General features: G+C 54.6%; 111 protein-coding genes, 1 other RNA gene and 1 pseudogene (1 of these 113 running past the window's edge). 26 read left to right on the top strand and 87 right to left on the bottom strand.

Annotated elements, in window-relative coordinates:
- Positions 1-948 precede the first annotated feature (948 nt).
- Positions 949-1,659 carry a class I SAM-dependent methyltransferase gene (locus JUF11_RS06495; protein ID WP_204118872.1) on the bottom strand — a complete coding sequence of 237 codons (711 nt, stop codon included), beginning with the start codon at positions 1,657-1,659 and terminating at the stop codon, positions 949-951.
- 294 nt (positions 1,660-1,953) lie between these two features.
- Here JUF11_RS06495 and JUF11_RS06500 point away from each other — a divergent pair, with 294 nt between their 5' ends.
- Together JUF11_RS06500 and JUF11_RS06505 are read left to right on the top strand one after the other, a co-directional pair.
- Positions 1,954-2,136: a type II toxin-antitoxin system HicA family toxin gene (locus JUF11_RS06500; RefSeq protein WP_236000477.1), complete on the top strand. Its 183-nt coding sequence runs from the start codon at positions 1,954-1,956 to the stop codon at positions 2,134-2,136.
- Positions 2,137-2,190: 54 nt separating this feature from the next.
- Entirely contained in the window at positions 2,191-2,601 is a 411-nt protein-coding gene (locus JUF11_RS06505; RefSeq protein ID WP_204118873.1) for a type II toxin-antitoxin system HicB family antitoxin, read from the top strand.
- Positions 2,602-2,716: 115 nt separating this feature from the next.
- Here the strand turns inward: JUF11_RS06505 and JUF11_RS06510 are convergent, their stop codons facing one another.
- From JUF11_RS06510 to JUF11_RS06540, 7 genes are all read right to left on the bottom strand, one after another.
- Positions 2,717-3,232, bottom strand: a complete 516-nt coding sequence (locus JUF11_RS06510; RefSeq protein ID WP_204118874.1) for a YcxB family protein — start codon at positions 3,230-3,232, stop codon at positions 2,717-2,719.
- A 42-nt stretch (positions 3,233-3,274) separates the two neighbouring features.
- Entirely contained in the window at positions 3,275-3,640 is a 366-nt protein-coding gene (locus tag JUF11_RS06515) for a hypothetical protein (protein ID WP_204118875.1), read from the bottom strand.
- A complete protein-coding gene (locus tag JUF11_RS06520; RefSeq protein ID WP_204118876.1) occupies positions 3,637-4,173 on the bottom strand; it encodes a histidine phosphatase family protein in 537 nt (178 codons plus the stop codon). The genes JUF11_RS06515 and JUF11_RS06520 overlap by 4 nt, the downstream gene beginning before the upstream one ends.
- A gap of 107 nt (positions 4,174-4,280) precedes the next feature.
- A complete protein-coding gene (locus JUF11_RS06525; protein WP_204118877.1) occupies positions 4,281-4,766 on the bottom strand; it encodes a glutathione peroxidase in 486 nt (161 codons plus the stop codon).
- 69 nt (positions 4,767-4,835) lie between these two features.
- Entirely contained in the window at positions 4,836-5,276 is a 441-nt protein-coding gene (locus tag JUF11_RS06530; RefSeq protein WP_204118878.1) for an NUDIX hydrolase, read from the bottom strand.
- Positions 5,273-5,752, bottom strand: coding sequence for a GNAT family N-acetyltransferase (locus JUF11_RS06535; RefSeq protein WP_204118879.1), 480 nt, complete (start codon positions 5,750-5,752; stop codon positions 5,273-5,275). Before JUF11_RS06535 ends, JUF11_RS06530 begins: the two co-directional genes overlap by 4 nt.
- A gap of 39 nt (positions 5,753-5,791) precedes the next feature.
- A complete protein-coding gene (locus tag JUF11_RS06540; RefSeq protein WP_204118880.1) occupies positions 5,792-6,259 on the bottom strand; it encodes a GNAT family N-acetyltransferase in 468 nt (155 codons plus the stop codon).
- A 164-nt stretch (positions 6,260-6,423) separates the two neighbouring features.
- Between JUF11_RS06540 and JUF11_RS06545 the strand changes: the two genes are divergently transcribed.
- Positions 6,424-6,888, top strand: a complete 465-nt coding sequence (locus JUF11_RS06545; protein ID WP_204118881.1) for a PH domain-containing protein — start codon at positions 6,424-6,426, stop codon at positions 6,886-6,888.
- Positions 6,878-8,353 carry a PH domain-containing protein gene (locus JUF11_RS06550; RefSeq protein ID WP_204118882.1) on the top strand — a complete coding sequence of 492 codons (1,476 nt, stop codon included), beginning with the start codon at positions 6,878-6,880 and terminating at the stop codon, positions 8,351-8,353. The genes JUF11_RS06545 and JUF11_RS06550 overlap by 11 nt, the downstream gene beginning before the upstream one ends.
- A 53-nt stretch (positions 8,354-8,406) precedes the next feature.
- Here the strand turns inward: JUF11_RS06550 and JUF11_RS06555 are convergent, their stop codons facing one another.
- The 6 genes from JUF11_RS06555 to fakB form a co-directional block, all read right to left on the bottom strand.
- The gene (locus JUF11_RS06555; protein ID WP_236000479.1) at positions 8,407-9,504 is read right to left on the bottom strand and encodes a S66 family peptidase; all 1,098 of its coding nucleotides are present in this window, start codon (positions 9,502-9,504) and stop codon (positions 8,407-8,409) included.
- Between the two features lie 112 nt (positions 9,505-9,616).
- Positions 9,617-9,799: a hypothetical protein gene (locus tag JUF11_RS06560; RefSeq protein WP_204118883.1), complete on the bottom strand. Its 183-nt coding sequence runs from the start codon at positions 9,797-9,799 to the stop codon at positions 9,617-9,619.
- A 16-nt stretch (positions 9,800-9,815) separates the two neighbouring features.
- Positions 9,816-10,673 carry a hypothetical protein gene (locus JUF11_RS06565; protein ID WP_204118884.1) on the bottom strand — a complete coding sequence of 286 codons (858 nt, stop codon included), beginning with the start codon at positions 10,671-10,673 and terminating at the stop codon, positions 9,816-9,818.
- Between the two features lie 7 nt (positions 10,674-10,680).
- Positions 10,681-11,499: an HAD family hydrolase gene (locus JUF11_RS06570; RefSeq protein WP_204118885.1), complete on the bottom strand. Its 819-nt coding sequence runs from the start codon at positions 11,497-11,499 to the stop codon at positions 10,681-10,683.
- On the bottom strand, positions 11,499-12,065 hold the full coding sequence (locus JUF11_RS06575; protein WP_204118886.1) for an NUDIX hydrolase: 567 nt from the start codon (positions 12,063-12,065) through the stop codon (positions 11,499-11,501). Before JUF11_RS06575 ends, JUF11_RS06570 begins: the two co-directional genes overlap by 1 nt.
- Positions 12,066-12,141: 76 nt before the next feature.
- On the bottom strand, positions 12,142-13,014 hold the full coding sequence (gene fakB, locus JUF11_RS06580) for a DegV family protein (RefSeq protein ID WP_204118887.1): 873 nt from the start codon (positions 13,012-13,014) through the stop codon (positions 12,142-12,144).
- Positions 13,015-13,280: 266 nt separating this feature from the next.
- On the opposite strand from fakB, the gene JUF11_RS06585 reads away from it, so the two are divergent.
- A complete protein-coding gene (locus JUF11_RS06585) occupies positions 13,281-14,975 on the top strand; it encodes an Rqc2 family fibronectin-binding protein (protein WP_204118888.1) in 1,695 nt (564 codons plus the stop codon).
- A 62-nt stretch (positions 14,976-15,037) separates the two neighbouring features.
- On the opposite strand, the gene JUF11_RS06590 is transcribed toward JUF11_RS06585, so the two are convergent.
- The 15 genes from JUF11_RS06590 to JUF11_RS06660 all read right to left on the bottom strand — a co-directional run bounded on the left by JUF11_RS06590 (position 15,038) and on the right by JUF11_RS06660 (position 30,814).
- Positions 15,038-16,045: an aldose epimerase family protein gene (locus JUF11_RS06590; protein ID WP_204118889.1), complete on the bottom strand. Its 1,008-nt coding sequence runs from the start codon at positions 16,043-16,045 to the stop codon at positions 15,038-15,040.
- A gap of 185 nt (positions 16,046-16,230) precedes the next feature.
- Complete coding sequence (locus JUF11_RS06595; protein WP_204118890.1) at positions 16,231-16,872, bottom strand: DUF1648 domain-containing protein; 642 nt, start codon at positions 16,870-16,872, stop codon at positions 16,231-16,233.
- Positions 16,859-17,143, bottom strand: coding sequence for an autorepressor SdpR family transcription factor (locus JUF11_RS06600; RefSeq protein WP_204118891.1), 285 nt, complete (start codon positions 17,141-17,143; stop codon positions 16,859-16,861). The genes JUF11_RS06595 and JUF11_RS06600 overlap by 14 nt, the downstream gene beginning before the upstream one ends.
- Before the next feature lie 144 nt (positions 17,144-17,287).
- On the bottom strand, positions 17,288-17,920 hold the full coding sequence (gene pyrE, locus JUF11_RS06605) for an orotate phosphoribosyltransferase (RefSeq protein WP_204118892.1): 633 nt from the start codon (positions 17,918-17,920) through the stop codon (positions 17,288-17,290).
- Positions 17,917-18,633, bottom strand: coding sequence for an orotidine-5'-phosphate decarboxylase (gene pyrF, locus JUF11_RS06610; protein ID WP_204118893.1), 717 nt, complete (start codon positions 18,631-18,633; stop codon positions 17,917-17,919). Before pyrF ends, pyrE begins: the two co-directional genes overlap by 4 nt.
- Positions 18,634-18,894: 261 nt before the next feature.
- Positions 18,895-22,074, bottom strand: coding sequence for a carbamoyl-phosphate synthase large subunit (gene carB / locus JUF11_RS06615; RefSeq protein ID WP_204118894.1), 3,180 nt, complete (start codon positions 22,072-22,074; stop codon positions 18,895-18,897).
- Positions 22,067-23,155 carry a carbamoyl phosphate synthase small subunit gene (locus tag JUF11_RS06620; protein WP_125579000.1) on the bottom strand — a complete coding sequence of 363 codons (1,089 nt, stop codon included), beginning with the start codon at positions 23,153-23,155 and terminating at the stop codon, positions 22,067-22,069. Before JUF11_RS06620 ends, carB begins: the two co-directional genes overlap by 8 nt.
- Positions 23,152-24,423, bottom strand: coding sequence for a dihydroorotase (gene pyrC, locus JUF11_RS06625; RefSeq protein WP_204118975.1), 1,272 nt, complete (start codon positions 24,421-24,423; stop codon positions 23,152-23,154). Before pyrC ends, JUF11_RS06620 begins: the two co-directional genes overlap by 4 nt.
- A 20-nt stretch (positions 24,424-24,443) precedes the next feature.
- Entirely contained in the window at positions 24,444-25,367 is a 924-nt protein-coding gene (locus JUF11_RS06630; protein WP_204118895.1) for an aspartate carbamoyltransferase catalytic subunit, read from the bottom strand.
- Positions 25,336-26,643, bottom strand: coding sequence for a uracil-xanthine permease family protein (locus JUF11_RS06635; RefSeq protein WP_204118896.1), 1,308 nt, complete (start codon positions 26,641-26,643; stop codon positions 25,336-25,338). The genes JUF11_RS06630 and JUF11_RS06635 overlap by 32 nt, the downstream gene beginning before the upstream one ends.
- A 1-nt stretch (position 26,644) precedes the next feature.
- Complete coding sequence (pyrR, locus tag JUF11_RS06640) at positions 26,645-27,187, bottom strand: bifunctional pyr operon transcriptional regulator/uracil phosphoribosyltransferase PyrR (protein ID WP_204118897.1); 543 nt, start codon at positions 27,185-27,187, stop codon at positions 26,645-26,647.
- A gap of 163 nt (positions 27,188-27,350) precedes the next feature.
- Positions 27,351-28,253 (bottom strand): RluA family pseudouridine synthase, encoded by a 903-nt coding sequence (locus JUF11_RS06645; protein ID WP_236000483.1) that lies wholly within the window; start codon positions 28,251-28,253, stop codon positions 27,351-27,353.
- An 8-nt stretch (positions 28,254-28,261) separates the two neighbouring features.
- Positions 28,262-28,717, bottom strand: a complete 456-nt coding sequence (gene lspA / locus JUF11_RS06650; RefSeq protein ID WP_204118898.1) for a signal peptidase II — start codon at positions 28,715-28,717, stop codon at positions 28,262-28,264.
- Between the two features lie 10 nt (positions 28,718-28,727).
- Positions 28,728-30,401 (bottom strand): formate--tetrahydrofolate ligase, encoded by a 1,674-nt coding sequence (locus JUF11_RS06655; protein ID WP_204118899.1) that lies wholly within the window; start codon positions 30,399-30,401, stop codon positions 28,728-28,730.
- Positions 30,402-30,406: 5 nt separating this feature from the next.
- Positions 30,407-30,814, bottom strand: a complete 408-nt coding sequence (locus JUF11_RS06660) for an EbsA family protein (RefSeq protein WP_204118900.1) — start codon at positions 30,812-30,814, stop codon at positions 30,407-30,409.
- Positions 30,815-30,839: 25 nt separating this feature from the next.
- On the opposite strand from JUF11_RS06660, the gene JUF11_RS06665 reads away from it, so the two are divergent.
- The gene (locus tag JUF11_RS06665) at positions 30,840-31,241 is read left to right on the top strand and encodes a ribonuclease HI family protein (RefSeq protein WP_204118901.1); all 402 of its coding nucleotides are present in this window, start codon (positions 30,840-30,842) and stop codon (positions 31,239-31,241) included.
- A 29-nt stretch (positions 31,242-31,270) separates the two neighbouring features.
- Here JUF11_RS06665 and JUF11_RS06670 read toward each other — a convergent pair whose 3' ends face one another.
- Positions 31,271-31,873: a nitroreductase family protein gene (locus tag JUF11_RS06670; protein WP_204118902.1), complete on the bottom strand. Its 603-nt coding sequence runs from the start codon at positions 31,871-31,873 to the stop codon at positions 31,271-31,273.
- Positions 31,874-31,971: 98 nt separating this feature from the next.
- Here JUF11_RS06670 and cls point away from each other — a divergent pair, with 98 nt between their 5' ends.
- Complete coding sequence (gene cls / locus JUF11_RS06675; protein WP_204118903.1) at positions 31,972-33,435, top strand: cardiolipin synthase; 1,464 nt, start codon at positions 31,972-31,974, stop codon at positions 33,433-33,435.
- A 403-nt stretch (positions 33,436-33,838) separates the two neighbouring features.
- Here cls and JUF11_RS06680 read toward each other — a convergent pair whose 3' ends face one another.
- Positions 33,839-34,162 carry a hypothetical protein gene (locus JUF11_RS06680; RefSeq protein ID WP_204118904.1) on the bottom strand — a complete coding sequence of 108 codons (324 nt, stop codon included), beginning with the start codon at positions 34,160-34,162 and terminating at the stop codon, positions 33,839-33,841.
- Between the two features lie 237 nt (positions 34,163-34,399).
- Between JUF11_RS06680 and nrdH the strand changes: the two genes are divergently transcribed.
- From nrdH to nrdF, 3 genes are all read left to right on the top strand, one after another.
- Entirely contained in the window at positions 34,400-34,630 is a 231-nt protein-coding gene (nrdH, locus tag JUF11_RS06685; RefSeq protein WP_125579013.1) for a glutaredoxin-like protein NrdH, read from the top strand.
- Positions 34,631-34,676: 46 nt separating this feature from the next.
- The gene (gene nrdE / locus JUF11_RS06690; RefSeq protein WP_204118905.1) at positions 34,677-36,848 is read left to right on the top strand and encodes a class 1b ribonucleoside-diphosphate reductase subunit alpha; all 2,172 of its coding nucleotides are present in this window, start codon (positions 34,677-34,679) and stop codon (positions 36,846-36,848) included.
- 86 nt (positions 36,849-36,934) lie between these two features.
- Positions 36,935-37,897, top strand: a complete 963-nt coding sequence (gene nrdF, locus JUF11_RS06695; RefSeq protein WP_203632056.1) for a class 1b ribonucleoside-diphosphate reductase subunit beta — start codon at positions 36,935-36,937, stop codon at positions 37,895-37,897.
- An 87-nt stretch (positions 37,898-37,984) separates the two neighbouring features.
- Here the strand turns inward: nrdF and JUF11_RS06700 are convergent, their stop codons facing one another.
- Positions 37,985-39,886, bottom strand: coding sequence for a M13 family metallopeptidase (locus JUF11_RS06700; RefSeq protein ID WP_204118977.1), 1,902 nt, complete (start codon positions 39,884-39,886; stop codon positions 37,985-37,987).
- 173 nt (positions 39,887-40,059) lie between these two features.
- Between JUF11_RS06700 and lplA the strand changes: the two genes are divergently transcribed.
- The gene (gene lplA / locus JUF11_RS06705; protein ID WP_204118906.1) at positions 40,060-41,073 is read left to right on the top strand and encodes a lipoate--protein ligase; all 1,014 of its coding nucleotides are present in this window, start codon (positions 40,060-40,062) and stop codon (positions 41,071-41,073) included.
- A gap of 43 nt (positions 41,074-41,116) precedes the next feature.
- Here the strand turns inward: lplA and JUF11_RS06710 are convergent, their stop codons facing one another.
- The 3 genes from JUF11_RS06710 to JUF11_RS06720 form a co-directional block, all read right to left on the bottom strand.
- A complete protein-coding gene (locus JUF11_RS06710; protein ID WP_125579017.1) occupies positions 41,117-41,344 on the bottom strand; it encodes a hypothetical protein in 228 nt (75 codons plus the stop codon).
- Positions 41,345-41,408: 64 nt separating this feature from the next.
- Complete coding sequence (locus JUF11_RS06715; protein WP_204118907.1) at positions 41,409-42,335, bottom strand: NAD(P)-dependent oxidoreductase; 927 nt, start codon at positions 42,333-42,335, stop codon at positions 41,409-41,411.
- Positions 42,336-42,344: 9 nt separating this feature from the next.
- A complete protein-coding gene (locus JUF11_RS06720; RefSeq protein WP_204118908.1) occupies positions 42,345-43,127 on the bottom strand; it encodes a tyrosine-protein phosphatase in 783 nt (260 codons plus the stop codon).
- A gap of 490 nt (positions 43,128-43,617) precedes the next feature.
- On the opposite strand from JUF11_RS06720, the gene JUF11_RS06725 reads away from it, so the two are divergent.
- From JUF11_RS06725 to trpA, 5 genes are read left to right on the top strand one after another with little or no spacing between them, the layout of a single operon-like run.
- Positions 43,618-44,076 carry a PTS sugar transporter subunit IIA gene (locus tag JUF11_RS06725; RefSeq protein ID WP_204118909.1) on the top strand — a complete coding sequence of 153 codons (459 nt, stop codon included), beginning with the start codon at positions 43,618-43,620 and terminating at the stop codon, positions 44,074-44,076.
- A gap of 9 nt (positions 44,077-44,085) precedes the next feature.
- Positions 44,086-44,361 (top strand): PTS sugar transporter subunit IIB, encoded by a 276-nt coding sequence (locus JUF11_RS06730; RefSeq protein ID WP_204118910.1) that lies wholly within the window; start codon positions 44,086-44,088, stop codon positions 44,359-44,361.
- A 3-nt stretch (positions 44,362-44,364) separates the two neighbouring features.
- Positions 44,365-45,648, top strand: a complete 1,284-nt coding sequence (ulaA, locus tag JUF11_RS06735; RefSeq protein ID WP_204118911.1) for a PTS ascorbate transporter subunit IIC — start codon at positions 44,365-44,367, stop codon at positions 45,646-45,648.
- Positions 45,649-45,664: 16 nt separating this feature from the next.
- Positions 45,665-46,882: a tryptophan synthase subunit beta gene (gene trpB / locus JUF11_RS06740; protein ID WP_204118912.1), complete on the top strand. Its 1,218-nt coding sequence runs from the start codon at positions 45,665-45,667 to the stop codon at positions 46,880-46,882.
- A gap of 19 nt (positions 46,883-46,901) precedes the next feature.
- Complete coding sequence (gene trpA / locus JUF11_RS06745; protein ID WP_204118913.1) at positions 46,902-47,672, top strand: tryptophan synthase subunit alpha; 771 nt, start codon at positions 46,902-46,904, stop codon at positions 47,670-47,672.
- A gap of 101 nt (positions 47,673-47,773) precedes the next feature.
- Here trpA and JUF11_RS06750 read toward each other — a convergent pair whose 3' ends face one another.
- The 6 genes from JUF11_RS06750 to JUF11_RS06775 form a co-directional block, all read right to left on the bottom strand.
- The gene (locus JUF11_RS06750; RefSeq protein WP_204118914.1) at positions 47,774-48,550 is read right to left on the bottom strand and encodes a hypothetical protein; all 777 of its coding nucleotides are present in this window, start codon (positions 48,548-48,550) and stop codon (positions 47,774-47,776) included.
- A 3-nt stretch (positions 48,551-48,553) separates the two neighbouring features.
- A complete protein-coding gene (locus JUF11_RS06755) occupies positions 48,554-48,880 on the bottom strand; it encodes a PadR family transcriptional regulator (protein WP_204118915.1) in 327 nt (108 codons plus the stop codon).
- Positions 48,881-49,045: 165 nt separating this feature from the next.
- Positions 49,046-50,179 (bottom strand): THUMP domain-containing class I SAM-dependent RNA methyltransferase, encoded by a 1,134-nt coding sequence (locus tag JUF11_RS06760; RefSeq protein ID WP_204118916.1) that lies wholly within the window; start codon positions 50,177-50,179, stop codon positions 49,046-49,048.
- A 123-nt stretch (positions 50,180-50,302) separates the two neighbouring features.
- Positions 50,303-50,660, bottom strand: an RNA gene (gene rnpB / locus JUF11_RS06765) — RNase P RNA component class B.
- 12 nt (positions 50,661-50,672) lie between these two features.
- A complete protein-coding gene (gene gpsB, locus JUF11_RS06770; RefSeq protein WP_125579028.1) occupies positions 50,673-51,068 on the bottom strand; it encodes a cell division regulator GpsB in 396 nt (131 codons plus the stop codon).
- Between the two features lie 52 nt (positions 51,069-51,120).
- Positions 51,121-51,693: an SLOG family protein gene (locus JUF11_RS06775; protein ID WP_204118978.1), complete on the bottom strand. Its 573-nt coding sequence runs from the start codon at positions 51,691-51,693 to the stop codon at positions 51,121-51,123.
- A gap of 73 nt (positions 51,694-51,766) precedes the next feature.
- Between JUF11_RS06775 and recU the strand changes: the two genes are divergently transcribed.
- On the top strand, positions 51,767-52,381 hold the full coding sequence (gene recU, locus JUF11_RS06780; RefSeq protein WP_125579029.1) for a Holliday junction resolvase RecU: 615 nt from the start codon (positions 51,767-51,769) through the stop codon (positions 52,379-52,381).
- Positions 52,374-54,716 carry a transglycosylase domain-containing protein gene (locus JUF11_RS06785; protein WP_204118917.1) on the top strand — a complete coding sequence of 781 codons (2,343 nt, stop codon included), beginning with the start codon at positions 52,374-52,376 and terminating at the stop codon, positions 54,714-54,716. The genes recU and JUF11_RS06785 overlap by 8 nt, the downstream gene beginning before the upstream one ends.
- Positions 54,717-54,789: 73 nt before the next feature.
- Here the strand turns inward: JUF11_RS06785 and JUF11_RS06790 are convergent, their stop codons facing one another.
- Genes JUF11_RS06790 through JUF11_RS06830 form a run of 9 tightly spaced genes read right to left on the bottom strand, consistent with a single transcriptional unit; the run spans position 54,790 to position 69,494 of the window.
- Complete coding sequence (locus tag JUF11_RS06790; RefSeq protein WP_204118918.1) at positions 54,790-55,248, bottom strand: deoxycytidylate deaminase; 459 nt, start codon at positions 55,246-55,248, stop codon at positions 54,790-54,792.
- Entirely contained in the window at positions 55,245-55,898 is a 654-nt protein-coding gene (locus JUF11_RS06795) for an endonuclease III domain-containing protein (RefSeq protein ID WP_204118979.1), read from the bottom strand. The genes JUF11_RS06790 and JUF11_RS06795 overlap by 4 nt, the downstream gene beginning before the upstream one ends.
- 2 nt (positions 55,899-55,900) lie before the next feature.
- Positions 55,901-56,512 carry a DnaD domain-containing protein gene (locus JUF11_RS06800; protein WP_204118919.1) on the bottom strand — a complete coding sequence of 204 codons (612 nt, stop codon included), beginning with the start codon at positions 56,510-56,512 and terminating at the stop codon, positions 55,901-55,903.
- 52 nt (positions 56,513-56,564) lie between these two features.
- Positions 56,565-57,863, bottom strand: coding sequence for an asparagine--tRNA ligase (gene asnS / locus JUF11_RS06805; protein WP_204118920.1), 1,299 nt, complete (start codon positions 57,861-57,863; stop codon positions 56,565-56,567).
- A gap of 13 nt (positions 57,864-57,876) precedes the next feature.
- A complete protein-coding gene (locus JUF11_RS06810) occupies positions 57,877-59,055 on the bottom strand; it encodes a pyridoxal phosphate-dependent aminotransferase (RefSeq protein WP_204118921.1) in 1,179 nt (392 codons plus the stop codon).
- Positions 59,056-59,076: 21 nt separating this feature from the next.
- Positions 59,077-59,565 (bottom strand): cell wall elongation regulator TseB-like domain-containing protein, encoded by a 489-nt coding sequence (locus tag JUF11_RS06815; RefSeq protein ID WP_204118922.1) that lies wholly within the window; start codon positions 59,563-59,565, stop codon positions 59,077-59,079.
- The gene (locus JUF11_RS06820) at positions 59,555-62,320 is read right to left on the bottom strand and encodes a helicase C-terminal domain-containing protein (protein WP_204118923.1); all 2,766 of its coding nucleotides are present in this window, start codon (positions 62,318-62,320) and stop codon (positions 59,555-59,557) included. Before JUF11_RS06820 ends, JUF11_RS06815 begins: the two co-directional genes overlap by 11 nt.
- A gap of 30 nt (positions 62,321-62,350) precedes the next feature.
- The gene (addA, locus tag JUF11_RS06825; RefSeq protein WP_204118924.1) at positions 62,351-65,980 is read right to left on the bottom strand and encodes a helicase-exonuclease AddAB subunit AddA; all 3,630 of its coding nucleotides are present in this window, start codon (positions 65,978-65,980) and stop codon (positions 62,351-62,353) included.
- Positions 65,973-69,494, bottom strand: a complete 3,522-nt coding sequence (locus JUF11_RS06830; protein WP_204118925.1) for a PD-(D/E)XK nuclease family protein — start codon at positions 69,492-69,494, stop codon at positions 65,973-65,975. Before JUF11_RS06830 ends, addA begins: the two co-directional genes overlap by 8 nt.
- 184 nt (positions 69,495-69,678) lie before the next feature.
- Between JUF11_RS06830 and mvk the strand changes: the two genes are divergently transcribed.
- From mvk to fni, 3 genes are read left to right on the top strand one after another with little or no spacing between them, the layout of a single operon-like run.
- A complete protein-coding gene (gene mvk, locus JUF11_RS06835) occupies positions 69,679-70,623 on the top strand; it encodes a mevalonate kinase (RefSeq protein WP_204118926.1) in 945 nt (314 codons plus the stop codon).
- A complete protein-coding gene (mvaD, locus tag JUF11_RS06840) occupies positions 70,620-71,570 on the top strand; it encodes a diphosphomevalonate decarboxylase (protein ID WP_204118927.1) in 951 nt (316 codons plus the stop codon). Before mvk ends, mvaD begins: the two co-directional genes overlap by 4 nt.
- 12 nt (positions 71,571-71,582) lie before the next feature.
- Positions 71,583-72,614: a type 2 isopentenyl-diphosphate Delta-isomerase gene (gene fni, locus JUF11_RS06845; protein WP_204118928.1), complete on the top strand. Its 1,032-nt coding sequence runs from the start codon at positions 71,583-71,585 to the stop codon at positions 72,612-72,614.
- A gap of 58 nt (positions 72,615-72,672) precedes the next feature.
- Here fni and JUF11_RS06850 read toward each other — a convergent pair whose 3' ends face one another.
- Genes JUF11_RS06850 through JUF11_RS06875 form a run of 6 tightly spaced genes read right to left on the bottom strand, consistent with a single transcriptional unit; the run spans position 72,673 to position 77,304 of the window.
- Positions 72,673-74,001 carry an RsmF rRNA methyltransferase first C-terminal domain-containing protein gene (locus tag JUF11_RS06850; RefSeq protein ID WP_204118929.1) on the bottom strand — a complete coding sequence of 443 codons (1,329 nt, stop codon included), beginning with the start codon at positions 73,999-74,001 and terminating at the stop codon, positions 72,673-72,675.
- Positions 73,998-74,960 carry a hypothetical protein gene (locus JUF11_RS06855; protein ID WP_204118930.1) on the bottom strand — a complete coding sequence of 321 codons (963 nt, stop codon included), beginning with the start codon at positions 74,958-74,960 and terminating at the stop codon, positions 73,998-74,000. Before JUF11_RS06855 ends, JUF11_RS06850 begins: the two co-directional genes overlap by 4 nt.
- Positions 74,961-74,984: 24 nt before the next feature.
- Positions 74,985-75,722, bottom strand: a complete 738-nt coding sequence (locus JUF11_RS06860) for a class I SAM-dependent methyltransferase (RefSeq protein ID WP_204118931.1) — start codon at positions 75,720-75,722, stop codon at positions 74,985-74,987.
- 53 nt (positions 75,723-75,775) lie between these two features.
- Positions 75,776-76,123, bottom strand: a complete 348-nt coding sequence (locus tag JUF11_RS06865; RefSeq protein WP_204118932.1) for a metal-sulfur cluster assembly factor — start codon at positions 76,121-76,123, stop codon at positions 75,776-75,778.
- Between the two features lie 11 nt (positions 76,124-76,134).
- Positions 76,135-76,320, bottom strand: a complete 186-nt coding sequence (gene thmT, locus JUF11_RS06870; RefSeq protein WP_125579051.1) for a 2-hydroxymuconate tautomerase — start codon at positions 76,318-76,320, stop codon at positions 76,135-76,137.
- A gap of 48 nt (positions 76,321-76,368) precedes the next feature.
- Positions 76,369-77,304, bottom strand: coding sequence for a YitT family protein (locus JUF11_RS06875; protein ID WP_204118933.1), 936 nt, complete (start codon positions 77,302-77,304; stop codon positions 76,369-76,371).
- Between the two features lie 212 nt (positions 77,305-77,516).
- Between JUF11_RS06875 and JUF11_RS06880 the strand changes: the two genes are divergently transcribed.
- Positions 77,517-78,926: a C69 family dipeptidase gene (locus tag JUF11_RS06880; protein ID WP_204118934.1), complete on the top strand. Its 1,410-nt coding sequence runs from the start codon at positions 77,517-77,519 to the stop codon at positions 78,924-78,926.
- Positions 78,927-78,965: 39 nt separating this feature from the next.
- Here the strand turns inward: JUF11_RS06880 and JUF11_RS06885 are convergent, their stop codons facing one another.
- The 8 genes and pseudogenes from JUF11_RS06885 to JUF11_RS06920 form a co-directional block, all read right to left on the bottom strand.
- On the bottom strand, positions 78,966-79,760 hold the full coding sequence (locus JUF11_RS06885; RefSeq protein ID WP_204118980.1) for a Nif3-like dinuclear metal center hexameric protein: 795 nt from the start codon (positions 79,758-79,760) through the stop codon (positions 78,966-78,968).
- A complete protein-coding gene (locus JUF11_RS06890) occupies positions 79,753-80,457 on the bottom strand; it encodes a tRNA (adenine(22)-N(1))-methyltransferase (RefSeq protein ID WP_204118935.1) in 705 nt (234 codons plus the stop codon). The genes JUF11_RS06885 and JUF11_RS06890 overlap by 8 nt, the downstream gene beginning before the upstream one ends.
- Before the next feature lie 105 nt (positions 80,458-80,562).
- Entirely contained in the window at positions 80,563-81,756 is a 1,194-nt protein-coding gene (gene rpoD / locus JUF11_RS06895; protein ID WP_125579057.1) for an RNA polymerase sigma factor RpoD, read from the bottom strand.
- Between the two features lie 11 nt (positions 81,757-81,767).
- Positions 81,768-83,585, bottom strand: coding sequence for a DNA primase (gene dnaG, locus JUF11_RS06900; protein WP_444542910.1), 1,818 nt, complete (start codon positions 83,583-83,585; stop codon positions 81,768-81,770).
- A gap of 126 nt (positions 83,586-83,711) precedes the next feature.
- Positions 83,712-85,778: a glycine--tRNA ligase subunit beta gene (gene glyS, locus JUF11_RS06905; RefSeq protein WP_204118936.1), complete on the bottom strand. Its 2,067-nt coding sequence runs from the start codon at positions 85,776-85,778 to the stop codon at positions 83,712-83,714.
- Entirely contained in the window at positions 85,778-86,677 is a 900-nt protein-coding gene (glyQ, locus tag JUF11_RS06910) for a glycine--tRNA ligase subunit alpha (protein WP_204118937.1), read from the bottom strand. The genes glyS and glyQ overlap by 1 nt, the downstream gene beginning before the upstream one ends.
- A 344-nt stretch (positions 86,678-87,021) precedes the next feature.
- On the bottom strand, positions 87,022-87,597 hold the full coding sequence (locus JUF11_RS06915) for an LOG family protein (protein WP_204118938.1): 576 nt from the start codon (positions 87,595-87,597) through the stop codon (positions 87,022-87,024).
- A 76-nt stretch (positions 87,598-87,673) separates the two neighbouring features.
- Positions 87,674-90,895: pseudogene (locus tag JUF11_RS06920) on the bottom strand (MMPL family transporter); the annotation flags it as partial.
- A 165-nt stretch (positions 90,896-91,060) separates the two neighbouring features.
- Between JUF11_RS06920 and JUF11_RS06925 the strand changes: the two are divergent.
- Entirely contained in the window at positions 91,061-91,645 is a 585-nt protein-coding gene (locus JUF11_RS06925) for a TetR/AcrR family transcriptional regulator (protein WP_204118939.1), read from the top strand.
- A 63-nt stretch (positions 91,646-91,708) separates the two neighbouring features.
- Here JUF11_RS06925 and JUF11_RS06930 read toward each other — a convergent pair whose 3' ends face one another.
- The 10 genes from JUF11_RS06930 to rpsU form a co-directional block, all read right to left on the bottom strand.
- On the bottom strand, positions 91,709-92,521 hold the full coding sequence (locus JUF11_RS06930) for an HAD family hydrolase (protein WP_204118940.1): 813 nt from the start codon (positions 92,519-92,521) through the stop codon (positions 91,709-91,711).
- The gene (recO, locus tag JUF11_RS06935; RefSeq protein WP_204118941.1) at positions 92,508-93,320 is read right to left on the bottom strand and encodes a DNA repair protein RecO; all 813 of its coding nucleotides are present in this window, start codon (positions 93,318-93,320) and stop codon (positions 92,508-92,510) included. The genes JUF11_RS06930 and recO overlap by 14 nt, the downstream gene beginning before the upstream one ends.
- 1 nt (position 93,321) lies before the next feature.
- Complete coding sequence (gene era, locus JUF11_RS06940) at positions 93,322-94,224, bottom strand: GTPase Era (protein WP_204118942.1); 903 nt, start codon at positions 94,222-94,224, stop codon at positions 93,322-93,324.
- Positions 94,221-94,607 carry a cytidine deaminase gene (locus JUF11_RS06945; RefSeq protein ID WP_204118943.1) on the bottom strand — a complete coding sequence of 129 codons (387 nt, stop codon included), beginning with the start codon at positions 94,605-94,607 and terminating at the stop codon, positions 94,221-94,223. The genes era and JUF11_RS06945 overlap by 4 nt, the downstream gene beginning before the upstream one ends.
- Entirely contained in the window at positions 94,595-95,005 is a 411-nt protein-coding gene (locus JUF11_RS06950) for a diacylglycerol kinase family protein (RefSeq protein ID WP_204118944.1), read from the bottom strand. The genes JUF11_RS06945 and JUF11_RS06950 overlap by 13 nt, the downstream gene beginning before the upstream one ends.
- Positions 94,989-95,450: an rRNA maturation RNase YbeY gene (gene ybeY / locus JUF11_RS06955; RefSeq protein ID WP_204118945.1), complete on the bottom strand. Its 462-nt coding sequence runs from the start codon at positions 95,448-95,450 to the stop codon at positions 94,989-94,991. Before ybeY ends, JUF11_RS06950 begins: the two co-directional genes overlap by 17 nt.
- A 17-nt stretch (positions 95,451-95,467) precedes the next feature.
- Positions 95,468-97,609 carry an HD family phosphohydrolase gene (locus tag JUF11_RS06960; RefSeq protein WP_204118946.1) on the bottom strand — a complete coding sequence of 714 codons (2,142 nt, stop codon included), beginning with the start codon at positions 97,607-97,609 and terminating at the stop codon, positions 95,468-95,470.
- A 14-nt stretch (positions 97,610-97,623) separates the two neighbouring features.
- The gene (locus JUF11_RS06965) at positions 97,624-98,595 is read right to left on the bottom strand and encodes a PhoH family protein (protein WP_204118947.1); all 972 of its coding nucleotides are present in this window, start codon (positions 98,593-98,595) and stop codon (positions 97,624-97,626) included.
- Between the two features lie 111 nt (positions 98,596-98,706).
- A complete protein-coding gene (locus JUF11_RS06970) occupies positions 98,707-99,150 on the bottom strand; it encodes a GatB/YqeY domain-containing protein (RefSeq protein WP_204118948.1) in 444 nt (147 codons plus the stop codon).
- A 61-nt stretch (positions 99,151-99,211) separates the two neighbouring features.
- A complete protein-coding gene (rpsU, locus tag JUF11_RS06975; protein ID WP_054661478.1) occupies positions 99,212-99,388 on the bottom strand; it encodes a 30S ribosomal protein S21 in 177 nt (58 codons plus the stop codon).
- A 236-nt stretch (positions 99,389-99,624) separates the two neighbouring features.
- On the opposite strand from rpsU, the gene JUF11_RS06980 reads away from it, so the two are divergent.
- Positions 99,625-100,452: a pyruvate, water dikinase regulatory protein gene (locus JUF11_RS06980; RefSeq protein ID WP_204118949.1), complete on the top strand. Its 828-nt coding sequence runs from the start codon at positions 99,625-99,627 to the stop codon at positions 100,450-100,452.
- Between the two features lie 73 nt (positions 100,453-100,525).
- On the opposite strand, the gene JUF11_RS06985 is transcribed toward JUF11_RS06980, so the two are convergent.
- The gene (locus tag JUF11_RS06985) at positions 100,526-101,170 is read right to left on the bottom strand and encodes a bifunctional 4-hydroxy-2-oxoglutarate aldolase/2-dehydro-3-deoxy-phosphogluconate aldolase (protein ID WP_204118950.1); all 645 of its coding nucleotides are present in this window, start codon (positions 101,168-101,170) and stop codon (positions 100,526-100,528) included.
- Between the two features lie 147 nt (positions 101,171-101,317).
- On the opposite strand from JUF11_RS06985, the gene JUF11_RS06990 reads away from it, so the two are divergent.
- Positions 101,318-102,337: a sugar kinase gene (locus tag JUF11_RS06990; RefSeq protein ID WP_204118951.1), complete on the top strand. Its 1,020-nt coding sequence runs from the start codon at positions 101,318-101,320 to the stop codon at positions 102,335-102,337.
- Between the two features lie 51 nt (positions 102,338-102,388).
- Here JUF11_RS06990 and JUF11_RS06995 read toward each other — a convergent pair whose 3' ends face one another.
- From JUF11_RS06995 to hisS, 7 genes are all read right to left on the bottom strand, one after another.
- On the bottom strand, positions 102,389-103,375 hold the full coding sequence (locus JUF11_RS06995; RefSeq protein ID WP_204118952.1) for a LacI family DNA-binding transcriptional regulator: 987 nt from the start codon (positions 103,373-103,375) through the stop codon (positions 102,389-102,391).
- A gap of 2 nt (positions 103,376-103,377) precedes the next feature.
- The gene (locus JUF11_RS07000; protein WP_204118953.1) at positions 103,378-104,289 is read right to left on the bottom strand and encodes a deoxyribonuclease IV; all 912 of its coding nucleotides are present in this window, start codon (positions 104,287-104,289) and stop codon (positions 103,378-103,380) included.
- A 42-nt stretch (positions 104,290-104,331) separates the two neighbouring features.
- Positions 104,332-105,252: a YitT family protein gene (locus tag JUF11_RS07005; RefSeq protein WP_125579086.1), complete on the bottom strand. Its 921-nt coding sequence runs from the start codon at positions 105,250-105,252 to the stop codon at positions 104,332-104,334.
- Between the two features lie 346 nt (positions 105,253-105,598).
- Entirely contained in the window at positions 105,599-106,120 is a 522-nt protein-coding gene (gene msrA / locus JUF11_RS07010) for a peptide-methionine (S)-S-oxide reductase MsrA (protein WP_204118954.1), read from the bottom strand.
- 2 nt (positions 106,121-106,122) lie between these two features.
- Positions 106,123-106,557, bottom strand: a complete 435-nt coding sequence (gene msrB, locus JUF11_RS07015; protein ID WP_204118955.1) for a peptide-methionine (R)-S-oxide reductase MsrB — start codon at positions 106,555-106,557, stop codon at positions 106,123-106,125.
- 123 nt (positions 106,558-106,680) lie between these two features.
- Positions 106,681-108,486: an aspartate--tRNA ligase gene (gene aspS / locus JUF11_RS07020; protein ID WP_204118956.1), complete on the bottom strand. Its 1,806-nt coding sequence runs from the start codon at positions 108,484-108,486 to the stop codon at positions 106,681-106,683.
- Complete coding sequence (hisS, locus tag JUF11_RS07025) at positions 108,479-109,765, bottom strand: histidine--tRNA ligase (protein WP_204118957.1); 1,287 nt, start codon at positions 109,763-109,765, stop codon at positions 108,479-108,481. Before hisS ends, aspS begins: the two co-directional genes overlap by 8 nt.
- Before the next feature lie 339 nt (positions 109,766-110,104).
- Here hisS and JUF11_RS07030 point away from each other — a divergent pair, with 339 nt between their 5' ends.
- The gene (locus JUF11_RS07030) at positions 110,105-111,430 is read left to right on the top strand and encodes an N-acetylmuramoyl-L-alanine amidase family protein (RefSeq protein ID WP_204118958.1); all 1,326 of its coding nucleotides are present in this window, start codon (positions 110,105-110,107) and stop codon (positions 111,428-111,430) included.
- Between the two features lie 62 nt (positions 111,431-111,492).
- On the opposite strand, the gene JUF11_RS07035 is transcribed toward JUF11_RS07030, so the two are convergent.
- From JUF11_RS07035 to JUF11_RS07055, 5 genes are all read right to left on the bottom strand, one after another.
- Complete coding sequence (locus JUF11_RS07035; RefSeq protein WP_204118959.1) at positions 111,493-112,119, bottom strand: HAD hydrolase-like protein; 627 nt, start codon at positions 112,117-112,119, stop codon at positions 111,493-111,495.
- Entirely contained in the window at positions 112,113-112,565 is a 453-nt protein-coding gene (gene dtd, locus JUF11_RS07040; RefSeq protein WP_204118960.1) for a D-aminoacyl-tRNA deacylase, read from the bottom strand. The genes JUF11_RS07035 and dtd overlap by 7 nt, the downstream gene beginning before the upstream one ends.
- A gap of 14 nt (positions 112,566-112,579) precedes the next feature.
- Entirely contained in the window at positions 112,580-114,805 is a 2,226-nt protein-coding gene (locus tag JUF11_RS07045; protein ID WP_204118961.1) for a RelA/SpoT family protein, read from the bottom strand.
- A gap of 112 nt (positions 114,806-114,917) precedes the next feature.
- Positions 114,918-115,241: a hypothetical protein gene (locus JUF11_RS07050; RefSeq protein ID WP_204118962.1), complete on the bottom strand. Its 324-nt coding sequence runs from the start codon at positions 115,239-115,241 to the stop codon at positions 114,918-114,920.
- A protein-coding gene (locus JUF11_RS07055) for an RsmE family RNA methyltransferase (protein ID WP_204118963.1) crosses the window boundary here: on the bottom strand, positions 115,238-115,343 show its 3' end. 635 nt of this gene lie beyond the right edge of the window; the window shows 106 of its 741 coding nt (coding positions 636-741); the start codon falls outside the window, past its right edge — the gene reads right to left on this strand; the stop codon is at positions 115,238-115,240. The genes JUF11_RS07050 and JUF11_RS07055 overlap by 4 nt, the downstream gene beginning before the upstream one ends.

Raw genomic sequence — 115,343 nt, forward strand, 5'->3', positions numbered from 1 at the left:
CGACAAACAACATTCTACGCTGTCTCCTAGTGGGCCAGTCTTTTTATTTGATGTTCCACTTCAATTGTAAATTCAAGTATAAAAAAAGGAGATGAAATAAAAGTTCGCCATGCCTAAATTTTTATATTGTAATTTTATGCTAGCAATGAAAACTATGTATGCTAGCTCTTTTATCTAAATAGAATTTGCTATCGATGATTGGCAACGGTACTTACTGATCTGAATCAAAAGCCTGACATCCGCAGCACAGCATGCAGTTAGACGCGGCTTTGCTTGCTTTTAGGACTCATCAAAGTTCGAGCCGGATCACGTGGTTTTGGTTGCGTCAGCAGTCAATTTGACTAATTTGGTCGGTCGGCTGCCAACAGTTGCCAAAATCGTCATGATGAGGTTTTTATCGTGAGCCAGCCATGCTTAGCATCTTATCACGTGCGCTGAGAAGCGATTCTGAGTCGTTTTGGCTGAAGTTGGCTAGATAGTTGATCGACCGTGCAATATATTCGGCGTGACGTCTGGCGGCGCTGACATGACTTCAAGCATCCAGATTGAACAATTTGCTGGTCGCACCAGCGGTCAAAGGATCAATGCCGTCAGTGATCCACGAGGTCTCGTTGATCTAAATCTGCGTTAAGACTACACAAGATTCGTAAAGTCGAATCGTTTGTCGTGTTGAAAACTTCTGAGCAGTAGCAGACTTTGGAAAGCGAGTATCTGATCAGTCGTAGGAACTGGTAATTAACGTAGCCGCTGGATTAAGCTCTTAGCTCTACTTCGCATAATATATATTATGTAAACTAGAATAGATACCAAAGTCTGACGGATTTTCGGCGGTTCTCCCCCAGTAAAAATGACCATCCGGCATCATGTGCTGCATGGTCAGCTGTGTCGATTAATTTCGCTGTTGGATTTCAATTTTAGCGAGCAAGAATTTCCGCAAGTTCATTTGGTTCAGTCAGCTGTGATGACATGTTGGAAAAATGCGACAGCTTGCGCTTGCGGATCTGAGGCCAGCTTTTGCTCCAGTGCGAACATCGCATCATGCCAGGCTGCGGTGCCCTTAATGTCATTATTGGCAGATAACCCAAACACCGTGCGTAAGCCATAAGTCTGGCTGATGTGTTGCTGCGGCGCTAACCAGCTTGTCAGCTTGTTCAAACTGTAAAGACTCATTGCTCCAAACGATTGTGACCGCATTGTTGCGCCTTCGTATTCGGCTAAGGCTTTGACTGGATCATCATTGAGTACCGCCGAGGCAAAAACGTGGCCCAGTGCATTGTGCTTCACGATTGAGAAGCAGCCGCCGGCCGTCAGATGCTGTTGTAGGTCGGCAATTAACGCCGCTGGGTTTGGCACGTATTCCAAAACATTGTGCACCAAGATCACATCGAACCGCTGAGTTGCCAGCTGCGAACGCTCATTGCGCCCTAGCTGAGTGAACCCCCTCTCAGCATGCTGCAGCATCTCTTGATCCGGTTCGTAAGCAACCACCTCGTTGTTTTTGGATAAGTGATGCGCCGTTTTGCCGAAGCCACTGCCATAATCGAGAATTCGGACATTCTTGGGTAACGCTGGTTCTAGCTGGTCCCAGAGCAGCTCATAAAATAGTTCACCCCAAGGTGTGGTGTAAACATAATCGTGATACTGAGAGATGGCGCTCATAATGCCACTTCCTTCGTTGTTTTTTTTATCGATTAGATACTGAGCTTGATTGTACAGCTCTCCTATCACAATTATCACAATCATTATACGGTAAGTAAACAGAGGCTAATACTGGTGGTTGTCCCCTTTTCAATTATCCAAACGGTTAATTTGACTCTTTTTTCTCGTCGTGATACTACTATTGTCAATTAACGCTCTTGTTCTTAGCCAATAGCAGTAACTTGCTAAAAAGCTTTACAAAGGCATCTTTGTACGTATAATATATGTATTACCGGAGGATGATGAACAATCCCAATGAAGCCCGCAAAGCTTGAAAGGCTTGTATTGCAACAAGGTTTTGTCCTCGTAAAAGGTGGTAAAGGTAGTCACCGCCGTTATCAACACCCAGACGGTCGTATGACTGAAATCAACTTTCACGCCAAGGAGGTGCGCAAAGGTACCCAAGAGGCGATTATGAAACAGATTGGTTTGAAATAGTCTTATTGTTCATGGCTATATCCTTTAATAAGAGGTCCAGTAAGGAGGTTTACGATGAGGTACTCTAATTTAATCTACCCAGTGATTTTCACTGAATATAACGATGATGGACATTATTTTACCGTCACCAGCCCTAACATCAAAGGCATGGTCACTCAAGGTGATACCCGGGCAGAAGCCGCATTAGAGGCGGTTGATGCGATTGCAACTATGCTTGATGGCGCCCCAAGTTATCCCAAGCCTCAGGACCCTTCTAAATGGCCACTTAAAGACAATGAAAGCATCGTTTACGTTACCGTTGATATGGCCCAATGGTATCGAGAAAAAGCAAAGTGGCAACACTCAAAAACCGTTCGGCGTACGATTACTGTTCCCGAATATCTCAACGATCTAGCCAAGCAAAGACATTTAAATGTCTCTCGCATCGCTACTGAGGCACTCGAACACGAATTACAGCAAGCATAATCGCGACCTTCTGCCCCCTGGTCAAGCACGTTTTCGCATGTTTAAAAAAATAGCTCTACATCACTAAAAAAATCATTTAGATGCTGGCCCTCACGGCTATGTCTAGGTGATCTTTTTAGTTCCGCATCAGAACTGCCACCGGCGCATTCGCCTGAATGATTTGCCGTAATTCTGTTACCTGGGCTTCGGTCAGACTGCTTTTAGGAATCAACTGTCCCATCTTTTTGGCCACCATCAGAATGAAAACCTCAGGCGTTTCAGCAACGTACTGGTAAGCGTTCCAGTCAGCGTGACCAGTATTGGTGGCCATAGTTGTGGTGATGCCGGTATCGTCGATGACCATGGTGCGGGGCGCGTAAAGCGGCGCGTTTTTCTTGGCTTTGAAAGCCTGCGCCGTGCGAAAACGGACTAGGCCGAAGAAAAATGCCGCGAAAAAGATGCTCAGGGCCATAAATGCGCCGCCTTGCGGCCAATCCCCCAGCAGACCAATGAGCAGCCCCAAGCCGAACAGGACGACCAAGAGTATTTTCAGTACCCGCAGCGACCAGCGGCTGAAGCGGTCGTATTGTTGAAACCAACGCTGATAAGCGCGGAAATCTGCTTGGGTGATGGTGATATTAGAAAGCGTCATGTCTGATCTCCTTAGTTTCGGTAGTTTCGGTGATGAGCCGATCTAGACGGATTGCCCCGGAATCTGCAATGCCGCCAGCTTGGCTACGGCCAACTTGACTTGCTTGGCCGGTGGGTAAAATTGACGGTGTGGGCCGCGGCTGGCCTCTAAATCCAGGCGACCGTAATGAGGAAACATGGCTGCCACTGCTGCCACATCAAGGTGTTGTTTCGCAGCCAGTCGCCATAGCTCATCCAAATCTCGGTTGCGCGCAGCGCGATCACGTCGGTTAAGAGCGTCCAACGCCAAAATCTCGATGGCCCAAAACAAGAGAATTAATCCCCGGCGCTGACCGAACAACGCCAAAGCACCAGCCGCTAGCGCTAACGCGATTGTTCCCACAATCAGTTGTATTTGCCATCGTTTCATTGTTTTACCCCCAGCAAAACTAAGCTACCATTCGTATAGTTAAACCGCGTGACAGCGGCGAAAGGCAGGTCGTTGAAATAAGCATAACCTTGGCCCGGCATCGTCAATTCTACCAGACCGCTCATCGCCGTCCCATGACTGGCAATCGCAATCAGCCCTGAATCTGGTAATGAGGCTAGAAACGCCAAATACCGTTGCTGGACCTCGTGAATGGACTCACCACCGGTGGCCGCGAAGTCTAGGTCAGTCCATTGTTGGCGCAGATAAAGGTTGAAATCAGCACACCATCCAGGCATCTTGCGCTCTATTAGTCTGGCATCTTCGACAACTGGTAAGTTCAGCTGGCTTGCCAGCGGCTGGATTGTTGCCACGGCCCGCTTCAGAGGACTCGAATAAATGGCTTGATACTGGTACTGCTTAAGCTGCTTAACCAATTGTCTCGCTTGCGCCCGGCCCTTTGGTGTCAGCGGGCGCGTTTGATCATCGTGAACGGTGATGTCCGATTCTGCGTGACGTATGAAATCGACTTCCATGGCGGGTCTCCTCTAGGTTTAGATTAACCTGTAGTTTAGACTAAGGCAACAATTTGCACAATTCAAACTCAACCCCCAAAAAAGAGGCCGATCAGCCTCTTCTCCGTTTAATATTCAGCTTGGGCGAGCAATTTCTCGATGTCAGGCACCATCTTCTCTGGTGTCGTCTTCGGTGCATAACGCGCCACCACCTTGCCATCGCCATTAACGAGAAACTTGGTGAAGTTCCATTTGATGGCATTACCTAACGCCCCTGGCGCCTCAGCTTTCAGGTACTCGAATAAAGGATCGGCGTCTTCGCCATTGACCTTGATCATTTGGTGCATCGGGAATGTGACGCCCCAAGTCGTGCGACAAGCCTGCGCCGCAGCGGCGCCATCTTCGAGTTCTTGGTGAAATTGGTCGGACGGAAAACCCAGAACCATTAAGCCCTGGCCCTGATATTTCTTATACAAGGCTTCAAGCTGTTCAAATTGCGGCGCAAAGCCACATTTGGTCGCGGTATTGACGATGATCAGCGGCTGGCCTTGGTATTGGCTCAAGGAATAGCTGGTGCCATCTTCACGCGTGACGGTGTAATCATAAACTGACATGTTGACCATCCTTTCCTGCGTGCTCCTCCATCTCCAGTATGGCACATTTAGCAATAAGTTGTAAGCAACTTAATTGAAAAAGAGCTCTTTCACCTGACCACTGCGGTAAGCGTCATAGACTGCTCGCACCACCCCATTGAGCGCTAGTGAGGCAAAATCAGCGATTGGGACCCAGCGCGTTTGTCCCTCGTCCTTCGTGCCAGCGCGATGCTGCGTGTTTTTTGGTGCCGGTAAGGTGCCAGCAAAGACGAAAATCAACTCTTTGCGCCCGTCACCTCGTTTAAAGTTGACCACACTGGCCAAGCGCCAGGTCGTGACGGTCAGCCCGCACTCTTCTGCCAGTTCGCGCGTGGCCGCTGCAGTCAACGCCTCATCGGGTTCGACATGGCCGCCTGGAAAAGTCATTGACGGTGCGAACTCGGAGTCGTTTTTCTGCATTATGAGCAGTTGGCCTTGACTCTCAACCAGGCAAAAACACGTTAATTCTGTTGGATAAAAACGGTCGGTCATGCCTTTTCCTCCTCGGGCCAAGGGCCACGCATCGTGATAAATGGATAAGTGCTGCCGTTAGTGATTTGCTGATGCGTTGAAATTGGTTGAAAGCCGGCCTTCGCGTAGACCTTTTGGGCGCGAACGTTAAAGGCCGCAACGTCTAGGATTAACCAGCGTTTGGCATAATGCGACTGCAGATAGGTTAAAATGGTGCGCAGAAAAGCGGCCCCGTCTCCCCGGCCTGTTAACACCGGAGCCATGCCCAAACCAAGTTCCAAAGTGTCCGGTTCATCTGAAGGTTCAACCACAAAAAAGCCAATTAATTGTCCTCGGGCGATGACTTCAAAGTATCGGTCTCCGCGGGCCTTTTCATCGATGATTTCAGCGTAGTCTTCCGGATCAGCTGTCATGTCATAGAACGCGTATTCGCCAGGATAATGCCAGTGGTCAGCAATTTCCTGGGCATGGGCTTGGGTTAAATGGTTAATTGTCATGCGTCGTCCTTTCGCCAAATCGAGTTATAAAGCTTGTTTTCAACGTAGCGCTTTAATCAAAATCTGGCAGGGATTCCAGCTATCCCATAGCGTTGGAAAGATTTCTAATTCGCTAAAACCCTTGCTGAGGTAAAAAGCTCCTGTAGCATCATACTGTGGATAATGGCCACGGGCGACGGTCTTGACCTGCAAAAATCGGTATTTCTGCCGTGCCTTTGACTCTAACTGTTCAAGCAAGGCCGTCCCAATGCCCTGTCGATGGAACGACTTGAGTACACCCATACAACTGATCTCTGCCGTCTGTTCACTTGTAGCATTTAAGTCGATAAAACCAGCCAAGGCGCCGTCAATATAGGCGGCCCATAACTGCATTTTCGCGGCTTCAGCGACATAGTCGGCAGTTGAATCTGGTAGGCCGAACCATTCTGGCAAGCCCGCCAAAATAGTGGCGACGATCAATTGTTTCTGGTGGGCCTCTGTTTCTTCCCTGATTTCGAGTTTAGCCATGAGCACACCATCCTTTTCTGCTTGTGCAGCATTAATTATCAACTAGCGAGAGGGATTAAACAAGCCGTTTCAACTTGGACAAAAATTGAGACGGTTCCGCTCGCCCGCGACAGCAATTCTCATGCTACAATAAGCTCAAATATGGGTTCAATGGAGGGGTTTTCTTGGCGGAACAATTACCGGCGACAATCAAGCGGGTTTGGGTGATTGGGGCACTGTTGAATGCGCTGGGCTGGCTCGCGCTGGCTGCGGCGCTATGGGTGGCGAATAGTTGGTGGGCTTGGCCGTTGTGGCTGGTGGTGATTGCCCTAGCGCTGGCGGTGCTGCATCCCCTCGTTCACCTGGTGCTGATTCCCTATCGCTATGCCTTTTGGCGCTATCAGATTACACCTGATGCCGTTTATCTGAAAAAAGGCGCCATTTTCCGCAAAGAAGAGGCGTTGCCGATTACGCGCATCCAAAATGTTACGCTGGAAGCCGGTCCGGTGCTGGCACATTACCATTTGCAAGCTGTCAGCATCGAAACGGCTTCGACCAAACACGAAATCGATGGTGTGACGCCAGCGGTTGCGGCTCAGTTGCGCGATCAGATTATGCAACTGGCGATGGAGGCCCGCGATGAAGCCTAAGCATTTGGCCCCCATGGCGCTCCTAATGATGACGGGGCATGCGTTACGCAATTGGTTCCGCTGGCTGGTGTTAGTCCTGATTGTGGCCACAACCCGCAACTGGTGGAACCGCTGGGTAGTTTTGACCATCCTTGGTTTGCTGGGCTACGAGCTGATTCGCGCGGGCTTGCGTTACTGGCGGTTCACTTACCTGCTAGCCGCCACCGGCATCACCGTCACGAGCGGGATTTTTCAACGCAAAGTGCGGCACATCCCCTATTCTCGGGTGCAAACCCTCCAGCGCCAGCAGTGGTTTTTCCTGCGGCCCTTCCAATTGGAAAGTCTGACCATCGAAACCGCTGGCCAGGAAACCGATAAAGGCGAGGCCAGTTTGCTTGCCGTCCCGCTAAGTGTGGGTGATCAAATCGAGCAGTTGCGGCAGCCTGACCCAGCCACGTTGCCTGCCGCTTCACCAACCGATGTGTCTAGCGCACCTGCTAACGGCGGCGCCAACAATCAGGCCGATACGGATTATCAAATTGATTCGCATGACCTCAACCTTTACGCGCTGAGTTCTTTCGGGGTGATGCCCATCATCCTGGGCCTGCTGTATTTGACAGAAAAAATCCCGGATAACGTGCAACATGAAGCCATGTCTTACCTGGCGCATTTGGCGGTGCTGGTCGTCCTTTCATTGGTGGCCTTTGGCATCGGAATCAGTCTATTGCTCAGTTATCTCGGTATTATATCGCGGTATTATCAATTTGAATTGACCCGTCATGGTCAGACCTTGACCACCAAACGCGGGTATTTCAAGCGCATCACCACCAGTGTCAAAAGTGCGCATGTGCAAGCCATTCGCATCAAGCAAACCGTCTTACGGCAATGGCTCCATCTCGCCACGGTGCAGGCGCTGGTCGCCAGCAACGCAGCCGAGCAGGAAGATGATGCTGATCTGGTCCTGCTGCCGGTATTGCCTGAGGCGGACGCCTTGAAGGTCATGAAGCCGTTCGTCGCCTGGTTGCCGAATTCAGTGCCAGCGCTTGACCCCGTGCCGGCCGCCAACCGTTGGCTATATATCCGCAATGGTATCTTGCTGTATCTCTTGGTGGACGCCGTTTTGCTGGTGGCAGCCTGGCAGTTTGCGCCGCAGTACTTAAAGGCAGTTAGTCTGGTCGCCGCCATCCTGCCGGTGGTCGGCTTTTTCCAAGGTCGCTATGCTAGTCGCGCTGCGGGGCTGCTGATTCTGTCGCCGCAGCTGGTGGTGTTGCAAACCGGCCGGCTGTTTGCCCGCCAGCTTTTCTTTGTTCCCCGCCCGGCGATTCAATCTGTGACCTTAAGTCAAAGCATCTGGATGCGGCCACAGCACCGCATGCATCTCGCCGTCAATGTCCGCCAAGGGGATGGCAACGAGGAAATCGAAGTCCGTTATCTGCAGGAAGCCACCGCCCTGGCCCTGCGTAAGTGGTATCTGCACGAAGCCTAACCGAAAGGCAAACCGCGATGACTCAGTTGAGCCACCGCGGTTTTTGATTCGATTTAGGCGAAATATGGTTCATCAATCGTCAGCGTTTTGGCGTCAAAGTCCACCGTGGCCTGCGCCCCGTATGGCAAGCTGGTGCGCGGATAGGCATGACCAAAATTGAGGTTAAATAAAATTGGCGTTTGCGTGTCTACGGTCGCCGCCAGCAGCGAGGCTTTGTATTCCTGGTAGTAACGCTCGTTTTGCGGCTTACCAGCAATAATGGCGGCTACTTCATTCAGCAAACCATGCTGCTTGAGGTGATCGAGCATGGCCTGGTAGCTAGCTGGATCAGGTCGCTCCTCACTGGTTTCGATAAACAAAATCTTACCCCGCCACTGCTCGGCTGGCAGCAGTAGTTGATACTGCTCAGCGGTGGCTTTTTCGCCGGGCAAATGATCCGTCAGCAAGTCGTCCAGGCTTTCTAAACACCCGCCCAGCAAACTGCCAGTGACCTTGCCACTGCCGCGCAGGACCTCATAGCCGTGCGTTTCCTGGTGAGTGACTCGCGGCGTATCGAGCGCGGCCAGGGAGAAGTCGGTGCGTTCCTCATACCACACCGGGCTGCTAGCGATAACTGTCGTGGGCGTGGGTTCAAAATAGTGCGCAAAGGTCGCCTTCGTGTATGGCAGCATGCTGTAATCGAGCTCCGCCAGGTCATTAAGGAAGTTGGGCCCGTAGAAGCTCTGCAGGCCAAGCTGATACAGCATTAGATGATTGATGGAGGTGTCTGAAAAGCCGGTGAATAATTTCGGCTGAGCGGCCACGGCCGCCACAAACTCTGGGTCCTCAAATAAGTACGGCGCCAACCGGAACGTATCCTCCCCGCCGATTGCACAAATAATGCCTTTGATGGTCGGATCCATGAACGCGGCCTTGAGATCAGCGGCGCGCAGTTCGGGGTGCGCTGCTAACTTTTCAATGCCCAGCAGACTGTTGGGCATAAAGCGCGGCACGAGCCCAAAATCGCGCAGGCGCTGAACGCCGCGGGTGCGTTGATGCGAAGCAAAAGCCTCTCCGAGCGTTCCAGCCGACAAACTGACAATGGCGACCTGATCGCCCCGGCCGAGCGCAGCAGGCTTCATTTTACCGGCGGCATTGAATTGAACAGACATGGCAGTCACTCCTTTTGAATGGGGTTAAGTATACCCGTTTCCCCTAACCGGCTCAAACCCAAGCAAAAACCGCCAGCCGCCAAAAGTGGCTGACGGGACAACCGGCCTAAGTTTAGGCGGCCGGACGTTTGAATTTCAGAATCCAGCCGGCAATGATTGGTACCAGCCACACCGCCGCAATCGCAACTAGTGACCAGCCGATGAACAGTTTGGTGGTGATCATCAAAATTAAGATGACCGCAGTCCAACTGAGGCTTTCTAGAATTCCACTGACAATGCCCATACCTTTGTTCATCGTCGCCGCCTACAGGTTAAAACAACAGTGCAAACGCGCCTAATTCTTTGGCATCAGGTTGATCCGGGAAGGTCATGTACACTTGCAGCCCGCCCTCATCCGTATCGGAAAAGGCGCCGGCCAGCGTGTCGTACCGGCTGGCAAGAGCTGGTAAGGTGTAAGCCAGCAGCCCATCAAGCAAGCCGTGATCAGCCCCCCAAGCGCCGCCAAATTCGAGGTGACCATGCCGCAAGTAAGTCAGGCAGTAGGCGCCAATCGTCTCCCCTTGCGCTAAGGCCAGCGGTGCGGTCGGCTCAAGATTCGTCAAAATCCGCGGGGCCCAGTCTTTTTCCGCGAATGGCTTGACCTGATCCACCGCGTGGCGGCCTTGATAAGCAAGATAAGTGGTTTGAATGAGTGCCTCAGTTAGCACCTCAGAGTTGAGAATATCACTTTGGGTGAGCAACTTGGTGCCTGGTGCCAGCGTCACTGGCGCGGTTTGGGCGTCTTGGAGCCGCAGCTGCGGCTGAAAGGTCGTGCGAATGCGCCGCAATCCGCGCGACACCATCGCCGAGCGCAGCGGCGACATGGTATCCGGCGTCACCGCCATCAGCCCTCGCTGGCCGTTTTGCTTGGCCCTGGCCACCACGTTCGTAATCAGCACATCGGCGAGTTCACTTTGACTCACCCTGTCAGCGGCTGGGGTGGTTAAAGTGGCAAACCGCAACAAAAACGGATGCATCGGATTGCGCCAGGTGGTCAGCGCAGCCACCACCTGCCCGCCGCATTCAACCTGCTCTGCACCAGCCAGGTGCGCTTTGAACGACGCAATGTCGTCCTGCGGGCTCAACCACGGGCCACTGGCATTGACAAAAGGTTTGACTTCAAAGGTCATACTGGGCCTACTTTCTGGCGTCCTGATGCGCCGCAATCACTTGGTCAAGCACTTGCACCACGCCATAGTCATCATTGCTGGCAGTGCGGTAGCGGGCGTATTGCGCCATCCCTTCAGCGTGATTGGCCACCAAGTAGCCGTATTTAACCGTTGCCAGCATTTCCGCATCATTGAAGGTGTCGCCGAATGCCATCATGTCATCAGTGGCAATGTGAAGATGCTGGCTCACGGCGCGCATGCCGGTCCCTTTATCGACGCCTTTGGGCATGATGTCAATCCACACCGGGCCGGAGACGGCGGCGGAAAAATCGGCCCCGAACCGCGGCGCAATCACCGCATCGTACACCTTTTGGCTATCGCCATTGGGCAGGTAAATCGTCACCTTGTTGGCCTCGCCTGCCCAGCTGGCCAAATCATCGCGGAAGCTCAGCTGGTGGTAGAACTCGCGAAAGACGCTATCGTATTGTTGGTCGGCGGTGGCCGCAATGGCGCCGTCCAACCCGCAAATCAGCGGTGAGCCGTCCGTTTCTTCGCTAATGGTTTTCACCATGGCTTGGTAAGCGGCTTGTGGCAACAGCGTTTTGCTGATGATTTGGCCGTGATGCGAAATGGCAGCGCCGTTATCGGCGATCAAGGTCAACCGTTCGTGGCGCGGAAACAGGTCGCGCAAGGTGTACAGCGGCCTACCGCTGGCAATGCCGAACTGAATCCCCAGCGCTTCGAGCTGATCGAGCCGCTCGTCGAGGTGCGGTGGCAGCGTGCCAGCTTCCGTTAGCAGCGTGTGATCCATATCGGTGGCAATAAACTTAACGTCTTTTAAACTCATTAATTCGTTTTCCCTTCAATAAAAGCCAAATAATAACTAACTGCCGCGACACTTTGCGCCGAGCCAATGGCCCCTGACTGTACCGCTTTAATCACGTCGGCCAGTGGCACGAGCTGGCTGGTGACGAATTCATCCTGGTCAAAATGCTGGGCCGTGCGCTTGCTTTCGTCAATCTGCGCCAGCATCAGGTGCACGGTTTCATCGGTCATGCCTTCGCTCGAGCGAATGGCACACATCTCGCTGATTTGGCCAGCTTCATAGCCAGTTTCCTCGGCTAATTCGCGGCGAGCAGCGACGACGGGGTTCTCCCCTGGGTCCATCAACCCTGCTGGCAGCGCAAACGCCTCGGCATTAATCCCAACGCGATATTCGCGGTTGATCAACACCTTTTGATCCGGCGTCAGCGCCAGCATCGCCACGGCAGGCGCATGCTTGATCAAGTCGCGCTCGACGCGCAGGCCGTCTGGAGTGTCGATGGTTTGCTGAATCACTTCAAAAATATGACCGCTATAAGCGGTGTGGGCGGCTAAAATGCGGCCGGGCTTGGTGGATGCTTTGATGAACATGTCATTGCCTCGATTCTGAACGTGATGGTCTGGTTCAATCATACCAAAAAACCAGCCGCATGCGGCTGGTTTATGGTTACTTCTCGGTTTTGGCGTAATCTTGCATCCAGGCAATGGCGATGGCTTTCTCGCCTAAATGGGTGCCGATGACGGGGCCAAAATATGAGGTCTCAAATGGGACATTAGGGAATTTAGCCTCAAGGTCAGCGCGCCAAGCGGCAGCGGCTTCCGGGTCGTTAGCGTGAATGACCCACGCCTTCACCGGATAATCGACCTGGGCCAGCGCTTCGCCGAACAAGGTTTCCACCCGGCTATAGGCTTTCTTCAGGGAGCGAATTTTTTCAAAGGCAACAATCTTGTCGCTTTCTTCATCGAAGGTCAACAACGGCTTGATTTTCAGCATGCCACCAATGAAGCCAGCGGCATTGCTTAACCGGCCGCCGCGCACCAGGTTTTGCAGGTCGTTGACGATGAAGTACTCGCCGAGCGTGGCGCGCAGCTGATCGAGCGTCTTGATAATGCTGTCAGCATCGGCGCCAGCCGCCGCCATTTTCGCGGCAGTTAACACCAACTCGCCCATCAAAATAACGGTGATTTGAGAGTCATAGACAATGACATGGGCCGGCTTGAAGTCCGCCACGGCGCCGCGCAGCGTTTCCACGAAGCCAGAAATAGTGGCCGCCAAGTGGATACTAATGATGGTATCGTAACCTTCATTAGCCAGATTTTCGTACAGTTTGAGGACTTCGCCCAGCGGCGGCTGCGAGGTGCTGGGGAAAGTCTTGGCGGTGCGGAGTTTGGCATAGTATTCAGCCGAAGTGATGTCTTTGCCTTCGTCGTAAACATTGCCATCGAGGATGACAGGAATCGGAATGATTTTGATGTGGTTATCTGCGATTTGGTCAGCAGATAGATAGGCGGTGCTATCGGTCACGATGGCGATCTTCATTACTTCACCTGCTTTGTTAAAATTAGCTCTCATTAGCATACCATGAAAACCCCGCTTTTTGAACCCGCCGGCTTGAAATATGCTTAAGGGGGTTACGAAAATGAACCGCGCCGCAGCGCTTTCAAACTGGTCTGCTACCCCTGAGCCAAGTTGTGGCAAACGTGCCGTTAACCCGGCGCCAACCGGCTGCTGGTTTTGCACGGTTGGCGTAAAACAGCTACAATAATAAGCAGTGTTTTGGCTCAATAGAGCAGAAAGAGGTCATTATGTCTTTTGATGGAATTTTTACCCATACCATGACGGCTGAGTTGCAGTTTCTGGTCGGCGGCCGGGTGAATAAAATTACGCAACCTTATGCCAATGAGGTGATTTTGGGCATTCGTGCTAACCGCAAGAATTGGCCTCTTTTGCTGTCGGCCAATCCGCAGTACGCGCGGGTGCAAATCACTCGTATCCCGTTTGAAAATCCGAAGGTGCCGACCAATTTCACGATGACCCTGCGCAAGTATCTGGCCAGCGCGACCTTGCAGTCGTTCACCCAGGTGGCCAATGACCGGGTGCTGCACCTGGATTTTTCCACCCGCGATGAACTTGGGGATGATTTGAGCTTGCGGCTGGTGGTGGAAATCATGGCCCGGCATTCCAACATCACCCTGGTCAACCTGCGCACCAACAAAATCATTGACCTGATTCGCCATGTCGGCCCTGATCAGGACCGCTTCCGCTTGCTGATGCCTGGCGCCACCTATCTCGCCCCACCGCAGCAGGATAAAGTCGATCCCTTCACGGACACCAGCCGCGGCTATCGTGAACTGATGAAAACCAGTGACGTGCCGCTGCCACAGCTGCTGCAGCGCCACTACCAAGGCTTGGCGCAAGACACCGCCAAGGAATTGGCGGCGCGCCTGAGCCAAGAGGATGCTGATGCAGCCTGGGACGCCTTCTTCACTGCCCTGAAGACGCCGACGCCGACCATCACCACCAATGCCAAGGTCGCCTTTTCACCGGTGCCTTACCAAACCAATCCTGGCGACACTCAGCAGTTTGCCACGCTCAGTGAGATGCTCGACGCGTTCTATGCCCAAAAAGCCGAGCACGACCGGGTCAAGTCCCAAGGCGAAAATCTGATTCGCCCGCTGCGCACGCTCATCGAACGCGATGCCAAGAAGCAGCGCAAACTCGCCCAAACCTTGCAAGATACCGAGAAGGCCGATGATTATCGTATTCGGGGCGAAATCTTGACCACGTACCTGGCGCAAGTGGAGCGCGGTCAAGGCAGCGTCACCTTGCCGAACTTCTATGACGACATGAAGCCCCTGAAGATCAGTTTATCCAATCAGCTTTCCCCTTCTAAAAACGCCCAGAAGTATTTCTCGCGCTACCAAAAACTACGCAATGCGGTCGCGTATGTAAACGAGCAAATGGCCCAAAATCAGGCGGAACTCGACTACCTCAACGGCGTGATGGCCCAAATCGAAATCGCCAGCCCTAAAGATTTGGCTGATATTCGCGAGGAGCTGCAGGAAGGCGGCTACCTCAAGGTGCAAAAGCGCGGCAAAAAGGCGCAGAAGCACAAGCTGGCCCAGCCGGAACAGTTCTGGGCCTCTGACGGTACCCGCATCTGGGTCGGCAAGAATAACCTGCAAAACGATCAGCTGACCTTGCACAAAGCCGCGAAAACTGACATCTGGCTCCATGCCAAAGACGTGCCCGGCTCGCATGTCATTATCGACGCCGCCAAACCGAGCGATAAAACACTGATGGAAGCGGCAATGCTGGCGGCGTACTTCTCTAAGAGCCGCGCCAGCGCGAATGTGCAAGTGGACTGGATCGAAGTGAAAAAAATCCGCAAACCTAATGGCGCTAAGCCCGGTTTTGTGGTGTATGAAGGACAGCGTACAGTGGCCGTGACGCCAGATGAAGCCGTGGTCGCTAAGCTGCGCCAAGCGCCCACCCTTTAACTTGTAAACTAACCAAAAATGACTCACCGCCTGAAAATTCACAGCGGTGAGTCATTTTTGCGTTACAACGGCGTACTGAACGCCCAGGTGGTGGTCAGATGATAAGGTTCCCCAGGCATCAAGGTCAGTGCCGACCAGTCCTGACCGGAAGGCGGTGCGACCTGGGCCTCGAGGGTCACGCCGTTATGCTGGTGCAGATTGTGGGCAACGCCCGTACCGTCAAAGTGATTGGCGGTATAGACAGCGACGGCTGGGGCCGTGGTGGTCATGGTCACTTGCCGTCCGCTCGCTCCGGTCAAAGTCGCAGCGACGTCATTGTTGAGCAAGAACGGATGATCCAAGCCCGCGCCATTTTGCACTTGCGGCATCACGGCGCCCAGTTTCTGCGGCTCCCGGAAATCAAACACTGTGCCGGCCACTGGCTGCCAGCCGCTCATCGGCAAGTGATTGGCCGCCAGTGGCCCGTAGTAATCACTGGCCAGCTCCAAGGTCGTCTCATCCACCGTTGAGTCCGCCCCATCCAAGGCAAAATAGACATGGTTGGTGGCATTGAACAGCGTCATTGCATCGGTGGTCGCCGTGAGGTCATAATGCAACTGGTTGTCGTCGTCGAGTGTGTACACCACGGTCACTTTGACGTTGCCCGGATACAAGTTGTGCCCGGCAAAGTCCACCTCGGTGAAAGTCACTTGATCTTGGCTGGCCTCCTGGCGATAACTGAGATTCCACACCTGTTGATCGAGCCCGTCATCCCCGCCGTGAATCGCATTGTCACCTTCGTTGGCTGGCAGCGACACCAACTCGCTGCCGCGATGCCACAAATGGCCTGGTACTCGGCCGATGACCCGACCAACGGTGCCGCCGAGGAAGTTGCGCTCCTGGTGATAAGCGGCTGGCGAATCGAGACTCAAAATCACATTCGTGTGGTGCTCACCTTCTGGCAGCAGCACTTGCTCCAACGTGGCGCCGTAATTCAGCAGCTTCACCACCATGCCATTGTGGTTGGTTAAGGTCAGTTCATACAGTGGCTCCCCTTTGAAGTCGCCATATTTTTCCAAAGTGACAGACATATCATGGCCTCCTTGTGTGGTCTATTCCTCGTTAGCTTAGCGCATTCAAGGGTTTGATACAACAAGAAAGTAACCGATTACATAGCGTAACCGTGGGCAATCCGCCACAGATTGCGCCAGTCGTTCCACGCAAAAAACGCCGGCTGCAGAAGCTGCAAACCAGCGCTTATGGCTTCGCTTTGGCGTTAGCGCGTCCATTTAATCGACACCAGACTCAGCACCAGCATGGCGACAACAATGATCATGACGATCACCATCGAGACCACTGGCGCAAAGAACAAACTGAGTAGCACCGCAATGCCGCCAATCACCATGGTGTAACCGAGGACCCGCAAAGCGCGTTTCGCCCCGGCATAGTTATTGATTTGCCATGGCGCATGATAGCCATAACCAAACCAGCGACCACTTTCTACCGGCGCGGTGGGCAGGTAATTACCCATCCCGATGAAAATCGCTGCCACCAGTAGCAGCGCCCAGAAGCGGGCATCTACCTGCTGGCCCAGATTGCTACGCACCGTCATCACATACGCAACCACGGTCACCAGCGGCAGCAGCCAAGCGGTCAGCCGTTCGAGTTTTGGCGCCGCTTGACCATGTCGAGCACTGTACCAAGTTGCGCCTAGCACCACCCACTGCATGACCAGCATCAGCAGTGGCAAGCCAAACACCATCATGGGTTTGGGCATCCAGCCGTTCACCTGATTGTTCAGCCCCCAGTGCGTTGCCATCGTGGCGGGCAGTGCGTCATATTGGGCCAGGCCGTAGCCGATTGGGGCCACAATCACCAAGCTGGTCAGCACCAGCAACCACGTTCTATTTTTGCTCATCATGTTCCCCTCCCATCTTCAAGCTGTAAATCCAGCTCAGCACTTCTTCAAAGACACTGGCGTTTAAGTCATAGTAGATAAAATTCTTGTCCTTGCGTTCAGTAATCAAGCCGGCTTCCTTTAGCAGTTTCAGATGGTACGAAACGGTCGCGGGTTTGAGCTCAAACTGGCTGGCAATTTCTCCCGCCGCATAAGACTGCTTGCGGAGCAACTCCAAAATCTGCCGGCGCACCGGATCAGAAATCGCCTTGAGCGTGTCACTAATTGCCATGCCCTGCGCCTCCTTTTCTATTTCGAGATCTCTCTAATTAGATGGTACGCGCTTCGCGGCGTGAAAACAATTCTATTTAGAAAATAATCAAAATAGAGCAAAAAAAACAACCCGCCAGGCCTCGGCCTAGCGGGTTAATGTGTTTTAAGCCTGCCAGTGGGTCGGATCGGCCCGAAAGGCTTGCAGAAGGGCCAATTCCTGGTCGTTGATCTGGTCTAAGTGTTTGGCGGTCTCAATCAACGCCGAGTAGTTGGTCAACGGCGCAAACGGAATTTTCGCGGCGGCGAAGTTGGTGGTGCTGGCTTCGAGTTGATAGCTGAAAATCGCCGCTACCCCAATAACATCGGCGCCTTCGCGCTTGGCAGCTGCAGCGGCTTTCAAAACCGAGCCGCCAGTACTCAGCAAGTCATCAATCAGAACCATTTTGGCCCCAGCTGGCAGCCGACCTTCGATTTGCCGCCCCTGCCCGTGATCCTTGGGTTTGCTCCGAACATAGACCATTGGCAGATTCAGACGGTCAGCCACCAGCGCCGCATGCGGAATGCCAGCGGTGGCCACCCCACCAATCACTGCCACTTCAGGAAATTGGGTCTTGATCAAGGCAGCGAGGCCATCAGCAATGCGCGTGCGGACTGCTGGGTAACTGATGGTCAGGCGGTTGTCCGTGTAAATCGGACTGTGGATGCCGCTCGCCCAAGTAAAAGGCTCATTCGGGCGCAAGGTCACCGCTCCGATGGTTAACAGGTCTTGGGCAATGATGGTTTCGATTTCAGTCATTGATGATCGCTCCATTCTGCTTTGATTTGCTGGTACGCCGCGATTGGATCACTTGCCTGGGTAATCGGTCGGCCCACGACAATCCCAGAGCTACCCAATTCATGGGCCTGCTTTGGCGTCACCACCCGCTTCTGGTCGCCAAGCGCAGTGTGCGCTGGGCGAATGCCAGGGGTGATGATGAGAAAATCAGAGGCCGTCACCGCTCTGATTAACGGGACCTCCTGAGCGCTGGCGACCACCCCATCAACCCCGGCTGCCTGCGCCACCGCTGCCAAGTGCTGCACAGCTTGCGGTAGCGGCGTGGTGATTGATAGTTCCGTGCGCAGCATGGCGGGCGTACTCGACGTTAAATGGGTGATAGCAAGTAGCTTAGGGGCCTGAACGTTGGCGTCAGCCGCGCCGGCTAGCAACCCGGCTTTGGCAGCTTCGAGCATCGCACTGCCGCCGACCGCGTGCACCGTCGTCAGCTGAATACCTAACCGCCCGAGCTGGTAAGCCGCTTTCTCGACCGTGTGCGGAATGTCGTGTAATTTCAGGTCCAAAAAGATGTTCACTGGCCGCTGCATTCGCAGCTTTTTGATGACTGCCGGCCCTTCACGGTAGAACAGCTCCATCCCCACCTTCACAAACAACGGCGTGGTCGGGTCAAACTGGGCTAGGAAAGCTTGAGTGGTCTCAAGATCTTCGAAATCTAAAGCAATGATGGGATCCATGGTTCCTCCTTGAAAGCAACGTGTTGAAAATGAATGGTTGCGCTGGCAATACGTCTACCCCTCCGGCTAAAAGCGGCCTCGCTTCGCAGCCTACAGTTGCGCTACGTGGGACAACGGCTGAGTGTCCTGATCAGCCTGTAGCACAAAGCGCGTACAGGCTGACATGCGGCAGCAGCTACGCCTGGTGCCTCGCCAGCAAAAGACGCTGGCAATGCGCCAGGCTAGGCTACTCGTCGGCCTAAGCCCGCCAACCTTCGCAGCCTATAATGCTTGCGTGGTGAAGGCTCTGGATTCGAGCACTCTGACAATCGCGCTGGCGGTGTCGAGGCTGGTCATGAGTGGGACGCCGTGCATGATGGCGGCTTGGCGGATGCGGTAGCCGTCGCTGGTGGTGGCTTTGTCTTGGCTGGTGGTATTGATGACCACTTGCAGCTTATGATCGGCGATGGCGTCTAGGATGGCGTCTTCCCCGCTTTCGCCCAGTTTGGTAATGACCGAGGCGCGGACGCCAGCCTCCTTCAGCGCTTGCGCCGTGCCGGCGGTGGCGACGATTTGGTAACCGACTTCGCGGAAGCGTTTGGCCAAGGCGACGGCTTCCGGCTTGTCGGCGTCGGCAACAGTGAAGAGCGCCGTGCCAAAGGCTGGCAGATGGGTGTGGCTGGCCTCAAAGGCTTTGTACAAGGCCTTTTCGACGGTGGTGTCAGAACCCATGACTTCGCCGGTGGATTTCATTTCCGGTCCCAGCATGCTATCGACATCATTGAGTTTGCTGAAGCTGAACACTGGCGCTTTGACATGCACGCCTGGTCGATTCGGCAAGACGCCGGTGGTGAAGCCGAGGTCCTTGAGGCGTAGGCCCAAAATGGCTTGAGTGGCGACTTGCGCCATCGCCACGCCGGTGACCTTACTCAAAAATGGAACAGTGCGGCTGGCCCGTGGGTTGACTTCGATGACATAAACCGTGCCTTCATGCACGATGAACTGGATATTCATGATGCCAATGCAGTGCAAGGCATGGGCGAGTTTGATCGTCGCTTCTTCGATTTGACGGCAAATGTCTTCGCTGAAGTCTTGCGGCGGATAAACGGCCATCGAGTCGCCGCTATGCACACCCGCACGCTCAATATGTTCCATGATGCCGGGGATGACCACGGTTTCGCCATCGGTGATGGCATCGACTTCACATTCGGTCCCCACCAGGTATTGGTCAATCAGCACCGGATGGTCGTTAGAAACCGACACCGCGCGGTCGATGTAATCGGCCAATTCTGCGGAAGAGTGCACGATTTCCATGGCCCGGCCGCCTAGCACGTAGCTGGGCCGAACGAGCACGGGATACCCGATTTTCTCGCCAATGGCAATGGCTTCGTCCTTAGCGGTGGCGGTGTCACCGACGGGTTGCGGGATGCCGAGCTTGGTGATGATTTCATCAAAACGGTCCCGGTCTTCGGCGGCATCAAGATCTTCCAGGCTGGTGCCGAGGATTTTGACCCCGTGCGCCGCTAGCGGGGCCGCCAAGTTAATGGCGGTTTGGCCGCCGAACTGCACGATAACGCCTTTGGGTTGCTCCAGGTCGATGACATTCAGGACGTCCTCAATCGTGAGCGGTTCAAAGTACAGCTTGTCGGAAATCGAAAAGTCCGTGGAGACCGTTTCCGGGTTGGAGTTCATGATAATGGCTTCGTAACCCGCTTTTTGAATGGCTTTCACGCTGTGCACGGTGGCGTAGTCGAATTCCACCCCTTGCCCAATGCGAATGGGGCCGGAGCCTAAGACCAGCACGCTTTCGCGCTCATCGCGGTGGCTTTCATTCTCCTGCTCGTAGGTACTGTAGAAATACGGCGTGCTGGAGGCAAATTCACCGGCGCAGGTATCGACCATTTTGTAGACAGGGATCAGCCCCAGGGCGCGGCGGTGGTCGCGAATGGTGTCCATCGTGGTGTGCCAGAGGCTGGCGATTTCTTCGTCGGCAAACCCGTTGCGCTTGGCGACGGCGAGCAGGTCATCGTCATTGGGTTGTGCTTTAAGCTGATCTTCTAGTTCAACAATGTGCTTGAGCTTATCCAGGAAGAACAAGTTGATGCTGGAGAGTTCATGCAGTTCTTGAATGGTGAAATGCCGGCGAATGGCTTCGGCGAGGTAGAACAGGCGCATATCATTTGGGGTGACAATTTTGGCGGTTAAGGCTTCGTCGCTCATCTTCGCCGCTTCCGGCAGGCACAGGTGCACCGCCCCTACTTCAAGGCCGCGCACGGCTTTGAGCAAGGATTCTTCAATCGTGCGCCCAATGGCCATCACTTCACCGGTGGCTTTCATCTGCGTGCCCAGCGTGCGGTCGCCGTTTTCGAATTTATCAAACGGGAACCGGGGAATTTTGGCGACGACGTAATCCAGCATCGGTTCGAATTCAGCAAAGGTCGCGTCGGTGATTGGGTTTTTGATTTCATCCAAGGTCAACCCTACCGCGATTTTCGCTGCCATTTTGGCAATTGGGTAACCGGTGGCTTTGGAAGCCAAGGCTGAAGAGCGCGACACCCGCGGGTTCACTTCAATCACGTAGTAGTTAAATGAATTAGGGTCCAAGGCCAGCTGCACGTTGCAGCCGCCTTCGATTTTCAAGGCGCGAATGATTTTCAGCGAGGCATCCCGCAGCATCTGTACTTCCTTGTCGGTTAAGGTTTGCACTGGGGCAAACACCACTGAGTCACCGGTGTGCACGCCAACCGGGTCGAAGTTTTCCATGTTGCAGACGACGATGGCATTATCGGCGGCGTCGCGCATCACTTCAAACTCGATTTCCTTGTAGCCGGCAATCGAGCGTTCCACCAAGACTTGGGTGACCGGGCTGAGCGCCAGACCGTTTTCGGTGATGTCGCGCAATTCGGTTTCATTTTTGGCAATGCCGCCACCGGTGCCGCCCATGGTGAAGGCGGGCCTAATGATGACCGGATAGCCGATAGTTTCAGTGAAAGCTTTAGCTTCTTCAAAGGTATGGGCAATCGCGGATTCAGGAATTGGCTGGTCCAGTTTTTGCATCAGATTTTTGAATAACTCGCGGTCTTCCGCCTGGTCGATCGCCGACAGCTTGGTGCCAAGCAGCTCGATGTTGAGTTCATCTAAGATGCCTGAATTGGCCAGCTCCATGGCCAGGTTCAAGCCGATTTGACCGCCAATCGTTGGCAAAATCGCATCAGGCAGTTCCTTGCGCAGGATTTGGCTGACAAATTCTGACGTCAGCGGTTCGATGTAGACTTTATCGGCGATTTCTTTGTCAGTCATGATGGTGGCTGGATTGGAGTTCACCAGCACCACTTCATAGCCTTCTTCCCGCAGTGCCAGGCAGGCCTGGGTACCGGAATAGTCGAATTCGGCGGCTTGACCGATGATGATTGGGCCGCTACCGATGACTAGGATTTTGTGAATATCGTCGCGTTTAGGCATGAGCTACTCCTTTACTGGCCGAAAAGGCATCCATCATTTCCATAAACTCATCAAACAAATGGTCGGCGTCATGAGGCCCAGGCGCCGCATCTGGATGGAACTGCACCGAAAAGGCTGGATACAGCCGGTGGCGCAGGCCTTCGACCGTGTGATCGTTGATTTCTTCATGGGTCACAAGCAGTTGATCCGGGTCGATGCTGGCAGGATCGACGGCATAGCCATGGTTCTGGCTGGTGAAGTCGATGCGGCCGGTAGCAATTTCCCGCACCGGATGGTTGAAGCCGCGGTGGCCGTACTTCATTTTGAAGGTGTCGGCGCCATTGGCTAAAGCGAACAGCTGATGGCCGAGGCAAATGCCAAACATTGGGATGTGCCCTTCCACCCCTCTGATCATGTCAAGGGCGAAAGGCACGTCTTTCGGATCGCCAGGGCCGTTCGTCAGCATGACCCCATCAGGATTCAGGGTTAAGATCTCGGCCGCCGTAGTGGTTGGCGGCATAATGGTGATGTTGCACTGGCGCTTGGCGAGCTCGCGCAGAATGCTATGCTTGAGGCCAAAGTCCACCACCACAATGTTCTTGCCGGTGCCTGGGGCTGGATAAGCCTGGGTGGTCGCCACCTGCTGCACCTGGTTTTTCGGCAGCACCAAGGCGCGCAATTGGTCGAAGGCGTGATCATCGGCCGCGTCGACGATGCTGGCTTTCATCGTCCCGGCTTCCCGCAGCCGCTTGGTTAAGGCCCGAGTGTCAATGCCAGAGATGCCGGGGATGTGCTTGCGCTTCAGGAATTCATCCAACGTCATTTGGGCGCGCCAGTTGCCGACCACGCGGGCGGTTTCGCGTACCACCACGCCTTTGGTTGTGGGGTTGATGCTTTCGTAATCATCCCGGTTGATGCCGGCGTTACCAATCAACGGATACGTAAAGGCAATGATTTGGCCGTTGTAACTTTGGTCGGTGATGGTTTCCTGATAGCCGCTCATGCCGGTGTTAAAGACGATTTCGCCAGTGGTGACGGTTTCGGCGCCAAAGCCTTCCCCTTCAAACACACTGCCGTCTTCCAAAATCAGATAGCGTTTCAAAGCTTCTCCTCCTCATAGGCAATCTCGCCGCCAGCAATCGTCGTCATCACCTTGCCAAATACCTGGCGCCCGATGAACGGACTGTTCTTGCCTTTGGAGTACCAAGTGTTGGCGTCAATGGTGAACGGCGTGTCCAGATCCACCAACGTCAGATCCGCTGGCTGACCGATGCCAATGGTGCCGGCATCAAGCCCAAACGCGTTGGCAGGGTTGGTGCTCATCCAGTTCAGCAGCTGATTCAGCGTGAACTTGCCGCTGCGCACGAAGCTGGTGTAGAGCAGGCTGAAGGCTGTTTCGCTGCCCACAATCCCAAAGGCGGCGGACTTGAAATCGCCAGCCTTGTCCTCCGCCGTGTGCGGCGCGTGGTCGGTGGCAATCATATCCAACGTGCCATCCGCCAGGCCTTCGATCAACGCCAGCCGATCCATTTCGGCCCGCAGCGGCGGGTTCATTTTGTAATTCGGATCGTTGGCCGGAATGTGTTCGTAATCCAGCAACAAATGATGTGGCGTGACCTCGGCCGTCACATGCACCCCGCGCGCTTTGGCATCGCGGATCAACTCAACGCTTTGCTTGGTGGAGACATGGCAGGCGTGATAATGCACGCCGGTGGCCTCCGCCAAAGTCAAGTCGCGGGCCAACTGGGCAGATTCGCTGACGTGATTAATGCCAGGCAGGTTAAAGGCCTGGGCCTTGGAGCCGGTGCTAATCACCCCACCGGCCATCAAGCCGTTGTCTTCAATGTGGGCCACAATCGGGGCGTTGACCGCGGCGGCGCCTTGCATGGCGTGATACATGGTGGCGGCATCTTGAATGCCCACCCCATCATTGGAGAAACCCAGCGCCCCGGCGGCCTTCATGGCGGCATAATCGGTCAGCTCATTGGAATGCAGCCCGCTAGTAATCGCGGCAAACTGCTCAACATGGATCTTGGCATCGCTGTGATTTTTAGCGACCAAGCGCTTTAAATCCGCCACGTTATCTGGCACGGGGTTGAGATTTGGCATTGCCACCACCGTGGTAAAGCCGCCATGCGCTGCGGCGGCAGCGCCGGTTTTAATGGTTTCTTTTTGCTCAAAGCCAGGTTCGCGAAAGTGGACGTGCACATCGACTAAGCCGGGGATGACTGCCTTGCCTGCCGCATCAATAATGGTGGCCTCAGCAGGGGCGAATAGATGGCGGCCGAGCGCCGTGACCTTGCCCTCTTCAATCAGGATGTCGCCGGTGAAGGCTTGCGGTCCTTTGACCGCGGCGTTTTTAATCAGAATATTCATGGTTGCCTCCTCAGCTAATGGGGTTGGCACACGGCCTCAAGCATGGCCATGCGCATAAACACGCCGTTGTGCATCTGTTTGAAGATCCGCGAGCGACTGGCTTCGACCAAATCACTTTGGATTTCCACCCCGCGGTTGACCGGGGCGGGATGCATGATGATGGCAGTGGGTTTCATGCTATCGTAAATGGCTTGGGTAACCCCAAAGCGTTCATGGTAAGTTTCAGCGGAGAATTCGCTGCGCTCGTTGGCGCTGAGGCGTTCGAGTTGCACCCGCAGGAGCATCAGCACATCGACTTCCTTAGCCAGTTCCGCCAGCGGGACATATGGCCCGTATTCGGAAAAATCAGCGTTGTACCAAGCCCGCGGCCCAGAGAAGCTCACCTGCGCCCCCAGCTGTGTCAGCATGGCCATATCGCTGCGGGCGACGCGCGAGTGCGCTAAATCACCAACAATGCCGACTTTCAGGCCTTTGAAATGACCGAATTCTTCTTTAATCGTCATTAGATCCAGCATCATTTGGGAAGGATGCTGACCGGCCCCGTCGCCGGCATTCACGATGTGCAGCGGGATGTGGTCTGCGATGAGTGGTTCGTAGTAGTTGTCCTCCGGATGCCGAATCACAGCCACTTGCACTCCGATAGCGGCCAGCGTGCGCAATGTGTCGCCTAAGGTTTCGCCTTTGGTGGTGGAGCTTTGACTGGGGTTGAACGGTAGCACCGTCATGCCTAGTTTACGTTCGGCCATTTCAAAGCTGGTGTGCGTGCGGGTGCTATTTTCAAAGAATAAGTTGGCCGCGTAGTATGGCAAGTCAAGTTGCGGCTTGGCGCCAGCCTTAAAGGCTTCGGCGCGGGCAATTAAACTTTCAGCAAAGTCTGGATCGACTTGCGTTTCTGAGACAAAATGCTCAATGCTTTTCAATTGCCGGTTCCTCCTCATTTGCTGCACGTTGTGGCAGCACAAAGTTCAGGAAAATGCCAATCACGGTGGCTAAGGCGATGCCGCTGAACATGAAGCTGCCCAGTTGCAAGGTGGTGCCGCCAATCCCAATGACCAAAATGGTCGAACCAATCATCAAGTTACGCTTCAGGCCGAAATCAATTTTGTTATCAATCAGCACCTTGAGCCCGTTAGAAGCAATGACCCCGAATAACAGGAAGGAAATCCCGCCGATGACCGGACTGGGAATGGTGCGAATGAGCGCGGACAGCTTACCGATAAAGGCGAAGAGCACCGCGAACCCGGCAGCCCCGCCGATCACCCATACGCTGTGGACCTTGGTCATCGCCATGACGCCGATGTTTTCCCCGTAGGAAGTCACCGGCGGGCCGCCGACGAAGCCGGCAATAATGGAAGCCGTCCCGTCCCCAGCCAAGGTGTGATTCAGCCCAGGATCTTTGAAGAAGTTGCGGTGCGTCATTTCATCGAGCACCATAATGTGGCCCATGTGCTCAGTCATGGTGACGAAGGCAATTGGTGCCATGCTTAAAATGGCGTCTAAGTATAAGTGCGGCTGGTAGGTCAAAAATGGGATTTGGAAGGCTGGCAGTGAGAACCATTTGGCCTGCATCACCGGCGTAAAGTCGACAATCCCCATCAACAGCGCCAAGATGTAGCCAGTAATCAGGCCCAGCAAAATGGGCAACAAGCTGATGAATTTCTTTAAGTACATGTTGTAAATGATGGTTGCCGCCAACGTGGCAATCGCAACGATAAAGTAGCGGATATCATACACACTCTTGGTGGCAGAAATGGAGCGCATCGTGGCGTCAGTCGCCGCGGTGCCGGCTAAGCTCAGCCCAATGACCATGACAATCGGCCCCACCACAATGGGCGGCAAGGCTTTGTCGATCCAAGCCGACCCGGCAAAGTTTACAATCAAAGCCACCACCAGGTAAACGCAGCCCACCGCGATGGTGCCTTGGGCAATGGCCGGGTAACCGGCGCCTTTCATCAAAGCCTGCATCACCACGATGAAGGAGAAACTTGAACCCATGTAAGCGGGAATTTTACCGCGGGTGATGAGGATGTATAAAAGCGTCCCGACCCCGCTGGAGAACAAGGCAATGCTGGGATCCAGGCCAACCAGAATGGGGACTAGGACGGTGGAGCCGAACATCGCGAACAAGTGCTGAATGGATAAACCCAGCCATTGGCCGAACTTGGGTTTATCGTGGATATCTAAAATCGCGTCATCATCATGATATGCTTTCATGCTAATCCTCCAGTTGACCGATTGAGATGCCATCTTGGCCGTCAATTTCACTAACGGCCACGTTGATTTCCTCATGCCGCGAAGTCGGAATGTTCTTGCCGACAAAATCTGGCCGGATGGGCAGTTCGCGGTGGCCGCGATCGACCAAGACCGCCAGGCTAATCTGCTGCGGCCGGCCTTGATCCATCAAAGCATCCAGTGCGGCGCGAATGGTGCGACCAGTGAAAATCACATCGTCGACCAAAATCACATGTTTGTCGGTGATGGAAACTGGCAAGCTGCTCCCGGTCACATCCGGCTGCTGACGGTGATCGGCTTTGTGCACATCATCGCGGTACAGGCGAATATCAAGCTCCCCCACTGGCACCTCGACGTTTTCCAGCTGTTTGAGGCGGCTGGCGATACGCTCGGCGAGATAAATGCCGCGCGTTTTGATGCCCACCAGCACCAATTCGTCTAACGCCTTGTTTTGCTCGATGATTTCATAAGTAATCCGGGTCAAAGCGCGCTGCATGGTTACTGCGTCTACCACTTGTTTTGCCATTGTTCTTCCTTTCCTTGGTCATCTGACCAAAAAAGCCGCCTCCTATATCCAGTTTGGGTATAGAAGGCGGCCTATGCGAACCTATCGTCTGCCGCAGCAGACACGTGACCTTCCAAGCCTCTCTGGACTTAGTTAAAGGTGCTCTTATTAAGTTACCGTTAGTCTAGCGAACCCGCCGCGTCTTGTCAATGCCTGCCCGCAAATCCGCCAAAGTTTCTTGAAACAGCGCCGGCGGTTCGGCGGTGAAGGTCAGGTGCTCGCCTGACGTTGGGTGCTCAAAGCCCAGCAGCCGTGCATGCAGGAACTGACCGGCGTTGGGTAAGGTCACCCGCGGGCCATATAGCGGATCGCCGGCCAAAGGATGATGCAACGCCGCCATGTGGACCCGAATTTGATGGGTGCGGCCGGTTTCCAGGACACATTTGACCAAGGCGTAATGGTCGAATTGTTCCAGTACCGTGTAATGTGTCACTGCATGGCGCCCGCCTTCGACAATGGCTTGGCGCTTGCGATCTTTCGGATCCCGCGCGAGCGGGGCATCCACCGTGCCACTGGCCGCCTTGAAGCGGCCATGCACAATCGCCCAGTATTCACGCTGGGTGGTTTTGGCTTTAAGCTGGGCGGATAAGCTCAGCATGGCAGTTTGCGTTTTGGCGACCATTAAGAGCCCGCTGGTATCCTTGTCGATGCGATGCACAATCCCTGGCCGCAGCACATCATTGATGCCGGCAAACGTGGTATGCGCCAGCAAGCCGTTGACCAACGTGCCATCAGGATGCCCCGGCGCTGGATGCACCACCATGCCCTGGGGTTTGTTGACGACAATCACCTGGTCATCTTCGTACACAATATCCAGTGGCATCGGTTCCGGTTTGGCTTCCAGTGGCGTAGGCGCTGGCGGATCAAGGCGGATCTGGTCACCGAATTGAACTTTTTCCTTGCCTTTGGCAGCCTGGCCATTAAGCTGAACCAGACCCGCCGCGAGCCATTTTTGCACTTGCGAGCGGGTAAAATCCGGATATTGGTCGGCAATCACCTTATCCAGCCGGCCGCTTTGGGTGCTGATTGTGAAGGCTAACGTGACGGGCGCTCCTTTCCGTCCATGAACAGCAAGTAAATCACCACGATGATGACGCCGATGGTTAAGCAGGCATCTGCCACGTTGAAAATCGCAAAATTCATAAAGGTGGTTTCAAACATGTCAGTGACCGCGCCAAACCGCAACCGATCAATAAAGTTGCCCAGCGTCCCGGCCAAAATCAGCACCAACCCGGCCTTGTAGAAGCGGCTGTGCTTGGCATCGCGCCAGAGCCAAGCCACGACCACTAACGAAATTACCGTGATCAAATAGAAGAACCATTGCTGCCCGCGCAGCATGGAAAAGGCGGCGCCATCATTTTGCAAATGGGTTAACGCCAGCCCCGGCAAAAACGCCACGGTTTCCCCAACCGCGATGTGCGCCACGACCCAGGCCTTCACCACCTGATCCAGCGCCACCAGTAGCGCCACCACAATCATTGAAACAATCACATTGAACCTCCTAGAACAAACCAGAAATCACACCGTCATCTGAGACATCCATGTTCAACGCCGCTGGTTGCTTTGGCAGCCCAGGCATGGTCAGCACCGACCCGGTCATTACCACCAGGAACCCGGCGCCGAGCCGCGGCACCACATCGCGCACATGAATGGTGAAATCGCTGGGGGCACCTAAGGCTTTGGCATCATCCGAAAACGAATACTGCGTCTTGGCCATGCAGATTGGTAGCTGGTCCCAGCCATTTTTGGCAATCGTCTTCAAAGCCAGCTCCGCCTTATGGTCATACACGACATCGCGGCCACCATAAATCTGTTGCACAATCGTCTCGATTTTGGCTTTCGGTGCCGCGGCGTTGTCATACAGCGGTGTAAAATCAGCTGGCTGCTGGAGCGCAGTTGACACGGCATCCGCTAACGCCAAACCGCCATGGCCGCCTTCACCCCACACGTTGGCCCGCACCGCCGTGGCCCCAGCAGCTTCGCACAAGCTGATGAGATCATTGAGTTCGGCCTCAGTGTCTGTGGCGAATTCGTTGATGGCGACCACCACTGGCACGCCATAGCGCTTCATGTTATGAATGTGGCGCTTCAGGTTGCCAAAGCCGGCTTGTAAGGCTGGCCGGTTCTCTTCGGTCAACGTGGCCAGTTTTTGGCCGCCGTTGTACTTGAGCGCCCGTACAGTCGCAACAATCACCACCACGTCAGGCGTTTTGCCTAACGCAGGAGCGGTGATATCCATGAACTTCTCGCCGCCGAGATCGGCGCCAAAGCCGGCTTCGGTAATGGCAATGTCCCCTAGCGCCAGCGCCGTACGCGTCGCCAGAATCGAGTTGCACCCATGGGCAATGTTGGCAAAGGGGCCGCCGTGAATCAAAGTTGGGGTGTGGGCTAAGGTTTGCACCAGGTTCGGCTTGATGGCATCGCGCAGCAGCATGGCAATCGCGCCGGTCACGCCAAGATCCGCCACGGTGACTGGCGTGCGGTCGTAGGTGTAACCAATCACAATGCGGGCAATCCGGGCCTTGAGGTCAGCCAAGTCTTCCGCCAAGCACAAAATCGCCATCAATTCGCTGGCAACGGTGATATCAAACTCGGTTTCCCGCGGGACACCTGAGGTCACGCCGCCAAGGCCAATGGTCACATGGCGCAAGGCGCGATCGTTAATATCCAGCACCCGCCGCCATAAAATTCGGCGGGGATCGATATTCAAAGCATTGCCTTGCTGCAAATGATTATCAATCAAGGCGGCTAAGGTATCGACGGCAGTGGTTAAGGCGTGCATGTCACCAGTGAAATGCAGATTAATGTCTTCCATTGGCACGACTTGGGCATAACCGCCGCCAGTGGCGCCGCCTTTCATGCCCATCACCGGACCGAGCGAAGGTTCCCGTAGCGCAATGACGGCATTTTGGCCGCGCAGGCGCAACGCGTCACCTAAGCCAATTGTCACCGTCGACTTGCCTTCGCCAGCTGGTGTGGGATTGATGGAAGTCACCAACACCAACTTGCCTTGTGGCTGTTGGCGCAGGCGTTTCAAGGCGGCCAGGGTGAGCTTGGCTTTGCTTTTGCCGTAAAGTTCCAAATCATCGGCACTTAAGCCGACCATGGCACCGATTTCCGTGATGGGTTTCATTTCGGTAGCTTCATTTGCTTGGGCAATTTCAATATCAGACACGACGGTTATCCCCTTTCGTTTGGCAAAATGACCGATTCCAACGCTGCCGTCAAAGCCGCTTGACGGCCAAAATGCACCAAGGTCAGCCAACCGTAATCAGTGGTTTGCAGGCGAATCTGATGGCGACCCACTTGCATGGCGGTGATATGCAGCGGCGGCACGGCCAGCGTGTTGCCTGGCAGCAGGCGCCGGATGGTCACCAGCTGATCGGTGATGATGAGTTGCGAGCGCCACACCTGCAGTCCCGCGACCAGCAGCGTGACCAGCAAAATCACGACTGCCACCCAGCTGATGGGTCCATAGCCGACTAATTCCATTTGCACAATGACCGATATTGAGATTCCGAGCACGATCACCGCCCAAAACATGCTAAAATCGAGCCACGCGGGTTGAATCAAAAACCGCTTCTTCACAGTCACACTTCCTTGGAGAACAATGATGGTTAAACTATACACAGATGCAGCCATAAAAGGCAATCATGGGCTTGGCGGGATTGGGATTTTGATTGTGGCCGCCAAAGAGCAGATTCAGCTTCATCAACCGCTGCCCCCAATGTCCAACCACGAAGCCGAGTTTCTGGCCGCGATTGCTGGCTTTCAGGCCCTTGTGGACCGAGACCTCACTGGCCCAGTCAGCTTCTACAGCGATTCCCAAATCGTGATTGATGCCCTGAATAAACGCTACGCCAAGCACTATGGTGATTATGTCACAAAATTGCTCGCCTTGTGCGATCAGTTCTCACTGGTGGTTTGGCAATGGATTCCCGATAGGCAAAATCAAGGCGCGCATATGCTGGCGCAACAAGGCCTCCACCTCGCCGAGGCAAAAGAAAAGGCCTGATTGCTCAGGCCTTGTGATTATCAATGGGATTACTTCAACACTTTGAACTGATCGGCTTTGGCCATCTTGTCGATTGGCTGCGCTGGGGCTTCAATCGAGCCGAATGGCATCTGAGCGCGCAGCGTCCAGGTGGCAGGCAAGTTGAATTCATCGCGTACCAGCTCGTCGATAATCGGGTTGTAGTGCTGCAAGCTAGCGCCGATACCGTTGTTGGCCAAGGCCACCCATGCGTTCAGCTGACTGGAACCTTGTGCTTGTTCTGCCCAGGTGGCAAAATTATCAGCATACAGCGGGAAATCTTGTTCCAGCTTGCGGACAATTGGTTCGTCGGTCAGATACAAGATGGTGCCGTAAGCCGCTTTGAAACTGGCAATCTTCTGCTTGGTGGCTTCATAGGCTGCTTCAGTTGGGACTTCTGACTTCAGTCGCTTCACCACAATGTCCCACAAGGCATCGTGCTTAGCGCCGAATAAGAAGACCGCCCGCGTCGTTTGCGAGTTGAAAGCGGATGGCGTGGCCTGAATCACATTTTCGACCAGGTCCACGATTTCATCATCGCTTTGCTTGACGTTTTTGCCCAAGGCATAAATTGAGCGGCGCTGCTTCAACAGGTTAAGTAAGTCATTGTTCACAGGAAATACCTCTTTCATCTTTAGGATAATATTAGTGTATCAGCTTATCTTTTGTAAGTAAACCCACAATTGCCCATGTCACGCACCAGGAGGCCGTTATGTCACTTGTCAGTAGCTTGATTGTTGCCATTTTAGTTCTGAACACGCTTGCCGCGATTTTCACCGTCCTGCGGGAAGTCCGGGATATTCCGACCACCTGGGCTTGGCTGATGGTGTTGATTTTTCTACCGGTCATCGGGTTTGGGTTGTACCTGTTCGCCGGCCGCGGGCTATCCGCCAAGAAAGTGCGGGCCATTCAAACCGAGTATCACCGCGGGGTCAAAGCCTTCGTGGCGATGCAAAAGCGTGCGAACACCCATGGTCAGTTGTTGCCAGCGGCAGTGGCTTCGCCGGCTGCCAAAGAGCTCACCACGTTATTCTTGAATACAGCCAATGCCCCTGTGCTTGGCAGCAATGACGTGACGCTCTATTTCGATGGCGAGAAAAAATTTGCCGCCCTGTTTGCTGATATCGATGCGGCCACGGATCATGTATTCATTGAATACTACACCATCTATGCTGACCAACTGGGCACCGAGCTCCGGGACCATTTGATTGCCAAGGCCAAAGCTGGCGTTGAGGTTAAGGTGCTGTATGATGCTTGGGGCAGTATGGGCGCTGGGCCGAAGTTCTGGGCGCCCCTGCTTGAAGCTGGCGGCAAGGCCGAGGCCTACTTCAGCTCGCAGCATTTGTTCCTGGACTTTCGCTTGAACTACCGACTGCACCGGAAAGTGGTAGTGATTGATGATGAAGTCGGCTACATTGGCGGTTTTAACGTCGGCGACCAGTACGTTTCGCGCAAGCCGAAATTTGGCTTTTGGCGCGACACTCACTTGCGGATTGTCGGTAACACGGTTTACGCGTTGAAAATGCAGTTTTTGATGGACTGGAATGCGACGGTGCCAGATGATCAGGCCGAGCCCTATGCGACCGATGCCATCACGCGAGAAAACGTCCGGGTGGCGCATGTCGGTGCCACGCCGATGCAAATTGTGGCCAGCGGGCCCGACTCCAATGCCCAACAAATCAAATATGGTTACGTCAAAATGATTGCCAGCGCCACCAAGTCGGTTTGGCTTCAGACCCCTTACCTGATTCCTGATGATACCGCGATGGATGCGTTGATCACTGCGGCGCTGGCCGGGATTGATGTGCGGGTGATGGTGCCAGATATGCCGGATCACCCCTTCATTTTTCGCGCGACGCAGTATTACGCCAATTATCTCAGCCGCTTTGGCATCAAGGTTTACCACTACCAGCACGGCTTCTTGCATGCCAAGACGCTGATTGTCGATGATGCGATTGCTAGTGTCGGCTCGGCGAACTTCGATATTCGTAGTTTCAAGTTGAACTTCGAAGTCAACGCCTTCGTTTACGATGAGGCCATTGCCCACCAGCTGACGGCGGCCTTCGAGGCGGATCAAAAGGAAAGCCTCTTCTTGTCTGCCGCGGTCATTCGCAGCCAAGGCCGCTGGCTGCGGTTCAAGCAGTATGCTTCGCGACTGCTGTCACCGATCTTGTAACGCAAAACCACCTTGATGCGTGGCATCAGGGTGGTTATTTTAGTCTTGTGACGCCGCGGCTCAGGTTGGGTCGACGCCGGGACGCGGCGGTCCAGCTGCGGGGTCGGCTGGAGCCGAAAAGCGGTCTCCAGCCTCAAATGCGAGCCAGCATCGCGCTGCGCGCTCAACGCTGTCTCGCATTTGCCCCCAGTCAGCCCAGGAGCAGCCTGCTGCGCAATCTCCTCGTGGGCTAACTGTTTCGCGGCTGGACCACCACACCCCTCTGCCGCCCCAACCTGGCCCGCTCCATAACGGTAAGGCCGTGAATTCAAATCACGACAGGATGCCCTTCATTGTTGAGCTAGAGCTTAGGCGTGAGCATGGGTAATGGGTAGTTCGGAAAACTACCTATTCAGCGTTCTGCCTACCGTACCCAGGCGTCAAAGGCTTTGGGGTTATCTTTGAGAATATGAATGGCCGCGGCGATCAGTTCATTGCGCTTGGTGGCGAGCTCGTCACCGGTCAAGTGATAGCGGTCGGTGATGTAGCCAGTGGCAATGGCGAGAAAATCTTTGCGTTCAATGCCCCCGTCCTTGAATAACGTATCCAAACCGGTGAGGTCCGGCGTGGCGGCAGCGAGGACCGCTTGGGCCACGTCCTTAGTGTGGGCGTGCTGGTTAGCGTAATCAATTAGACCATCGACCATGTCAACTTCAGCGGCATGGTCGGCTTTCTTATCAGCGTTCATGCTTAACATCTCCTTTGATCACCTTCTATTATAACGAGTTGCCGTCGTGGTGAAAAATAAAGTGTCCAAGGGCTTCTCTTATTTGGACAGGCGGGGTATAATTGTTGTTATCAGTTCGGGGGAACACCATATCTTGGGGTCTGACTTTTTGCCCACAAGATATGGTGTTTTTATTTGACACCATATACAATATCCAGTATGATAAAGCCATCATCAAAAACAGAAAGCGTGACGAACATGAGCAATATTACGTTATTTACCAAAAACGGCTGTCCACAATGCCGCATGACGAAGAACTACCTGAAGACGCACAACATCTCTTTCGTTGAACACAACATCAACGAAGAACCTGAATACATCGGTTACCTGAAGGATCAAGGGTTCCAAGCCGTTCCGGTGCTGGAAGCAGATGGCCTGAAATCCTTTTACGGGTTCCGCCCAGAAGCATTGAAGCAACTGGCTGGCTAAACGCCAGCTTTTTTTGACCCCTAATCCTTGTGAAAGTGGTGACAATATGGCACTCAGTGAAATCAAACCAGATGAAGTAACCTATTACGCGTTGAACAACGAAATCAACATTCCAGTGGATGGTCAGATTCCGTTGGCGAAGGACAAGGCGGCGCTCCAAGCCTTCCTGAAAGAAAATGTGATTCCGAACACGAAGACTTTTGCTTCGCTGACGGATCGCCTCGCCTACCTGGTGGATCATGACTACTACGAAGCCGCGATGCTGGATAAGTATCAGCCGGCCTTCTTAGAGCAGCTCAACGACTTTTTGCGCAATGCCCATTTTGAGTTCAAGTCGTTCATGGCGGCGTACAAGTTCTACGCGCAATACGCTTTGAAGACTGATGACAACGAATATTATTTGGAAGATTTCAAGGACCGCGTCTTTGCCAATGCGCTCTATTTTGCCGACGGGAATGAAGCGTTGGCGATGGCGTTAGCCGATGAAATGATTCATCAGCGCTACCAGCCGGCGACGCCCTCGTTTTTGAACGCTGGACGCCAGCGCCGCGGTGAACTGGTGTCGTGTTTCTTGCTCCAGGTGTCCGACGATATGAATTCGATTGGCCGGGCCATCAACTCAGCCTTGGAACTGTCTCGCATTGGTGGCGGCGTGGGGCTGACCTTGTCAAACTTGCGTGAAGCCGGGGCCCCGATTAAAGGCATCGATGGTGCCGCCAGTGGCGTTTTACCGGTCATGAAATTGTTGGAAGACAGTTTTTCCTATTCCAACCAGCTCGGCCAACGCCAAGGGGCCGGCGTGGTTTATTTGAATGTGTTCCATCCTGATATTATTAGCTTCCTTGGCGCGAAGAAGGAAAACGCCGACGAAAAATACCGCCTGAAGACCCTGAGCCTCGGTGTCATCGTCCCTGATAAGTATTATGAACTGGTCCGTGAAGACGCTGATATGTACCTTTTCTCCCCGCATTCCGTTGAGCGGGAATACGGCCAGCCGTTCTCCTACATCGACATAACTAAGGAATACGACAACCTGGTCGCTAATCCGAAGATCAAGAAGTACAAGCTGAAGGCCCGCGATCTAGAAAACGAAATCTCGAAGCTCCAGCAAGAATCAGGCTACCCGTATATCGTCAACATCGATACTGCCAACAATGCCTCCCCGATCGCCGGCAAAATCATCATGAGTAACCTTTGCTCTGAAATCATGCAGGTGCAAACCCCAAGTGTGATCAACAACGCCCAGGGCTACGATGTGCTAGGGACAGATGTGTCTTGCAACCTGGGCTCGACCAATATTCCGAATCTGATGAAGAGCCCTGATTTTGGCAAGAGTGTGGAATCGATGGTGCGTGCTTTGACCTTCGTGACTGATACCAGCAACATTGACGTGGTGCCATCAGTGCAGCACGGCAACGAACTGGCCCACTCCATTGGCCTCGGGGCCATGGGCCTGCACACCTATTTTGCCTTGAACCACATGGCTTACGGCGATGAAGAAGCGCTGGACTTCACCAATGTCTACTTCCTGCTGTTGAACTACTACAGTTTGAAAGCTTCCAACAAGATTGCGGCGGAACGCGGCCAGGTCTTCCACAATTTCGCTGCCAGCAAGTACGCGGACGGTAGCTATTTTGACAAGTATCTGACGGAAGACTTTGCGCCGAAGACGGCTAAGGTCAAGGCGTTATTCGCTGACATTCATGTGCCGACCGCCGAAGACTGGGCCGTACTGAAGGCGGCGGTGATGAAGGACGGTTTGTACCACCAAAATCGGCTCGCCGTGGCGCCAAACGGCTCGATTTCTTACATCAATGACACCTCTGCATCGCTGCAGCCAATCGTCAACCGCATCGAAGACCGGCAGGAAAAGAAGATTGGGACGATTTACTACCCGGCACCGGGTTTGTCCAACGACACCCTGCCTTATTACAAGAGTGCTTACGATATCGATATGCGCAAGGAGATTGACGTCTATGCTGCCGCGCAGGCTCATGTCGATCAAAGCATGTCGCTGACGCTGTTCATGCGCTCCACCATTCCAGCTGGCCTCTACCCATGGAAAGAAGGCCGCACTGAAAAGATGACGACCCGCGATTTGAACATCCTGCGGAACTACGCCCATCACAAAGGCATCAAGTCCATTTACTACATCCGGACCTACACCGATGATCAAGAAGAAATTGGCAGCAATGCCTGCGAATCCTGCTCGATCTAAAGCTCGCCTTTGGCAACGAGCAATGGCCAGCCTTCGAGAGCCGTGGCGCCCCACGGTTCTTACATAACCTTTAAAGGAGCGACATCATGGCGGAAGAAAAGCAATACCTGGCAATTAACTGGAACGACATTGAAGATCAAATCGATAAAGCCACTTGGGAAAAACTCACTGAGCAATTTTGGCTCGACACTCGGATTCCGGTGTCCAATGACTTGGATGACTGGCGCAAGCTGACCAAAGACGAGCAGTGGGTCGTCGGCCATGTGTTTGGTGGTCTGACGCTGCTGGATACCTTGCAGAGCCAAGACGGCATGAATAGCTTGATGCAAAACATCCGCACCCAGCAGGAACGCGCGGTGCTCAACAACATTCAGTTCATGGAATCGGTTCATGCCAAGTCCTATTCCACGATTTTCTCTACGTTGAATACGCCAGCTGAAATCGACGAGATTTTTGACTGGACCAATTCCAACCCGCATTTGCAATACAAAGCCAACAAAATCAACGACATCTATCACAACGGCACCCCACTGGAAAAGAAAGTGGCTTCCGTCTTCCTGGAAACCTTCCTTTTCTACTCTGGGTTCTTCACCCCGCTTTATTATTTGGGCAACAACAAGCTCACCAATGTGGCGGAAATCATCAAGCTGATCATTCGCGACGAAAGTGTTCACGGCACCTACATCGGCTACAAATTCCAGCTTGGCTTTAATGCCCTCAGTGATGACGAACAAGCGAAAATGCGCGATTGGATGTATGACTTGCTGTATGACCTCTACGCCAACGAGGAAGGCTACACTAATGACTTGTACGCCAAAACCAGTTGGACGGAGGAAGTGTTGACCTTCCTGCGTTACAACGCCAACAAAGCGTTGATGAACTTGGGCCAAGACCCCTTGTTCCCGGACACCGCCGCTGACGTAAACCCGATTGTGATGAACGGGATTTCGACTTCCACCGCCAACCATGACTTCTTCTCCCAGGTCGGTAACGGCTACCGCTTGGGTCAAGTCGAAGCGATGAACGATGATGATTACAACTTTGACTAAAGCCGTTTGAATCAAAACGCAGGACCAGCTGGTCCTGCGTTTTTCGATTCCAGCAAAAAAGACGAGCCGCAGCTCGTCTTTCAGCGCTTACCAAATGTGAACACGCTTCTCAGGCGCAATGTACATGCCATCACCTGGCTGCACGTCAAAGGCAGTATACCAGTCATCCAAGTTCCGCGGCTGAATGTTGGCCCGCAGCTTGGCTGGCGCATGCACATCAATCGACAGCAGGAATTTCATGTATTCCGGCCGCGCCTTTTGCCGCCAGATCCGCGCCCAGTTGGTGAAGAAGGCCTTCAGATCAACGTCAGGTTGCGCCTTAGCCGTTTGCAGGGCCGCCGCCAAGCCGCCAGCATCAGCAATGTTTTCGGAGACAATCAACTTACCATTCACCTTGCCGGCGCTGGTTTCAATACCATCGAACTCGTCGATCATTTGCTGGGTCAAGGTCTTGAAGTGTGCGTAGTCAGCTTCTTGCCACCAGTTGACCATGTTGCCGAATTCGTCGAATTGCGCCCCATTGTTGTCGAACCCATGGGAGATTTCATGGGCAATGACGGCGCCGATCCCACCATAGTTTTCACTGGCAGATTGATCCAAGGCGTAGAATGGTGCCTGCAAAATAGCCGCTGGGAACGTGATGTCATTGCGGGAAGGATCGTAGCAAGCGTTGACCAAGTGGCCTGGCATCACCCAGGTGGTGCGATCAACCGGCTTTTGCAGCTGCTCAACATTGTAGGCATGGCGCGCTTCGGCGATGCCGGTGACGTTGGTCAACAGGTCGGCCTTTTCATCGACGTTGAAGCGATCATAGACCTCGTTGACCTTGTCGGGGTAGCCCATTTTCAAGACCATCTTGTCGAGTTTGACAATTGCCTTGGTCTTGGTTTCCTCGGACAGCCAGCTTGAGTCGCGCAGTCGGGACTTGTAGGTCTCAATCATGTTCTCGACTAACTTGGTCACATCAGCCTTCGCCGCTTCACCAAAGTACGTGCGGCCATAGTACAAGCCAATCGGTTCGGAGAAGAAGGAGTTCGCCAAGCGATAGGCATGCTTGATCTGCTTCGGTGCTTCCGGATTGCCAGACAAAGCGCGGCCAAAGGTGCCGCCGAGCTGCCGCAGGTCCTCGCTCAGGTAGCCCGTGTTAGACAGCAAGTCATTGACATAGGCCCAGTGCTTGTAGCGGTCAAAGGTTGCCGCACCAAACAGCTGAGTGAATTCCTTTAAGAAGCGCGGATCGCCCACGATGATGGTCTCGGGTTTTTCGCCATAGGCCTCCTCAGCAAAAGCGCTGAAATCAAAGTCACCAAACTGGGCAGCCACTTCGGCAAAGCTTTGTGGGTTGTACATCTTCGGATAATCAGCCCATTCTTCGCGGCTCTTGACATGCTTCGCCAGCTCGGCATCAAAAGCCAAGGCATCGGCGAGATAACTCTTTTGGTCAGGAGCGCTCAAATCGGTTTGCGCCAAGAGCTTTGAGACCATGTCGCTCCAGACTTTGAGCAATTGGGCGGCTTGTTCGTTGCCTGGCGTGTAATAAGTGGTGTCTGGCAAAATCGTGGACGGCCCAGTCAGCATGATTTTGTTGACGCTGGTGTCCTTCATGTCAGGTTCCACCCCGAGGTCAAATGGCATCGGGAAGAGCGAGGCTTCCAAATCCGCGGCTTTGGCGTTGAATGCGGCCAAGTCAGAGGTGGCATTCAGCGGCGCCAAGCGATCCAGTGCGGGCTGGATGCCAGCCGCATCGCGCGCCTTAAAGTCTTTGGCTTGGTCATAAAGCTTCACCGCCGCTGCAAAGTACTGATCTGGAGCGGTTTTCTCGCCTGCCGAAACCGCGGCAAAGTCCGCCATCAGGTGGGCTTCCACCCCATCGGCCAAATCGTTAAAGCCCCCGGTGCTCGTCTTATCTGGATCAATGACGGCGGTTTTCTCCCATTCGCCATTCACGGCATCATAAAGATCGTCTTGGTATCGTGTCTCAGCCATTATCTGAACTCCCTTCGCTGATTCTCTCACCAGCATTTAATGTAAGACTAATTATAGCGCAAGCCCGCAGGCATTTCACCCATTACGCCGAAATAGTCACCGGTCCCAGACGTTATCCCTTTACCAAAAGTATGACAGCGCATACAATGAACATGATACAGAAGGAGGCCTGGAAAATGTACTATGTGATCATGAAGTCCCATGATATTCGCCGCAATCTTGCTACAGAACAATACCTGATGAATAACAAACAGTTTGATGAACCCTTGCTGCTGTTTTACTACGAAGAACCTTGTGTGATCGTGGGCCGAAACCAAAATACCCAGGAGGAACTCAACCAGGACTATGTCGATGCGCATCACATTGTGGTGACGCGGCGCTTGTCTGGCGGCGGGGCTGTCTATCAAGACTTGGGCAATCTTTGTTTCTCCTTTGTGGTCGATGCGGATTCCGAGGAATTCGGCGACTTTAAGTCATTCACGCAACCGATTGTGGATGCCTTGCATCAAATGGGCGCCACCACCGCCGAAGTGTCTGGGCGTAACGACATGCTAGTGGAGGGTAAAAAATTCTCTGGCAGCGCCATGTACACGCGCGACGGTAAGACCTTCTCACATGGCACCTTGATGCTCGACGTGGATCAAAGCGTCCTGCCAGAGGTGTTGAAGGTACCGGCCGATAAACTTGCCAGCAAAGGGATTCAAAGTGTGCGCAGCCGCGTCACGAATTTGCGCCCATACCTCGCCCCTGAGTATCAGCAGCTGACGGTACCAGAATTCCGCGATATTTTACTGCTGCGGCTGTTCGGCGCCGATCAGCTGAGTGAGATTAAAGACCGCGAATACCAGGTCACTACTGAGGACCAAGCCGCCATCGACCAGCTGTATGAGGATACATACAGCAACTGGGACTGGGTGTATGGCAAATCCCCTGCCTTCACCTTGAAAAAGCGGCAGCACTTCACCATGGGCACCATCGATGCTCGGCTGACCGTCACCGGCGGCAAAATTACCGCCATCAAGTTCTACGGTGACTTCTTTGGCGCCAAGGATGTCGCAGACCTCCAAGCCGCGTTGACTGGCGTCCAGTACGACCATGAGCACGTAGCGCAAGCGCTGGCGGCTTTTGACCTCAATGCCTATTTTACGGGCATCGATGCCGAGGCGCTCACTAACTTATTGACCCGCTAAAGGGCAAGCTAAAAGCCGCTGACGGTTGTCGGCGGCTTTTTGGTTATGCCCAAGCAATCTTGGCAATTGCGTATTCTTGAAGGCGTTTGGCCCCCTTGGGTGTTTCCACGATGACAGTGCTGCGCTCCTGATACGGTTTAACCGTTCCTGGGTGAATCGCCGACACCGTCCCTTTTAACGTCCGTTTATCCATAGTGTGAATTTTCACCGGGCGTTTGGTTAACAGTGCATCCTCCAGTAAGCCAATAATCTCAGTGGTGCGTTGCGCCATGAGCAAAACCTCCTTTTGGTTGTAACCGATTACATGCCTAGTATAACCAGGTTTTAATCAAAAATCAGTAGCCAGCGGTTAAGTCCACCTGATTCTTAATAATTTCGCCACTGGCGGCAAAAGCGCTCAGATTAGGCAAGAAAATATCAGCCACCGCGGCCCGCAAATGCGGTACGGTGCCGGAAATATGCGGTGTAATCAGCACCTGCTGCTCCTGCCACAGCGGCGAATCCGCTGGTAGCGGTTCGGTTTCAAACACATCTAGGGCCGCGCCGCGGAGCTGACCGGCATGAAGCGCGGCGAGCATGGCGGCGGTATCCACCGATTCGCCCCGGCCGACGTTAACCAACAGTGGCGCCGCTTCAAGCTGACCGAAAAACGCGGCGTTGAAGAAATGCGTGGTGCTGGCCGTTAGCGGCATGACGTTCACTAGCACCTGCGCGTCCTTGGCCCAAGCGGTTGCTGTTTGATCGGTTCCGACTTCAACGAAGCCACGCACTGGCGCACCATGGCGGCTGATGCCATACACCTGCATGCCCTGAGCGGTCAGCTGTTTGGCAATGGCCTGGCCGATGTGGCCGGTGCCAAAGATCACGGCCTTACCGCCATCCAGGGACCAAAGCTGGCCGCGGCGCTGCTCGTTATCCCAAGTGTGCGCCACCGGGAACAAGCCCCGGGCAAAGGCCAAAATCATCGCTAGCGTTGAACTGGCGATGGGACCAGCGTGAATGCCGCTGGTGTTCGCGACGACCACCCCTTGCACCTCGAGCTGGGCCAAGGGTAAATAGTCGACGCCGGCAGACACGGTTTGCACGAATTTCAGCCGGTTGGGCCCATCTAAAATCGTCTGGGCTATCTGGTTCCAGCCTAAAATGACGTCGATTTGACTCGCCTGGTCTGGCGTGTAGTCCGCCTGACTGATCAAAGTAACATTGGCTGGCAGCTGGGCCTGCGCCGCGGCTGGTAAAGCAAATAAAGTTAATACCTTCATAATGGCCTCCTAGCCTGCAAATTTAGACAGCAGTTGATGTAATCCTGATTCGGCTAAGCCCAGTGTCTCGCGGATGAAACCGCGACTGCCGGCGAACCGGGTATCGAGGAGCGTGAAGACGGCCGCCAGATAACGCTGATCGGCGCGGCCCAGCGCGGCAAGTTCCTCCTGCATGGCGCCAGTGCCATGCGCTGCGCGTAAGGCATTCCGCAGTGCCGCCGCGTGTTCAGCGGCGGCTGTGTTGGTGAGCAAATAGTCCCGGTAAATAAAGGCCCGGTCAACTCCCAGTGCATCTAGTAGCAAGGCACAGGCCACGCCGGTGCGATCCTTGCCGGCGCTGCAATGAAGGAGCACGGCACCAGGCGCTGCGCTGACCGCGCGCACCATTTTTGCCAGGCTAGCCTGCTGATCAGGTTCAAGGAGCATGTTTTGGTAGCCGGCAATCATCCAGTCAACGGCGCCTTGGTGATGCCGCAGAAAAGCAAACAATGCTGGGAGCGTCTGATACTCAGCGGTCACGGCGTCAGATGCGAGTGGCGCGGGGATGTTCTGGACCGCAGACGACTGAATGTCGGGACTGGCCGCCTGCTCGCTGGGCAGGCGTAAATCGATGACAGTGGTGACATTGAGCGCCTGCAGCGCCGCCACATCCGTCGGGGTCGCGCGGGCGAGCCGCCCGCTGCGGATGAGCTGCTCGCCTTTTAGTGGCTGACCATCATGCGTAGTCAGGGCTTGATAGGTCCGGGCATTGCTCACGCCTGCAAAAGGTAACGTTAAGCTAACGTTGGTCATTGACTCGCCTCCTCCTCCTTTCATTTTAGCACACTGCTTTTTAAGGCCTTTGTCGCCAAATTCAAATATTTTAATCAAAAAATGTTGACAGACGGTTTTCACCAGACTAAACTCGGTGTCAATCAAATCAATCTGTTTTCACAAACCGATGAGGTGGAGATCAAACCAGTTGTGCACGCACAGAGAGCCACGTTGCTGAGAAGTGGCCGAACGCAAGCTGGCAAATGGACCACCGAGGGCCTTGCCGAAAGATTTCAAGTACGCAAGGACGTCAGGCATACGTCAGTTGCCGGGAGAGTGTTGGCTCTTCGCTAAGCGTGATTCGAACGGAATCGCCCTGCGCAAAGAGCCCGCTGCATAAGTTGCAGCGGGCTTTGTGTTTGGGGCTACCGATTCGAGTCAAATCAAGGTGGCACCGCGGCAAATCCGTCCTTGATCGTCGTCATATTTGACAGCGATCGAGGGCGGATTTTTTTGCTAGGAGGAAATTATGCTGAGTCAATTCACAAAGTTAAACGCGATTGAAGTGCTCGCCCCACTCACCACACCAAGGCAAGCGATTGAAGAAGCTGGCAAGCTGTTGGTCGCTGGCGGTTTTGCCACCCCAGCCTATACCCAGGCGATGCTAACCAGTTTTCAAACCAACGGCGCGTACTTTGTCATTGCGCCAGGCATCGCCATGCCGCATGCGCGGCCAGAAAGTGGGGTCTTGGTCAACGGTATCAGTCTCCTCACCCTCCAAACCCCGCTGGATTTCGGCAATGCCGCCAACGGCCCTGCCGATTTGATCATTGGCTTAGCTGCCACTGGCGCTGACCGCCACATCCAGCTGATTCAAGCCGTCGCCCAGGCCTTCAGTGCCCGATGGCGTTACCGCCAACTGATGTCATGCACGACCTCAAAGCAAGTCTTGTCGCTACTTGAAACGGATGCACCAGATGAAAGGTAGGTTTTCTCAATGCGCGTGTTAACAGTATGTGGGGCCGGGGTCGGTACCAGCCTGATGGAAAAAATGTTTGCTGAAGACATTCTCAACGACGCCGGGGTCGACGCTCAGGTCGATAATGCCGATATCAGCAGTGCCACGCCGAATGATTACGACGTGGTCATTACCACTTCAATGTTTGCTGAAATGTTGCCAGCAAATCATGCCCAAGTCATTATCCATGACAACATCATGGATCAAGCAGGCCTTAAGCAAAAGTTGCTCGCGGCGCTGGCCCAGGAGGATTAAGCCATGTCAATTCTCCTTTACTTCATCAACAACGTCCTGAGCCAGCCGATTTTCATTTTAGGGTTGGTGGTGGTCATCGGCATGTTGGCGGAACATAAGCCTGGTAGCAAAATCCTGCCGAGTGCCCTGAAAGCCGTGATTGGCTTCACCATGATCAACGTCGGCGGTCAAACCTTAGGCACCGCACTTTTGCCTTTGCAGCAGCTAATTGCTCATATTTTTGCCATGAAAGCCCCGGCCAGTGCCGATATCGGTGCCACCCAGGCCGCTAGCTTAACCGATGTGGGTTTTGACATGGCGATTATTTTCGCTTGCGGTTTCGTGATCAACTTGCTGCTGGCGCGCTTCACCCGGTTCAAATTCGTGCATCTTTCGCCGCATGTGTCGTTTTTCTTTGCCAGCTTGATTGCCGCCCTCTTGAAATTCGGGACTGACCTGAACACGCCGGTTCGGCTGGTGATTGGTTCCATTCTCCTAGGCGTCTACATGACCTTCACCTGCGCCTATGTCAATGTGCTGATCAAACCCGTGCGCGGCGCCGATGGCTTTACGTTGGCGCATTCTAGCTCATCAGGGCTCCTGGTCGCTTCGCTTCTTGGCGAGCTGTTCGGGGATAAAAAGCACGACCTTGAAGACACCAAGCTGCCAGTGAAGCTCAACTTTCTGCGGGATATGACCGTGGCGCTCACGCTAGTCATGATGCTGTTGTTCTTCGCGTTAGGGCTGATTGCCGGCCCTCACTTCACCATGACGCAAGTGGCTGGTGGCAAGGACTTCGTGGTCTTCGCCATTACCAAAGGCATTGAATTCGGGATGTGGATTACCGTCATCCTGGCTGGCGTGCGGATGATGCTGGCAGAAATTATTCCGGCTTTTCACGGCATCGCGCACAAGCTCATCCCCAATGCCAAGCCGGGCTTGGATATTCCGCTGCTGTTTCCACAATATCCCACCAGCGTGATTGTCGGCTTTCTGATGAGTTTAACCACCGGCATTATTGGCATGTTGATTTTAGCGGCTGCCCACTACCCGATTATCGTTTTCCCAGCCTTAATCCCGACCTTCTTCACTGGCGCGGCCACGGCGATTTTCGGTGATGCCCACGGCGGCCGCCGCGGGGCGCTGCTGGGTGCCGGCGCCAACGGGTTTCTCCTGATTTTTGGTCAGGCCCTGTTGCTGCCAATGGTTGGGACCTTCGCGCCGATCATGCGGATCTTAAGCGAAACCGATTATTGTGTCTACGGCCCCCTGCTGGGCTTTGTGTTGAAATTAGTTCATCTCGGTTAATCAAAGGAGTTTTATCATGACAAAAAACTACGATCCTGAAACTGCAATGCAAGCTGGCCGTTATCTTGATTACGGCGGCCAATATCTCCCTGAAGTCTTGATGCCGGAAATCAACCGTGTTGCGGCAGCATACGCCAAGTACAAGGACGACCCTGATTTTTTGAATGAGTTTCACACTTTGCTGCGGGAATACGCCGGCCGACCTTCCCTGTTGTATTACGCCAAGAACATGACGGCAGATCTCGGCGGCGCGCAAATCTACCTCAAGCGGGAAGATCTCAACCATACTGGCGCCCATAAAATCAACAATGTTATCGGCCAGGCCTTGCTCGCCAAGCGGATGGGCAAAACCCGCCTGATTGCTGAAACCGGCGCCGGGCAACATGGCGTCGCCACCGCCACCATCGCTGCCTTGTTCGGCATGGAATGTGAAATTTTCATGGGCAAAATGGATACCGACCGCCAGCGCCTGAATGTCTACCGCATGGAGCTGCTTGGCGCCAAAGTGAACGCGGTGACCAGCGGCTCGATGGTGCTCAAGGACGCCGTGAATGCGGCGCTGCAAAACTATGCTGCCCGCAGCGACGATACGTTCTACGTGATGGGCTCGGCGGTTGGACCACATCCCTTCCCGGCGATGGTGCATGATTTTCAAAGTGTCATCAGCAAAGAATCCAAGGCCCAGTTGCAAGACGCGATTGGCCAGCTGCCGGATTATGTCGTGGCTTGTGTCGGCGGCGGCAGCAATGCGATCGGCAGCTTTGCCGAATACATCAAAGACCCCAGCGTGCATCTGATTGGCTGTGAAGCCGCCGGTAAAGGCATCACCACGAAGCAAACGGCTGCCACCATGGCGCTTGGCTCAACCGGGATTTTCCATGGCATGAAATCCCGTTTCTTGCAAAACCATGACGGGCAAATCGATTCCGTTTATTCTATTTCCGCGGGGCTCGACTACCCTGGCGTTGGGCCAGAGCATGTCGCCTTGATGGATGAAGGCCGGGCCAAGTACGTGCCGATTACTGATGACGAGGCGGTTGATGCCTTCGAATATATCGCCAAGCAGGAAGGCATCATTGCCGCGATTGAAAGTTGCCACGCGGTCGCCGAAGTGCAAAAGCTCGCCCCGACCCTGAGCAAGAATCAAGTCATCATCTGCACCCTCTCTGGGCGCGGCGACAAAGACGTGGCTTCGATTGCCAAGTATCGCGGCATTGAACTGAATGAAGACTAGTTCAGGAAGGAAAATCATCATGAGTAAATTAACAGACGCATTCACATCCGGTAAAGCTTTCATTCCCTTCATCGTCGCCGGCGATCCCGATGAAACCAGCACCTTAAATAATATCCTCGCCATGGCGAAAGCTGGCGCGGATATCATCGAGCTGGGCATTCCCTTTTCCGATCCGGTTGCCGATGGCACAGTGATACAGGCCGGTGATTTGCGCGCCTTTGAAGGCGGCATCACCGTCGACAAGATTTTTGGCATTGTGAAGGCCGCCCGGGAGCAAATTCAAACCCCCATCGTCTTTTTGACCTACGCCAACGTGCCATTCAAGTATGGTTATGACCGTTTTTGCGCCCAGTGTCAGGCGTTAGGCGTCAACGGTTTGGTCATTCCCGACTTGCCCTTTGAGGAGCAAGGTGAAATTCGGCCCTTCACGCAAAAGTGCGGCTTAGATTTGATTATGTTGATTACGCTGAATTCCGGTGACCGCGTACCAGCCTTGGCCAAAGCCGCTGAAGGGTTCATCTATGTGGTCAGCACGCAAGGCATCACGGGTGAACGCGATGAATTCGATCATCGGCTATCCGCCCTTTTCGCCCAGATCAAAGAGTACACCGAGGTGCCAGCAGCGCTGGGCTTTGGCATTCACACGCCAGCGCAGGCCAAGGCGCTTTCGCAGTTCGCAGATGGCATTATTGTTGGCTCAGCGATTGTCGAGCTGGCGGCGCAGCACGGCACCGCCGCGGCGGCCGCGATTGGAAAGTATACCGCGGAGATGAAAGCGGCGTTGGCCTAGTCAGTCATTCCCAACCATCAAGGGTACTAAAACAACCACGCCAGCTGACGTGGTTGTTTTAGTGTTATGAATGACATCGCGGCTTTGAGTGAATCGTGGCCTTATTTGGTTTCCGGTGCTTGCCATTTTTTGGGTAACAAGGTTTCACCGATGCGAATGAGGAGAATATTACCAACAAATAGGCTAGGTATTAATAGCTGGCCTGAAATTCCCGGTAAGTTATCGAGCATATCAATTGCCGGGACGGCGAACAGCGTGGCAAAAATCGCAATCATGCCAGCGATGAACCATGAATGCATGCCCAGCCACATGCCAAGGCCAAGCAGAAGGAACATCAGGCCCAAACCAATCACGATAATTAACGGCTTGGGCACCCATACCCGGCCAAACTTAGGCATCAGGTCGCTGAGCGGTTGAAGCACTAACTGGACGACAACGATAAGCACGATGCTGGCATCACGAACCTTTCTGCGATGAAATACACCGCGGCGAAACATTTCCATGGCCACCAAAACAAGGATTGGCAGTGCTGCTGCAAGCACTGCCGCTGATCCCAAAGGCACAAGACGTCCATGCAGGGAAATATGGCGCCAGGTGATGAAGAAAAACGAAAGGAGCCATGCTACCGTCGCGTATAAGACCCAGGATTTGCGCTTCCAGTGTGGTAGGTTTTTGACGAGTTGATCACCAATGGTTTTGGGATCTTGGCCAAAGTAATCGACCGCATCAATGCCGTCCGCTTGTGCTTGCAGTAAATCCGCGTGAATTTCGGCTAGCATATCGACAGCAGCAGTCGTATCGACGCCAATGGCCTCAGTGACATAGGTCTTAAGCCGGTCAAAATAGTCTTGATTACGCGGTAATAGCGTTGCGCCCATACTTTATCTTCCTCCGAGTTGATGCATGGCAGCCTCTAGTTGTGCCCAGTCTGCCTTAAAATCAGCCAACGCCGCCAGTCCTGCCGGCAATAGATGATAGTACTTGCGCGGCGGACCGCCGTTAGGGGAATCGCGCTTTTCGCCCTGGATTTGGCCACTTCGTTCTAATTTCAGCAGCAATGGATAAATTGTCCCGGCTGCAATTTCACCAAAACCGGCAGTCACGAGAGCCTGATGAATCTCATAAGGATAAGACTCCTGGCCGGCCAGGATTTGCAGCAGCGCCCCTTCCAATGACCCCTTCAATAGTTGAGATGGTAGTTTGCGCATGACGCCCCTCCTGACTACCTTGCCTAGCAAGTATGCTCGCTGTTCAACTATCTTGTCAAGCAAGGAAGTGTAAATTTGATCACGAATAGCGGGTCTTTCAGGATGAAACAAAGCACCGGCCGCTTACCATACAGACTTGGTAAGCGATCGGTGCTCCATAAAGCGCTATTGACGTGGTGCCCGCTTCGCCCAGTACTGGAAGTAATCGGTGCGAATCGTCCCGTTATACAACTTCCGGCGCTTCGTGGCTTTGGCGCCGTAAGCTTTTTCAAATTCCAAATCGGCGGTCAAAATGTACTTGCTCCAGCCGGTCAGCGGCCGGTAGACCTCGCCCATTTCCTTGTACAGCTGGCGGGCGGCATCTAGTTCGCCGAGGCGTTTCCCGTAAGGCGGGTTAGAAACGATTACGCCGCGCGGGGCGGTCAGCTGATTATCCTTGACTGCCACCTGCTTGAAGCGAATGGCCTGGCTCAGGCCGGCTTGCTTGGCGTTTTCCTTGGCGATTTCAATCATTTGCGGATTCAGGTCAAAGCCTTGGATATCGAGTTCCCGGTCAAAATCGGCTTGATCCATCGCCTCATCTTTCACCTGCTGGAGAATTTCAGGGTCCATAAAGGCGAAATCTTCAAAGGCAAAATGGCGCTGCATCCCAGGGGCCAGGTTAAGCCCAATCATCGCCGCTTCAATTGGAATAGTACCCGACCCAGTGGTTGGATCGACAAACGGCATATCCGGATGCCAGTTCGTCAGCATCACCAGCGCTGCGGCAAAGTTTTCCTTCAGCGGGGCTTCCCCTTTGGCAATCCGGTAGCCGCGCTTGAAGAGGCTGGGACCCGTGGTGTCGATGGTCAAGGTGGCCACATCCCGCAAAATAGAGACTTCCAGTGGATACGTTTTGCCGGTTTCCGCCAAGCGGCCGTGGCGGTGGTAAACGGTCGCTAACTTGTCGACGATGGCTTTCTTCGTGATGGCTTGCACGTCAGGTTCCGAGTGCAGCTTGGAGCGCACACTGCGCCCAGCCACTGGGAATTCAGCATCCAGCGGCAGGTAATGATCCCAAGGCAAGGCCTTTACCCCTTCGAACAACTCATCAAAGGTGGTGGCGGTGAATTGACCGACAATGATCTTCACCCGGTCGGCAGTGCGCAGCCAGACATTGGCTTTGGCGATGGCAGTTTCGTCGCCTTCAAAATAGACTTTGCCGTTATCGGTGCGCTCCTCATAGCCCAGCGCTTGCACTTCGCGCGCGGTCAGGGCTTCTAGGCCTGACGCCATCGTGGCAAGTAATTTGTATTGCATATTGGCCTCCATGTGTTCCGTGTTTTCTTCATCTTAACCCAGCGACCTGAGCCTGTCATGACCGCTGGTGAATTTTCGCAAAAAAACAGCCCGGGTCTCCCCGAGCCGTGCCTGTTTGCAGCCCTCTATAAGCCATGTTTTGTTCCAGCTGGATGTCAGGCCATCCAGCCTTCAGTAATCATCTATCTCAGCTTACGCTGTTAGGGCCATCGGTTCAGTTCCCTAGGCCTTGCGCCCCTACCAAAGTTTGGGTTACTCGCTCGCGGGGTTTACCCGTTCCAATCCCTTGATTTCTCAAGGGCATCGTCTCTGTGGCACTTTCAGACTTAATCACGCGTGACCGAAGTTTTAGCGCTTTTAGTCGCCGTTACCCGAAGGTACTCAGGCTTATTGGGCCTGACACGAACACTACAAGCATCACAGCTTGTGCGGGCATGGACTTTCCTCACCTGACAATAGCCAGGCGCGATTACTCAAGGACTGCAAATTGGGTTTAATATTGATCGATGCCAGAAGAGTGTGACTCGCCTTGAGGCTGCGATTGCTCAGAGAGCTTGCTCCCAAAGACGTGCCGTTCCAAATTCGACAGCCGCTTGAGGATGTCGTAGTTGGTGGCACTGGCACTTGGTTGTTGCGGCGTGCTACCAGCGATGCTCTTAGAAACTGACAGCTGCTTGGTGAGTTCATCCACGCGGCTGCGCAGCCGCGCATTATCCTCATTCAACCGGTCCAGTTCGGCATTGTAGCTCTCATAATCCTTGATCACTTGATCGAGGAATTCATCAACCTCGTCGGGATCATAGCCGCGCATGGCTTTCTTGAAACTCTTATCCAAAATGGCCTTGGGGTCAAGTTGAATGTTGAATGTTGCATCGTTATTGTTATCCATTCCAGCACACCTCATTTACCAGCTAAACACGCTTCGTTTAGTATAGCATAGCCTAATCGCTTTGAAAATGCTCATTTGCCTGGTTTTCGGCGTAGTCCCGGGCTGATTCTTCCAAATCTGGCATGGTGATCAAGGTCAAAGGATACTCGCGGCGGGCTTGCTCAGCCAGCGCGGCTTGATAGGCAAATTTGGGCTTGCCTTCAAAATCCAGATCATACAGCATCAATGCGCCGTCGGTATGTTGCGCCATGAAACGGGTGTAGCCAGACAGCTGGGCCGGCGATTCATACGGGCCACTGGAAGTCGCCTGGGAAAAGTCGACCTGAGCCGCCAGCGTTTGCAGCTTCGTCTGATTGGCCTCGTTCCACTGATGACCAAAATCACCGAACGGTAGCATCATCGCCACTTGCAGCTGCGGATACGCCGCTTTCAGCTCCAGCGCCGCGGCGGCGCCCCACTGCTCAACGCCAAGCTCGCCGCCAGTGATGACCCATTCCAAGCCGTCTTCAATCAGCGGGCGCAACGCATTTTTTAACGTATACTTAATCACTGTGATTTTGGGATCTTGATCGCCGTAAGCGTTTACTTCCCAGGCCCGGTAGCCGGTCAGCCAAAGTCTTGCCAGCATCTTCTTCCTTCTTTCTAAAATTAGGCGCAGGCTGTTCAAATTGTTATAATAGCCACAGGAGCGTGAGTCTATGCCAATTCATTACCCCAATGGTAAGCCATACCAAGCCAAGGCGCAATCGAGCCGTGAACCCGTCAACTACGGCGGCCGCGGCATGACCTTGGAAGATGAGCTCAATCAAAGCAATCAATACTATCGCCAAACCCAGCAGGCTGTGGTGTACAAAAAGCCCACCCCGCTGCAAATCGTCAAGGTCGACTACCCCGCCCGCAGCCAAGCGGTGATTCGAGAAGCCTACTTCAAAACCCCTTCGACGACGGATTATAACGGGGTTTATCGCGGGTATTACTTGGACTTTGATGCCAAAGAAACCAAAAACAAGCGCAGTTTTCCGTTGAAGAACTTCCACGCTCATCAAATTGCGCATTTAACCGCGTGCCTAGCGCAAGGCGGTATCTGTTTTGCCTTGATCCGCTTCGTTAGCCTTGAGCGCTTGTTCATCTACCCTGCCAGCGACTTGAAACGCTGCTGGGACGAGGCGCAAAATGCTGGGCGCAAATCGATTCCGTTAAGTGAAATTGAAGCCCATGGGATTGAGCTGCATCCGAAGTTACAGCCCCTGATTCCCTATTTAGAAGGCGTCGATCAATTAATCCAGATGAAGAGAGGAAATCACCATGCCTAATACGCCATCCCGAATGGCCCGGCGGCGGGCCCCCAAGCCGAAAGCAAAGAAAAAGCGCCGCTGGTGGCTGACGACCATTAAGGCCATTTTAATCGCGGTGCTGGTTGTACTTATCGGCGGCGGCTCGCTGTTCGCCTACTATGCCAGCTCGGCTCCGAAAGTCACAGAAACTGAATTGAAAGCTGGCGGCGGTAGTACCGTCTATGATGCCAGCGGCAATCAGTTCATGAGTCTCGGGGTTGAAAATCGGAGCTATGTCTCTGCTAGTCAAATTCCGCAACAACTCAAAGACGCCGTGGTGTCGATCGAAGACCGTCGCTTTTATCAGGAACGTTGGGGCATTGATCCGATTCGCATTGTCGGCGCCTTTACCCGCAACGTCATCGGTAAAATCACCGGCAATTCCAATGGCATTCAAGGGGGCTCTACCCTCACCCAGCAGCTGATCAAGCTGTCGGTTTTCTCCACCAAGGCCTCTGACCAGACCCTGAAGCGGAAGGCCCAAGAAGCTTGGCTTGCGGTCAAGCTGGAACAGAAATTCAGTAAAGAACAGATTTTGGAATTCTACATCAACAAAGTCTACATGGATAATGCGCAAGTGGGCATGGGCACCGCCGCCAAGTACTATTACGGCAAGAGCCTAAACCAGCTTGACTTGGCCCAAACAGCGCTGATTGCCGGTTTGCCGCAATCACCAGTGGGTTACAATCCCTATAACCACCCAGAAGCTGCTCTGAATCGCCGTAATGAAGTCTTGAAAGCCATGGTGGCGAACAAGAAAATCAGCCAGGCCCAGGCTACGGCGGCGGAAAAGGAACCCATCACCCAAGGCCTCGTCACGCAAAAGGCCCAAACCACGGATTCAGCCGTGGATAAGGAAACTGATTCCTATTTGACCTCAGTGATCAAAGAAGTCAAAAAGAAGATGAACGCCAATCCTTACAGCCAAAACCTCAAGATCTACACCAACATTGACATGAAGGCGCAAAAGAAACTCTACCAGATTGTCAATTCTGATGAATATATCAACTTCCCGAATGATCAGCTGCAAACCGCCATCACCATTACTAACCCGAACACCGGGCGCGTGGTGGCCCAAGTCGGCGGCCGCAAGACTGGTGACGTGCGGCTAGCGTATAACCGCGCCACGGAAAACCAGCGCAGTAACGGCTCCACGATGAAGCCAATGCTGGATTATGCCCCGGCCATTGAGTACCTGAACTGGTCCACCTATCAGCAAATGGTCGATCAACCGACGGTCTACCCAGGCACCACGACTTCGGTTTACAACATCGACAAAAAGTACTTGGGCCGGATTTCAATCCGCAAAGCCTTGACCGATTCGCGGAACACCGTGGCGGTCCAAACCCTCGAGAAGGTTGGCCTCAGTCGCGGCTTGAACTTCCTGAAGGGCCTCGGCATCGACCTCAGCAAGGTGGATGGCAACCACTGGTCCAGCGCGATTGGCGCGCCGGTCACCACCGAACAAGAAGCCGCAGCGTATGGGGCCTTTGCCAATGGCGGGACTTACTACAAGCCGACTTACGTGCGGAAAGTGGTTGATTCCGATGGTCACACCACGACCTTCGATGAAACCGGCACCCGCGCCATGAAAGCCAGCACCGCCTATATGATTACGGATATGCTCAAAGGCGTCCTGACTGATGGTACCGGGGTTTATGCCAAGGTCTCTGGCATCAACGAAGCCGGTAAAACCGGGACCACGGATTATGCTGATACCGACCTTCAGCACAATTCTGCCCTCTCTGGCTTAGCGAAGGATATCTGGTTCACTGGTTACACGAAAGAACGCGTTATCTCGGTGTGGACCGGTTACGATAAACCACTGACGAATGGCCTGGGCTCTGGCTCGAACCTAATCGCCCAAAAGATTTACAAGGCGATGATGGGCTACCTCGCCGATGAAGAAAACGTGGGCCAAAAGGATTGGAAGAAACCTTCGACCGTCTTGGCGGAACACATTCTCTCCGGTAGTAACCCAGGCACCGCGGTCACCGGCAATACCGCCGGCACCACGCGCGAATTGTACGTCAAAGGCTATGGCCCAACGACCAAGCAAGCCGTGGCGGACAGCTCGTCAAGTTCCTCCTCGAGTTCAAGTTCCAGTTCCAGCAGCTCGAGTAGTTCCAGCAGCAGTTCGAGTGTCGATGCATCGTCTTCTAGCCCCACTACTACAGAGCCATCGACCCCATCTGACACAGGTGGCTCGAACGCGACAACCTCGTCCCCTAACACCGGTACTGGTGGTGGTGCCGGAGCTGGTGGCGGTGGCACCGGAGACAATACCCAAGGCGAAACCAACACGAAACAGTAAAGATTTGACATAACGAAAGCCCCAGGATTCGGTTTCGAATCCTGGGGCATTTTCATGTTGTTACATTCTAAAGTCAAAGCGAGACTTGCTGCACCGTCACGTGATGGGCCTGCAGCAGCTCAATCGCATACGGATCATTGTTGTAATCAGCGCCAAAGTATACCTGTTTGATACCCGCTTGGATCAACGCTTTGGTGCAGTTCAGACACGGGAAGAAAGTCACATACACAGCCGCGCCACGAGTCGACACCCCATTTTCCGCACATTGCAAAATCGCATTCATTTCGGCGTGCAAAGTGCGGATGCAATGACCGTCGCGCATCAGATGGCCGGCGTCATCGCAGTGGGGATCGCCGGCAATACTGCCATTGTAACCGGTGGCGATGATGCGGTGGTCCAACACCAACAGTGCCCCCACTGTCGCCCGTTCACAAGTGGAGCGAGCCGCTACGGTGGTCGCTAAGGTCATGAAGTAACGATCCCAAGATTCGCGCGTTTGGTGGCGCGTTGAAGGCATAATTTGATCGGTCATTTGACTTCCTCCTTCTGCAAAGGCTGATAATACGGCGCAAAGGCTTGCCACTGCGGGGTGTCGGGCAAGTGCGGCTGACGGGCCGTCAACCATTCACGGCCCAGCCTGATCAAGGCACGATGCAAATTGATCCAAGTGCTCGGCGGCATCAACGCCTCAAGCCGAGTTTGAATTTGCGCCGGGGTCGCACTGACTGGCGCCAGCCCAAAGCCCTTGATGATACGGCTGACATGGGTATCCACCGCGACGCCAGGGACGTTGAAAGCATCAGTGAGCACCACCGTGGCGGTTTTCTGCCCGACGCCAGGGAGACTGATCAAGGCTTTCCGGTCGGCTGGCACTTGCCCGTCATAGGTATCGACTAGGCGTTGGGATAAGGCTTTGAGGTACTTGGCTTTGTTGTGATACAACCCGAGCCGGTCAATTTTGGCTTCGATCGCCGCAAGCGGCGCCGCCGCCATGGCGGCTGGCGTTGGATACGCCTGAAATAAGGCCGGCGTGCAGGCGTTGACTGCGACATCGGTGGTTTGCGCTGATAGCATCACCGCCACCAGAATCTCAAAAGGATTATCAGCGTTCAGCGTTGGCTGAGCGTCGGGATAAGTTTCAATCACCAAGTTCAGCAGCGCCACGCTTTGCGCTTTGGTCATTTTCATAGGCCTAAGTGCCTTTCTTGTTCCGCCTGCACTTGCGCTGGCGTCGTCAGGTGGCGCTTTTCCCAGTTCAGCAAAATCCGGTCCATGTAGCGCAAGGAATATGCCTGGTTGAGCACGGCTTCGCGCAGCGCCAACTTGATCAGCGCCGGATCGTAATGATCGACAGTGAGCCAGTCGTTGATGGTTTGCTGCTCAATCGGCGACAGCGGCCGGCCGAATTCGACTTCAATTTGGCTGAAGATTTGCTGGCCGCCTTGGGCCTCGGGCTTGGCCTGAGTGGGTGTGCTCGTCAGCAACTGCTTCAACAGCGGCGTGACGTCATATTGATCGACACTGCGGCCGTGACTGTCGCGAGTTTGCACCAGCGCAATCGCTTTTTTCTGAATCAAGGTTTCGATCACCGTGTAGAGATCTTGCTTGCCGAGCTTGGTGCTTTGCGCCAGTTGATCCAGCGCCGGAGCCTCCTGGTGGTGCTGGGCCCAGGCCGCCAGAAATAAGTACACCACAAATTCGCGCTGGGTCAGCGCGCTTTGGGCGAAATGGTCGAACAACGCTTGGGAAAAAGTGGTTTGCCCATTTTGCAAATAAGCTGCTAAAGAATCAGACATCATTACCCTCCTGACCAAAAAACTGCCAGCCAGATGGCCGACAGTAAGTGAATCACGGCTTGAGGCGCGTGATCATGCGTGGGAACGGAATGGCTTCGCGCAGGTGATCCAAGTGGCAGATCCAGGTGATGGCCCGTTCAAAGCCTAACCCAAAGCCGGCATGCGGCACACTGCCATACTTGCGCAAGTCTAAGTACCATTCGTATTCATCCAGATCCAGCCCTTTGGCTTCAATCGCGGCTTTCAGCTTATCGTAGTCGACTTCACGTTCGGAGCCGCCAATGATTTCGCCGTAACCTTCTGGGGCCAGCAGATCGGCACAGACATAGGTATCGTCGCGACCTTCTTCTGGTAGCATGTAAAACGGCTTGATGGCCTTCGGGTAGTTCAGCACGAACACCGGCTGTTCGAATTGTTCGGACAGGTAAGTTTCTTCCGGTGAGCCTAAGTCATCGCCCCACTTGACGTCATAGCCGGCGCCTTGCAGCATTTCAATCGCCTTGTCATAGCGAATGCGCGGGAATGGCGTCTTGGTATAACGTTTCAGGATTTCGGGATCGCGATCCAAAATCTTCAGGTCATACGCACAATTGTCCAGCACCGACTGCACCAGGAAGGCAATGTAGTTTTCCTGCACCTTGAGGCTTTCTTCTTGATGCGTGAAGGCCATTTCCGGCTCAATCATCCAGAATTCGGTCAGGTGGCGACGGGTTTTACTCTTTTCGGCGCGGAAGACGGGACCGAACGTGAAGACTTTGCCATAAGCCATGGCGCCGGCCTCAGCGTACAACTGGCCGGACTGGCTCAGGTAAGCTTTTTGGTCAAAATAATCCGTTTCAAACAGCTCCGTGGTGCCTTCTGGGGCGCTGCCAGTGAGAATCGGCGGATCCATTTTGATGAAGCCTTCCTTATTGAAGAATTCATAAGTCGCGCGGGCCATTTCATTACGAATCTGTTGAATGGCAAACTGGCGCTTGCTGCGCAGCCACAAGTGGCGGTGGTCCAGCAGAAACTCGATGCCATGTTCTTTAGGCGTAATCGGATAATCTTCAGAGGTGCCAACGACTTCGATGTTGTGAACTTCAATTTCATAACCGAAATGACTGCGGCTGTCCTCGTGAATTTCGCCGGTGATGTACATGCTGGTTTCCTGCCGCAGTTCCTTAGCGGTTTGGAAGACTTCTTCTGAGACCTGATTCTTCAGCACGACGCCTTGGAAAAAGGCCGAGCCATCGCGCAACTGCAGGAAGGCAATCTTCCCGCTGGAGCGCTTGTCGGTCAGCCAGGCCCCGATTTTGACTTCTTCGTTCACATGGTTCTTTGCTTCTGCAATGCGAATTTCTTGTGTCATGGTTTACCCCTTACTAATTATTACCAACAAATTGACTAATGCGGCGAATCCCTTCAACCAGGTCCTCCTCCGCCGCGGCGTAACTCAGCCGCGCATGATCTGGTAGGCCAAATGCCCGCCCTGGCACCAGCGCCACGCCAGTTTCCGCCGGCAGCGCCGCGATGAACTCATCCACACTGCTGTAGTGGGTCAAGGTCGCTGCCCGCTTGACATTCGGGAACAGGTAAAACGCCCCTGCCGGCTTGTGCGCCAGCGTGAAGCCTGGCACCTTTTGCAGCAACGGAAAAATCACATTCAACCGGTGTTCAAAGGCCTGCCGCATGGTTTCAACGCTGGTGCCGTCGCCGGTGTAAGCCGCCAAAGCGGCATACTGACTAACTGCCGTCGGATTACCGGTGGCATGGCCGAGCAGCTTCCCCATCGCGGCCATGAGCTTTTCTGGGCCGGCGGCAAAACCGATTCGCCAGCCAGTCATCGCAAAACTCTTGGAGACCCCGCCTATCAGCACGGTATTGGCGGTGATCTGCGGATCGATATCGATCATCGAGGTGTAAGGCGCGCCGTTAAACATCAAGTCGCGATAGATTTCATCACTGACCACCAAGAGATCATGTTTCAGCGCCCAGTTCCCAATCAAGGTCAGCTCTTCCCGTGAGTACACCGCCCCACTAGGATTTTGCGGCGAGTTGATGATGACCGCCCGGGTTTTGGCGGTGCGCTGCTGCTCGAGGTCATCAACAGTGACCTTGAAGTCGGTGCTAGGTTGCACCGCCCGCGGCACCCCGCCAGCCAGTTTGATTTGCTCAACATACGACACCCACCCTGGGAGCGGCGTCAGCACTTCCTCGCCGGGATCCAGTAGCACCTGGAACAAAGCGTACAGCGCTAATTTCGCGCCGGTGGTGACCACAATCTGGTTGGGCTGATAATGCACCGGACTTTGCGCCGCGACATGATCCGCAATGGCGGTTTTCAGCGCGGTGATGCCAGTGGCCGCCGTGTAGAAGCTCGCCTGCCCGCTTTTGATGGCCGCAATCGCGGCGGTATCGATAAATTCAGGCGTTTGAAAGTCAGGCTGACCGATGGATAAATCAATCACGTCCTCGCCTTGCGCCTTCATCTGCTTGGCCATGTTGCTGATGGCTAAGGTCGCAGATGGGGCCACATCGATAATGCGCTTTGCCAGATGCATCTTATCGCTCCTTTTTTTCGGTCACAGGTTGCGAATCGAGGCAACTTGTTCGCCAGTTTCAAAATCGTACGTCACATACCCCAGTTTACCAGAATTTGTCTCGTAACCAATATCCCAAACAAATTTCTTTGCCCGGTAGCGCATGCCCACTGCCAAAATTTTCTTGGGATGATAAGTCGACTTGGCCTGGTCAACCGCGGTATTCTTGCTGATGCCGTCTTTTTGCGCCACGACGCGCACTTTACCAGTTTTTTGCCGAATCACCACAAAGCGGCGCTGCTGTTTAGCCGTGGTGCCGGCCACCGTCAGATAGCTTTCGTCTTGCTTATTCCAGTAAAACGCGGAGACGGTTTTGATACCACCGCTTTGCTTGGCGATGCGAATGGCCTGGCTGCGAACCTGGTGCAAGGGACTAAGCGCCCGCACCCAGACGCCGATGATGATGGCTAAGATGGCCAGCGCCAAGGCGGGGCCGATAATTTTTCTAAACGCGGACCGTTCACTGCGCATGTTCTGTCTCCTTTATTAAACGATGTTCCAAAAAGTCATGGGCGAGCGGCGTAAGATCTGCCAGCGGCAAGGCCTTGGGCTTGAGATTAGGCAAGCTCTTCGCCATTTGGCGTCCGTAAGGCGTGGTGAGCAATCGGGGATCCAGCACCACAAACACCCCGCGGTCATGCTCGGTGCGAATCAGCCGGCCAAAACTTTGGCGAAACCGAATCGTAGCTTTGGGCAGCAAATCAGCCGCAAAGGCATCTTCCCCGCGCGCTTTGAGCGCCGCCGCTCGTGCCTGCACCGTGGGACTGGCGGGTGAGTCAAAAGGCAGCCGGGTCAGAATGACTTGCTCTAGTTGCTTCTGCGGATAGTCGATGCCTTCAAAAAAGCTCGCCGCCCCTAACAAGACGCTGTCGGTGCTGAGGGCAAACCGCTTGGCGATTTTTTCTGCTGAACCGGTCACCCCCTGTGCCAACAGTTCATGCTCCGGCAGCTGATTGATCAGCCGCTGATAAACCAGGCTGATCATTCGGAGAGAATTGAACAACACCAAGGTTTGATGCGGAGTCGCCGCCAGCTGCGCAATGGCGTTTGCGAGGTAATCCGCATAGGCGCCTTCACTCAACTCTCGGGCATTCGGCGCATCTTCTGCCACCAGAAACTGGGCTTGCAGCTTGTAATGAAAAGGACTGCGCAGCCGCAAAGCTGGCGTGGCTGCCGGCAGGCCAAGCTGCTGGGTTAGGTAGTCGAAACTGCGATTAACGGTTAACGTCGCGCCGGTGAATACTGGGGCATCAAAAACTGTCAGCTGCTTTTGAATGATGTGGCTCGCATCAAAGCGTTGCCAGTTAATGCTCAAAGTTGCCGGGCCCCCGCCGCCTAGAATCAAGCTGGTGACCACTGGCGCTTGGGCCAAAGCGGCTAAATCGATACCCTTCAGCCGCGTCAGCTGATTGGCCAGCGCGGCGGTTAGCCCATCCAGCCCCTGAAACAGCGCTGCCTCACTGGCCAAATAGCGTTCCGGATCGGCTTCATACTCCGCAAGCACCCCTTGCATCGGGGCCAGCACGCTGGCGGCGGTGGTCAAAAGCGGCGGCAGCGCCGTTTGCAATGTCGGTAGTAGCCACTGCCGTTCAGCGGCTGTAAGCGGACGTTCAACCACCCGCGGCGCTGGCTGGCCACAATGATGATAAACCACCTGCTGGAGCGCGGCAATTTGGTCGGTGGCGGTATTGATGGCCGCCAAGGTTCGATTCAGCTGATACAGGGTCGCTGGGGCGTCAGCAAACAAGGTCATGAGGCCAGTTTCTTTGCGGCCTTGAATAAAGGTCTGCAATTGACCAAGCCGCCGCTTGAGCTTGGCGAGGCCTAATTCATGCGAGTTGGCTTCGGCAAACGCCGCCGCAAAGTGCTGGGCCTCATCCACCACGAGGTAAGGCTTGTGGCGCAGCGGCAAATCGGTGATGTGCCGGGCCAAAAAGGCGTGGTTCGTGATCACCACTTGTGCCGTTTTGACTTGGTTTTGCAGCCGTTGGTAGAAGTCGGCCGACTGATAAATGCCTTGGGTCGGCCGGCCAGTCGCGCGGATGCGGGCAAATAGTGGCGCGGTGTAGGTGGTCAGTTGCAGCTCAGCCAAATCGCCAGTGGTGGTTTGCGTCAGCCATACCATCAAGCGCATTTGCAGGAGCCGGGTTTGATGATTGGGATGCTTCAGCCCCAAACTAGCCGCGAACTTCCCTAGGTCAAGGTAATGGCGGGCGCTTTTAAGCACCACCGCTGGTAGCGCCAAGCCAGTGAGCGCACGCACCTGCGGCAGCGATTCCGTGGCGATTTGGCGTTCCAACACCGTGGTCGCCGCGCTGACCACCAGTTTATGGCTGGTGCTGGTCACGTACGCGTAAGGCAACAGATAGCCCAGCGTTTTGCCTAAGCCGGTGCCGGCTTCAATCAAAAGTGGCTGATGAGTGCTGGTGCTATTTTCATAAATGGCATCCATCATCTTGGCTTGCTGGGTGCGCACCTTAAACCGCGGCTTCAGCAGCTGGCGCTTGGCGGCCAACGTTGCCGGATACGTTGGTACGACTTGCTCGCCAGCACTCGGTTGCGGCCGCTTTAGGACAAAACGCCCCACCGCCATTTGCTCGGGGGTTAAGGGCTTGGGGGCAGTGGCATGGGCCGCCAAAAAGTCACCGGTTTGCTTCGGCAGGCTGCCGGCAAATTTCAGCAGTTCATGCTGCGTCGCGGTTGGCAGCGCCGCAAAGCGCGCGCCCAGGCGCATCAGCAAATGACCAGTGCTAATGGCATCACTGTCGGCGCGGTGCGGATGGTCATGGGTAATGCCCAACGCCGCCGTCAAATCCTGCAACCGGAAGCTGGCTTGAGTGGGCAGCAGTATCTGCGCCATTTCAACGGTATCAACCCCTGGCTGCGCCAAGGCGGGCTGCCCAGCGCGGACCAGTTCCGCGGCTAGGAACGGATAATCAAAATTGACATTATGCGCCACAATCACAGTGCCTTGCAGGAGCCGGGTAATGCTGGCGGCCACATCTGCGAAATACGGCGCTGCCACCAGCCGCCCTGGGGTGATGCCAGTTAAGGTTTGAATCGCCTGGGGGACAGGCCGGTCAGGATTGATCAGCTGCGACCGGGTTTGAATCAGGGTCCCATTTTTGATTAAGGCGCAACCGAATTGAATAATGCGGTCGCTGCCATTGATTTCTGTGCCTGTGGTTTCCAAGTCAATCACAGCGTAAGTTGTTTGCGAATCCATGCCTGCCCTCCTTTCGGCTTTTGTTGTTGGTTAATCCAGCGTCACCACTTGGCCGGTCTCTAGCAGCACCAACAGCTTCTGGATAACCTTTTTGCCAGTCGCCAAGGCCAGCGCCTTCGCATAGAGATTGAGCTGCGGCTGATAGCGGGCCACCACTTTGGCCTGCTGGTTGCCGATATGGTCCGTCTTATAATCAAACAGCACGATGCCGTTAGCAGTTTCGTAATACCCGTCAATCACCCCGTGAATCAGAATATCACTGCCTGGTTCCTGCGCCAAATCGGTAAACAGTTGGTCTGCCGGCATCAGTAGCGAAAATGGCGCTTCCCGATGCACCGTCGCCGCATTCGCTTGTAGCGCTTGCCCGAGCGGCGTCTGGTAAAAGCGCACCAGCTCGGCCAAAGGAATCTGCTTGGCGACTGCCGCTGGTAAACTGCCATTGGTCACGAGATGCTCGATAGTGTGGGATAGCGCCGCTTCATCCAGCGTACCCGTTAAAGGCTGCATTTGCAGCACCAAATGCGCCGCCGAGCCGATCACAGTGGCCGGGACCTTGCTACCGGTTGCCATGAAGGCCGGGGCGGCAAAGTCACCGGTCAGGCGATTGCCGCCAAGCTGCCGCCCTGATTCAACCAGTTCCACCGTGTCAGGATCCTCAAAGGCGCGCTTGATTTCAGACACACTTTGAAACCCGGTGGTGTTAGCGGTTTGCGCGTAAGGATACTGATAGTCAAACCAGGCCGTTAAATCTAAATCTAACGGCGGCTGCGTCACCGGTTTCGCGGCTTCCGCGCTGGTTGACACCTGCGGCTGAGCGACAAATTTCAGCCTGATGCCGGCCTTTTCATACTGGTTCAAGTCCGGCAGGCTGGGGGCTTCATCAAGGACACCGGTGCGGGCAATTGCCATGCCCAGCCAGTCGAGCATGCAGCCGGCACCGGCGCGGACACTTTCCGGCAGCAAATGCGCCTCACTGGTCGCGAGCTGGGCCCAGTGCGTTTCGAGTTTCTCCTGACTTTCACCGCTGCCGACGATGAACAGCTGCTGTTCAGCGCGGGTTAGTGCCACATAGAGCAGCCGCATTTCTTCCGCCAACAGCTGGCGATTTTTCGCCAATTTGGCCAGTTGCCATTGCGGCAAACTATACACCTCATGGCTACTTTCATCCAGCCACTTCACGCCTGCGACCGCTTGGGTCAAGATAAATGGTCGCCGTAAATCTTGCTTGTTGAATTGCTTATCAGTGCTCATCAAAAAGACAATCGGGAATTCCAGCCCTTTGCTGCCGTGAATGGTCATCAAAGACACCGCATTGACATCCGGCGCCAAGGTCACTGGCATCGCCAGATCCTTGTCTTGCTTTTGCATGGTTTCAATGAAATGAATAAAGGCAAACAAGCCTTTGAAGCCGCCACTTTCGTAGCTGGCGGCGCGGGCGGCTAAGGCCCGCAAGTTGGCTTGGCGCTGTAAGCCCCCAGGCTGGCCGCCCACGTAGTCCAGATACCCGGTCACCTCGTAAATGTGCCAGATCAAGGCACTGAGCTCATGCTCCCGGGCAAAATCGCGCAATTCTGCCAGCTGCTGTAAAAAGGCTTGCAACTTGGCGCGGGTTTGTTGCTTAAAGGCGGTGCCGCCAGTTGCCGTAGCAAAAGCTTGCACGGCTTCATCATAAGGGCCATCTTGGGTCAGGCGAATCAGTGCCAACTGATCGGCGGACAAGCCCACCAGCGGAGAACGCAACACCGCAGTCAGGGGGATCTCCTGCCGCGGATTATCAATCACCCGTAGTAAGGCCAGCATCACCATCAGTTCCGTGGTTTTGAAGTAATTCTGGGCGTCGGCAATCACAATCGGCACCCCAGCTTGAGCAAAAGCGGTTTGCAGGGCGATGTTGTTGCTCCGGGACCGGGTCAACAGTGTGATATCTTGATAGCGAATGCGGCGCTGGTGCCCAGTGCCATCAGGGTCACGTTGATACAAGGTTTCCGTGGGATCATTGACCAACTCCTGAATGCGGGCAATCACCATTTGCGCCTCCGCCGCGGCTTTTTCCGGGCTAGGTTCTTCCTGGTCGTCCTCGCTGGTTGCTGCCGTACCGGTTTCGTGAATCAAGAACTCAGTCGGCCGCAGCTGGTCTTCTGGAAACAGCGGTCCCGGTTTCAAGGCTTCTTTTTCGGTGTAATCGATTTGCCCCACGGCCCGGTCCATAATCTGACTAAACACCAGATTGTTAAAAGCGAGCACATTTTGTGACGAGCGGAAGTTTTGATTCAATATCACCCGCTTACCGGTGGCATCGCCTTGGCCAAAGCGGCGATACTTCGCCAAAAACAGCTGCGGATCAGCCAAGCGGAAGCCATAGATACTTTGCTTGGCATCCCCCACCATGAAGCGGTTGCCAGGTTGGTCCTGACTAACCGCGGTCAGCACGGCTTCCTGCAGTTGATTAATATCCTGATACTCATCGACCATTACTGCGTCGAATTGAGCGCGGTACACCGCGCCGACAGTCCGGTCACTACCAGGTTCGGCGCTAGGATCAGGCGCGTTAAGAATCTTCAAAGCGTTTTGCGCAATGTCGCCAAAATCCTGGACTTGCTGGCGCCGCTTTTCAGCTGCCAGGGCATGGTAAAATTCCAGGCTCACCAACTGCAGGGTTGCCATCAGCTGCTGCACCTGCGGCATCGCCTGCTTCAAGTCAGCAGGTTTAATCGCAAAAATTTCTTGCAGTGGCGCCACCGTAGCTTTGGCCAAGTCGCGCTGAGCTTTGGCGGCATCTTTAGCCGCCTTCAATTCAGGGTCAAATTTGCCCCCAGGCCAGCGGTCAAAGACAATCGTCGTGAGTGCGGACCAAGCCGCCTCATAGCTGGGCTGCTCTAACGCCAGCGCCGACTGCACCGCGGCGAGGCTGGTTGCTACATTGGCGGCGACTTTGGCCAGCTCGGGTGCGGACAGTGTCGCCTGCGCTTCAAGCAGCTCAGCTTCAGCCGCCCGCAAACTGGTTTGGGCACTTGGCCACAGGGCTTTCATCAAAGCCGCCTCACTGGTGTAAGCGGCCGGCAATTGATTCAGCCAAGCCACAGGATCAGGGGTGGTCATAGCAAACCGATAAATTTCAAACACGACGTCTTGCAAGGCTGCAGGGTCACTGCTGGTGGCAAAGTTAGTCGCTAACGCTTCAAACGCGGCCGCATGCTCGCCGGTATAAAAATTCTCCCGCAGATCTTCCCAGACGCGGGTTTGTAGCATCAGGCGCTCGGTATCATCGGTCATCATCCGAAACGCCGGATCCAGATCAATCACATAGTAGTACCGCTGCACCACTTGCAGGGAAAAGGCATCGAGGGTCATGATTGGCGCCGCATTGGCTAACGCCACCTGGGCGCTTAAGTGACGCCGTTGCTCCGGCGTCAGCGGCTGGGTTTCATCGTTCAGGCGCGCCTTGAGTTTATTTTGAATGCGCAGTTTCATTTCCGCCGTCGCGGCTTTGGTGAAGGTCGCAATCAGCATCCGGGTCAAATCGGCCCCTGCCACCACCTGACGCACAATGCGATCGACCAGTACCTTTGTCTTCCCACTGCCGGCACTGGCGGAGACCAAAATGTCGGCCCCACTCACCGTGGCTGCTTCCAGCTGGGCTGGGGTTAATTGATCACTCATCGCCTTTGCTCCCTTCTGCTTCTGCGCGCAGTTTCTGTTCCAAGGTCGCCTGATCCAGCGGCGCCACATGGTGATAGCGGTCAAAGCCAGTGGCCGGATCAAACAACATAATGCTTTGATAATCGCTATTGGTAATGACGGTGCTTTCCTGCTTGAACTGCAGCGGTGCTAAATCAATGTTCCCCGCCATAATTTGCTGCGCGGCTTGCACAATCAAATGGCGATTATGCTGGACCATCAGCTGCAAGCCAGCTGGCGATAAGCGTTTGCTGAGCTTACCAGCGCGCTCCTTGGTCAAGCTGCCATCTTTTTTAAGCCCTAATGCCACCAACGCCGAGTTTTCGCCGGCCGCCAGACTTTGGTCAAAGGCGGCCGTCAACGCAGTGGCTGCGGCTTCGTCATCAGGCAACACCAATAAGCCAGCCATCTTGAAGTCTTTCAAGAGATCCAGCGGCAAGTCGGTGGTTTTTTCATACTTCAGGCGCGGCTGATGTAACCGGAAATATTGGGCTCCCGCTGGCTTCAAGCCAGCCATGGATTCGGCATTAGCCACCGCATCAATGTACGTCAGCAGTTGCATCGCCTTGCCGTAATAAGCCGCCAGCGGATCAAAATCATGCGCTGAGGACTTGTAATCGACCACCACAAAATAAGGCGTCCCTGCAATCGTGGCGGTATCCAAGCGGTCGATGCGACCGCTGACGGTGATTTGATGCTGAGCGTCAAGTGGCAGCACCAGGCCCTTCAGGCCGTCATGCTGGCCAATGCGGCCAAAGACTACTTCTGTCGCTTGCGGCCGAAATGCCGAGCGTTGCTGTTGGCCGCGAATCGCAGCGGCGTTGGTCGTGAGCATGGCGGTGATTTGCGCCTGCACAAAGCGCATATGGGCGCTGGTCGTGAGAATTTCATAGCCCGGCTCACCTGTCAGTTGCGCCACCAAGGTGGCTATCATCTGTTGCAGCTGGGCATCACTTAACGCCGTCAGCGCCTGGCCCTGCGCCTTCAGCTGGCGCATCAGTTGATCGAGCACCCAGTGGTAAAGCGAACCGGTATCCGCTGGCGTGAGCTCGAATTCTGGTCGCTTCGTCAGTTTCAAGCCGTAGCGCAGAAAGTACTCAAAGGGGTTGCTGTAGTAGCGCTCCAGTTGGGAAATCGAAACATTCATGTGACTGGAATACAGCTGACTGGCCAGCTCTGGCGCGAGGCGGCCGACACCTTGGTGCGTGGTCGCCCCTTCAAGGCGAAAGGCCAGGTCGCGCAAGCCAGGGATGGTTTTGATTTGGGCTAGCACTTGGCCCCAGGCGTCCTTTGCGGTCAGTGGCGTCTTCGCGGCGGCGGCTTCGCGGGCCACCACGACGTAATCGCTGAGCATACTGCGAGCACTGCCAGCCGCCTCCTGCACCGCTGTGGCCAGCGACACGGCCGGCCAACTCGTGAGCGGCAGATGCAGCCGCTTTTGCATTTGGGTGAGATAAGGCGAGGCATTATTGGCATCGGCTTCATACACCGGATAACTCATGGTCAAACTTTCACTGCCGGCCATCATCGCCACATAGTTCAGGAACGGATCACCTAACGCCGCCTGAGTGCCTGAATCCGCCAAAAAGGCATCAGGACCAAGGTGGTCGGCTAGCACTTGCCGGTCGCTGGCGGTCAGCACCGGAAAGTCCCCTGGCGTATCGGGCATCACGGTGCTGATGGCGCCTATCACGAAGACATGGCGATAGCGCGAGAGCCTAGTCAGGCCAGTTTCAGAAACGGTGACCTGGTCCAGCGTCGAAGGAATTTGCGTGTAAGTGGCGCCGGCAAACCCTGCTGCCAGTAAATCACTGAACTGATCCAAGGCAAAAGGTGCGGTACCTAAAATGGCGACGTAATCATCGAGGAGCCCCACAAAGGTCTGCCAGGCTTGCTCACCAGCAGTGGCTAAGCTTAAGTCGCCAGCCGCCACGGCTTCGTCGCGCCAGGTTGCAAGCCGAGTTGGCACCCCGGCAGCGACCAGCCATTCGTATAGCCCTTTAGCAGCGGCTTGGCCGTCAGTGGCGTTATTTAGCGCATCAAAGAGTGGTGGTAGCTGCGCGGCCACAAAGGCTTTTAGCGCGTTGATTTGCGTCGTTTTCTCATCATCGGTGGTGCCTTCATCGTCGGCTTGGCGGCGGAAATATTGCCAGGGTTGCCCATCCAGCCAGCGGCTGCCGGTAAGGCCGGTGCGCAGCAAGTGGTTATCCAGCACATCGAGCGCAGCGCGGAAATCAGCTACCGGCATGTCAGCGGGAATCAGCAATTCAGTTTTGAGCAGGCGCATCATGTCTTCGTATTGATAATGATGTTGCTGAATCGCAAACAAACTCTCAATTAAGGCAATCAAGGGATGGCTTTGCATCGGCTGCTCGATATCAATAAACACCGGCAGTTTTTGCTCTTCAAACACTGGCGCCAAATACGGCCGATAAGGATCAAGATGCCGCGCGATAATTAGAAAATCTCGATACCGGGCGCCTTGGTGCACTGCCTGCACGATTTGCTTGGCGACCGCCCGCAATTCCGTATAGGGTTCGCTCGCCTTGGCCAGCGTGAGGCCGGCCTTTGGGGTCTTTAACGCCCCGGTGCCATTGGCGGCTTCGCTTTGCCAAAATGAATCCACCGCCTGCAGCGCTGACGAAAGCTGACGTTTAGGGGCAAAGATATTCGGCAGCATTGCGGCCTGGCTCTGCTGCGCGGCGTGGCGCAGCCGATAGTACAATTTCGCCGCTGGCAGAAATAAGGCTGGCGGCTGCGGCATCTTCTCGGCACCGGCTTGATCCAGCAGCAAGGCCACCGTTACCTTGGCCCCGGCTTGAAGCAAGGTTTGGACCAAGTAAAATTCACTGGCCGATAAGTCGTTAAAGTGATTCAAATAAAAGCTGGTGCGACTCAAATCGCGCTGGCCCAGCTCATCAGCCAAAGCGGCCAGCAGCGTCGGTTCGGTGACGTAAGGCGCGGCAGCTTGTTCATAGGCCGCCATGATCAGCTGCAGTTCGCTGAACTTTTGGCGTTCTGGCGCTTCAGCTGGGAGGACACTGGTCACGGCCGCCAGCGTCTCCGCTGTGATACGGCCGGTTTGCAGCTCTGCCAGCTGATCCGCCAGTTGTAGCGCAAAGCCGGCATGCCCCGCCGAGCCGGCGAACAGGCGCAACTGCTGGCGCTGCTGGTCGTCTTGGAGCATTTCCCCCAGCAACTTTGCCACCAGCATGGTATTGCTGGCCCGGTCTAGGCGTGGTTTTTGGTAAATGGCTTGGTTTTTCAGGAAGTACCAGGCTAGCCGAGTAAATGACAGCACCTGCACTTGCATCTGGGCATAGGCACCGGCTTGTTCGCGCAGGCGCTGCAGCAGCGTCACTTCGGTTTCGAACTTAATGTGATTCGGCACCAAGTAGAACACTTCCCGCCCTTGGTCCAGATCCGTTCGAATCCGTTCAACCATGATCTGGGGATGATCAGCGGCGGCGGTGCCAAGGACAAATTGTAAGCTCACGCTGATGCACTTCCTTTCGTTATTCTGGTTTCTAGTTTAGCATATCCGCCGCGTGGCAAAACGCCGCCGCTCAGTTTGCCGACAAAACTTTGCAAAACTGCTAAAGATTAGCTGGCGCTGCTTTCTACGCTTTTGGCGGCCTGCAAGATACGGTATGATAGGTAGGAATAAGGAGATCTCGTGTATGCAAACAGCAACTGGCATCAGTTATGCCAAAATTATACTCATCGGGGAGCATGCCGTCGTGTACGGCCAGCCGGCAATTGCCTTGCCGGTGCCATCAGTGCGGCTCGTTGCGACGCTAGCGCCGGCTGCCAGCGGGCAAATGATTGAATCGAGTTTTTATCACGGGGCGTTGGCCGCAGTGACGCCAGCGTTTGCTGGCATTGCCAAGTTGATCAAGGCCCTGCTGGCGCATTTTGATGCCTCTGCCGCGCCCTTCACCCTAACCATTGCCAGCATGTTGCCCGCTGAGCGCGGCATGGGCTCTTCTGCGGCCTGCAGTGTCGCCATTATTCGCGCCTTTTACGGGGCGTTTGCGGCGCCGCTTACCCAAACCACCTTGCTCAACTGGGCGAGTTTGTCGGAAAAAGCGATTCATGGCAACCCCAGTGGGCTGGATGCTGCCACCGTCAGCGCCGACCGGCCGCAGTGGTTCGTCCGCGGCGAGCAGCTGCAGCCGATTGCTTTTCCCAGTCGCGGCGTGCTTGTGATTGCGGATACCGGCGTTAAGGGCCAAACTGGGCAAGCGGTGGCTGCCGTGGCCACCTTGCTGAAGCAGAATCCGGCTCAGTACGGCCCTTTGATTGAACAAATCGGCGCTGCCACCCGGTTGGCCGCTACCGCCTTGGGTGAAGACGACCTGCTGGCGCTGGGCCAACAAATGACCGTCGCGCAACAAGCCTTGGCTCAGTTGGGCGTCAGCAGCTCACAACTCAATCAATTGATTGAGATCGCCAATGCGCACGGCGCGCTCGGCGCCAAACTCACCGGCAGCGGTCAAGGTGGCTGCATGATTGCCTTAGCCGCAAATCCAGCCGCCGCTGCCACCATCGCCGCCGCTTTAACTGAAGCCGGCGCCACGGCGACCTGGCAGTATGACTTTGCTCAAAAGGAGAATCCAGCATGACAACTGCAACTGCGCGTGCCCATACCAACATTGCTTTGATTAAATACTGGGGCAAAAAAGACGCTGCGTTGATGTTACCTTATACCAGCAGCGTGTCCTTGACGCTAGCCGATTTTTATACCGACACCACGGTGACTTTTGATGCCGACTTGACCGAAGATCGGTTTGAGCTCGATGGCCGCAGCCAACCCACCACCAAAATCAGTGCGTTTCTGGACCAGGTGCGCGCGCTTGCCGGCACCAAGGCCTATGCGCAAGTGGCCTCTGCAAATCATGTGCCCACCGCCGCTGGCCTGGCCAGTTCCGCTTCGGCCTATGCCGCGCTGGCGCTGGCGGCAAGCAGTGCGGCCGGCTTAAACCTGACTCCCCGCGCCTTGTCGCGGCTGGCCCGCCGCGGGTCCGGTTCGGCGACCCGCTCGATTTTTGGCGGTTTAGCAATTTGGCACCGCGGCACCGATGACGCTAGCTCTTATGCGGAAGCCTTGCCTGCCACGACCTTGCCGCTACGGATGCTCGTGGTGATGGTGGATGCTGGCCCCAAGCCCATTGGTTCACGGCAACTGATGGCCAATACCGTTGCTACCAGTCCTTACTACCCAGCCTGGGTGGAACACAATGAAGCCGCGGCACAGGCGATGGTGCAGGCGCTGGCGGCAAATGATTTCTCCAAGATTGGCGAATTAACCGAGGAGAGCAGTGCCCAAATGCATGCGGCGATTTTAGCTAGCCATCCGGCCTTCACCTACTTCCAGCCAGCAACGATTGAAGTGTGGCATGCCGTGCAGGCCATGCGCGAAGCTGGCCTTCCGGCTTATGCGACCATGGATGCCGGCCCGAATGTCAAAATTTTGACGTTGGCCCCTTACGTCGCTGCTGTCAAAGCGGCCCTGCCGGCTGGCCTCACTGTCACCACCACTGCGGCTGGTCCCGCCGCACGATTATTGTAAAGGAGCACGCTGATGGCCCAATCGCTGCAATCCCATCGTAAAGATGAGCATGTCTTTTTAGCTGAAAAATATTTTCAAGCCGAGGCCAGCGCTGGTTTCGACCAGGTCCGGTTCATTCATAACCCCTTGCCGGAAACGGCGGTGGCGGCAGTTGATCTGACGCCGGGTTTGTTTGGTTGGCGCTGGCCCTTTTTCATCAATGCGATGACAGGCGGCTCCGCGCAAACCGGTCGGTATAGCGAAGCGCTCGCGACCATTGCCAAGCATTGTGGACTCGCCATGGCCACCGGCTCGCAAAGTGTGGCTTTGGCCGAACCGGCGCTGGCTGAGACCTTTGCTAGGGCCAGAACGGCTAATCCCAAGGGCTTTATGATCGGCAATCTTGGCGCCGACAAAACCTTAGCGCAGGCCCAAACTGCGGTTGCCATGCTGCAAGCCGACGCATTGGAACTGCATCTGAATGCCGTGCAGGAAACGGTGATGCCTGAAGGTGACGCTGATTTTCACTGGGCGGAATCAATTCAGGCCATTGTTGTTGGTTTGGACCAGCCAGTGATTGTCAAGGAAGTCGGGTTTGGCATGAACCGGGAAGCGCTCGCCAAGTTGCGCACGTTAGGCGTGCAGTATGTCGATCTTGGCGGCCGCGGCGGGACTAATTTTGCTTTGATTGAAGGCGCCCGCCGCCAGGACCAGGCGTTTGCGGACTTGGCAGATTTCGGGCAAACCACAGTTGAATCACTGCTGGAAGCCCAAGGCAGCGAGCTGACGCTGCTGGCGACCGGCGGCATTCGCACCCCGCTGGATGTCCTCAAGGCGCTGCGCCTTGGCGCCAGCGCCGTTGGGATTAGCGGACTGGTGCTGCACTGGTTGATCCAAGAAGGCCAAGCCGCCGCAGAAGCACACCTGCAGGCGTGGCAAACCACCTTGCCGAAGTTGATGGCGATGCTCGGTGCCCAAAATCTGGCTGCCCTGCGGCAAGTGCCAGTGGTCCTTAGTCCGGCGCTGGTCAGTTACACAAAGCAGCGTAATTTACCTCTGCCTTAACCAACGCAAAAACGGCGCTATTCACTCAAGTCAGTGAATGGCGTCGCTTTTTTGGTCCTTATTTCCGCAGACCCTTGGGATAGGCATTCTTAACCGTACCGTTTACAAGCCTGCCTAGCGCAAAGCCTGCGCCCTCATAGGTCAACAGCACGGTTTGCTTTTGCTTGAGCGTCGGCCGCGCCACGGTTTCGCCATGGCGATAACGGTCGAATTCCTCCGCGGTGAGTGGCACCACGGTTTGAAAGGCACTGGCCGGCAGCGCTGTCGCCAAAGCATGACTCGGTTCAAAGCGACCTTTTTTAAAGGTACCAAGATCCAGCCCGGCCCGCAGCACATGGATATGCGCTAGCGCTGGCATAGCGGCCGGCATTGTCGTCAAATTATCGCCGACCTTCAAAAAGGGCCCGATGATCGGCGCGGTCAGGCTACTTTGGGTGAAGGCGGTTAAATCAGCCTGCTCAGTGCGGCTCAGTTTCGCCGCGACCTGCTGTTTGCCAGCCCGGGCTGGCTCATCACCGGCTTTGCGGAGTTTGGCCACAAAATGGCCTTCCCCTTGCAGCAAATGCGGCCATAACCGGGCGGTGTTAGCGAGCGCCGGATTACCGTCGGCCCAGTCCGGCCTACCGTCAGCGATGCCGCCAACTTTGGCAATCGGCTCGATGCTAAGTCCTAGCTCCTGCGCTGCCCAGGCAATGATTTGCTCATCTTCTTCGGGACTGAAGGTGCAGGTCGAATACACCAAGGTCCCGCCAGGCCGCAGCATCGCCTCTGCCGAGCGCAGAATCTCGCGCTGGCGGGTGGCACATTGCGCTGGGTAATCAGGATTCCAGTAGGCCATCGCGCCGGGATCCTTGCGAAACATGCCTTCCCCGGAGCACGGCGCATCCACCAAAATGCGGTCAAAGAACTCGGGCAATTGTGCCGCTAAGGACTGCGGATCACTATTGGTGACCAAGGTATTGGTTAACCCGAACCGCTCAACATTACTCGATAACACCCGCGCCCGCCCGGCGTTGATTTCATTCGCCACCAGTAGCCCTTGTTGCGCCATGAAGCTGCCCAGCTGGGTCGTTTTTCCGCCTGGTGCGGCACATAGATCCAAGACCCGTTCGCCGGGCGTCGGTGCCAGCACCGCCGCCACAAATTGCGCGCTGGGTTCTTGACTATAGACGTCGCCGGCTAAGTGGGCAATCGAAGTCCCCGCGACTTTACCGTAGCTGCCCCACTGGCTCCAAGCAATGGGCTCAGGCAACGCAGGCGCGCTTGGGTGCAGCGGATTGATACGATAGCCGCTTTGGGCTGGCTGATCAAAGGTCGCCAAAAATGCTGCGGCTTCAGCGCCTAGGAGATGTTGATATTTTTCGGTAAAGCCGGATGGTAAACTCACAGCCGATCCTCTCTTTCTTGGTGCACCGCGCGTTGCAAGAGCCAATATAACCCAGCCAGCCCAACTAACCACAAGCCAACCGCAAAGGCAATCAGGCGAGCGCGGTTGGTTAAGTCAAAGAACCAGTTGGCAATCACTAACCCTGCGGCTAAACTCAAGCCACTGTAGGCAAAGAACTGCGTCCACAAATGGCGCAACGCATGGCGCCGAGGCGCAGTCGCCAAGGTGCGCGGTAAAAGCGCCGCGCCTTGTTGACTCGCAATCCAAGCTAGCGCCAGTGTGCCCAGCAACAACAGCCCGCAACGTATAATGAGCTGTCCGGTATCTTGCCACCAACTCGTCGCTGAGTTGTTTTGGTAGTGGTAGGTGGTCATTTTGCCACCAAGAATGGTTTTCAGCTTAGCCTTTTGCGTTTTGATGGTCGGACTGTCGGCATAAACCGTCACCTGCTTCAAGGCAATATTTTGCGCCGGCTGGCTACTGGCATTTTCGAACGTCACCTGATTAATGACGCTGTTGGTGTAGGCCTTCAGTTGCCCCAGCACCGGCACATACTGGCCGTTTTGCCGTTGATACTGCTGGCTATGGCCCATGGTCAGCTGATCCGTTAAATCACTGCCGACAATCACCACTGGGAGCGGCGAGCGCAAATCAGCATCGCTGAACCATTGACCTGAAGTCAGCGGCAGACTGCCATAGTTCCCCTGGGCATACAAATAAACGCGATGCTGCCCGGCGTGAAATTGGACCTGAATCGGGCCCAGATCAGCGGTGGCCAAGGCGGTAGCGGCTTCGTTGAGCGTCATGGCTTTGCGGCTTTTGATTTTGACAGCGGCTTCGCTTAACCCGTAATGGTCGATACGGTCAGCATACGCCGCCTGATCATGAATCGACCAGATCCAGCCGGCGAGCACCACCAAAGCTAGCCAGATGAGGTTTAACCCGAACAAACGCTTCAAGCTCACCACTCCTTTCTTAGCAAATTATCGAATCAAATAAATGCGGTCGTTGATGGCATCAAACCGCGGAAAGGCGCGGTTGAGTTTCAGCAGCCGGCGGTCCGGCACAAAGTTTGCCAGTTGCCAAAACAGGCGGCTGTTAGTCGCCCCATAACGCTCACCCAACACAAACAATGGTAGTTGCGGCAAGTGCTGGCGCAACTGCCACAACAGCGCCGCGTCGTTCCATTCATGATCAGGCGACCAAGCCATCACCACCGCATCCACCTGCGCGCCGTAGGTCAACAGCGCCGCAGTCTCCCCGGCTTGGTGAATCGGCAGCAGCGGTTGGGCGCCGGTCAGATTTTCCTTTTGCCAGGTGCGAGCGTCGGTGGCAATCACCTGATTGCCCGCTTGTTGCAAGCCGTAGCTTAAGTAGCCGTTGCCAGCCGCAATTTCCAGATAGCGTTGCGGCCCGAATAAATCGGTCCAAGTGGCAAAGAGCTGCTGCTGGACAAACGCCCACATGCCGTAATGATACGCAATGTACTGGCGAAAATTGCGCAGTAAATGGTCTAGCGTGTTCACGGTTCGCAATGGTAGGTTTTCCCGCAACAAATCAAAGGCAATCGCCTCAGTCATCCCAAGGCGCGGCAGCGGGAACTTTGGCAATTGGCCTTGCGCGACCGCATCACGGAAGACTTGCATCGCGGTATATTGGGCAGTGAGCGCCGGATGGTGTGCCTGCTTTGTCAGTTGTGTCAAGTTTGCCCAGTAATCCAAGGCTTGCCCCTTCCAAACAAACAGGGGCGACTTGCCCAGTCAGCCCCCGATTGCTAATGCATGCCCAGCGCCATTTTGGCGTAACGACTCATACGTTCTGGGCCCCATTGCGGATACCACACCAAATGAATCTCCACTGAGTTAATCCCATCAATCGCCATTAGCGCCTGGTGAATGCCATCATCGAGCACTTCGGTCAGCGGACACCCCATGGTCGTTAAGGTCATCTCCACGTCGCAATGCCCGACATCATCCAAATCGACTCCGTAAATCAGGCCCAGGTTCACGATATCCACCCCGAGCTCCGGATCTATGACCGTTTTGAGCCCAGCGACAATCGCTTCCCGCATTTTGGTGAAATAAGCGTCTTCTTCAGGCGTTGTTGCTACTTCGTCAGCCATGTCGCCGCCTCCTATTCGTCGGCTTTGAGGACACCAGCGACACTGTAGTGGTCTTTGCTCATTTCGTTAAGCACGATATGCACATGTTCAGCTGGCGCCCCAGTGTTTTTGACAATCGCTGCGGTGACATCCTTGCACATTTGGGCCAGCTGCTCGTGGCTGCGGCCTTCAATCAAATCAATATGCACTAATGGCATGCTAAAACCCTCCTTGACGCTCATTTATTGGTTCTATTATCGCATAAATTATGGCTGCTTGGTAGTCGGCGCGGTTTGATCAGGTAACCGGCGGTGCTGACGTTTTTCGTCCTGCTGATCCGAGGTCAAAAATTCTCCAACCACATCCACCGTATTCAAAATATCAATGAACGCCTGCGGATCGGTGCTGCGTGTCGCCTGGGTCAAATCGTAGAGTTCATAGCGGGTGATGACAATCATCAAGGTGGTGTTCGGCTGGCCCAAGTAACCGCCGCGACTCGGCAGCACCGTGATGCCGCGAATCAAGCGCGCCGACACACTGGCAATCACCGCATCAGGATGGTTGGTAACAATCATCGCGGTAATCTTCTGATCTGAGGTATGGATGGTATCCACCACGCGCGTCATGCAATAAATCGAGATAATCGTGTACAAGGCACTTTCCCACTGAATGCCAAACCCCGCGACCAAAATGATCACCAGGTTGATGGCAAACATCAAGACGCCCACCGTGCGATGCGTGGTTTTGGCTAAATACATCGACACAATGTCCAGCCCGCCGGTGGAGAAGCCAAAGCGCAAAGCAATGCCGACGCCGGCGCCGGTGAGGACGCCGCCGAAAATTGCATTCATCAGCGGGTTGTTCGACAAGGCATGCACTGGCAGGACAATCGCCAGGACCGAGATGAACACCACGTTTAAAAAGGAGAACAGCGTGAAGCTCCGCCCTAGTTTGCGCCAACCCAGATAGGCAATCGGTAAATTCAGCAGCAAGTTGAACCACCCGGTCAAATCACCATGGGTCAGGCCAAAGCGCTGCAAAAACAACGAAATCAATTGGGCGACCCCCGTGGCGCCAGCTTGAAAGACCCGCGCCGGCGTTAAGAAGAAGTTCAACGCTAAGGCGGTGACTAACCCACTGACTAGCGCCACGCCGATTTTTTTCACTAGATCATGCTGATAGAATTGGGTCAATTTTGCCATGACAGCCTCCGAAATGTCTGCGAATTGTGAACAGTTGCTAGCGCTTCATACACGTCGCAATGCTCAGTTCGCCAGTGCTGCATTTAGAATACACGGCGGCCGCTTGAATTAACAGCCATCTCAGCAAATTTTTAGTATAATAAGCTTGATTGCTCGGGTTCCGCCGCTATTTGTTCACCAGCGGTAGACACCGATTGAGGAAGGAGAAACACATGACGCGTTCATCTTGTACCAGTATTTTAATTGGGAAAGCCGCCTCGGCTGATGGCAGTGTGATGATAGGCCGCAACGAGGATTCCAAAGCGGCCTGGCCCAAGCATCTGGTGGTGCATCCCGAAACCACCGCCGCTGAGCCACCGCTGTTCACCTCCAAGGCCAATGGCTTCACCCTCGGGCTACCGAGCCATGCCCTCAAATACACCGCTACCCCTGAATGGACCGACCAATACGGTTTATTTGAAGAAGCCGGCATCAACAGCGCCGGCGTGGCCATGAGCGCCACCGAAAGTGCGTATGCCAATGCCCGCGTGCTGGGCGACGACCCCTTCATTGAAGCCGGCATCACCGAAGAAGCCATGGTCACGGTAGTCTTGCCTTTCATCGCTTCGGCGCGGGAAGGCGTGGAGCGGCTCGGCCGCATCGTCTCGGAACACGGCACCGGCGAGGCCAATGGCGTGCTGTTTGCAGATCACGACGAGGCTTGGTACATGGAAATCGCCACTGGGCACCACTGGGTGGCCCAGCGGATTCCTGATGATGCTTATGCGATTGTCGCTAACCAGCTCAGCATCCAAAAAGTGCTCCCAGAATCGCCGGACTTCATGTACGATGCCGACTTATTCAAGTTTGCAGCCCGTCATCACTTTTGGGAGCCTGGCACGAGCTTTATCTTCCGGGACATTTTCGGTACCACCGGGGCCTTTGATCACACTTACAACACAGCGCGGGTCTGGGACGGTCAGCGCCGCCTGACCCCCAGTCGGGAGGCGCACCCCATGGCCGATGATCTGCCGTTTGCGTTGCAACCAGACCGCCCGCTGTTCGTCGATGACGCCTTCAGCGTGTTGGGGGCGCATTATGATGAGACCCCTTACGACCCAGCGGATCCTGCAGCGACCCAAAAGCATCGCTTCCGCCCCATCAGTTTAGCCCGGACACAAGAAAGCCACGTGCTCCAAATGCGGCAGGACTTGCCTTTTGAAATTGCCGATTTGCACTGGATTGCCATGGGCGTCGCGGCGCAAAGTCAGTTTGTGCCGTTTTTCGCTGGCACCACGACCACCCCAGCCGATTACCAACGCGGCGGCTTGCCGGCAAGCCTGGATTCAGCCTACTGGCAATACAAGCTCGCCAGTGTCTTGATGGATGCCCATTTCCATCACTACGCGCACCAGTTGGAGCAGGTGCAGCTGGCCACCCATGCCAAGCTGCTGGCCAACATCGCCAAAACTGACGCCGCTAGTCAAAGCTTGGCCGCTGGCGAACTGCAGGCTTTGGCGACGCAAGCCTCGGCGGAAAATGCCGCGCTGGCTAAAGCTGATTGGCAGGCCTTCACCATGGCGATGCTCGCTGAATCGACGGATATGAGCCCCCTGAATTTTTCCACGGATGACCAACTTTAAGCCAAAAAAAAAGACGCATAACGCGTCTTTTTTTGACACTTACATAAAAGTGAACGGATCGGTATTCAACGTTGACGCCACTATGTGCAGCGACCAGTTGTTGGCTTCTGCCCAGCCGATCAATAACCGCCTTACTTCTGCTTTCATGATGGATTCAATGTGGTGCCCTGGGTCGATCACTGGCATGTGTGCCGCAAGCATGTCATGGCCGGTATGGTAATAAACATCGCCGGTCACATACACATCAGCGCCTGCCGCTTGGGCCGCATGGTAGAACTTGCCGCCATCGCCGCCGAGAATGGCGACTTGCTGCACAGGCTTTTGTAAGTCTTCGGCGATGACACGTAAACCTTTGACCCCGAACGCGGTTTTCACCTGCTGGACGAAAGCCGCTAAGGCGACTGGTGCCGTTAACTGCCCAATCCGGCCCATGTTAGCTTCATCGCCTTCATTGATGAATGGTCGCACATCTTCTAGCTGCAGCGCTGCCGCCAGCCAATCATTCATGCCGCCGGCGGCTCGATCCAAGTTGGTATGCGCAGCATAGACCAAAATACCGTGCTTGATCAATTCGCCGTACATGGCATTTTGCGGGTTGGCGAAGTTGAGATTCGGCGCGGGACGAAACACCGCGGGATGATGAGCAAAAATCATGTCTGCATTCAGCGCCACCGCCTCTTCAACCACTTCCGGCCGCACGTCTAGCGTGGTCAAAACGGTATGCACCGGCTTGGTGGCGTCGCCGATTTGAATCCCAACCGGATCGCCTGGCACCGCCAAGCTTTGCGGCGCAAAGGTTTCGAATTGATCAATCAAGGTTTGACCATTAATGATCGTCATGTGCTTCCTCCTCTAGCACGCGCAGGCGCGCTTGTTCTTCAACAATTTTCGCCTCTTGCAAGGTCTTGGCGTTGGTCAAGTTCGCTAGCACCGCCTGAGTCTTGGCGATGGCCTCGGTCAGCTGTTTGACAAACAGCGCCGTGCGCTGGCGCCGCAGCACCGGCCCCAGCATCAAATCTGCTTCGGTGTATGGCACTTGCGGCTGGGTCTGCCCCACCACCATGATCGGGTAAACATGCCCCATATCTTCAACCAGCGCTTCATCGAGAATTCCGAATTCATGCGCTGCCAGCCACCGGCGCAGGCTCTCAGCATCCCGGTTCGGGCTGAGCACCAAGGTTTCCGTACCATCCAGGCGGTCTGAACCTTGGGTCAAAATCTGTTGAATCAAAATGCCGCCCATGCCAGCAATATAAACCGTATCAAGTGCGTCTTCTGCCGTCAGTCCTAGCAGACCATCGGCTTGCCGTACCGTAATCACCTCGGCCAGGTCATTATCCGCCACATTGGCGCGCGCAATCGCACACGGCCCAGCGCCGATATCGCTGGCCACCGCGAAGTCAATTTGGCCCTGTTTCGCCAGTTCAATCGGTAAATAAGCGTGGTCGGTGCCAATATCGGCGATGCGGCGACCGTCGCCATTAAACGCGGCAATCGCGCGCAAGCGTTTTGATAAATGAAATTTTTCCATGCGTAAACTCCCTTTTCCTACTGCTTTTAGTATACACGACTGAACCGGTCGGCGCTTCTCGGCGCACCAAAAAAGCCTAGCGTCGCCGCTAGGCTTTCATTTGCTTTATTCCAAGAAGTCTTTCAGCTGCTTAGAGCGGCTTGGGTGGCGCAACTTGCGCAGCGCCTTGGCTTCGATTTGGCGAATGCGTTCCCTAGTTACCCCGAAAACCTTGCCGACTTCTTCCAGCGTGCGAGTGCGGCCATCATCCAGGCCGAACCGCAGACGCAGCACGTTTTCTTCCCGGTCGGTCAAGGTATCCAGTACGTTTTCTAGCTGCTCTTTTAGCAGCTCATAGCTGGCATGATCTTCAGGGCTGGTGGCGTTGTCGTCTTCGATGAAGTCACCGAGATGCGAGTCATCCTCTTCCCCGATTGGCGTTTCCAGCGAAACCGGTTCTTGGGCAATCTTCAAAATCTCGCGGACCTTTTCCGTTGGCATATCCATTTCAGCGCCGATTTCCTCTGGCGTTGGTTCGCGGCCGAGGTCTTGCAGCAGCTGGCGCTGAATGCGAATCAGCTTGTTGATGGTTTCGACCATGTGCACTGGAATCCGGATGGTGCGCGCTTGGTCAGCAATCGCACGGGTGATGGCCTGGCGAATCCACCAGGTGGCATACGTCGAGAACTTGAAGCCCTTGCGGTAGTCGAACTTCTCCACCGCCTTCATCAGGCCCATGTTCCCTTCCTGAATCAGATCCAGGAACTGCATGCCGCGACCGACGTAGCGCTTAGCAATTGAAACCACCAAACGCAGGTTAGCTTCCGCCAACCGCTGCTTGGCTTCCTGGTCGCCTTGCTCGATTTTCAGCGCCAAGTCGACTTCCTGGTCCGCCGTCAACAGCGGTACCCGGCCGATTTCCTTCAGGTACATCCGGACGGGATCGTTAATCTTAACCCCGCTTGGAGCCGACATGTCAGCCAGCGCCTTTTTAGAAACGGCCTTTTCCTTCTTTAAGCTGCGTTCTGCTGGTTCGCCATTTTCATCCACGATGGAAATGCCGTTGTCTTCCAGCTTCTGCATCAAATCATCAACCGCATCGCTTTTCAGTTCAAACGGCTTGACGAGCTGTTTAACGAGTTCTTCGTTGGTGATTTCTTTATCGCCTTTGTAGTCGGCGATGACTTTCTTCACGGCTGCGTTGTATTTCTTTTCGCTAGCCGCAGTGGTTTTAGCGGGCGCCTTCTTGGCCGCGGTTTTGGCCGGGGCCTTCACCGCTTTTTTAGTCGTCGTCTTTTTTTCTGTTTTCTTTTCAGCCATTAAAGTGCCTCCTATAACTCATTGTCGATTGCCGCCTTCAGTTGGCGTTGCAATTCAATATATTGCATCAGCATGGCATCGGCGGTTTGCTTATCGCCGAGCTGCGTTGCTTGATTCATCTGCTGCTTCACCCGGGCCGATTCTTGGGTCAGCTGCCGGCGATGGACCATTAAAATCATATCATCGATGGCTTCATCTGGCATTTGCGGGGCATCGCGAAAATCAATGGTCGTCACCAGTGGTCCCAACTGCGGATCGATTTGATCCAAGAATCCGGCTACCGTCGGCTCATCGCTGGCTTGGGCATAGCTCAGCCAAGCATCAAAAATCGCCTGATACTGCGCGTCAGGAAAGGCGAAATCATCCTGATGCAACCGGCGCGCCAAGTTGGCATCATGAAAGCTCAAGGCTAACAATTCGCGCTCGGCTTTTTCAGAACGATCTAAGCGTTGCGCTGGCGCCGCTTGTCCAACCGCTTCTGGCGGCGGTGGCCCCGGCTGCCAATCCGGCACTGCCGGCGCCGGAGCAGTCTGCAGCGCTTGGGGCAGGGATTGCGCCAAAGTGGCGGCCGGTACGCCGGTGAGCTGACTCATTTGATCGAGGTAGACGCTTTGCGCCACGGGGTCGGCTTCGCGAGCAACCTCCTTCAGCCCAGCGTCGATATAATCGAGCTTGGCCTGATCACTGGATAGGTCGCGGTCTTGCGCCAGATACGCGAGGCGAAAACCGATGGGCGTCAAGGTATGCTTGAGCTGCTTTTGAAAGGCTTCAGCGTCATGGGCTTTGATATACTCGTCTGGGTCTTGACCATCTGGCAACACCACCACGCCCACTTCTAGGCGCGGCTGATTGCCTACCAGCCCCAAAGCCCGGTCTGCTGCGTGCTGCCCAGGCGCATCGCCGTCGTAGCAAATCGTCAAATGCCGCGTCTGCTTGGCGATGATGCTCACCTGCTCAGCGGTTAAACTCGTCCCCATTGAGGCCACGCCAGTCGGCACACCGGCTTGGTAAGCCGAAATGACATCCATGAACCCTTCAAACAACACGGCACCGCCGTTGTCTTTGAACTGGTTTTTGGCCTGATCAAGATTGAACAGCACCTCAGATTTGTTAAACAGCTGGGTTTCCGGACTGTTCAGATACTTGGCCTGGCTGGCCTGGGCATCAAGCACCCGGCCCGAAAAGCCAATCACGTCGCCGTACTGGTCCTTCAAAGGAAACATCACGCGATCATTGAACCGATCGTAAAGCTGACCTTGATCGTCTTCGGCGAAGAGCCCGCTTTGCCGCTGGTCGTCGTAGCTCACCTCACGATTATCCAAAAACTTCTTCATCAGCTGGCGGTCGCCTGGGACATAGCCAATTTCAAAATGATCAATGGTGGCCTGACTCAAACCACGCTTGGTGAGATAAGCCAAGGCCGCCTCGCCGCTGGTGGTGTTAACGAGCAAATGGTGCATCATGTCGGTCACTTGCCGCAAAATCGCCTTTTGCTTGGTAATTTCAGGGGGTTCCTGCCGCTGCGGCGTGATGGTTACCCCGAGCGGAATGTTAGCAAATTGGGCCACTTTAGCCACGGCTTCAGGGAATGACAAGTGCTCGTATTCCTGGACGAACTTGAAGACGTTGCCGCCCCGATGACAGGAGAAGCAATTAAAAATCTGTTTGCTTTCGTTCACGCTAAACGAAGGCGTGTTTTCCGGCACGAACGGGCACAGGCCAAACAGGTTCTGCCCTTGCTTGTGCAACTGCACGTATTGACCAATGTAGTCGGCAATATTAACAGAGCTGCGAACTTGATCGATGACTTCAGTTGGAATGCGCGCGATTGCGGTTCACCTCCCAGAATAGCGGTAAAAAGTCGCACTTCAGTGGTGAAATGCGACTTGCCGAAACCTAATTGAGTGCAGACTAATACAAGCTATAGTATAGCCGTCGTTGCCTTGAATTGCAAGCTACTTGACGATGACCGCCGTAATGTCACCAAACTGGTGAATCAGCGTGGCGAGGCCAGTCAATTCAGCCAGCCGGTTGGTGCGGACCTGCTCATTATCAGCCATGATCATGGTTTCTGTGAAGTAATCAGTGATCACCGGCGTCAATGCCCGCAAAGCCTGATAGTTAGCCTCGCTTGGCTGGGCATCATAGCTGGCTTTGGTTTTAGATACCGCATCATGCAGCGCCTTTTCCGTGCTATTTTCAAACAGTGCTGGGTTAACGGCTTCCAAGGTTGGATTCTTGTCGGCAATCCGCACTACGCGGCCCAAGGCTTCCATCACTGCTTTGAAGTCAGCGTCGTCTTGATGTTGCGTCAGCAAAGCGGCGGCATCAATCATGGCTTCCACGTCCACGGTGGCTGACCCTGCCACGGCATCCAAGATATCATGACGGATCTTGCCTTTAGACAAGAACTGCGCTACCCGGTCGCCGATAAACGCCGACACGGCTGCTTGATTCTTCGTCCAGTCGAGATTGCTTAACTGGTCAGCAGCGGTTAACGCCTGCACAATTTGCTTCTGCAAGGCTGGCACGTTGAACGCCCAGTGATGGGCCGCAATCATCCGCACAATACCATATGCCTGGCGGCGCAAAGCGTAAGGATCGTTGGAGCCGGTTGGAATCAGGTCAACTGCAAAGAAACTCATGACGGAATCCAGCTTATCGGCAATCGCCAGGAGCGTGCCAATCAAGCTTGCCGGCAATGCACCGTCAGCGGAAATCGGCTGGTAATGCTCGCGAATGGCCTGCGCCACTGCCGGGTCTTCGCCAGCCAGTTTGGCATAGACTTCCCCCATCACGCCTTGCAGTTCAGCAAATTCACCGACCATGGCAGTGACGAGGTCGAACTTGTAAATGCCAGCGGCGCGCAGCAACTTCGCTTTATCGGCTTCGCTCAGGCCCACCTGGTCAGCCAGCAGGCCGGCAATGGTTTGCACGCGGGCCATTTTCTCGGCCATCGAGCCGATTTTATCGTGGAAACTGACGGTTTTAAGCCGCTCCACAAAGTCCGCAATCGACTTCTTTTGGTCTTCCGCATAGAAGAAGGCTGCATCTTCCAGCCGCGCGGTCAAGACTTTCACATTACCGCGAATGACATTGTCAAGGTGCTCGGTGTTGCCGTTGCGCACCCCGATGAAGGCATTCACCAACTTGCCTTGGGCATCGCGGGCATAGAAGTAGCGCTGGTTATCCTTCATGGAGGTGATCAAAACCGCTTCCGGAATGGCTAAGTACTTCTCGTCGAACCGTCCAGCGAAGGCAGTCGGCCATTCGACCAGGTTGTTCACTTCTTCGAGTAAATTGGCATCAAGCGCAATCTCCCAGTGATTAGCCGCAGCAATCTCGTTGATTTGCTTGGTAATCAGGGCCTTACGTTCCGCCGCATCCACTAGGACCTTTTGGCCGCGCAAGGCTTCCTTGTAGTCAGTCGCTGAATGGAGTTCAACCGGCTGGCCTAAGAAGCGATGACCTTGCGTGGTGCGACCGGCTTTGATATCCAGAATTTGCATCGGCACGACTGCCTCATCCAGCAGGGACACCAGCCAATGAATCGGCCGAATGTACTCAAAATCGTAACTGCCCCACTTCATGCGGGTCGGGAAGGTCAGGCCTTTGACGACATCAATCAACCCAGGCAGAATGTCGGCGGCTGGCTTGCCCGCCGTTGCCTTGTGCAGATAGACGTAATCAACGCCTTTGAGATTCTTGAAGACAATATCATCAACCGTCATCCCTTGGCCGCGGGTAAAACCGATGGCCGCCTTGGACCAGTTGCCTTCAGCATCTTGGGCAATCTTTTTTGCGGGCCCTTTGACGTCTTCTTCGGTATCTGCTTGCTTCGCGGCTAAATCGCTAATTTCAAGCGCCAGGCGCCGCGGAGTTGAATACGTGGTGATTTTCCCGTAGTCAAGATGCTGCTCCTTGAGGAATTTACCGGCTTTTTGCGCCAGCTGGTTGACACTTGGGGTCACCACATGAGCTGGCATATCTTCCAAGCCAATTTCTAATAAGTAAGTTGCCATTAGTTTGCTGCCTCCTCATGATGTTGCAGTAGCGGGAATCCAAGCTTTTTGCGTTCCTCAACAAAAGCGCGTGCTACTTTATGCGCCATTTTGCGAATGCGGCTCAAATAGCCAGCGCGTTCGGTGACGGAAACCACGCCGCGCGCATCCAGCAGGTTGAAGGTGTGGGAACACTTCAGGATATAGTCGTAGGCTGGATGCACCAAACCAAGATCCATCAGCCGCCAAGCCTCTTTTTCATACGCATCAAAGAAGGTCAGTAGCATCTTCTGGTCGCTTGCTTCGAAGCTGTACTTGGAATGCTCGTATTCAGGTTCCTTGAAAATGTCACCATATAAAACGCCGTCGCCCCATTCCAAATCAAACACCGAGTTGACGTCTTGAATGTAGGACGCTAGCCGTTCCACGCCATAAGTGATTTCGCTGGTGACTGGGGATACTTCCAGGCCGCCAACGACTTGGAAGTAAGTGAACTGGCTGACTTCCATGCCATCCAACCACACTTCCCAACCCACGCCGGCGCAACCCATCGATGGGTTTTCCCAGTTGTCTTCCACGAAGCGGATATCATGTTCCAGCGGTTCAATGCCAAGGGCGCGCAGCGAATCCAGGTAGTAGTCTTGGATTTCAGCTGGTGAAGGCTTAATGACCACCTGGAACTGATGATGTTGGTACAAACGGTTCGGGTTTTCCCCGTAACGGCCATCAGCCGGCCGGCGGGAAGGTTCGACATAGGCTGCGGCCCAAGGTTCTGGGCCAATGGCGCGCAAGAAGGTGTACGGGCTCATGGTGCCGGCCCCTTTTTCCGTATCGTAGGCTTGCATCAGCATGCAGCCTTTATCCGCCCAGAAGTTTTGGAGCGTTTGGATCATCTTCTGAACACTCATTTTCTGTGTCATGATTTCCTCTTTTCTGGTGCTGAGAATGCAAAAACGTCCCTATGCCAATATTGGCATAGGGACGCTTGCGCGCGGTTCCACCCTACTTCAAGTCAGAGACTTGCCCTTACTTATTGCTGGCTCGAAAACGCCAGTCTTTCTGTGCTGGCAAGGCTCCCACTGTCCCTTGCTCGCTGACCAGCACTTGAAGAAAGACTCTTTTTCTCATCACCGATTAATTTCCAGAATAGTATAGCACACGCCGTCGAATGGGTAAACTGTGAACGGCCGGGCAGGACCACCTCCGCCGGTGCGCGAATCGTTTCAATTCCCTAGCGTTTACCTGGGGGGCATGCTACCGCTATTTAATGGTGCTGGTGGTATTGCCGCACTTTGGGGGGCTGATACTCGGCGATAAACTGCGCCATTTCGTTAAAGTCACTGGTGAATAGCACTTTGCTTCGATCCGCCGCAGATAAGAACCCGTCCATCACCATCTGATCAAAGAACGCGGCCAAGCGGTCATAATAGCCGTTAACGTTGAAAAAGATGCACGGGCTGGCATTATCGCCAACCCGGGCCCAAGAGAAGGCTTCACTGATTTCTTCTAACGTGCCGACCCCGCCCGGCAGCGCTACGCACACGTCGGCCAGTGCCAGCATCCGGGCTTTGCGCACCGCCATGTCAGGAACGGTTTCAAAATGCGTCAGCCCAGGCATCGCGGCGCCGCGGGCCACGAGATTTTCTGGCATGATCCCGGTCACCGTGCCGCCAGCGGCGAGCACACTCGTGGCAATTTCGTGCATCAAGCCCACACCGCCACCGCCATACACCAAGGCGTAATCGTGGGCCACCAGCCACTGGCCTAAAGCCTGCGCGGCTTGCGTGAACCGTTGATCCGCACCGGCATAGGCGCCGCAGTATACTGCCATATTTTTCATATCCTCACCTCAGCGTTGAGCATAACATAAAAATCCGCGCCAGACTGACGCGGATTTCGGCTTGCTATTCGTTTTCTTGATGCCCATTTTCGCGGGCGTGGTGCCATTCATTCAGGCTGACCAAAGCCGACATGCTGATTGGTAGCAAAATGACCAGTAGCACGAGGCCAACAATCACGCCTAACGCCACTTGAATGAGCGTCGTGACGCCACTGGGCATCAAGGCGGCGAAGGTCCCGCCTAAAATGACGGCGGCGCTGAGCACGACTGCCCCGATTGTGGTGGCGGCTTTGAGCATCCGGACCCGCACATCAGGTTCAATGGTGCCATCCTTGAAGCGCACCATGAGGAAGATACTGTAATCGACCCCGAGGGCCATCAACATGATAAACGTGAAGAACGGCGTGTTCCAGGTCAACAGCGGCCGCCCCAGCACGGTGCTGGAAATCAGGCGCGTCAAGCCCATCGAGGTCACATACGCGGTGACCAAGGTGGCCAAAATCGTGATCGGTTGCAAAATCGATTCGGTGACGAAAATCAAGGCGATGAAGATCCCAATCACCATGATGGCGGCGGTGCGCAGGAAGTCGCCATTGGCCAGGTTCCGTAAGTCGTGATCTTCGGCAGTTTGCCCGCCGATGGCCACGGTGGCCTTGCCTAGCGCCCCATGCTTCAACTTAGCATTCAAGTCTTTTTGCAACGTGGTGAACTGTTTGTCTGCTTTGGCCGAGTTCGGATCGCCTTTGAAGACAACGGTCAAGGTCGTGATGCGATTATGATCAAACATATAGGCATCCAGCGCTGGTTTGAACTGACTGCTCTTAATCGTGGCTTTCGGGAGGTAGAACTGATTGCCCATGTACGAGCCTTTCAGCTCGGTGAGGTAATCATCCATACTTGAATTCCCGGCTTCAAGCGCCCCTAACGCTTTGGTGGCGGTGGTCAAACCATCGCCCAGCTTGTCGACCTGGCTAGCCATGGCCTTCAATTTGGTATTCAGCTCTTGCACGCCAGCATTGACTTGGCCGGCGCCGCTGGCTAACGCGGCGGTGCCAGAGTTAAGGGTACCGTTTTGCGCGGCCAGTTGCGACGTTCCGTTGGCGAGCTGATTAATGCCACTGACGGCCTGGCTCGCGCCGCCGCTTAACGCGGCCATGTTTGCCGCCAATGAGGCCGTGCCATTGGCCAACGTTTGCGTACCGGCGTTCATGGCATTAGCGCCACTCGCGACTTTAGCAGCCCCTGCGGCCAACTGGTTCACCTGCGCGGCTGCGGTATTGACTTCACTAGCCGCCCCATTCAGGCCTTGGTTGACCTGAGTAAGGCCGGCCTGGATGCCGGTGACGGCAGTTTGCAGCAAGCCGGGCTGAGTGCCGCCAGCTTGCGCGTTCAGCTGCGCGAGCAGCGCGGCGGCCTGCGTATTCATGGTGGTGAGTGCTTGATACAACCCATTCAGGCTTTGATTCAGCTGATTGCCAGCGGTGGCCAGTTGCTGAACCTTGTCGTTCATGGTTTGGGTCCCAGCACTCACTTGATTGGCCCCATCTTTCAGGGTACTCATGTTGTCATTGATCTTCTGCGCGCCTGCATTAAGCTGGTCGCTGCCGGCTTGCAATTGCTGAGAACCAGAAACCAGCGCACCGGCACTATTTTTCAGGGTTTGGGTGCCGCTGTTGACGGTGCTGACGCCATCGGTATAGGTTTTGAGCCCGGCTTGTAGAGTCGCCATTTTATCGGCTAGCTCTTGACTACCATCGGCTAAAGTTTGCACTTGGGCCATCGAGCCGCTGATGTTTTGCGCTTTAAGCTGCGTATTGGCATCAGCAAGGCCCTTTTGCAATGTCGCTAAACCTTTTTGCGATTCGGCTAGGCCTTTGGTGATGGTGGTCAGCTGACTACGCAGGTACATGGCATCGATGCGACTGCCGCCAGGTTCAGTGACCGAAGCAACGGTTTTAACGCCTGGTTCCTTTTGCAGATACTGAGTCAAATCGTCAATCGCCGCCAGCTTCGCCTGGGTGTTGAGCGGCGTTTTACTTTGAATATAAATCGTCGCTGGCGCGGTCATGCCTTTGGAAAAATGCTTCTGAATCAGGACATAGCCCTGCTTGGATTGATAAGTCGTGGGCAATTCATCTGCATTGTTGAAGTTTTCTTCGGCGTTCATCGCCATGGTGAACGGTACCGCCAGAATGGCAATGGCAGCGAGCCATAGTGCGGGCTTGTTCATCGCCCCGCGCGACAGCCAGTACCAGAGCTTGCTGGAGCTTTCCCCGCCATCCACACGGCTCGGCCAGAACATTTTGGCGCCTAGCGTGGCCATGAAGAACATGTTCAGCGTCAGCAGCACTGGCAAGAGTACCAGCACACCAATCGCGACGGCTGAGGCACTTTGATAGAAGGTAAACTTAGCGAGCCACAGCACGGAGAACCCGATCAGGACTGAAACGCCGGAATATAGCACGGTGCGGCCGCCATGGCGCCGCGTTTCGGCGGTCGCCTCCAGCGCGGTTTTCCCTTTCGCTAGCTGACCTTTGAAGTAATCATACAGAAGAATATCGTAGTCAGTCCCAATCCCGAACAGCACCACGACCATGAAGACTTGGGTGAAGTTAGAAATTGGAAAGCCGGCATGCGCCGCCAGGTTCATGACCACGCTGAGGCTGGTGATGAAGGCGACCCCGACATTCAGCAGTGAAATCACCGGCACGATTGGGGAGCGGAAGACGATAATCAGCACGATGAAGATGAAAATAATCGCGATGATTTCGGTTTTCTGAATCCCTTTTTCCGTTACCGTGGAGAAGTCGTCATTCAAGGCGTCGACCCCGGTGACATAGGTCTTCAGGCCGCTGGTCTTCAGCTGGGCATGCAGTTTCTTAACTTGATTCTTGACCAGTGGGCCTTTTTTAACGGTAATTTGGGCCAGCTGGGTGGTTTTGTCGCCACTGATCAGCTGCTTTTTGGTCTGGGCATTTTCACTGGGCCTCATCACTGTGGTAATCGTCAGCCCGGATTCACTCTTGAGGGCTTTGAGTTTACGGTCAATCGCCCGGCTTTGCTTGGCAGTCAACGCGTGTTTACTGTTGAACACCGCCGTATAAGTTGAAACTTTACGATTGTGATTAGCCTTTTTCTGAATCCGCGTGGCGACCTGGCTAGGCACATTGTCAGGCAGCTTCACCGCCCCGTTGTCGCGCACCAAGGCGTTGACATCAGGCATAAAGACAACGGCCACAATCACCAGCAGCGCCCAAATCACTGCCGCGAGACCATGATGTTTCAAAAAGTTTTTCATCTGCGTTTACTCCATTCATCTGTTTACGTTTAGACAGTTGTAAAACATTCATTGCTATGGTAGATTACAGGAGAAAGCTAGACAAGGGACAATCTCTATCCAAACGTCGAAACATGGACAGATGTTGCAAATTGCAAAAGAAAATCATTGAAGAGGTAACCGCTCATGAAATACGATCCAGCGCAAAAAACCACTCGGGGCGCGGTCCGCACGCTTAAAGCGTTTTCAGAAACGATGCTGATTATGCTCGGCGAAAAGCCGTTTGAGAAAATCAGCGTCAATGCCCTATGTGAAGCCGCCGACTACCCCCGGGCGACCTTCTATAATTATTTTGACGATAAGTATGACTTACTCACCTACTGCTGGTATCGGATGCGGCGAGAAGTGCACCTGGATCAAATCAGCGGCGACCCGACGGATGCCAGCTTCATGGCGGCTTTCGACCAAATCTACCATCTGTTCGACTCTCATCATGACTTATTGATCGCGGTGGTGTCACACAATCCGCTTGATAGTCAGCTGGTAAACCACTTTATCCAGTACTTTACGAGTGTGTTTACGGAGCTGTTCACAGCCCGCGCTAAGCCGCAGGAGCTCAAAACGCCAGTGGAGCTGGTGGCGAAGCATTACAGTTCAACGGTGCTGTTGATCATGGAATGGATTTTCCTCGGTCAGCACCCCACCACGCGCGAGGAAGCAGAAGTCTACGTGCGAGAGCTACTGGAACCCCGCTTTACTTGTGTCGAATAACTCAAAAAAGCCTCAACCACCGCGCGCTTGGCGTGATGGTTGAGGCTTTTTTGATGGGCTCCCTTAGACGTGCGCCGGCAGCTGCCCTGCCAGCACGCCATCAATCGCCTTGAGCACCCCAAGGTCAAGATTGCTGGCCGTGCGGTAATCCGCATAGGCTGCCATGTTCGGCGTCGCATTGGCGACGAGCACCCCGTATTTCACGGTTTGCATCATCTGAATATCATTGTTGGTATCGCCAAAGGCCATCATCTCCGCCGGCGTAATGTTCAGCGCCGCGCCAAGTTGCGTCAGCCCCAGACCCTTATTGGTAGTTTTCGGCATCACATCGATGAAGGTTTCGCCGCCCACGGTCAGGCCATACCGGTCGCCGAATTGCGCCTCGATGCGTGGAAAGGCCGCATAGGCGCCGCCAGCGCGGAAATACAGCGACAACTTCGCCATGGGCACCGGCGCTTGGGTGAGATCAGGCGCAATGGCAAAGCGACTGATAAACGAGCTCAGCTCCGGCTGGTAGTCGGCTTCGCTGGCATCGAGATAAGTGGCAGCCAGGGCATTGCCAATCGCAATCACATCCGGCTGCGTGCGCACCCAAGCCACCACTTCGGCGGTTTCCTCTGGCTTCAGCATGTTTTGCGCGAGGACTTGGCCCTGGCGCTTAATGACGCCGCCATTTTCGGCGACGAAGCTCATTTGGTTCGCCACTGGCGCGAACAAGTCTTCCAGTGTGTACACGCCGCGGCCGCTGGCGGCGACGAATTCGATGCCAGCCGCATGGAGCTGGCGAATGCGGTCAAAAATGCCTGCCGGCAACGTGCTATCAGCCAGCAGTAAGGTATTATCAAGATCACTAGCAATCAATTTAATGGGCGTCATGAGGTTCCTTTCCGGGATCAGGTTGCGGGGCAGGCGGCAAATGGTCTTGCCATTGCTGCATTTGGTCTAAAAAGCGCTTGGCTTTGGGGACAGTGCCGACCATATCGGTATAAATGCGGTCGAGCACGCGGCGTAATTCTTTTTTGGTTGCGGCCGTCACCGTCACCGCATGAACTTGATGCAAATCCAGCACCGAAAATTGCCGCAATAAATACAACGCCTTGGGCTGAACATGAAAACGATAAGCGTCTTCCGGCCAGTGGTTTTGACACAGCAGGCCGCCGTAGCGTTCGGAAAAATCCAGTGGTAAGTCGCTGCGCCCATCCAGCACACAGCCGCGCCAGTTTGGGGCCACCCCAAACGCCCCCAACAGCTGCACTTCGGCGATATTGGTGACAATGGCCGGGTCAACGCCCTCGTCGATCAGGGCCAAACTGGTTTGCGCAAAATCATACCAAGCCCCTAGCGCTTCGCCATCGGGAAAAGCGAGGTCAATCAGGCCCAAAATGTACGTGGCATAGGCGTTAAGCGTAATGTCTTCGGCAATGTGCTGAAACTGCTGGGCGCTTTGCACCGTGGTCAGGTAAGACAGACCATCTTCATTGATGGTACCGGTGTAGTCGGCCTGGGTGAAGGGTAAAATCCCTGCCGTCATCCGAAAACCGGGCTTTTTGGCCCGGTGCAACAAGAACATCTTCTTGCCATACTCAGCCGTGGCGAGTTTCACCAGTAAATCTGATTCGCGATAATTTTGCCGGCTCAACACCAGCCCCTGAAAGGCGACATTGCGCTTGCTCATGCTAGCGGAGATCCTTGCTGTTGTAGCCGAGACTTCTCAGGTACTGGTTGTTGTCGCGCCAGTTCTTCTGCACGCGCACCCACAGCTTCAAGTTCACGCGCTCGCCGAGCAAGGCTTCGATGTCTTGCCGCGCGCGAATGCCGATTTGTTTCAGCATCGCCCCGCCTTTGCCAATCACAATGCCTTTTTGACTATCGCGTTCAACAATGATGTAAGCTTCAATCTGCAATTTGCCATTGACGCGATCTTTCATGCGCTCCACTTGCACCGCAGAAGAATGTGGCACCTCATCGCGGGTCAGTTCCAGGACTTTTTCGCGAATCAATTCCCCCACGACAAAATATTCAGGGTGATCAGTGAGCTGATCTTCAGGATAAAACTGCGGGCCTTCTGGCAAAGCAGCGATTAAATCCTGCACCAGCTCCTCGACATTGTTCCCCATCGTGGCAGACAACGGGTAGACGCCAGCAAAATGCAGCGCCTTTTCGTATTGGGCAATGCGCGGCAGCAAGTCGTCGGGATGCACGAGGTCGATTTTGTTGATCAGCAAATACACTGGCGTTTTCACCGGCCGCAGCTGATTGATGATGTACTGGTCGCCAGGACCCATCGCTTCATCGGCGGCCACCATGAAGAGCACGGCGTCGACTTGATTGAGCGTCGACAGCGCGGCCTTATCCATGTAGTCATCCAACTGATTCTTGGGCTTGTGAATGCCTGGGGTATCGACGAACACAATTTGGGCGTCATCGGTGGTATAAATCCCATTGATCTTGTTGCGCGTCGTTTGCGCTTTTGGTGACATAATGGCGATTTTTTCGCCGAGCAAGCGATTCATAAACGTCGATTTGCCGACGTTGGGCCGGCCAATAATGGCCACAAAACCTGAGTGATGCGTTGTCATTTCAAATCTCCTTTAGTAAAGGCGCCTGGCAGCAAAGCCGCGACTGTGGTGGTTTGAACTTGCCCATGCAAATTGGTCAGATAAACCGGCGCGTCAGGGGTAAAGAACTCCGCCATCACCTGTCGGCACGCGCCGCATGGGGAAATCGGCCCGGCGGTATCGCCAATCACCGCAATGGCTTCAAGGTGCGTATAACCGGCGGCCACTGCTTGGAACATGGCGTTGCGTTCGGCGCACATCGCCAGGCCGTAGCTGGCGTTTTCAATGTTGCACGCCGCAAAAATGTGGCCGTCGACTTGCACGGCGGCCCCCACAGCAAAATGCGAGTACGGGATGTAAGCGTTTTGGCGCGCTTTTTGGGCTGCTGCAATTAAATCATCCATGAATTGCCTCCAATGAGATGCCACAAGGGCGGGAAAAACACGTACACGCCGCACACCACCGCAATCAGCGCCGCCACGAGCACGGCGCCGGCGCTCATGTCTTTGATGCGCTTCGCGCGCACATCATAACGGCCTTCAACCTCTATGTCGACCAGTGCTTCGATGATGGTATTCCACAGTTCACACAAAAAAACCAACAGCACTGCCAAGATCAGCAGTAGCCAGCTAAAGCGATTGACCCGCAGCACTGCCGCGGCCAGAAACACCAGCAGCGCGGCAAGACTTTCCCGCCGAAAGTTACCTTCATGCCTGAACACCGTCACTAGCCCTGCCAGCGCGTGCCGGAACGACTGGCCGAAGTGCCGATTTTTGCTGGTTTGCTTAGCGGGTGAGGCCATAGGCAGTCAAAATCTTCTCTTGCAACGGAATCATAACCGCCTCATCTTCCGGCTTGATGTGGTCGTATCCGTTGAGATGCAAGAAGCCATGGACCACGGTGTAGCCCAATTCACGTTCGAAGGAATGCTCGTAAGTGTCCGCTTGGCGCGCCACTTGGTCAGGATCGATGAACAAATCGCCGATGTTTTCCGGCATGTCGGGAAAACCTGACAACACCTCTTCGTCGCCATCTTCAATGGCAAAACTGATGACATCCGTGACGCGGTCAGTGTCGCGGTATTCTTTGTTGATCCGGTTAATTTCGGCATCATCAACGATGGTAATCGACATCTCCGTATCTGGCGCCTTTTCCAACGTCTTGGCGGCAAACTCAACCAATTCTTTTACCAATTTGGTATGTTCTGGCGACAAACGCTTTTGGTCATCATACAATTCCAGGTCCATGGGATTCTCCTTTAAGGTCATTTAATATCATCTGGGGTTTGCGGGTACTCGATGCGCGTATAAAAGGTGCTAGCTAAGCCCGCTTCTAGTGAAGCTTCGACTTGCCGCAGCTGCGCCACGGTAATCGGCGCTTCATCGAATTGCCCATCAGCAAGCCGCTCGTCAGTGATGTGATGAACAAAATCGTGAATTTTCTCTGGCGTTGGCTGCTTCATCGAGCGGATGGCGGCTTCGCAAGTATCCGCCAGATTGATTACCGCCGCCTCGATGCTCTGCGGCTTCGGGCCTTGATAGCGGTACTGCGATTCTGGCGTACTTGGATCCGTTTTTAACGCTTCCATGTAGAAGTATTTCATCAAAGTCGTGCCATGATGCTGCTGGCAAATATCAATGATAAATTGCGGCATGTGGCGCGCCTTGAGCATCGCCACCCCGTCATCGACATGGGCAAAAATAATTTTAGCGCTGGCTTGCGCCGACAAATGATGGTGCGGGCTATCGAAGCCATTCGGCATGTTCTCGGTAAAATAAAGCGGCCGCTTCAACTTACCCACATCATGATAATAACATGCCACGCGCGTCAGCATCGCCCGGCCGCCAATTTTTGCCACGGCGTTGGCGGCCAGACTCGCCACCATCATGCTGTGATGATACGTCCCCGGCGCCTTGGTCAATAGCTCGCGCAGCAGCGGGTCATTCGGATTGCTTAACTGATTCAGCCGGAAAATCGCGTCATCGCGCCAGATCAACTCCAGATACGGCGTGATGCCAATGGCCAAAATGTAACCGAGCACCTGCCCCACCACCGTGAAGCCAAGCGTCTGCCAGGTCAAGCTGCTGGTAAACCGCGCCCCTTGCATCAGCATCAAACTGACCGTCAAGGCGAGATTCAGCCCCAACACCCAAAACGCCACGCGCTGCAAGACATCATTCAGCCGCCGCTTGGGAATCATCACCGCCAAGATACCAGTGGTTAAGTAGGCTACCGCGGTGCCAGCAGTAAAAATGGTGCCGGTGGTGGAATAGAAGATGAAGTAGGCGAGTAGCGTTTGCATTAAAGCCGCCAGTAGCCCCCACCGGCGATCAATGAACGTCCGGAAAATTAACGGCAGTAGTGCCGCTGGCAGCAGCAAGGTCAAATTGGCACCGCTGGTATTCGCCAAATACCGCAGGCCCAACATGATCAGCGCCACCAGCAGCATGCCACCACTGTAAAGCAGCATTTCCTTTGTTTGCTCTGCCCGAGGGTGATCCATGAGCAGCGCCAGCACCGCCAGCGCCTGCATCAAGAGCAGTACGCCAAAGCCTAACAAGGCCCAAGGCGCCTTGCGTTTGGTCAGGCCCAGCACGGTGATTTGATGCAGCACGCTTTGATCGATCAACTGCCCTTGCTGCACAATGACCTGCCCTTGCAAAATGGCGACCGGCTTGACCGCAGCCGCAGCCGCCGCTTGCTTGGCTTTGGTTTTGGTGGTATCCAACAATTCATTGGCAATCAGGCTTTGATTGACCAAGGTCGTGGCCACTTTGCTCTGAGCCGCGGTTAAATTAGCCGCATTAATCGCGTGCCGCGCGGTTTGCTTAGCGGTCGTCAGTTGATCGCTGGTGACTCGCCCGGCAAGCTGACCAGCGATGGCTTTGCTGGCGGCTTCAAAGGCCTGCTGGCGCTGGGCCTGCGTTAACCCATAAGCCTGGGTTAAAAAGGCCGTACTGAATTGGTAGAAATAAGGATAATCGGCCTTGCTGTATTGGGCGCGGAAGGCTTTGGTCAGCTCCGCCGGCGTCGGTACCGCCAGCACGGCATTGGCGTTATCCTTTTGCGCCTTTTTCAAGGCCGTCTGCGCTTTGCTAGTGGCGGTGGTTTCCACCGTCGCTAACGCTTTTTCAAACCGCGTGAGTTGATCGGCCTGTTTGGTGCTGATGCTTTGATCATAGCTGTACACCGGCGTGGTGGCATTAGCCGCCGCCACCCGGGCCTTTTTGGTGCTGGCAATATCTTGCACGGTTTGCGTGGCAATGATGGTTTGCGGCGCGGCAGTGTTGACTTTCACCTGCAGCGGCCGCGGCCACAAAATCCAAGCGACCAACGCAAACAGCACTGCGCTAAACATCAGCAGCAGTGCTAAAGCGCGATGACTAAATTTGGGCGTTCTTTCCATCGCTGTCTCCCTCGCTAAACTTTGGACTGCTCACTGGCCTCGCCGTACGCCTCGATGATTTTTGCCACCACCGGATGCCGCACCACATCGCTGGCGGCAAAGGTGGCAAAGCCAATGTGATCAATATCTTTGAGAATCTCCCGCGCCTGAATCAAGCCACTGTGTTGGTTAGGCGGCAAATCGATTTGGGTGATGTCGCCGTTGACAATCATCTTCGACGAAAATCCAAGCCGCGTCAGGAACATTTTCATTTGCATCTGGGTGGTGTTTTGCGCCTCATCCAAAATGGCAAAGGCATTGTCTAAGGTCCGCCCACGCATGTACGCCAGCGGCGCAATTTCGATCACGCCGCGGTCCATCAAGCGATTGGTGTGATCCGTGCCGAGCACCGCATACAAGGCATCATAAATCGGCCGCAGGTACGGGTCGACTTTTTCCTTCAAATCCCCAGGCAAAAAGCCCAAGTTTTCACCGGCCTCCACCGCCGGCCGGGTGAGAATGATTTTTTCGACCTCACCGGCCTTCATGGCGGCGACGGCCATGACCACTGCTAGGTACGTTTTCCCGGTGCCGGCCGGGCCGATGCCGAAGGTAATATCATTGTGCTTGATCGACTGCACGTACTGGCGCTGGCCAAAATTCTTGACGCGAATCGGCGCCCCTTTGGCATCCCGGAGTAGCGTTTCACTGTACATGTCAGCAAAATACTCCAAAGTGCCGCGTTTGGCCATGTTGATGGCAGACACCACATCTTGTGGCGCCACCGCAATGCCTCGGCTCAGCAGCGTCAGCAATTGCGTGATCAGCTGGTAAGCGAGGCTCGTGGCCGCTGGCGTCCCTGACAGGCGCAGCTCTTGGCCAAATGGGGCAATGAGCACATCCAGTCCTTCTTCAATCAAGGTCAGATTCTGATCATTGATGCCGGCAATGGCAATCGCTTGATCTGCGCTGGCCAATGTCAGCGTCTTTTCCACGGTTTCTGGCAAAAAGCGGCCCCCTTAATGATTTGCTTTTATTCTACCATAAAGCGCATCGCCTCGCGCCGTAGCGGTGGCAATCAAAAACCCGTCCAGGACTGCTGGGCGGGCAAAGCAACCTTAGCCTAACTTAGCTTTGACGATGCGATTGACCATGGCCCCATCGGCTTGGCCTTTCACTTTTGGCATCAGGGTCTTCATGACCTTGCCAAAATCGCCTTTGCCGGTCGCGCCAACTTCGGCGATGGTTTCATCGACGAGTTTGGTCACTGCGGCTTCATCGAGTTGCGCTGGCAGATAAGCTTCGACGATTTTGATTTCGGCTTCCAGCGGCGTCACCAAATCCTCGCGGCCGGCTTTGCTGAATTCTTCCAAGCTCTCTTTGCGCTGCTTCAGCTCGGTGGAAAGCACTGCCTTTTCGTCTTCTGGCGTGAGGTCATGGCCCAAGTCAATCTGCTTGTTTTGCAAGGCAGATTTTAACATCCGCACCGTGCTCAAGGTTTGCTTGTCCTTGGCCTTCATTGCTGTTTTCATTTGTTCGTTCAATTGATCCAATACTGCCATGTTGATCTTCCTTTCTGACGCAAAAAACGCGCGCCACAATCGGCGCGCGCTTTGGCGAAAATTAGAACTTCTTGCGCTTGCGTGCAGCTTCAGATTTTAACTTCCGCTTAACGCTTGGCTTTTCGTAGAATTCCCGCTTCCGGTATTCGGCTAAAGTACCTGACTTGGATACGGTGCGCTTGAAGCGCCGAAGAGCATCATCGAGAGATTCGTTTTTCTTAACGACCGTCTTTGCCATATGATATCCCTCCCTCCGACACTTGTGTAACCATTGATAGATACCATCGCAAGTTCTTGTCTATTATATCTAAGTTGAAAAATCGCGTCAATACAGCATTTATCGAAATTGGCGATATTCTGTGATTTTTATCCCTGAAGGCCTAAGCTTTTTCTCATCCTCAGCTATGGTAAAATGAAAGCGAACGCATTGCAGTGAACAATCCCGCCCTGGGTTGGGGCGAAAGGTGGATGAACATGGCAGCAACGAATTACTATATTATCTCAGATTCAATCGGCGAAACCGGCCTCAAGCTGGCCCAAGCCGCCGCGGCGCAATTTGCCGATCAAAGTGCCCATTATCTACGCTTCCCGTTTGTGCATGATCAAACCAAACTGATGAGTACCTTAGATGCGGCCAAAAAAGACGATGGCATCGTGATTGCCACCCTGGTGACACCAGGCATGGCGCATGTCGCCAAAGAATACGCCGAGCAAATCAAGGTGCCGCTGATTGACGTGATGACGCCGATTCTCAAAGCCGTCAGTCAAGGCACCGGTGAAGCCCCCAGCGGCGTGGCTGGCGCGGTGCACGACCTTGACGAAAAATACTTCGATCGCATCTCCGCGATGGAATTCGCCGTCCTGTATGATGATGGCAAGGATCCCAAGGGTTTCCTGGAAGCTGACATCGTGCTCCTAGGCGTTTCGCGTACCAGCAAAACCCCACTGTCGCTGTTCCTCGCCAACCGCAATCTCAAAGTGGCAAACTTGCCGCTGGTGCCAAATGCGCACATTCCGGAAGAAATCTGGAAAGTCGATCCGAAGAAAATCGTCGGTCTGACCACCGATGCTTCAGTGCTCATGGAGTTCCGGCGCCAGCGCATGATTGCTTATGGTCTGGACCCAGACACCGCCTACTCGGCCCGCGGTCAGGTGAATGATGAATTGCAGTTCGCCGATGACCTCTATAAAAAGCTCGGCTGCATGGTGATCAACACCGCCCACCGTTCGATTGAAGAAACCGCGATGCTCATTCTCGAACACATGGGTCTCGATGAAGTCGACGATGCGGCTAAACAATAAACTCGAATCAAAAACTCAGGTCGTGATGACCTGAGTTTTTTTTGGCTTGGGTGATAGCCGCCACCTGCTCGAATTAACCGCGGATCCTGTCCAATTCAGCCTTGTAAGCCTTGGCCGTGGCGGTGACCCCTGCATAATCGCCTGTCTTGGCGGCAGCAGTTAAGTTGGACCCGGCGCCGACTAAGGTGACCCCAGCGGCGAACCATTCGGCCATGTTGTCCAGCGCAACCCCGCCAGTCGGCATGATCGACAGCTGTGGGAATGGTGCCTTGACAGCCTTGACCATGGCTGGATGCATCACAGCGCCTGGGAACAGCTTGACCAAATCACAGCCCGCTTCCAAAGCGCGCTGGATTTCCGTTGGCGTCATGCAACCAGGGGTGTAAGGAATGTTGTACAAGTTGCACATCTTCGCCACTTCAGCGTTGAAGGACGGGCTCACAATAAACGCTGCGCCAGCCGACAAGGCCAGCCGCGCCGTCACCGGATCAAGCACCGTGCCCGCCCCGATGATGACACTGGCGTCATCGCGATACTTTTGGGCCAATTCTTGAATGACGTTCGCCGCATTTGGCACCGTGAAGGTCAGCTCAATGGCAGTCACGCCCCCGGCAATCACCGCGTCACTTTGTTTCAACGCGCCTTCTGGGGTGTCATCACGAATCACCGCGACTACGCCGGCTTGCTTGAGGCGCAATAAGTTCTCAACTTTTTGCATGTTGAATAGTCTCCTTTAGTGTTCAATCAATTCCTAACAAGGCCATTGTACGCCTTTGCCGACATTTAGGAAACCGTTTGCCTAAAGAATATGTTACACTGATTTTAGACATAAAAGGCTTACATTTACCAGTAAGGAGTGATTGTCATGTCAACGATTTTAACAATGGGTGAAATGCTACTGCGGCTGAAGCCAGTGGATCATCAGCGCATTCTGCAGACGAATACCTTCGAGGCCAATTACGGCGGCGCCGAGGCCAATGTCGCGGTGTCTTTGGCCCAGCTCGGCGATGACGCAGCGGTGCTGACCAAGGTGCCGGCTAATCTGCTCGGGCAAAAAGCCCTTAATACGCTGCGCGAGTTTGGTGTTGAGACTAGCCGCGTGCTGCAAGGCGGATCGCGCCTCGGGATTTACTTTTTTGAAAAAGGGGCCTCAATTCGCAGCACCAATGTGGTTTATGATCGCGCCGGCAGCGCCTTTGCCTTGGCCGAAGCCAGCGAGTTTGACTGGCCCACCATTTTAACCGGAGTCGATTATTTCTACTTCTCCGGCATCACCCCAGCCCTATCGCCGGCTTTGGCCGCTGCCTTAGACGAGGCCTTGGCCTATTGCCACGCGCACGCCATCAAGGTCTGCCTAGACGCCAATTACCGCGGCAAGCTTTGGACCCCTGAGCAGGCACAACCGGTGATTGCCCGCTACATGCCGTTCGTTGATGTTCTGCTGGCCAATGATGAGGATTTCGAAGCCGCGCTTGGCATCAAGGCCTTTGATGGCGATATGAGCACCGGCATCGATCAGCTGCCGAGCTTCAAAACGGCGATGGTGCAGCTCGCGACCAAGTACCCCAACCTGCACACCATTGCCAGTGTGGTCCGCAATATTCATTCCGTCGAACAGCATGATTGCACCGCTTTGATGTGGCAAGCCGGTCAATTCTACCAAGGCCCGGTTTATCACATGCACGTGTTTGAAGGGGTGGCTTCTGGCGATGCCTTTGGCGCCGGGTTGCTCCATGCGCTGAAGCACGGCTTTGATCCGCAGGCCCAAATCGATTACGCCGACACCGCCAGTGCCATGAAGCTGACCATCAGCGGTGATTTGAATCTCGTGTCTGATGCCGATATTCGTGGTGCCATGGCCAACGCTGGTGGTGTGAACCGCTAACTGAAAGCAAATTGAACCCGGCTGCGCAATTAAGCGCGGTCGGGTTTTAGTTTAAAGTGAGGCGCGCAAATGCAGCGTGGCCGGTATTTCCGTCCGCGCTACCGGCACCGCTTCGCCGCTGATCAAAGCTACCAGCCTTTCGGCGACGGCGCGCCCGATTTGCTCCGGATGCTGATCAACTACCGATAGCGCCGGATTGGCCAGCTCCCCCCAGTTCCAATCATCATAGCCACATAAGCCGACTGCCGCGGGCACAGCAATGTCATGCGCTTGGAGCCAGCGCAAACTGGCCATCAGCAAGTCCCCATTCGCCGCAAAAATCGCCGGGTGATGCCCAGCATTGGCAGCTAGCCAAGGCTCGATGCCCGCCACGGTGCCATCCTTGCCCACTTCGAGCAAGCTAACGCTGGCCCCTGCGGTCTGGGCCGCGGCTTTAAACCCTTCATAGCGCTCAGCCCGGACCGAGGCGTCCTTAACGGGTTGGCTGATTACCAGCAGGTTCTGGTAGCCTTTTTTCACCGCGGCCTCAGCCAAGGTGGCGCTAGCGGTCTGGTCGTTGGAAGTGACGCAAGGAAACAAGAGCGGCGTCAGCACCCGGTCCACCAGCACCACCGGCAAGCCGGCCCGGCGCAGGAACTCATACTGACTGGCGGCTCCCCGCGCGGGTTGCAAGATAATGCCGTCGACATTAGAGGCCACGAGACTCGCTAAGGCCTGAGCTTCGGTGGCGGGGTCCTCACCGCCATCAGCGATCAAAATCTGATCACCATGGTCATGGGTGACCGCGGCGATTCCTTTAATCAGGAAAGTCGAGTAGACATTGGAGACATCCCCCACCACGACGCCAATTTGATGCGAGCGCTTCGAACGCAAGGCGCTGGCGTTGTGGTTGGGCACGTATCCCAATTCCGCAATCACCGCGGCAATGCGCTGCCGCGTGGCAGTTGACATCCGGTCGAATTGGCCGGTCAAATAGCGAGAAATCGTGGATTTAGACACCCCAGCTGCCGCCGCGACCTCATTGATGGTCGTTGTCATGATTAGGCCTCTTTCTCTGCTAGCGGCGTTGCGCCCAAAGCAACCAATTCGGCCGGCGCAAAGTGACCGGTTTTGAGCCAGTTGATTTCTGGGCCATACGGTGGCACCAGATGCTTGCGGTCTGAACCGACATACGGCGTTTCCAGAATCTTGGGAATGCCTTGCAATTGCGGGTGATGCGCAATGGCGTTGAGGCAGTCGAATCCTAACGTGCCAAAGCCGATATTGGTATGACGGTCTTTATGCGCGCCTTGCGGATTTTTGGAATCATTGAGGTGAATGAGCGCTAGTTTATGTAAACCAATCACGTGATCAAAGGTGTTTAACACCCCATCGAAGTCATCACGTACCGGATAGCCGGCGTCGCTCATGTGACAAGTATCCATCGTCACCATCACCTTATCCTGCAAATCAACCTGATCAATGATTGCCGCCAATTCTTCAAAGGTGCGGCCGATTTCGGTGCCTTTACCGGCCATGGTTTCCAAGGCAATGACCACGTGTTGGTCCGGGGTGAGAATTTCATTGAGGCCTTTGGCGATTTGGTTGATCGCCGCTGCCGGGCCAGCGCCAACATGCGCCCCGGGATGAAACGGCATCGCATACGCCTGCAAAGCCTCGGCGCGTTGCACTTCTTCCTTCATGAACTGTACCGCAAAGGGATAGTTCTCCGGCTTGACGGTGTTGCCAAGATTCACGATGTAAGGGGCGTGAATGACCGTGTGACTCAAGCCGGCTTCTTGCATCAGTTTTAAACCTTCTGGTATCCGCATGTCAGCCACTGCTTTGCGCCTAGTGTTCTGGGGCGCGCCGGTATAGAACTGCAAAGTCGTTGCCTTGTAGCTTTGGGCCTCTGCCACGGCTCCTACCAGCATTTTGGTGCCTTTCATGCTCACATTTGCTCCGATTAACATGGCTTGTCCTCCAAAAAAAGCCGGGTCACCCCGGCACATTCATTAGTCTGTCTTTGGTTCGTAGAAATGCCCCATGATTTTCACCGACTCGGTAATCGAGACAAACGCATAAGGATCACTGCGTTTCATTGCATCTTGCAGGTCATAGATTTCTGCCCGCGAAATGATGGTGAAGAGAATGGTTTTTTCTTCGTGGTGGAACGCCCCTTCAGCATCATGCACAATTGTGATCCCGCGGCGCAGGGTGTTTTGAATTTCGTTGACCACGGCTTTTTGTTGATCAGTGACAATCATCACCTGGAGGCGCTGCTGACGCGTGTACATGGAATCCATCACCCGGCCGTTGATGAAAATCGCCAGCGCGGAGTACAACGCGTGGGGCCAGTCATTGACAAAACCCGCCAGAAACACAATCACGATGTTGACCGCGATGTTCACGGTCCCAATCGTAGTCCCGGTTTTCTTCCGCCAAACGATTCCGATGATATCGAGCCCGCCAGTGGAGATGTTATTCCGCAGCGCAAAGCCAGTACCGAGGCCATTGATCACTGCGCCGAAAATCCCACACACAATCGGATCGGTGGTCAGCGGCTTCACCACGCCCAGCAAGCGAATCATAATCGTGGAAAAAATAACGGCCAAAAAAGTAAAGACAGTGAACCGGTGCCCAATTTGCCGCCATGCAATCACAAACAGTGGCACGTTCAGCAGGAAAAGTAAGGTCCCAGTCGAGAAAATATCGGTGGTGCCGAGACGGCCAAAAGGCGTGGTCAGCTGAAAATTGAACCATTTGCGGATGACGGTGGCCACCAGCTGGGCAGCCCCGGTGACCCCGCTGGCGAAAACCCCACCTGGTTCCCAGAACATATTCAAAGCCAAGGCGACACAAATACTGTAGAAGAAGGCTGCGGTGAACCGACTCCAGTTTTGGTGCCGTCTGATCAGCCGATCAATTTCTTGCATAACGTGATCCTTTCCCTGTGTTAGTGCATTAAGTATACCACGCCGCCAAGCCGCAGCGCAGGGAATCCTTGAGGCTGCCGGGCAAGGCGGCTTCCGCGGGGAGGGGCTGGAACGTGGTGGCCAGCGCTTTGAGCCTCGCGCTGCGAGTCTCGAAGTCGCGGCTTGTTCTAGGCCAGCCAAATACGCTGACCAAGAACAATTTCACCACTGAGCCCCTCCCCGCTCCAGCCACCCTGTCCTACAATGGTCGTCATCAGTTCCGCCTGGCCTCTGGTAGCAAATTGGGAGATAAAAAGACAACAAAGAAGCCACGTCACCGTCGCTCCTTTGTATCTCTGATCTGGCCCTATTTGGCCCAGTGCTGGGCTTTGAACTGTTCACGGCCGCCTTGTTCTTCCATGGCATAGCGCCACGGATTCTTGCGGTAGAAATCTTGGTGATAGTCTTCAGCCGGATAAAAGGGTTGGGCCGGTTCAATCTTAGTCACAATGGGATCGCTAAAGCGGCCGCTGGCGGCTAACTTCGCTTTCGAGGCTTCCGCAGTCGCTTTTTCCGCCTCAGTTTGGTAGAAAATTACCGGCCGATAGCTGTCGCCGCGGTCCTGAAATTGACCCATCGCATCGGTGGGGTCGGTTTGTTGCCAGTAGATTTCAACCAGGTCGGCATAACTGATCACGGCGGGGTCATAGGTTATTTCCACGGCTTCGGTGTGCCCGGTGGTGTGGCTGGCCACTTGTTCATAGGTGGGATTAGCCACATGGCCGCCGGTATAGCCCGAGACGACCTTGATAATCCCAGGCTGCTGATCAAATGGGTGCACCATGCACCAGAAACAGCCGCCGGCAAAAATTGCTGTTGCTTCTGCCATGGTTACGCCTCCTCAAAGAGCTGGCGATACTGACCGTAGCCGGCTTGTTCCAGTTGCTGCAGCGGGACAAAGCGAAGCGCCGCGCCATTGATACAATAGCGCAAACCTCCCTTATCAGTTGGCCCGTCAGTAAAAACATGCCCTAGATGAGAATTAGCCTGCCCGCTGCGAACCTCGGTGCGTTCCATAAAGAAGCTCGTGTCCCGCTTTTCGTTCAACTTAACAATGGACTTCGTGAAAGACGGCCAGCCGCAGCCGGCGTCATACTTGTCTTGTGAAGAAAACAGCGGCTCGCCGGAGACAATGTCAACATAGATGCCGGGTTCATAAAAATCATCATACTCACTGGAAAATGGCCGCTCAGTGGCGGCTTCCTGCGTGACGCGATACTGCTCAGGCGTCAGGCGCTTTTTCAAATCATCCTGCTTGTCAGTCATTGTCATCACCTCGCGTTCAGTATACCTGCTTTGAATTAGATTGTCAGCAATTAAATAGTTAACGTCTTTTGCGGCCGATGGTAACAAAAAAGAGCAAGCGCTATGCTTGCCCTTTGCACCGGCTTATTCGGTGAGGTCTTGATCTTCCGCATGAGCGGCGTCAGGATCCACGTTAGCCCGCACTTCGATGCCAAGGTCACTGAGCTGCTGATCAGCCACCGGCGTTGGCGCACTGGTCATCGGTTCAGACGCCTTGGAGTTCTTTGGGAAGGCCATGACGTCGCGAATGTTGTCGCGGCCCAGTAGCAACATCACGAAACGATCCAAGCCGAACGCCAAGCCGCCATGCGGTGGGAAGCCATAGTCCAGGGCGTCCAGTAGGAAACCAAAGGACTTTTGCGCCCGCTCTGGCGTGAAGCCCAGGGCCTTCAGCATTTTCTCTTGGATCTCGCGGCTGTGAATACGAATTGAGCCGCCGCCTAATTCATCCCCGTTCATGATGATGTCATAAGACTGGGCATGGGCGCTGTGCGGATCGGTATCCAGCAAGTGCACGTCTTCCTCGTTCGGCATGGTGAAAGGATGGTGCGCTGGGACCCAGCGTTCAATGCCTTCGTCATATTCGAACAAGGGCCAGTTAACGACCCAGCAGAAATTGTACTGGGACTCATCGACCAGGCCCAGATCATGGCCGAAGTGCAGGCGCAGGTAGCCCAGACTTGCGGCCACCACCGCCGGCTGATCAGCAACAAACAAAAGCAAGTCGCCGGCACTCGCGTTCAGGGCGTTGGTCAATTCAGCACCATCACCGAAGAATTTGGCAATCGGACCAGCAATCCCATCGGCAGTGACTTTCAGCCAGGCCAGGCCTTTAGCGCCGAACCGTTTGATGTAGTCTTGCTGTTCGTCGATCTTCTTGCGGGAGTACTTTTCCGCCCCCCCAGGCACGACAATCGCGCGGACCTGACCATCGTTGGCCACGGCATTGGCAAAGACTTTGAAGTCAGAGTCCTTCACGAGGTCGGAAATATCCTGGATGAACATGTCAAAGCGCATATCTGGCCGGTCAGAGCCGTAGCGGTCCATGGCATCTTGCCACTCAATGCGTGGAAATGGCAGTTTGACATCGATGCCTTTAACATCTTTCATCACCCGAGCAATCAGGCCTTCCGTAAGGTCTTGAATTTCCTGCTGATCAAGAAAGCTGGTTTCCATATCGATTTGGGTGAATTCTGGCTGCCGGTCGCCACGTAAATCTTCATCCCGGTAGCAACGCGCAATTTGATAATACCGGTCGAACCCGGCGCCCATCAGCAGCTGCTTGAACAGCTGTGGGGATTGCGGCAAAGCATAGAAACTGCCCGGATAAACACGAGACGGCACCAAGTAGTCGCGGGCGCCTTCTGGGGTGCTGGCCGTCAAGGTTGGCGTTTCAATGTTCAAGAAGCCCTGGTCGTCGAAGTAGTGGTGCACGGACTTGAGGACCTGACTGCGGGTGATGATGGCTTCCTGCATTTCCGGCCGGCGCAGGTCCAAATAACGATACTTGAGCTTGGTTTCCTCAGTAGCATTAACGCCATCAGCAATATCAAATGGCGGGGTCTTGGCTTGATTCAAAATCTTCGCGGTTTGAATCTCGACTTCGATTTCTCCGGTTTTCATCTCGGGATTGACGGCTTCCGGCGCCCGCGCAGTCACGGTACCGGTGGCTTCAATTACATATTCGCTCCGCATGGTGTTGGCCACGTTCAGCGCGTCCTCCCCGAACTCTTGGGAGAACACCAGCTGCACGATGCCGGCGCGGTCGCGTAAATCAACGAAAATCAGGTTACCTAACGAGCGGCGCTTTTGCACCCACCCTTTTAAAGTCACGGTTTGGCCCAAGTTCGCCTTGGTGACCTCGCCTGCATAAAGTGTTCGTTTAGTCATGTGCTTCCTCCAATTTTGCCACCTGGTTCAAAAAGTCAGCTTCCAGCGCGGCTTGCGCCAGGGCTTCTTGATTACCCGACTGCATATTTTTGACTTGAACGGTGCCATTGGCCAGTTCGCTTTCCCCAATGGTGAGCACGTATTGCGCATTTGCTTTGTTGGCAGACTTGAACTGCGCCTTGGCTTTGCGCTCTAAGAAATCCATATCGACGGCGAGCCCTTGCTGCCGCAAGGCGTGAGCCAAATGCAGCGCGGCGCCTTTGCCGGCTTCATCAATGGTGACGATGTAGGCTGGCAAGCTGGTCGTGGCGGTTTGCCCTTGCATCAACAGCATCGCGCGTTCAACGCCCATCCCGAAGCCGATGCCTGGGGTTTCGGGGCCGCCTAATTCTTCTACGAGGCCGTTGTAGCGGCCGCCGCCAAGAATGGTCGTATAACCGCCGCCGAACACGGCGTCATCGCTCATCACTTCAAAAATCGTGTGGTTGTAGTAATCCAAGCCGCGCACCATGTCCGGATCGATTTCAAAGCTGATGCCCAGTGCTGTCAGATCCGCTTGGACCGCTGCGAACCGCTCGGCGGCGGCTGGCGTGAGGTAGTCGATCAGCTTCGGCGCATCGGCCACAATGGCCTGATCGCCGCGGTCTTTGCTATCCAAAATCCGCAATGGATTCTTCTCGAGCCGAACTTTGGAATCTTCAGACAGCTGGTCTTTGAATGGGGTCAGGTAAGCGATCAACGCCGCATGATAAGCCTGGCGCGATTCTGGGTCGCCCAAAGTGTTAATGGCAAACTTCAAGTGCTTGGCGCCTAACGCCTCAAGTAAATCCTTAGCCAGCGCAATGACTTCGGCATCCAGCGCCGGACTATCGCCGCCAAAGGCTTCAACGCCGATTTGGTGGAATTCGCGCTGCCGGCCACTTTGCGGCCGTTCGTAGCGGTACATCGGCCCCATGTAGTAAACCTTGTAGGGCTTGGTATATTCTGGGCCGTACAATTTGTTTTCAACATAGGCCCGCACCACCCCGGCCGTGCCTTCTGGGCGGAGCGCCATTTGCCGGCCACCCTTGTCTTCAAAGGTGTACATTTCCTTAGACACAACATCTGAGGTTTCGCCTGAAGACCGGGCGAAGACGTCATAATTTTCGAATAATGGCGTGCGAATTTCTTGGTAACGATAGCGGGTCAAAATATCGCGGGCGGTTTGTTCCACTTTTTGCCAGAGTTCGCTTTGCCCAGGCAAAATATCCGCGGTGCCTTTTGGTCGTTGATAACTCATAATTTCCTCCTTTTAACGCCGAACTGAATAAAAAAACACCCCTCGTCAATGACGAAGGGTGCGGACACGGTACCACCTTGTGTTTAACTTAGCCATAACGGTGGCAACCGGAGCTCGTTCAGCCTCAGAAGTGTCTTTTCGATCGGTCCCGGCTTTCACCATCTCCGGGTCGCTTCAAGTGATCTATCCTGCTTCGTCATCGGCGCGTTTATTTAGTCTCAGCGTACGTTGTTTACCCGCAGATGTCAACGCCCGCCTTGAAAATTCCTTGAAAAAGAACGCAAACGCAGGCCCTGTTTGGTATAATCAGCCTAGTGAGGAAACCGAGGGGATGACGCTTTGCAGTTCAAACAACTTAAACGCTGGCCGTTGATTGCGGTGTTTGCGGCTTTGATTGGGGTCTCCGCCGCCACCACGACGGTACTGGCCGCCAGCAACACCATTACCGTGCGGGCCAACCTGCTGAATGTGCGGCTGGGGCCAGGTCTGGCCTACAGTGTGATGGGTCAGGTGCAAAATGGGACCAAACTGACCGTCATCAAACAGCAGAACTCATGGGACCAGGTGCGCCTCGCCGGCAATAAAATCGGCTGGGTCGCCTCCTGGCTGGTGGATCAAAACGAAGCCACTACCACCACTGCCAAGCTCGCCACCGCCAAGCGCACCACCAACGTGCGGCAATACGCCACCACTGACGCCAAGATTTTAGGCACCGTGAATGCCGGCCGTCAGCTCAAGGTCATTTACCAGGAAGGGCACTGGACGCAGGTCGCCTACGACAATACGGCGGCGTGGGTCGCCACCAGTAACATCACGCTGAGTGGCAATACCGTCGCGCTCGCCCAGCCGAAACAGGTCAGCACCACGGTGAAGCCGCAAACCACCACGGTCGCCGCCGTTAAGGTGACCACCACAGCCAGCGTCAACCTGCGCCAGGCTGGCGGGTTAAATGCCCCGATTGTCGCCAAACTGGCGAAAGGCACCACCCTCACCGTGCTTGACCAATCCAGCGATTGGTACAAGGTGCAAACTGCCGCTGGTAAAACCGGTTATGTCGCAAGTTGGACCGTCACCACTCCTGGAACGAAAGCCACCAAGGCGGCCACCAACTTAAGCGAAGCAACGATTGTCTTGGATCCTGGCCATGGCGGTGCTGATAGCGGCGCCTTGTCGACCACCAATAAGTACGAAAAGACCTACACGCTGGAAATGGCCAAGGCGATTGGCTCAGCCTTGCAAGCGCAAGGGGCAAATGTCATTTACACCCGCAGCACCGACACCTTCGTCGACTTAGCCCCACGGCCAGCCATGGCGACCAAGGCCCATGCCGATGCGTTCATCTCTATTCATTTTGACTCCAGTGCCAACGCCAATGAGGCTTCCGGGTTTACCACCTACTACTACAACTCCAAGAAAGACCTGGCCTTAGCGAAAGCCCTGAATCAGGCCTTCAGTAGCAACCTGCCGCTGACCAACCGCGGCTATCAATACGGCAACTTCGAAGTCATCCGTAACAACAGTCAACCTGCAGTACTGTGTGAAATGGGCTACATCAATGATGACAAAGACTTCGCCCAAATCAAATCGCAGAATTATCAGCAGCAAGTCGCCAGCGATGTTGTGCAAGGCCTAACCGCCTACTTCAAGGCTGGCAATCACCAATAAGCACCAGCTGCAAAGCCAAACGCCCTGCCAAACCTAACATCAGGTTTGACAGGGCGTTTGTTTTAGGAATGAAACAGCGGCAACAATTCATCCAGTTGCTCAATTTGAACCTCAGCCATGGGCGCATCATTCAGGCCGTCAACATTGAAATAAACCCCTTTGACCCCGGCCCGCTGCCCGGCAATCACGTCAAGTTTGCGATCGCCAATCATCGCGGTGCGCTGCGGGTTGAGTTGATGGACTTTCACCAGGTAATTGATAGCGGCCGGGTCTGGCTTCCGCGGGAAAGTCAACGCGGCGGTCACCCCACCGATAAACGCCTCATCTAGCCCTGCTTGGTGCAACAAGGCCCAGGCGGAGTTGTCGCGATGGGTCATCAGGAGGTTGTTACCACCAGCGGCTTGAATGGCCTTGACCACCGCCGCCGCTTGCGGATAAGGATTAGCGGTCATCACCGTTTGGGCCTCCAGCGCATGGTATTCAGCCAACAAGGTTTCGGCTGAGACGTTCAGCCGCGGTGCGATTTCGCCCACCGTGGCTTTGATGGAGCCCCGCTTAATTTGCGTCAAAAGCGCAGCGGTATCGATTTTGGCGCCGTGATGCTCAAGTGTCGCCACTAAAGCGCTCAGCATTTCTGGATAGGTATCATAAAGGGTCCCATCCAAATCCCAAATCGCGTTCACTAACATGCGCCGGCCTCGGTATCATAAAGTACCGTGACCGGGCCATCGTTGACCAAACTGACCTGCATATCCGCGCCGAATTCGCCGTGTTGCACCGGAATACCGGTTGCGGCCATCGCCTTCAGGAAGAACTGGTACAACGAATTGGCCAGTGCCGGCGCCGCGGCATTGGTGAAACCAGGCCGATTGCCATGACTAACATCGGCATACAACGTGAATTGCGACACCACTAACACACTGCCCCCGACAGCTTTCAGGTCCAGATTCATTTTGCCAGCGGCGTCGCTAAATACGCGTAGCTTGCTGATTTTCGTCACTAGCCGGGTCGCCTCCGCCTCAGTATCTTGCGGGCCGACGCCCAGCAAAATCATAAAGCCTCGGTCGATGGCGCCGTTAATTTGCCCGTCGATGGTGACACTGGCTGAACTGACGCGCTGCACCACTGCTCGCATAATTGCTCCTTTGCTTAACCTTGGGACCGTTTCACTTCGTAAATATCAGGAATGTTCTTGATGGCATCCATCATGTGTTCCAGACTCGCCAAGTTCGGAATGCCAACAGTGACATGAATGTCGGCCATTTTATCATGGTCAACCCGGCCGTTAACGTTGGTTAAATTCTTGGTCTGGGCGTTCAAGGTCTGCAGGACATCGTTTAACAAGCCACTGCGGTTATAGCCGTAGATTTCGATATCCGTATCAAACAACTGACTTTGATCATTCAAATTCTGCCAGGACACATCAATCAGCCGCCCGGCCATGGCTGGGGAAGCATCGATGTTCGGGCAATCCGCGCGGTGAATCGTCACCCCGCGGCCCTTGGTGACATAGCCGACAATCGGATCCCCAGGAACAGGGTTGCAGCACTTCGCCAGATGCACCAGTAGATTGTCGACGCCTTCGATGACGACGCCTTCTTCCGTGCGGGAAACCGGCTTTTTCTCTTTGGACACCGTGGTGACTTTTTGGTTATTGGCCAAAATTGCAGCTTCTTTGGCCTTCTTGTCGGCATCTGCCTTCTCGCGCCGCGAGCGGTCCGTGAGCCGATTGGCAATCACTTTGGAGCCATATTCGCCGTAACCAATGGCTGAGAGCAACTCGTCTTCAGTGGCGAAGTTGAGGCGCTTGAGCAAGTCCACCATGTCAGGTTTGTTGCCCATGTAGTCTTTCGGCGTGTAGCCCATTTCCTGCAAGGTGTGCTCCAAGGCTTCGCGACCTTTTTCGCTGTTTTCGCCTTTATCCACCTGCTTGAAATAGCGGCGAATCTTGTTGCGAGAACGTGAGGTGAACACCAGGTTGACCCAGTCGCGGCTTGGCTTGGAGTTGCTGTTGGTCAGCATCTCAACAATGTCGCCATTTTTGAGCTGATAGTTCAGCGGCACGATTTTGCCGTTGACCTTGGCGCCGACACTGTGATTACCCACTTCGGTGTGCACCATGTAGGCAAAATCCAGTGGCACCGAGCCTTTAGGCAGCTCATACACGTCACCTTGCGGGGTGAAGACGTACACGCGATCGGTAAAGATATCGCCTTTGACGCTTTCCATGAAGTCCTGGGCATCGGAAGTTTCATCCTGAATTTCCAAGATTTCACGGAACATATCGATTTGTTTGCCGGCTTTGTCGTATTGCACTTCGGAAGTTTGACCTTCCTTGTAGGCCCAGTGCGCCGCGACCCCGAATTCAGCGATATGGTGCATTTCTTCGGTGCGAATCTGAACTTCCAGCGGCTTGCCCATCGGCCCGATTACCGTGGTGTGCAGGGATTGGTAGCCATTGGCTTTCGGCATGGCAATGTAATCCTTGAACCGCCCTGGCATCGGTTTCCATTGGGTGTGAATCACGCCCAGTACCGCATAACAGTCCTTGATGTTCTGGGTGATCACGCGCACAGCCAACAGGTCATAGAGTTCATCGAATTGCTTATGCTTGTCGCGCATTTTCTTGTAAATCGAGTAGATGTGCTTCGGCCGTCCGTAGATTTCGTAGTGCATGTTCAAATCCGCCAGCGCCTTTTTGATATCGGTGATGGCATTGGCAATGTAAGCTTCGCGCTCGGTGCGCTTGGACTTCATCAGCTGGGCGATTCGGTAGTACTGCTGCGGGTTCAAGTAGCGCAGCGACAAATCTTCTAGTTCCCACTTGATGGTGCTGATCCCTAAGCGATCGGCTAGCGGCGCATAAATTTCGAGCGTTTCATTGGCAATGCGGCGCTGCTTATCCGGCCGCAGGTGCATCAAGGTGCGCATGTTATGCAACCGATCGGCCAATTTGACCAGGATCACGCGCATGTCCTTAGCCATCGCCAGCAGCATTTTACGGTGGTTTTCCGCCAGCTCATCTTTATGCGCGACATAAGTGACCTTGCTTAACTTGGTCAGGCCGTCAACAATGACCGCCGTTTCCTTGCCAAAGACTTCCTGAATGTCGCCGAGGGTGATGTTCGTGTCCTCAACCACATCGTGCAGGTAGCCACTGGCCACGGTGACGGGATCCATTTTCAGTTCGGCCAAAATGCCCGCAACTTGAATGGGATGAATGATATACGGTTCGCCAGATTTACGGCGTTGGTCTTTGTGGACGTAAGCCGCAAAATCATAAGCCTTTTTGACGAAGGCTTGGTGCTCTTCGTTCATATACTTGGCGCACATCGCCATCACTTGGTCTTGGGTTAATTCTGGTTCTTCAGCCATTGCAAAATCCCCCTTTACACCGCTCACCGGACTCAGTCGGCAGCAAGCGGCGGATACAATAAAAGCACGTCGAAACGTGCCTTGAGTTCGTGTTTCTACAGCTGGGCGGTCGCTACTCGCGGGTCAAAGTGAGCATGGTCAGGACCCAGTAGATTGGGGCAAACCAGTAGCCATAATCCGCAAAACGCACCCACACCATCAAAGCAAAGAGCAGCGGCAGCCACAAGCTATGCCACCAGCCCAAATGGTACTTGGCGATGGTGCGGCCAATGTAGATGGCCAAGGTCACATTGATCAGAATCCAAAGCAGCGTCACCCGCAGCGCCACATGCACATGGAGCAAGGTAAAGCCCCAAGGCAATATAAGCGTGGTCAAAATACTGAGTAAAATAATGCGGCCCGATGCGGACATCAGCCAAGACTTAAATTTGGTCATTCTGATTCTCCCTGCAATTCAGTAAGTGCCGACACCGCACTGAGAAGGTACAGCGGTGCCGTTTCGGTTCGCAAAATTCGCGGGCCGAGGCCAGCAGTGGTA

The sequence above is a fragment of the Lacticaseibacillus suilingensis genome (assembly GCF_016861845.1).
GTDB classification, from domain to species: domain Bacteria; phylum Bacillota; class Bacilli; order Lactobacillales; family Lactobacillaceae; genus Lacticaseibacillus; species Lacticaseibacillus suilingensis.

Coding starts and splice junctions, on each gene's coding strand:
- JUF11_RS06890 (WP_204118935.1), bottom strand. CDS start 80,457: ATGGAAAAATTTCATTTATCAAAACGCTTGCGCGCGATTGCCGCGTTT.
- JUF11_RS06540 (WP_204118880.1), bottom strand. CDS start 6,259: ATGGCTAAACTCGAAATCAGGGAAGAAACAGAGGCCCACCAGAAACAA.
- JUF11_RS06525 (WP_204118877.1), bottom strand. CDS start 4,766: ATGTCAGTTTATGATTACACCGTCACGCGTGAAGATGGCACCAGCTAT.
- recO (WP_204118941.1), bottom strand. CDS start 93,320: ATGAGCAAGCGCAATGTCGCCTTTCAGGGGCTGGTGTTGAGCCGGCAA.
- JUF11_RS07045 (WP_204118961.1), bottom strand. CDS start 114,805: ATGGCTGAAGAACCAGAATTAACCCAAGACCAAGTGATGGCGATGTGC.
- JUF11_RS06960 (WP_204118946.1), bottom strand. CDS start 97,609: ATGGAAAGAACGCCCAAATTTAGTCATCGCGCTTTAGCACTGCTGCTG.
- asnS (WP_204118920.1), bottom strand. CDS start 57,863: ATGACACAAGAAATTCGCATTGCAGAAGCAAAGAACCATGTGAACGAA.
- JUF11_RS06635 (WP_204118896.1), bottom strand. CDS start 26,643: ATGAAAGCATATCATGATGATGACGCGATTTTAGATATCCACGATAAA.
- JUF11_RS06990 (WP_204118951.1), top strand. CDS start 101,318: ATGTCAACGATTTTAACAATGGGTGAAATGCTACTGCGGCTGAAGCCA.
- JUF11_RS06815 (WP_204118922.1), bottom strand. CDS start 59,565: ATGCGCAGTGAACGGTCCGCGTTTAGAAAAATTATCGGCCCCGCCTTG.
- carB (WP_204118894.1), bottom strand. CDS start 22,074: ATGCCTAAACGCGACGATATTCACAAAATCCTAGTCATCGGTAGCGGC.
- hisS (WP_204118957.1), bottom strand. CDS start 109,765: ATGAGTTATCAACGACCAAAAGGCACCGCGGATATTTTGCCTGGGCAA.
- JUF11_RS06590 (WP_204118889.1), bottom strand. CDS start 16,045: ATGTCTGTCACTTTGGAAAAATATGGCGACTTCAAAGGGGAGCCACTG.
- JUF11_RS06630 (WP_204118895.1), bottom strand. CDS start 25,367: ATGAGGAGGAACCGGCAATTGAAAAGCATTGAGCATTTTGTCTCAGAA.
- msrB (WP_204118955.1), bottom strand. CDS start 106,557: ATGACTGACAAGCAGGATGATTTGAAAAAGCGCCTGACGCCTGAGCAG.
- JUF11_RS06715 (WP_204118907.1), bottom strand. CDS start 42,335: ATGAAGGTATTAACTTTATTTGCTTTACCAGCCGCGGCGCAGGCCCAG.
- pyrE (WP_204118892.1), bottom strand. CDS start 17,920: ATGACTGAAATCGAAACCATCATTGCCCAAGACCTGTTAACCATCGGA.
- rpoD (WP_125579057.1), bottom strand. CDS start 81,756: ATGGCTGAAAAGAAAACAGAAAAAAAGACGACGACTAAAAAAGCGGTG.
- JUF11_RS06755 (WP_204118915.1), bottom strand. CDS start 48,880: ATGCGCAAACTACCATCTCAACTATTGAAGGGGTCATTGGAAGGGGCG.
- lplA (WP_204118906.1), top strand. CDS start 40,060: ATGTACTATGTGATCATGAAGTCCCATGATATTCGCCGCAATCTTGCT.
- JUF11_RS06725 (WP_204118909.1), top strand. CDS start 43,618: ATGCTGAGTCAATTCACAAAGTTAAACGCGATTGAAGTGCTCGCCCCA.
- trpA (WP_204118913.1), top strand. CDS start 46,902: ATGAGTAAATTAACAGACGCATTCACATCCGGTAAAGCTTTCATTCCC.
- pyrF (WP_204118893.1), bottom strand. CDS start 18,633: ATGGATCCCATCATTGCTTTAGATTTCGAAGATCTTGAGACCACTCAA.
- JUF11_RS06530 (WP_204118878.1), bottom strand. CDS start 5,276: ATGACCGACCGTTTTTATCCAACAGAATTAACGTGTTTTTGCCTGGTT.
- dtd (WP_204118960.1), bottom strand. CDS start 112,565: ATGCGAGCAGTGGTGCAGCGCGTCAGTTCAGCCAGTGTCACCATCGAC.
- ybeY (WP_204118945.1), bottom strand. CDS start 95,450: ATGGACCTGGAATTGTATGATGACCAAAAGCGTTTGTCGCCAGAACAT.
- JUF11_RS06980 (WP_204118949.1), top strand. CDS start 99,625: ATGGCAGCAACGAATTACTATATTATCTCAGATTCAATCGGCGAAACC.
- rpsU (WP_054661478.1), bottom strand. CDS start 99,388: ATGGCAAAGACGGTCGTTAAGAAAAACGAATCTCTCGATGATGCTCTT.
- JUF11_RS06585 (WP_204118888.1), top strand. CDS start 13,281: ATGTCTTTTGATGGAATTTTTACCCATACCATGACGGCTGAGTTGCAG.
- JUF11_RS06505 (WP_204118873.1), top strand. CDS start 2,191: ATGAGGTACTCTAATTTAATCTACCCAGTGATTTTCACTGAATATAAC.
- JUF11_RS06865 (WP_204118932.1), bottom strand. CDS start 76,123: ATGGCTGACGAAGTAGCAACAACGCCTGAAGAAGACGCTTATTTCACC.
- recU (WP_125579029.1), top strand. CDS start 51,767: ATGCCAATTCATTACCCCAATGGTAAGCCATACCAAGCCAAGGCGCAA.
- JUF11_RS06800 (WP_204118919.1), bottom strand. CDS start 56,512: ATGTCTGATTCTTTAGCAGCTTATTTGCAAAATGGGCAAACCACTTTT.
- JUF11_RS06570 (WP_204118885.1), bottom strand. CDS start 11,499: ATGAGTTTAAAAGACGTTAAGTTTATTGCCACCGATATGGATCACACG.
- aspS (WP_204118956.1), bottom strand. CDS start 108,486: ATGACTAAACGAACACTTTATGCAGGCGAGGTCACCAAGGCGAACTTG.
- JUF11_RS06950 (WP_204118944.1), bottom strand. CDS start 95,005: ATGGCCTCACCCGCTAAGCAAACCAGCAAAAATCGGCACTTCGGCCAG.
- nrdF (WP_203632056.1), top strand. CDS start 36,935: ATGGCGGAAGAAAAGCAATACCTGGCAATTAACTGGAACGACATTGAA.
- JUF11_RS06550 (WP_204118882.1), top strand. CDS start 6,878: ATGAAGCCTAAGCATTTGGCCCCCATGGCGCTCCTAATGATGACGGGG.
- trpB (WP_204118912.1), top strand. CDS start 45,665: ATGACAAAAAACTACGATCCTGAAACTGCAATGCAAGCTGGCCGTTAT.
- pyrR (WP_204118897.1), bottom strand. CDS start 27,187: ATGGCAAAACAAGTGGTAGACGCAGTAACCATGCAGCGCGCTTTGACC.
- JUF11_RS06820 (WP_204118923.1), bottom strand. CDS start 62,320: ATGGATTCGCAAACAACTTACGCTGTGATTGACTTGGAAACCACAGGC.
- JUF11_RS06875 (WP_204118933.1), bottom strand. CDS start 77,304: ATGGCAAAATTGACCCAATTCTATCAGCATGATCTAGTGAAAAAAATC.
- JUF11_RS06595 (WP_204118890.1), bottom strand. CDS start 16,872: ATGAGCAAAAATAGAACGTGGTTGCTGGTGCTGACCAGCTTGGTGATT.
- JUF11_RS06535 (WP_204118879.1), bottom strand. CDS start 5,752: ATGACAATTAACCATTTAACCCAAGCCCATGCCCAGGAAATTGCTGAC.
- JUF11_RS06760 (WP_204118916.1), bottom strand. CDS start 50,179: ATGCAATACAAATTACTTGCCACGATGGCGTCAGGCCTAGAAGCCCTG.
- JUF11_RS06930 (WP_204118940.1), bottom strand. CDS start 92,521: ATGACGCCCATTAAATTGATTGCTAGTGATCTTGATAATACCTTACTG.
- JUF11_RS06810 (WP_204118921.1), bottom strand. CDS start 59,055: ATGCATCTGGCAAAGCGCATTATCGATGTGGCCCCATCTGCGACCTTA.
- thmT (WP_125579051.1), bottom strand. CDS start 76,320: ATGCCATTAGTGCATATTGATTTGATTGAAGGCCGCAGCCACGAGCAG.
- JUF11_RS07035 (WP_204118959.1), bottom strand. CDS start 112,119: ATGTTAGTGAACGCGATTTGGGATTTGGATGGGACCCTTTATGATACC.
- JUF11_RS06720 (WP_204118908.1), bottom strand. CDS start 43,127: ATGACCAACGTTAGCTTAACGTTACCTTTTGCAGGCGTGAGCAATGCC.
- cls (WP_204118903.1), top strand. CDS start 31,972: ATGTCACTTGTCAGTAGCTTGATTGTTGCCATTTTAGTTCTGAACACG.
- JUF11_RS06945 (WP_204118943.1), bottom strand. CDS start 94,607: ATGGATGATTTAATTGCAGCAGCCCAAAAAGCGCGCCAAAACGCTTAC.
- JUF11_RS07050 (WP_204118962.1), bottom strand. CDS start 115,241: ATGACCAAATTTAAGTCTTGGCTGATGTCCGCATCGGGCCGCATTATT.
- JUF11_RS06575 (WP_204118886.1), bottom strand. CDS start 12,065: ATGTTCATCAAAGCATCCACCAAGCCCGGCCGCATTTTAGCCGCCCAC.
- JUF11_RS06730 (WP_204118910.1), top strand. CDS start 44,086: ATGCGCGTGTTAACAGTATGTGGGGCCGGGGTCGGTACCAGCCTGATG.
- JUF11_RS06970 (WP_204118948.1), bottom strand. CDS start 99,150: ATGGCAGTATTGGATCAATTGAACGAACAAATGAAAACAGCAATGAAG.
- JUF11_RS06985 (WP_204118950.1), bottom strand. CDS start 101,170: ATGCAAAAAGTTGAGAACTTATTGCGCCTCAAGCAAGCCGGCGTAGTC.
- JUF11_RS06665 (WP_204118901.1), top strand. CDS start 30,840: ATGGTTAAACTATACACAGATGCAGCCATAAAAGGCAATCATGGGCTT.
- ulaA (WP_204118911.1), top strand. CDS start 44,365: ATGTCAATTCTCCTTTACTTCATCAACAACGTCCTGAGCCAGCCGATT.
- JUF11_RS07000 (WP_204118953.1), bottom strand. CDS start 104,289: ATGTTAATCGGAGCAAATGTGAGCATGAAAGGCACCAAAATGCTGGTA.
- JUF11_RS06555 (WP_236000479.1), bottom strand. CDS start 9,504: ATGTCTGTTCAATTCAATGCCGCCGGTAAAATGAAGCCTGCTGCGCTC.
- glyQ (WP_204118937.1), bottom strand. CDS start 86,677: ATGACACAGAAAATGAGTGTTCAGAAGATGATCCAAACGCTCCAAAAC.
- fni (WP_204118928.1), top strand. CDS start 71,583: ATGGCCCAATCGCTGCAATCCCATCGTAAAGATGAGCATGTCTTTTTA.
- JUF11_RS06790 (WP_204118918.1), bottom strand. CDS start 55,248: ATGACCGATCAAATTATGCCTTCAACGCGCCACCAAACGCGCGAATCT.
- fakB (WP_204118887.1), bottom strand. CDS start 13,014: ATGAAGATCGCCATCGTGACCGATAGCACCGCCTATCTATCTGCTGAC.
- msrA (WP_204118954.1), bottom strand. CDS start 106,120: ATGGCAGAAGCAACAGCAATTTTTGCCGGCGGCTGTTTCTGGTGCATG.
- JUF11_RS06795 (WP_204118979.1), bottom strand. CDS start 55,898: ATGACCAAAGCGCAAAGCGTGGCGCTGCTGAACTTGGTGATTGAAACT.
- JUF11_RS06925 (WP_204118939.1), top strand. CDS start 91,061: ATGAAATACGATCCAGCGCAAAAAACCACTCGGGGCGCGGTCCGCACG.
- era (WP_204118942.1), bottom strand. CDS start 94,224: ATGACAACGCATCACTCAGGTTTTGTGGCCATTATTGGCCGGCCCAAC.
- JUF11_RS06565 (WP_204118884.1), bottom strand. CDS start 10,673: ATGACCTTTGAAGTCAAACCTTTTGTCAATGCCAGTGGCCCGTGGTTG.
- JUF11_RS06915 (WP_204118938.1), bottom strand. CDS start 87,597: ATGAAAAATATGGCAGTATACTGCGGCGCCTATGCCGGTGCGGATCAA.
- JUF11_RS07005 (WP_125579086.1), bottom strand. CDS start 105,252: ATGCAAGAAATTGATCGGCTGATCAGACGGCACCAAAACTGGAGTCGG.
- mvk (WP_204118926.1), top strand. CDS start 69,679: ATGCAAACAGCAACTGGCATCAGTTATGCCAAAATTATACTCATCGGG.
- JUF11_RS06880 (WP_204118934.1), top strand. CDS start 77,517: ATGACGCGTTCATCTTGTACCAGTATTTTAATTGGGAAAGCCGCCTCG.
- JUF11_RS06785 (WP_204118917.1), top strand. CDS start 52,374: ATGCCTAATACGCCATCCCGAATGGCCCGGCGGCGGGCCCCCAAGCCG.
- JUF11_RS06560 (WP_204118883.1), bottom strand. CDS start 9,799: ATGAACAAAGGTATGGGCATTGTCAGTGGAATTCTAGAAAGCCTCAGT.
- glyS (WP_204118936.1), bottom strand. CDS start 85,778: ATGGCAACTTACTTATTAGAAATTGGCTTGGAAGATATGCCAGCTCAT.
- gpsB (WP_125579028.1), bottom strand. CDS start 51,068: ATGGATAACAATAACGATGCAACATTCAACATTCAACTTGACCCCAAG.
- JUF11_RS06500 (WP_236000477.1), top strand. CDS start 1,954: ATGAAGCCCGCAAAGCTTGAAAGGCTTGTATTGCAACAAGGTTTTGTC.
- nrdE (WP_204118905.1), top strand. CDS start 34,677: ATGGCACTCAGTGAAATCAAACCAGATGAAGTAACCTATTACGCGTTG.
- mvaD (WP_204118927.1), top strand. CDS start 70,620: ATGACAACTGCAACTGCGCGTGCCCATACCAACATTGCTTTGATTAAA.
- addA (WP_204118924.1), bottom strand. CDS start 65,980: ATGAGTGATCAATTAACCCCAGCCCAGCTGGAAGCAGCCACGGTGAGT.
- JUF11_RS06710 (WP_125579017.1), bottom strand. CDS start 41,344: ATGGCGCAACGCACCACTGAGATTATTGGCTTACTGGAGGATGCACTG.
- nrdH (WP_125579013.1), top strand. CDS start 34,400: ATGAGCAATATTACGTTATTTACCAAAAACGGCTGTCCACAATGCCGC.
- JUF11_RS06495 (WP_204118872.1), bottom strand. CDS start 1,659: ATGAGCGCCATCTCTCAGTATCACGATTATGTTTACACCACACCTTGG.
- JUF11_RS06600 (WP_204118891.1), bottom strand. CDS start 17,143: ATGGCAATTAGTGACACGCTCAAGGCGATTTCTGATCCGGTGCGCCGG.
- JUF11_RS06750 (WP_204118914.1), bottom strand. CDS start 48,550: ATGGGCGCAACGCTATTACCGCGTAATCAAGACTATTTTGACCGGCTT.
- JUF11_RS06515 (WP_204118875.1), bottom strand. CDS start 3,640: ATGAAACGATGGCAAATACAACTGATTGTGGGAACAATCGCGTTAGCG.
- JUF11_RS06995 (WP_204118952.1), bottom strand. CDS start 103,375: ATGACAACGACCATCAATGAGGTCGCGGCGGCAGCTGGGGTGTCTAAA.
- JUF11_RS06520 (WP_204118876.1), bottom strand. CDS start 4,173: ATGGAAGTCGATTTCATACGTCACGCAGAATCGGACATCACCGTTCAC.
- JUF11_RS06680 (WP_204118904.1), bottom strand. CDS start 34,162: ATGAACGCTGATAAGAAAGCCGACCATGCCGCTGAAGTTGACATGGTC.
- JUF11_RS06510 (WP_204118874.1), bottom strand. CDS start 3,232: ATGACGCTTTCTAATATCACCATCACCCAAGCAGATTTCCGCGCTTAT.